The 115,343-nt window shown below is 57.3% G+C and carries 104 protein-coding genes and 2 tRNA genes (2 of these 106 only partly in view); 41 read left to right on the forward strand and 65 right to left on the reverse strand.

Annotation, left to right across the window (positions count from 1 at the left end; all coding sequences use genetic code 11):
- The 6 genes from Q0775_RS01980 to Q0775_RS02005 form a co-directional block, all read left to right on the forward strand.
- Positions 1 to 838 carry the 3' portion of an alpha/beta hydrolase gene (locus tag Q0775_RS01980; protein ID WP_298857646.1) on the forward strand. 110 nt of this gene lie to the left of the window's left edge, so only the last 838 of its 948 coding nucleotides appear in the window; its start codon lies off the left edge, out of view; its stop codon occupies positions 836 to 838.
- Between the two features lie 50 nt (positions 839 to 888).
- Positions 889 to 1,914, forward strand: a complete 1,026-nt coding sequence (locus Q0775_RS01985; RefSeq protein ID WP_298857648.1) for a ligase-associated DNA damage response exonuclease — start codon at positions 889 to 891, stop codon at positions 1,912 to 1,914.
- A complete protein-coding gene (locus Q0775_RS01990; protein ID WP_298857649.1) occupies positions 1,911 to 3,509 on the forward strand; it encodes an ATP-dependent DNA ligase in 1,599 nt (532 codons plus the stop codon). Before Q0775_RS01985 ends, Q0775_RS01990 begins: the two co-directional genes overlap by 4 nt.
- Positions 3,510 to 3,568: 59 nt before the next feature.
- Positions 3,569 to 5,389 (forward strand): M3 family oligoendopeptidase, encoded by a 1,821-nt coding sequence (locus Q0775_RS01995; RefSeq protein ID WP_298857650.1) that lies wholly within the window; start codon positions 3,569 to 3,571, stop codon positions 5,387 to 5,389.
- A 41-nt stretch (positions 5,390 to 5,430) separates the two neighbouring features.
- Complete coding sequence (locus Q0775_RS02000; RefSeq protein WP_298857651.1) at positions 5,431 to 5,862, forward strand: GNAT family N-acetyltransferase; 432 nt, start codon at positions 5,431 to 5,433, stop codon at positions 5,860 to 5,862.
- Between the two features lie 115 nt (positions 5,863 to 5,977).
- Complete coding sequence (locus tag Q0775_RS02005) at positions 5,978 to 6,439, forward strand: hypothetical protein (RefSeq protein ID WP_298857652.1); 462 nt, start codon at positions 5,978 to 5,980, stop codon at positions 6,437 to 6,439.
- A gap of 4 nt (positions 6,440 to 6,443) precedes the next feature.
- Here Q0775_RS02005 and Q0775_RS02010 read toward each other — a convergent pair whose 3' ends face one another.
- The 3 genes from Q0775_RS02010 to Q0775_RS02020 all read right to left on the reverse strand — a co-directional run bounded on the left by Q0775_RS02010 (position 6,444) and on the right by Q0775_RS02020 (position 8,959).
- Positions 6,444 to 6,713 carry a DksA/TraR family C4-type zinc finger protein gene (locus Q0775_RS02010; protein ID WP_298857653.1) on the reverse strand — a complete coding sequence of 90 codons (270 nt, stop codon included), beginning with the start codon at positions 6,711 to 6,713 and terminating at the stop codon, positions 6,444 to 6,446.
- A 128-nt stretch (positions 6,714 to 6,841) separates the two neighbouring features.
- Positions 6,842 to 7,738, reverse strand: a complete 897-nt coding sequence (gene rpoH / locus Q0775_RS02015; protein WP_298857654.1) for an RNA polymerase sigma factor RpoH — start codon at positions 7,736 to 7,738, stop codon at positions 6,842 to 6,844.
- Positions 7,739 to 7,924: 186 nt separating this feature from the next.
- Entirely contained in the window at positions 7,925 to 8,959 is a 1,035-nt protein-coding gene (locus tag Q0775_RS02020; protein WP_298857655.1) for an RluA family pseudouridine synthase, read from the reverse strand.
- Here Q0775_RS02020 and Q0775_RS02025 point away from each other — a divergent pair.
- Positions 8,958 to 9,242: a DUF6476 family protein gene (locus tag Q0775_RS02025; RefSeq protein WP_298857657.1), complete on the forward strand. Its 285-nt coding sequence runs from the start codon at positions 8,958 to 8,960 to the stop codon at positions 9,240 to 9,242. The two genes, Q0775_RS02020 and Q0775_RS02025, sit on opposite strands and share 2 nt — an antisense overlap.
- Before the next feature lie 133 nt (positions 9,243 to 9,375).
- On the opposite strand, the gene Q0775_RS02030 is transcribed toward Q0775_RS02025, so the two are convergent.
- Positions 9,376 to 9,452, reverse strand: a tRNA-His gene (locus Q0775_RS02030).
- A 174-nt stretch (positions 9,453 to 9,626) separates the two neighbouring features.
- On the opposite strand from Q0775_RS02030, the gene Q0775_RS02035 reads away from it, so the two are divergent.
- Positions 9,627 to 10,085, forward strand: coding sequence for a YHS domain-containing (seleno)protein (locus Q0775_RS02035; protein ID WP_298857658.1), 459 nt, complete (start codon positions 9,627 to 9,629; stop codon positions 10,083 to 10,085).
- A 6-nt stretch (positions 10,086 to 10,091) separates the two neighbouring features.
- Here the strand turns inward: Q0775_RS02035 and Q0775_RS02040 are convergent, their stop codons facing one another.
- On the reverse strand, positions 10,092 to 10,574 hold the full coding sequence (locus Q0775_RS02040) for a GNAT family N-acetyltransferase (RefSeq protein WP_298857659.1): 483 nt from the start codon (positions 10,572 to 10,574) through the stop codon (positions 10,092 to 10,094).
- 84 nt (positions 10,575 to 10,658) lie between these two features.
- Between Q0775_RS02040 and Q0775_RS02045 the strand changes: the two genes are divergently transcribed.
- Positions 10,659 to 10,859 (forward strand): DUF6324 family protein, encoded by a 201-nt coding sequence (locus Q0775_RS02045; protein WP_298857660.1) that lies wholly within the window; start codon positions 10,659 to 10,661, stop codon positions 10,857 to 10,859.
- A gap of 10 nt (positions 10,860 to 10,869) precedes the next feature.
- Here Q0775_RS02045 and Q0775_RS02050 read toward each other — a convergent pair whose 3' ends face one another.
- The gene (locus Q0775_RS02050) at positions 10,870 to 11,340 is read right to left on the reverse strand and encodes an MmcB family DNA repair protein (protein ID WP_298857661.1); all 471 of its coding nucleotides are present in this window, start codon (positions 11,338 to 11,340) and stop codon (positions 10,870 to 10,872) included.
- Between the two features lie 90 nt (positions 11,341 to 11,430).
- Here Q0775_RS02050 and Q0775_RS02055 point away from each other — a divergent pair, with 90 nt between their 5' ends.
- Positions 11,431 to 12,711 carry a hypothetical protein gene (locus Q0775_RS02055; protein ID WP_298857662.1) on the forward strand — a complete coding sequence of 427 codons (1,281 nt, stop codon included), beginning with the start codon at positions 11,431 to 11,433 and terminating at the stop codon, positions 12,709 to 12,711.
- The gene (locus tag Q0775_RS02060) at positions 12,708 to 13,451 is read left to right on the forward strand and encodes a hypothetical protein (RefSeq protein ID WP_298857663.1); all 744 of its coding nucleotides are present in this window, start codon (positions 12,708 to 12,710) and stop codon (positions 13,449 to 13,451) included. Before Q0775_RS02055 ends, Q0775_RS02060 begins: the two co-directional genes overlap by 4 nt.
- Before the next feature lie 239 nt (positions 13,452 to 13,690).
- Here the strand turns inward: Q0775_RS02060 and Q0775_RS02065 are convergent, their stop codons facing one another.
- The 5 genes from Q0775_RS02065 to Q0775_RS02085 form a co-directional block, all read right to left on the reverse strand.
- Complete coding sequence (locus tag Q0775_RS02065) at positions 13,691 to 13,915, reverse strand: hypothetical protein (protein WP_298857664.1); 225 nt, start codon at positions 13,913 to 13,915, stop codon at positions 13,691 to 13,693.
- 698 nt (positions 13,916 to 14,613) lie between these two features.
- Positions 14,614 to 15,099 carry a transcription antitermination factor NusB gene (gene nusB / locus Q0775_RS02070; RefSeq protein WP_298857665.1) on the reverse strand — a complete coding sequence of 162 codons (486 nt, stop codon included), beginning with the start codon at positions 15,097 to 15,099 and terminating at the stop codon, positions 14,614 to 14,616.
- Positions 15,096 to 15,647 carry a 6,7-dimethyl-8-ribityllumazine synthase gene (locus tag Q0775_RS02075; RefSeq protein WP_298857666.1) on the reverse strand — a complete coding sequence of 184 codons (552 nt, stop codon included), beginning with the start codon at positions 15,645 to 15,647 and terminating at the stop codon, positions 15,096 to 15,098. The genes nusB and Q0775_RS02075 overlap by 4 nt, the downstream gene beginning before the upstream one ends.
- Before the next feature lie 5 nt (positions 15,648 to 15,652).
- The gene (gene ribB, locus Q0775_RS02080; protein WP_298857667.1) at positions 15,653 to 16,774 is read right to left on the reverse strand and encodes a 3,4-dihydroxy-2-butanone-4-phosphate synthase; all 1,122 of its coding nucleotides are present in this window, start codon (positions 16,772 to 16,774) and stop codon (positions 15,653 to 15,655) included.
- Between the two features lie 79 nt (positions 16,775 to 16,853).
- Entirely contained in the window at positions 16,854 to 17,441 is a 588-nt protein-coding gene (locus tag Q0775_RS02085) for a riboflavin synthase (RefSeq protein WP_298857668.1), read from the reverse strand.
- Positions 17,442 to 17,543: 102 nt separating this feature from the next.
- Here Q0775_RS02085 and Q0775_RS02090 point away from each other — a divergent pair, with 102 nt between their 5' ends.
- From Q0775_RS02090 to Q0775_RS02100, 3 genes are all read left to right on the forward strand, one after another.
- Positions 17,544 to 18,836 carry a capsular biosynthesis protein gene (locus Q0775_RS02090; protein ID WP_298857669.1) on the forward strand — a complete coding sequence of 431 codons (1,293 nt, stop codon included), beginning with the start codon at positions 17,544 to 17,546 and terminating at the stop codon, positions 18,834 to 18,836.
- Between the two features lie 191 nt (positions 18,837 to 19,027).
- The gene (locus tag Q0775_RS02095) at positions 19,028 to 20,167 is read left to right on the forward strand and encodes a polysaccharide biosynthesis/export family protein (RefSeq protein ID WP_298857670.1); all 1,140 of its coding nucleotides are present in this window, start codon (positions 19,028 to 19,030) and stop codon (positions 20,165 to 20,167) included.
- Positions 20,168 to 20,219: 52 nt separating this feature from the next.
- The gene (locus Q0775_RS02100) at positions 20,220 to 22,196 is read left to right on the forward strand and encodes a capsular polysaccharide biosynthesis protein (protein ID WP_298857671.1); all 1,977 of its coding nucleotides are present in this window, start codon (positions 20,220 to 20,222) and stop codon (positions 22,194 to 22,196) included.
- Here Q0775_RS02100 and ribD read toward each other — a convergent pair whose 3' ends face one another.
- Both ribD and nrdR read right to left on the reverse strand, forming a co-directional pair.
- Positions 22,197 to 23,273: a bifunctional diaminohydroxyphosphoribosylaminopyrimidine deaminase/5-amino-6-(5-phosphoribosylamino)uracil reductase RibD gene (gene ribD, locus Q0775_RS02105; protein WP_298859904.1), complete on the reverse strand. Its 1,077-nt coding sequence runs from the start codon at positions 23,271 to 23,273 to the stop codon at positions 22,197 to 22,199.
- Positions 23,274 to 23,287: 14 nt separating this feature from the next.
- The gene (gene nrdR, locus Q0775_RS02110; protein ID WP_298857672.1) at positions 23,288 to 23,761 is read right to left on the reverse strand and encodes a transcriptional regulator NrdR; all 474 of its coding nucleotides are present in this window, start codon (positions 23,759 to 23,761) and stop codon (positions 23,288 to 23,290) included.
- 206 nt (positions 23,762 to 23,967) lie between these two features.
- Here nrdR and Q0775_RS02115 point away from each other — a divergent pair, with 206 nt between their 5' ends.
- Entirely contained in the window at positions 23,968 to 24,639 is a 672-nt protein-coding gene (locus Q0775_RS02115; RefSeq protein WP_298857673.1) for an SDR family oxidoreductase, read from the forward strand.
- A 106-nt stretch (positions 24,640 to 24,745) separates the two neighbouring features.
- On the opposite strand, the gene Q0775_RS02120 is transcribed toward Q0775_RS02115, so the two are convergent.
- The 15 genes from Q0775_RS02120 to Q0775_RS02190 all read right to left on the reverse strand — a co-directional run bounded on the left by Q0775_RS02120 (position 24,746) and on the right by Q0775_RS02190 (position 40,039).
- Positions 24,746 to 25,150: a hypothetical protein gene (locus tag Q0775_RS02120; protein ID WP_298857674.1), complete on the reverse strand. Its 405-nt coding sequence runs from the start codon at positions 25,148 to 25,150 to the stop codon at positions 24,746 to 24,748.
- Positions 25,147 to 25,545: a hypothetical protein gene (locus Q0775_RS02125; RefSeq protein ID WP_298857675.1), complete on the reverse strand. Its 399-nt coding sequence runs from the start codon at positions 25,543 to 25,545 to the stop codon at positions 25,147 to 25,149. The genes Q0775_RS02120 and Q0775_RS02125 overlap by 4 nt, the downstream gene beginning before the upstream one ends.
- Positions 25,546 to 25,547: 2 nt before the next feature.
- Positions 25,548 to 25,970, reverse strand: a complete 423-nt coding sequence (locus Q0775_RS02130) for a hypothetical protein (RefSeq protein WP_298857676.1) — start codon at positions 25,968 to 25,970, stop codon at positions 25,548 to 25,550.
- A gap of 228 nt (positions 25,971 to 26,198) precedes the next feature.
- Positions 26,199 to 28,181 carry an RNA polymerase sigma factor RpoD gene (gene rpoD, locus Q0775_RS02135; protein WP_298857677.1) on the reverse strand — a complete coding sequence of 661 codons (1,983 nt, stop codon included), beginning with the start codon at positions 28,179 to 28,181 and terminating at the stop codon, positions 26,199 to 26,201.
- A gap of 173 nt (positions 28,182 to 28,354) precedes the next feature.
- A complete protein-coding gene (gene dnaG, locus Q0775_RS02140) occupies positions 28,355 to 30,340 on the reverse strand; it encodes a DNA primase (RefSeq protein WP_298857678.1) in 1,986 nt (661 codons plus the stop codon).
- 74 nt (positions 30,341 to 30,414) lie between these two features.
- Positions 30,415 to 30,717, reverse strand: a complete 303-nt coding sequence (locus Q0775_RS02145) for a hypothetical protein (protein WP_298857679.1) — start codon at positions 30,715 to 30,717, stop codon at positions 30,415 to 30,417.
- 33 nt (positions 30,718 to 30,750) lie between these two features.
- Positions 30,751 to 31,287, reverse strand: coding sequence for a sarcosine oxidase subunit gamma (locus Q0775_RS02150; protein ID WP_298857680.1), 537 nt, complete (start codon positions 31,285 to 31,287; stop codon positions 30,751 to 30,753).
- On the reverse strand, positions 31,280 to 34,201 hold the full coding sequence (locus tag Q0775_RS02155) for a sarcosine oxidase subunit alpha family protein (RefSeq protein WP_298857681.1): 2,922 nt from the start codon (positions 34,199 to 34,201) through the stop codon (positions 31,280 to 31,282). The genes Q0775_RS02150 and Q0775_RS02155 overlap by 8 nt, the downstream gene beginning before the upstream one ends.
- Complete coding sequence (locus Q0775_RS02160) at positions 34,198 to 34,455, reverse strand: sarcosine oxidase subunit delta (protein ID WP_298857682.1); 258 nt, start codon at positions 34,453 to 34,455, stop codon at positions 34,198 to 34,200. Before Q0775_RS02160 ends, Q0775_RS02155 begins: the two co-directional genes overlap by 4 nt.
- A gap of 52 nt (positions 34,456 to 34,507) precedes the next feature.
- Positions 34,508 to 35,023 carry a hypothetical protein gene (locus tag Q0775_RS02165; protein WP_298857684.1) on the reverse strand — a complete coding sequence of 172 codons (516 nt, stop codon included), beginning with the start codon at positions 35,021 to 35,023 and terminating at the stop codon, positions 34,508 to 34,510.
- Positions 35,001 to 36,254 carry a sarcosine oxidase subunit beta family protein gene (locus Q0775_RS02170; protein ID WP_298857685.1) on the reverse strand — a complete coding sequence of 418 codons (1,254 nt, stop codon included), beginning with the start codon at positions 36,252 to 36,254 and terminating at the stop codon, positions 35,001 to 35,003. Before Q0775_RS02170 ends, Q0775_RS02165 begins: the two co-directional genes overlap by 23 nt.
- 66 nt (positions 36,255 to 36,320) lie before the next feature.
- Positions 36,321 to 37,070 (reverse strand): isocitrate lyase/phosphoenolpyruvate mutase family protein, encoded by a 750-nt coding sequence (locus Q0775_RS02175; RefSeq protein WP_298857686.1) that lies wholly within the window; start codon positions 37,068 to 37,070, stop codon positions 36,321 to 36,323.
- Positions 37,070 to 38,146, reverse strand: coding sequence for a bifunctional transcriptional activator/DNA repair enzyme AdaA (locus tag Q0775_RS02180; RefSeq protein WP_298857687.1), 1,077 nt, complete (start codon positions 38,144 to 38,146; stop codon positions 37,070 to 37,072). Before Q0775_RS02180 ends, Q0775_RS02175 begins: the two co-directional genes overlap by 1 nt.
- Positions 38,147 to 38,211: 65 nt before the next feature.
- Positions 38,212 to 38,604: an SH3 domain-containing protein gene (locus Q0775_RS02185; protein WP_298857688.1), complete on the reverse strand. Its 393-nt coding sequence runs from the start codon at positions 38,602 to 38,604 to the stop codon at positions 38,212 to 38,214.
- Position 38,605: 1 nt separating this feature from the next.
- Positions 38,606 to 40,039: a Glu/Leu/Phe/Val dehydrogenase gene (locus Q0775_RS02190; RefSeq protein WP_298857689.1), complete on the reverse strand. Its 1,434-nt coding sequence runs from the start codon at positions 40,037 to 40,039 to the stop codon at positions 38,606 to 38,608.
- A gap of 243 nt (positions 40,040 to 40,282) precedes the next feature.
- Here Q0775_RS02190 and Q0775_RS02195 point away from each other — a divergent pair, with 243 nt between their 5' ends.
- The 4 genes from Q0775_RS02195 to Q0775_RS02210 all read left to right on the forward strand — a co-directional run bounded on the left by Q0775_RS02195 (position 40,283) and on the right by Q0775_RS02210 (position 43,690).
- Positions 40,283 to 40,750, forward strand: a complete 468-nt coding sequence (locus Q0775_RS02195) for a YbaK/EbsC family protein (RefSeq protein WP_298857690.1) — start codon at positions 40,283 to 40,285, stop codon at positions 40,748 to 40,750.
- 266 nt (positions 40,751 to 41,016) lie between these two features.
- Complete coding sequence (locus Q0775_RS02200; RefSeq protein WP_298857691.1) at positions 41,017 to 42,573, forward strand: TadE/TadG family type IV pilus assembly protein; 1,557 nt, start codon at positions 41,017 to 41,019, stop codon at positions 42,571 to 42,573.
- Positions 42,570 to 43,109: a pilus assembly protein gene (locus Q0775_RS02205; RefSeq protein WP_298857692.1), complete on the forward strand. Its 540-nt coding sequence runs from the start codon at positions 42,570 to 42,572 to the stop codon at positions 43,107 to 43,109. Before Q0775_RS02200 ends, Q0775_RS02205 begins: the two co-directional genes overlap by 4 nt.
- A complete protein-coding gene (locus Q0775_RS02210) occupies positions 43,109 to 43,690 on the forward strand; it encodes a hypothetical protein (protein WP_298857694.1) in 582 nt (193 codons plus the stop codon). The genes Q0775_RS02205 and Q0775_RS02210 overlap by 1 nt, the downstream gene beginning before the upstream one ends.
- Before the next feature lie 51 nt (positions 43,691 to 43,741).
- Here Q0775_RS02210 and Q0775_RS02215 read toward each other — a convergent pair whose 3' ends face one another.
- Together Q0775_RS02215 and Q0775_RS02220 are read right to left on the reverse strand one after the other, a co-directional pair.
- Positions 43,742 to 44,287, reverse strand: a complete 546-nt coding sequence (locus Q0775_RS02215; RefSeq protein ID WP_298857695.1) for a hypothetical protein — start codon at positions 44,285 to 44,287, stop codon at positions 43,742 to 43,744.
- Positions 44,288 to 44,497: 210 nt separating this feature from the next.
- Complete coding sequence (locus Q0775_RS02220; protein ID WP_298857696.1) at positions 44,498 to 45,448, reverse strand: NAD(P)-dependent oxidoreductase; 951 nt, start codon at positions 45,446 to 45,448, stop codon at positions 44,498 to 44,500.
- 193 nt (positions 45,449 to 45,641) lie between these two features.
- Here Q0775_RS02220 and Q0775_RS02225 point away from each other — a divergent pair, with 193 nt between their 5' ends.
- Positions 45,642 to 46,553, forward strand: coding sequence for a pirin family protein (locus Q0775_RS02225; protein ID WP_298857697.1), 912 nt, complete (start codon positions 45,642 to 45,644; stop codon positions 46,551 to 46,553).
- A 2-nt stretch (positions 46,554 to 46,555) separates the two neighbouring features.
- Here the strand turns inward: Q0775_RS02225 and Q0775_RS02230 are convergent, their stop codons facing one another.
- Positions 46,556 to 47,137 (reverse strand): TetR/AcrR family transcriptional regulator, encoded by a 582-nt coding sequence (locus Q0775_RS02230; protein WP_298857698.1) that lies wholly within the window; start codon positions 47,135 to 47,137, stop codon positions 46,556 to 46,558.
- Between the two features lie 98 nt (positions 47,138 to 47,235).
- Between Q0775_RS02230 and Q0775_RS02235 the strand changes: the two genes are divergently transcribed.
- The 7 genes from Q0775_RS02235 to Q0775_RS02265 all read left to right on the forward strand — a co-directional run bounded on the left by Q0775_RS02235 (position 47,236) and on the right by Q0775_RS02265 (position 54,415).
- Positions 47,236 to 47,532: a hypothetical protein gene (locus Q0775_RS02235; RefSeq protein ID WP_298857699.1), complete on the forward strand. Its 297-nt coding sequence runs from the start codon at positions 47,236 to 47,238 to the stop codon at positions 47,530 to 47,532.
- An 87-nt stretch (positions 47,533 to 47,619) separates the two neighbouring features.
- Complete coding sequence (locus tag Q0775_RS02240; RefSeq protein ID WP_298857700.1) at positions 47,620 to 48,906, forward strand: homoserine dehydrogenase; 1,287 nt, start codon at positions 47,620 to 47,622, stop codon at positions 48,904 to 48,906.
- Positions 48,907 to 48,936: 30 nt separating this feature from the next.
- Entirely contained in the window at positions 48,937 to 50,688 is a 1,752-nt protein-coding gene (gene recJ / locus Q0775_RS02245; RefSeq protein ID WP_298857701.1) for a single-stranded-DNA-specific exonuclease RecJ, read from the forward strand.
- Between the two features lie 81 nt (positions 50,689 to 50,769).
- Positions 50,770 to 50,844, forward strand: a tRNA-Glu gene (locus Q0775_RS02250).
- Positions 50,845 to 51,215: 371 nt separating this feature from the next.
- Positions 51,216 to 51,977, forward strand: coding sequence for a sugar transferase (locus Q0775_RS02255; protein ID WP_298857702.1), 762 nt, complete (start codon positions 51,216 to 51,218; stop codon positions 51,975 to 51,977).
- A gap of 73 nt (positions 51,978 to 52,050) precedes the next feature.
- Positions 52,051 to 52,977 (forward strand): CpsD/CapB family tyrosine-protein kinase, encoded by a 927-nt coding sequence (locus Q0775_RS02260; protein WP_298857703.1) that lies wholly within the window; start codon positions 52,051 to 52,053, stop codon positions 52,975 to 52,977.
- A 178-nt stretch (positions 52,978 to 53,155) separates the two neighbouring features.
- Positions 53,156 to 54,415 carry a DUF874 domain-containing protein gene (locus Q0775_RS02265; RefSeq protein ID WP_298857704.1) on the forward strand — a complete coding sequence of 420 codons (1,260 nt, stop codon included), beginning with the start codon at positions 53,156 to 53,158 and terminating at the stop codon, positions 54,413 to 54,415.
- Here the strand turns inward: Q0775_RS02265 and Q0775_RS02270 are convergent, their stop codons facing one another.
- On the reverse strand, positions 54,416 to 55,762 hold the full coding sequence (locus Q0775_RS02270; RefSeq protein WP_298857705.1) for an oligosaccharide flippase family protein: 1,347 nt from the start codon (positions 55,760 to 55,762) through the stop codon (positions 54,416 to 54,418).
- Between the two features lie 112 nt (positions 55,763 to 55,874).
- On the opposite strand from Q0775_RS02270, the gene Q0775_RS02275 reads away from it, so the two are divergent.
- The gene (locus Q0775_RS02275) at positions 55,875 to 57,074 is read left to right on the forward strand and encodes a glycosyltransferase family 4 protein (RefSeq protein ID WP_298857706.1); all 1,200 of its coding nucleotides are present in this window, start codon (positions 55,875 to 55,877) and stop codon (positions 57,072 to 57,074) included.
- On the opposite strand, the gene Q0775_RS02280 is transcribed toward Q0775_RS02275, so the two are convergent.
- The 8 genes from Q0775_RS02280 to Q0775_RS02315 all read right to left on the reverse strand — a co-directional run bounded on the left by Q0775_RS02280 (position 57,071) and on the right by Q0775_RS02315 (position 75,774).
- Complete coding sequence (locus tag Q0775_RS02280) at positions 57,071 to 57,907, reverse strand: glycosyltransferase family 2 protein (protein ID WP_298857707.1); 837 nt, start codon at positions 57,905 to 57,907, stop codon at positions 57,071 to 57,073. The two genes, Q0775_RS02275 and Q0775_RS02280, sit on opposite strands and share 4 nt — an antisense overlap.
- A complete protein-coding gene (locus Q0775_RS02285; RefSeq protein ID WP_298857708.1) occupies positions 57,904 to 60,507 on the reverse strand; it encodes a hypothetical protein in 2,604 nt (867 codons plus the stop codon). The genes Q0775_RS02280 and Q0775_RS02285 overlap by 4 nt, the downstream gene beginning before the upstream one ends.
- Positions 60,504 to 61,454 carry a hypothetical protein gene (locus Q0775_RS02290; RefSeq protein ID WP_298857709.1) on the reverse strand — a complete coding sequence of 317 codons (951 nt, stop codon included), beginning with the start codon at positions 61,452 to 61,454 and terminating at the stop codon, positions 60,504 to 60,506. Before Q0775_RS02290 ends, Q0775_RS02285 begins: the two co-directional genes overlap by 4 nt.
- A gap of 13 nt (positions 61,455 to 61,467) precedes the next feature.
- Positions 61,468 to 62,172: a 4'-phosphopantetheinyl transferase superfamily protein gene (locus Q0775_RS02295; RefSeq protein ID WP_298857710.1), complete on the reverse strand. Its 705-nt coding sequence runs from the start codon at positions 62,170 to 62,172 to the stop codon at positions 61,468 to 61,470.
- Positions 62,169 to 66,659, reverse strand: a complete 4,491-nt coding sequence (locus Q0775_RS02300) for a MupA/Atu3671 family FMN-dependent luciferase-like monooxygenase (protein WP_298857711.1) — start codon at positions 66,657 to 66,659, stop codon at positions 62,169 to 62,171. Before Q0775_RS02300 ends, Q0775_RS02295 begins: the two co-directional genes overlap by 4 nt.
- Positions 66,656 to 67,579 carry a glycosyltransferase family 2 protein gene (locus Q0775_RS02305; RefSeq protein WP_298857712.1) on the reverse strand — a complete coding sequence of 308 codons (924 nt, stop codon included), beginning with the start codon at positions 67,577 to 67,579 and terminating at the stop codon, positions 66,656 to 66,658. Before Q0775_RS02305 ends, Q0775_RS02300 begins: the two co-directional genes overlap by 4 nt.
- Before the next feature lie 55 nt (positions 67,580 to 67,634).
- Complete coding sequence (locus Q0775_RS02310; protein WP_298857713.1) at positions 67,635 to 74,036, reverse strand: type I polyketide synthase; 6,402 nt, start codon at positions 74,034 to 74,036, stop codon at positions 67,635 to 67,637.
- A 280-nt stretch (positions 74,037 to 74,316) separates the two neighbouring features.
- Positions 74,317 to 75,774, reverse strand: coding sequence for a hypothetical protein (locus Q0775_RS02315; RefSeq protein WP_298857714.1), 1,458 nt, complete (start codon positions 75,772 to 75,774; stop codon positions 74,317 to 74,319).
- A gap of 197 nt (positions 75,775 to 75,971) precedes the next feature.
- On the opposite strand from Q0775_RS02315, the gene Q0775_RS02320 reads away from it, so the two are divergent.
- Positions 75,972 to 76,718, forward strand: a complete 747-nt coding sequence (locus Q0775_RS02320) for a WecB/TagA/CpsF family glycosyltransferase (protein WP_298857715.1) — start codon at positions 75,972 to 75,974, stop codon at positions 76,716 to 76,718.
- On the opposite strand, the gene Q0775_RS02325 is transcribed toward Q0775_RS02320, so the two are convergent.
- From Q0775_RS02325 to Q0775_RS02365, 9 genes are all read right to left on the reverse strand, one after another.
- Positions 76,719 to 77,660, reverse strand: coding sequence for a glycosyltransferase (locus tag Q0775_RS02325; RefSeq protein ID WP_298857716.1), 942 nt, complete (start codon positions 77,658 to 77,660; stop codon positions 76,719 to 76,721).
- The gene (locus Q0775_RS02330; RefSeq protein ID WP_298857717.1) at positions 77,657 to 78,697 is read right to left on the reverse strand and encodes a glycosyltransferase family 2 protein; all 1,041 of its coding nucleotides are present in this window, start codon (positions 78,695 to 78,697) and stop codon (positions 77,657 to 77,659) included. The genes Q0775_RS02325 and Q0775_RS02330 overlap by 4 nt, the downstream gene beginning before the upstream one ends.
- A 431-nt stretch (positions 78,698 to 79,128) precedes the next feature.
- Complete coding sequence (locus Q0775_RS02335; protein ID WP_298857718.1) at positions 79,129 to 79,881, reverse strand: NAD(P)-binding domain-containing protein; 753 nt, start codon at positions 79,879 to 79,881, stop codon at positions 79,129 to 79,131.
- Positions 79,882 to 80,421: 540 nt separating this feature from the next.
- Entirely contained in the window at positions 80,422 to 80,583 is a 162-nt protein-coding gene (locus Q0775_RS02340; protein ID WP_298857719.1) for a hypothetical protein, read from the reverse strand.
- An 820-nt stretch (positions 80,584 to 81,403) separates the two neighbouring features.
- Complete coding sequence (locus Q0775_RS02345) at positions 81,404 to 82,432, reverse strand: diguanylate cyclase (protein ID WP_298857720.1); 1,029 nt, start codon at positions 82,430 to 82,432, stop codon at positions 81,404 to 81,406.
- On the reverse strand, positions 82,429 to 83,016 hold the full coding sequence (locus Q0775_RS02350) for a heme NO-binding domain-containing protein (RefSeq protein WP_298857721.1): 588 nt from the start codon (positions 83,014 to 83,016) through the stop codon (positions 82,429 to 82,431). Before Q0775_RS02350 ends, Q0775_RS02345 begins: the two co-directional genes overlap by 4 nt.
- An 85-nt stretch (positions 83,017 to 83,101) precedes the next feature.
- Complete coding sequence (locus Q0775_RS02355) at positions 83,102 to 84,661, reverse strand: trimethylamine methyltransferase family protein (protein WP_298857722.1); 1,560 nt, start codon at positions 84,659 to 84,661, stop codon at positions 83,102 to 83,104.
- Positions 84,662 to 84,750: 89 nt separating this feature from the next.
- Positions 84,751 to 85,467: an HAD family hydrolase gene (locus Q0775_RS02360; protein WP_298857723.1), complete on the reverse strand. Its 717-nt coding sequence runs from the start codon at positions 85,465 to 85,467 to the stop codon at positions 84,751 to 84,753.
- Positions 85,464 to 85,748 carry a DUF3572 domain-containing protein gene (locus Q0775_RS02365; protein WP_298857724.1) on the reverse strand — a complete coding sequence of 95 codons (285 nt, stop codon included), beginning with the start codon at positions 85,746 to 85,748 and terminating at the stop codon, positions 85,464 to 85,466. Before Q0775_RS02365 ends, Q0775_RS02360 begins: the two co-directional genes overlap by 4 nt.
- Before the next feature lie 96 nt (positions 85,749 to 85,844).
- Here Q0775_RS02365 and Q0775_RS02370 point away from each other — a divergent pair, with 96 nt between their 5' ends.
- The gene (locus tag Q0775_RS02370; RefSeq protein ID WP_298857725.1) at positions 85,845 to 87,260 is read left to right on the forward strand and encodes a diguanylate cyclase; all 1,416 of its coding nucleotides are present in this window, start codon (positions 85,845 to 85,847) and stop codon (positions 87,258 to 87,260) included.
- Between the two features lie 26 nt (positions 87,261 to 87,286).
- Here Q0775_RS02370 and Q0775_RS02375 read toward each other — a convergent pair whose 3' ends face one another.
- From Q0775_RS02375 to Q0775_RS02390, 4 genes are all read right to left on the reverse strand, one after another.
- The gene (locus tag Q0775_RS02375) at positions 87,287 to 87,760 is read right to left on the reverse strand and encodes a periplasmic heavy metal sensor (protein ID WP_298857726.1); all 474 of its coding nucleotides are present in this window, start codon (positions 87,758 to 87,760) and stop codon (positions 87,287 to 87,289) included.
- Between the two features lie 4 nt (positions 87,761 to 87,764).
- A complete protein-coding gene (locus Q0775_RS02380; RefSeq protein ID WP_298857727.1) occupies positions 87,765 to 88,112 on the reverse strand; it encodes a hypothetical protein in 348 nt (115 codons plus the stop codon).
- Complete coding sequence (locus tag Q0775_RS02385) at positions 88,099 to 88,692, reverse strand: RNA polymerase sigma factor (protein WP_298857728.1); 594 nt, start codon at positions 88,690 to 88,692, stop codon at positions 88,099 to 88,101. Before Q0775_RS02385 ends, Q0775_RS02380 begins: the two co-directional genes overlap by 14 nt.
- A 71-nt stretch (positions 88,693 to 88,763) precedes the next feature.
- Entirely contained in the window at positions 88,764 to 89,312 is a 549-nt protein-coding gene (locus tag Q0775_RS02390) for a calcium sensor EFh (protein WP_298857729.1), read from the reverse strand.
- Positions 89,313 to 89,584: 272 nt separating this feature from the next.
- Here Q0775_RS02390 and Q0775_RS02395 point away from each other — a divergent pair, with 272 nt between their 5' ends.
- Entirely contained in the window at positions 89,585 to 89,935 is a 351-nt protein-coding gene (locus tag Q0775_RS02395) for a DUF983 domain-containing protein (protein WP_298859906.1), read from the forward strand.
- A 26-nt stretch (positions 89,936 to 89,961) separates the two neighbouring features.
- Positions 89,962 to 90,672, forward strand: a complete 711-nt coding sequence (locus Q0775_RS02400; protein WP_298857730.1) for an NUDIX hydrolase — start codon at positions 89,962 to 89,964, stop codon at positions 90,670 to 90,672.
- Here Q0775_RS02400 and Q0775_RS02405 read toward each other — a convergent pair whose 3' ends face one another.
- From Q0775_RS02405 to Q0775_RS02435, 7 genes are all read right to left on the reverse strand, one after another.
- Complete coding sequence (locus Q0775_RS02405; RefSeq protein WP_298857731.1) at positions 90,673 to 91,590, reverse strand: DMT family transporter; 918 nt, start codon at positions 91,588 to 91,590, stop codon at positions 90,673 to 90,675.
- Positions 91,591 to 91,604: 14 nt separating this feature from the next.
- On the reverse strand, positions 91,605 to 92,519 hold the full coding sequence (locus Q0775_RS02410; RefSeq protein WP_298857732.1) for a fatty acid desaturase: 915 nt from the start codon (positions 92,517 to 92,519) through the stop codon (positions 91,605 to 91,607).
- 96 nt (positions 92,520 to 92,615) lie between these two features.
- Complete coding sequence (locus Q0775_RS02415) at positions 92,616 to 93,362, reverse strand: SDR family oxidoreductase (RefSeq protein ID WP_298857733.1); 747 nt, start codon at positions 93,360 to 93,362, stop codon at positions 92,616 to 92,618.
- The gene (locus Q0775_RS02420) at positions 93,359 to 94,828 is read right to left on the reverse strand and encodes a carnitine 3-dehydrogenase (RefSeq protein ID WP_298857734.1); all 1,470 of its coding nucleotides are present in this window, start codon (positions 94,826 to 94,828) and stop codon (positions 93,359 to 93,361) included. Before Q0775_RS02420 ends, Q0775_RS02415 begins: the two co-directional genes overlap by 4 nt.
- Complete coding sequence (locus Q0775_RS02425) at positions 94,825 to 95,358, reverse strand: lipocalin family protein (RefSeq protein WP_298857735.1); 534 nt, start codon at positions 95,356 to 95,358, stop codon at positions 94,825 to 94,827. Before Q0775_RS02425 ends, Q0775_RS02420 begins: the two co-directional genes overlap by 4 nt.
- Complete coding sequence (locus tag Q0775_RS02430; protein WP_298857736.1) at positions 95,355 to 96,266, reverse strand: 3-keto-5-aminohexanoate cleavage protein; 912 nt, start codon at positions 96,264 to 96,266, stop codon at positions 95,355 to 95,357. The genes Q0775_RS02425 and Q0775_RS02430 overlap by 4 nt, the downstream gene beginning before the upstream one ends.
- A gap of 90 nt (positions 96,267 to 96,356) precedes the next feature.
- The gene (locus tag Q0775_RS02435; protein ID WP_298857737.1) at positions 96,357 to 97,400 is read right to left on the reverse strand and encodes an aldo/keto reductase; all 1,044 of its coding nucleotides are present in this window, start codon (positions 97,398 to 97,400) and stop codon (positions 96,357 to 96,359) included.
- A 154-nt stretch (positions 97,401 to 97,554) separates the two neighbouring features.
- On the opposite strand from Q0775_RS02435, the gene Q0775_RS02440 reads away from it, so the two are divergent.
- The 5 genes from Q0775_RS02440 (at position 97,555) to Q0775_RS02460 (ending at position 101,689) form a co-directional block, all read left to right on the forward strand.
- Entirely contained in the window at positions 97,555 to 98,787 is a 1,233-nt protein-coding gene (locus Q0775_RS02440; RefSeq protein ID WP_298857738.1) for an MFS transporter, read from the forward strand.
- A 64-nt stretch (positions 98,788 to 98,851) separates the two neighbouring features.
- Complete coding sequence (metG, locus tag Q0775_RS02445) at positions 98,852 to 100,570, forward strand: methionine--tRNA ligase (protein WP_298857739.1); 1,719 nt, start codon at positions 98,852 to 98,854, stop codon at positions 100,568 to 100,570.
- Positions 100,571 to 100,687: 117 nt separating this feature from the next.
- Positions 100,688 to 100,846 (forward strand): YqaE/Pmp3 family membrane protein, encoded by a 159-nt coding sequence (locus tag Q0775_RS02450; RefSeq protein WP_298857741.1) that lies wholly within the window; start codon positions 100,688 to 100,690, stop codon positions 100,844 to 100,846.
- A gap of 4 nt (positions 100,847 to 100,850) precedes the next feature.
- Positions 100,851 to 101,204, forward strand: a complete 354-nt coding sequence (locus Q0775_RS02455; protein WP_298857742.1) for a DUF4112 domain-containing protein — start codon at positions 100,851 to 100,853, stop codon at positions 101,202 to 101,204.
- Between the two features lie 263 nt (positions 101,205 to 101,467).
- Entirely contained in the window at positions 101,468 to 101,689 is a 222-nt protein-coding gene (locus Q0775_RS02460) for a hypothetical protein (RefSeq protein WP_298857743.1), read from the forward strand.
- Positions 101,690 to 103,152: 1,463 nt separating this feature from the next.
- On the opposite strand, the gene Q0775_RS02465 is transcribed toward Q0775_RS02460, so the two are convergent.
- The 3 genes from Q0775_RS02465 to Q0775_RS02475 form a co-directional block, all read right to left on the reverse strand.
- The gene (locus tag Q0775_RS02465; protein ID WP_298857744.1) at positions 103,153 to 105,465 is read right to left on the reverse strand and encodes a molybdopterin cofactor-binding domain-containing protein; all 2,313 of its coding nucleotides are present in this window, start codon (positions 105,463 to 105,465) and stop codon (positions 103,153 to 103,155) included.
- Entirely contained in the window at positions 105,458 to 105,928 is a 471-nt protein-coding gene (locus Q0775_RS02470) for a (2Fe-2S)-binding protein (RefSeq protein WP_298857745.1), read from the reverse strand. Before Q0775_RS02470 ends, Q0775_RS02465 begins: the two co-directional genes overlap by 8 nt.
- 814 nt (positions 105,929 to 106,742) lie before the next feature.
- Positions 106,743 to 107,660, reverse strand: coding sequence for a hydrogen peroxide-inducible genes activator (locus Q0775_RS02475; protein WP_298857746.1), 918 nt, complete (start codon positions 107,658 to 107,660; stop codon positions 106,743 to 106,745).
- A gap of 111 nt (positions 107,661 to 107,771) precedes the next feature.
- Here Q0775_RS02475 and katG point away from each other — a divergent pair, with 111 nt between their 5' ends.
- Complete coding sequence (gene katG, locus Q0775_RS02480; RefSeq protein WP_298857747.1) at positions 107,772 to 109,949, forward strand: catalase/peroxidase HPI; 2,178 nt, start codon at positions 107,772 to 107,774, stop codon at positions 109,947 to 109,949.
- A 403-nt stretch (positions 109,950 to 110,352) separates the two neighbouring features.
- Here the strand turns inward: katG and Q0775_RS02485 are convergent, their stop codons facing one another.
- Together Q0775_RS02485 and Q0775_RS02490 are read right to left on the reverse strand one after the other, a co-directional pair.
- A complete protein-coding gene (locus tag Q0775_RS02485) occupies positions 110,353 to 110,610 on the reverse strand; it encodes a hypothetical protein (protein ID WP_298857748.1) in 258 nt (85 codons plus the stop codon).
- A gap of 281 nt (positions 110,611 to 110,891) precedes the next feature.
- Positions 110,892 to 111,953 (reverse strand): hypothetical protein, encoded by a 1,062-nt coding sequence (locus Q0775_RS02490; protein WP_298857749.1) that lies wholly within the window; start codon positions 111,951 to 111,953, stop codon positions 110,892 to 110,894.
- Between the two features lie 483 nt (positions 111,954 to 112,436).
- Here Q0775_RS02490 and Q0775_RS02495 point away from each other — a divergent pair, with 483 nt between their 5' ends.
- The 3 genes from Q0775_RS02495 to choW all read left to right on the forward strand — a co-directional run.
- Complete coding sequence (locus Q0775_RS02495) at positions 112,437 to 113,075, forward strand: AraC family transcriptional regulator (protein ID WP_298857750.1); 639 nt, start codon at positions 112,437 to 112,439, stop codon at positions 113,073 to 113,075.
- A gap of 891 nt (positions 113,076 to 113,966) precedes the next feature.
- A complete protein-coding gene (gene choX, locus Q0775_RS02500; protein WP_298857751.1) occupies positions 113,967 to 114,893 on the forward strand; it encodes a choline ABC transporter substrate-binding protein in 927 nt (308 codons plus the stop codon).
- A gap of 55 nt (positions 114,894 to 114,948) precedes the next feature.
- Positions 114,949 to 115,343 carry the 5' end (the start) of a choline ABC transporter permease subunit gene (choW, locus tag Q0775_RS02505; protein ID WP_298857752.1) on the forward strand. It continues 439 nt past the right edge of the window, so the window shows 395 of its 834 coding nt (coding positions 1-395); it begins with the start codon at positions 114,949 to 114,951; its stop codon lies beyond the right edge, outside the window.

Below are 115,343 nucleotides of genomic sequence, written 5' to 3' on the forward strand. Positions count from 1 at the left end.
GTCCATTGACGGTTCAAAAGGGACGGTGCTCATATTTCCGGGCCGCACTGAATACATTGAAAAATATGGCCCCGCCGCTGCCGAGTTCGCCGCGCGAGGCCTGTCATCCATAGCAATCGACTGGCGCGGTCAGGGTCTTGCCGACAGGATGCTGGATGATCCGCTGATCGGGCATGTCGACCATTTCCCCGACTATCAAAAAGACGTGGCCGCCCTAATGCGGGCCGCACGAAGCCTCAATTTGCCCCGCCCCTATTTCCTTGTGGCCCACTCCATGGGCGGTAGCATCGGCCTGCGTGCTGTAATGGAGGGGCTGGCCGTGCAGGCGGCGGCATTCTCCGCGCCCATGTGGGGCATCCACATCGCACCACACATGCGCCTGCCTGCAAAACTGCTCAGCACATGGATGCCAAAGTTCAATCAGGGTCACCGCCTGCCTGTTGGCACCACCAGCACTCCCTACCCGCTCACAGCGCCGTTTGAAGATAATATGCTGACGACGGACCCGGAAATGTACGACATGATGCGAGATCAGTTCATCGCCCATCCCGAGCTACAGCTCGGCGGACCAAGCTATGTCTGGCTCCGCGAAGCGCTGGCAGAGACAAAGCATCTGGCCCAGCGTGCGGCCCCCAACCTTATTTGCACCACCTTTGTAGGCACAAACGAGCGTATCGTGGATGTGCCGCGCATCTATGCCCGAATGAACGGTTGGAAGGGTGGCCAGTTACGAGAAGTCGAAGGCGGTGAACACGAGGTTTTGATGGAGATACCCGAACTCAGAACACCCATTTTTGACGAGATCGCACACCTCTTTCTTAACACCACCACAGGATAGACCTGCGACTAGGGCTGGCCCTGCCCGCTTTGTCGCCTAAGTTAAGCGGCATGAGCAAAACACCCGTCCTCACATTTAGCCCCGAAGGCATCTATTGCCCCGCTGGCGATTTCTACATCGATCCATGGCGGAGGGTGGACCGCGCACTTATCACCCACGGCCATGCAGACCACTCCCGCTGGGGCATGGGGTCTTATCTCGCAACCCACGATGCCCTGCCCGTAATGCGTCACCGCTTAGGCGACATCGTTGCCGAGGGTATCGCTTACGGCGAACAGCGCACCATCGGCGATGCCACCGTTTCCTTCCATCCCGCAGGCCACGTGCCTGGTTCCGCCCAGATCCGTGTCGAAGTCGATGGCGAAGTCTGGGTCGCCTCAGGTGATTATAAAGTCATCGACGACGGCGTGAGCACCCCGTTCGAGCCTGTCCGCTGCCACCACTTCATTACGGAAAGCACCTTTGGCCTGCCGGTCTTTCATTGGGAGCCCCAAGAGGTCGTCGCGCAGCAGATCAACGATTGGTGGCGCAACTGTATCGCCAACGGTAAAACCGCCATCCTCGGCGCCTATTCACTGGGAAAGGCACAGCGCCTCATCTCCATGCTCGACCCCTCCCTCGGTCCGATCCTGTGCCACACGGCAATTGAAAATACGAACGCTGTCATGCGCACCCAAGGCATCATTTTGCCCGACACGGTGCTGGCAAACAAAGACGTGAGCGCCAAGACCCACGCAGGCGCTATGGTAATCGCGCCACCCTCCGCTCTCGGCTCCGCATGGTCCAAAAAATTTGGCCCCCAAGAGAGCGGCTTCGCCTCAGGCTGGATGGCTATGCGCGGTGTTCGACGCCGCCGCGCAGGTGATCGGGGCTTTATCATCTCCGATCATGCCGATTGGGCGGGACTGCTTTGGGCAATCAAACAAACGGAAGCTGAAAATATATATGTTACACACGGTTATACTGATATCTTCGCGCGATACTTGAACGAGAATGGGTATCACGCCCAAGTCGTCCCAACCCAGTTCGAAGGCGAAAGCCTCGATCCTAAAGATGATAGTGGAGAAGCCGCATGAAAGCCTTTGCGGCCCTATTCACCGCCATTGATCAGAGCACTAAAACTACAATTAAAGTCAATGCCTTATCCGACTACTTTCAAGAAGCAGATGACATTGACAAACTCTGGACCATTGCGCTGTTTTCCGGTCGCCGCCCCAAGCGTGCTGTTACTACAACCAAATTACGGGAATGGGGAGCCGAAGTTGCAGGTGTCCCGCTCTGGCTCTTCGAGGAATGCTACCCCATCGTTGGCGATCTGGCAGAAACAATCGCCCTTGTCCTGCCCCCCAACCAGACGACTGACAACCGTTCCCTCTCCCAATGGATCACCGATCTGCGCGAGGTCTATAAAGCCGATGACGAGGCAAAGAAGGCGTTTGTGCTGGACGCTTGGGCGCGGCTCGGGGGCACGGAACGCTTCATCTTTAACAAGCTTATAACAGGCGGCATGCGCGTTGGCGTGAGCCAGAAACTGATGACCCGAGCATTGGCACGCGCCACGATGCGCGACGAATCCGAGCTCGCCCACCGCCTCATGGGCAACTGGCATCCTGACGATACCACATGGCACGCGCTGATTGAGGCTGAGGATGCGTCCGCCGATGCCTCGCGTCCTTATCCCTTCTATCTCGCCTATGCTATCGAAGGCGGGCCTGACGCTCTGGAAACGCCAGAAGACTGGCGTGCAGAATGGAAATGGGACGGCATCCGCGGTCAGCTTATCCTGCGCGGCGGTGAACACTTTGTGTGGTCGCGAGGCGAGGAGTTGATGACAGACCGTTTCCCGGAACTTGCCCGCGCTGTTGACTACCTCCCCGATGGCACTGTCCTCGACGGTGAACTCCTTGTCTGGCATGCGGGGGAGGAATACCCCGCCAGCTTCAACACCCTCCAGCCCCGCATTGGCCGCAAAACCGTGCCGAAAAAGTTGCTGACCGATGCACCTGTCGTCCTTCACGCCTACGACCTCATCGAATGGCAAGGCGCGGACATCCGCCATCTGCCATTCGCCGAACGCCGTGCCATGCTGGAGCAAGCCTGCAAGGACCTCGCCCCAGAAGCACCCGTCAAACTCTCCCCCCAGCTCCCCTTTAAAACACCCGCAGACCTGCACGCTTACCGCGACCGCGCCCGCGGGGCCCACGCCGAAGGTCTCATGCTCAAACGCGCAGACAGCCCCTACCTCGCTGGCCGCAAGAAAGGCGACTGGTGGAAATGGAAACTCGCGCCGCTCACCATTGATGCCGTGATGATCTATGCCCAAGCAGGCTCAGGTCGCCGCGCGAACCTCTTTACCGATTACACATTTGCAGTCCGTGACGGCGATGCCCTCGTCCCCTTCACAAAGGCCTACTCAGGCCTCACCGACAAGGAGTTCCGCCAGATTACCACATGGGTCCGCAAAAACACGCTCCAACGTTTTGGCCCCGTGCGGCAGGTCACCCCGCATCACGTATTCGAGATCGCATTCGAGGGCATCCAAGCCTCGCCGCGTCACAAATCCGGCGTGGCCCTGCGCTTCCCCCGAATGCTGCGCTGGCGCCACGATAAACCGCTATCAGAGGCCAATACACTGGACGATCTGAACGAGATGCTGCGGATATTCGGCTGACGCCTTGCCCCTCGTGCGACGCGCCCTTACCTATGCTCCAAACGATCAAAGGATTACCGATGTTTACCCTCCCTTTCCCCGTCCGCGACGCCAATGCCTCTGGTGGCAAACCCGACTTCGGCGACCTGCCCGAATGGAATCTCAACGACCTCTACACCGCCGAGGACGCCCCGGAGCTCAAGCGCGATCTGGACTGGCTGGAGCAATCCTGCGCCAGTTTCGCCGCTGACTATGAGGGCAAGCTGGGAGCCCTAGACGCCGCAGGCCTCTTGGAGTGCGTGTTGCGCAACGAGAAGATCAACCAGATCGCAGGGCGCATTATGTCCTACGCAGGTCTGCGCTACTACCAACTGACCACCGACTCGGGCCGCGCCAAATTCATGTCCGACATGCAAGAAGCAATCACTAACTTCACCACCCCGCTGGTCTTTTTCACGCTGGAACTGAACACACTAGAGGATGCCCACCTCGACGCCCTGCTGGGCCAAAACGCCGACCTCGCCCGCTACACCCCGATATTCGAGCGTATACGCGCGATGAAGCCCTACCAGCTTAGCGACGAGATGGAGAAATTCCTGCACGATATGGGCGTTGTCGGTGACGCCTGGGAGCGTCTGTTCGACGAGACAATCGCAGGCCTGCAATTCGACGTGAACGGGGAGACGCTCGGCATCGAGGGCACGCTGAACCTCATGACCGACCCCAACCGCGATAACCGCGAAGCGGGCGCGCGCGAGCTGGCCGATGTGTTTGGCGAAAACGTCAAAACATTTGCGCGTGTGCACAACACACAGGCCAAGGAAAAAGAAATCATGGACCGTTGGCGTGGCATGGAGACCGCGCAAACCGCCCGTCACCTGAGCAATCAGGTAGAGCCCGAAGTGGTTGAGGCCCTGCGCGACGCGGTGGTCAAAGCATATCCCAAACTCTCGCACCGCTATTATGCGCTGAAAAAGAAATGGCTTGGCCTCGACACTATGCAGGTCTGGGACCGCAATGCCCCCTTGCCGATGGAAGACCCCAAGATCGTCGATTGGCCCACAGCCGAAAAGATGGTCATGGACGCCTACTCCGCCTTTGATCCGCGTATGGGCGAGTTGGCAGAGCCTTTTTTCCGCAAAGGCTGGATCGACGCGGCCGTAAAACCCGGCAAAGCGCCTGGTGCCTTCGCCCACCCCACCGTTACGGATGTACATCCCTACGTCATGCTCAACTACCTAGGCAAACCCCGTGACGTGATGACCCTCGCGCATGAATTGGGCCACGGCGTGCACCAAGTTCTCGCCGCTGGTCAAGGCGAAATGCTCTCCTCCACCCCGCTGACACTGGCCGAAACCGCGTCGGTGTTTGGCGAAATGCTCACCTTCCGCAAAATGCTCGAAGGGGCCAAGACCACCTCCGAGCGTCGCATCCTGCTCGCGGGCAAAGTCGAGGACATGATCAACACCGTCGTGCGCCAGATCGCGTTCTACGATTTCGAATGCAAGCTCCACGCCGCCCGCCGCAAGGGCGAGCTGACCCCAGACGACATCAACGCGCTGTGGATGAGCGTCCAAGCCGAGAGCCTTGGGCCAGAGTTTGAGTTTATGGACGGATACGAAACCTTCTGGGCCTATATCCCGCACTTCATCCACTCGCCCTTCTACGTCTACGCCTACGCCTTTGGCGACGGCCTCGTGAACGCGCTCTATGCCGTTTACGCCGAAGGTCACGAGGGATTTGAGGAAAAGTACTTTGACATGCTCAAAGCAGGCGGCTCCAAGCACCACAAAGAACTGCTCGCCCCCTTCGGTCTTGACGCCTCTGATCCTGCGTTCTGGGACAAAGGGCTGAGTATGATTTCAGGCTTCATTGATGAATTGGAAGCCATGGAAGAATAAGCCTAAGCCTTACCTCTCTGGGGCCGAATGATCTGGAACGGGTGGCTCACATTACTGTGGCCGCCCACCAGATTGCCTTTTCCGGCATAGTGGCCGAGGCATTTAAGACTGTGGAAGCAAGCATCGATTTCCACGCGATCTTCGACGCCGACCACGCAATCGGCTTTTTCAGAATTGACAGGGGGGGGTATTCAAAGGCCTATCCCTGCGCATCAAAAAGCAGCCTTGGATTGCGCGCCTTTATAATTGACCGCGCGCTTCAGGGATGTGGCTATGCCTCTGGGGCCATCGCTTTGCTGCGTGGCTATTTGCCACTGCACTATAATGCTGATGCAGTCTTCCTCACTGTCAACATGTCCAATCCCGCCGCGGTTAAATGCTACCTCAACGGAGGCTTCGCCGACACCGGAGAGGTCTGGCCTCACGGTATGGCAGGACCACAGTACATCATGCGCCTGTCGTTAGCTTCCTGATCATATGGTCAAAAGACGGCGTAAAAACAGACTGTTGCCGATAAATCCTTTGACACGTTAACCATAGCAGGGCCACAGTCAGTCGCATACATATAACAATTAAGGCATTTACCGCATGATACGCACCCTTCTGATCGTGGGCCTGCTGGCCACCACTGGCGCTTCTGAAGCTTCCGCAAGGTCCCTTGTCGGAAAATGGGACTGTAATGGCCGTGACGGCAAGAACCTCGCGATCCGCATGCTGCTTGACTACCGTCAAAGCGGGCAGTTCTACCACCTCGCCAACATCGCCGTGGGGGATCGGCGCGGGCGTATTGACGGCTCGGTCGCCCTCAATGGTAAATGGTTCCGCAATCATAGCAAACTGAGCGAAACAGTGAAACACGCACGAGTACGGTCTCTCACGGCAAACGGGCAGGATATTTCCAAAACGCCAGTTGGCCGCCACATGACCAGAAGCCTGCCCAAACGGATGGTGTCAGGCAATCGCCCTGACGTGACAAACGTCCGTTTCCTCTCCAACAGCAAAGTCAAACTGACCAGTGGCCGCATGACTGCCACCTGCACAAAGCGCTAATCAGCTATTTGAGCTGACTGTCTTTGGACCCGCGTCGATTTATTCCGCCGCGGGTCTGATAGGCAGCATCGCGCTCGCGCACACACTCAATACACAGCTTAACACCCGGCAGGGCTTCGCGCCGCGCCTGTGGAATTGGCTCCTCACACTCGGCACAAAGCGTTGCACTCTCTCCAACGGGCACCCGCCGCGCTTTTAGCCGCGCCAATTCGTCATTGATCGACGCTTCAATCTGTTCTGAAACCGCACCGTCCCGCGCCCACCCACCAGCCATATGGCAACCCTCCTGCCCGTCTTTGCATCAGCCTAAGCGCGATGCCCCATCATTCCAAGTGTCTTGCCCCAAACACAGAAAAGCCGCCCCAAGAGGAGCGGCTTTCTTTTTCTAAAAGATGGTTTGGCTTAATCCGCGACAGCCATACCCTTTTCGCCAGCAAGTTCCTGCATCCGCTCTTGCAGTTTCTCGAACGCACGTACTTCGATCTGCCGGATGCGCTCGCGGCTCACTTTGTATTGACCGCTCAAATCCTCCAGCGTCACAGTCTCGTCCGACAAACGCCGCTGCATCAGAATGTCCTTCTCGCGGTCGTTCAGTACAGTCATGGCTTCGGCAAGCATTTCGCGGCGCGTTTCAAGCTCGTCACGCGCCTCATAATCGCCTGCTTGGTCGGCACTCTCGTCCTCCAACCAGTCCTGCCACTGCATCGTGCCTTCGCCCTCGGACCCGACAGTCGCGTTGAGCGATGCATCGCCCCCCGACATCCGACGGTTCATCGAGATGACCTCTTTTTCGGTCACACCCAACTGCGTCGCGATTGTCTTGACGTTCTCGGGGCGCAGATCGCCTTCTTCCAGCGCACCAATCTTGTTCTTGGCCTTACGCAGGTTGAAAAACAGCTTTTTCTGACCTGACGTCGTGCCAAGTTTCACAAGGCTCCATGAACGCAGGATGTATTCCTGAATACTCGCCCTGATCCACCACATGGCATAAGTCGCAAGGCGAAAGCCCTTTTCGGGATCGAAACGTTTCACCGCCTGCATCAGGCCAACATTTGCCTCCGAAATCACTTCGGCCTGCGGCAAACCATATCCGCGATAGCCCATAGCGATCTTGGCAGCCAAGCGGAGGTGGGACGTCACCATACGGTGCGCCGCCTGCGTGTCCTCTTTCTCGACCCAAGCTTTGGCGAGCATGTATTCTTCTTCCGGCTCCAACAGCGGGAACTTCCGGATTTCCTGCATATAGCGATTTAGACCACCCTCGGGGGTCGGCGCTGGCAGATTTGCATAATTGGCCATGGTTCTTCGTCCTTTCCCTGGCACCCCTATTTTTACAGATATGTAACAGGGCTTAACATCAATATGGGGTCAGCGATCTTGCGTTACAAGATGATGTGGCACCCTTTCGTTCACACTTAACTCACACTGGTTAATGAAACATGGCCCAACAGTTCTGTTCACCACCTTGTGCAATATGTAACAGGCTTACGCCCGCGTAGGTTCCAACATTGCCAATAGGTCTGCCATATCGGCGGGCAATGGCGCTTCAAACCGCAACGCCTCGCCGCTGACTGGATGCACAAACCCCAAAACCGCCGCGTGTAATGCCTGACGCGGGAACGCTTTTACGGCCTCCGCCAAAGCTTCGGGCAACGCGGCACGTGCCAGCTTGCGCTTGCCGCCATAAGTTGGATCACCGACAAGTCCGTGGCCCGCATGGGACATGTGGACGCGGATCTGGTGCGTGCGCCCCGTCTCTAACCAACACTCCATCAACGCCAGCACGGGCGGTGTGCCGAACCGCGCCACTGTCCGCGCCCGCGTCACGGCATGACGGCCCGCGTTAAAGATTACGGCCTGCCGCTGGCGGTCCGTCTTATGCCGTGCGAGGCCCGTGGTCAGCTTGAGGATATTTCCGCTCTCGAAATTGGCCCCTTTCACACCGCGCAGGCGCGGATCGTTGGCATCAGGCACACCATAGACGAGACAGCGATAGTACCGCTCTACTGTATGCGCCTCGAACTGTTTGGCGAGCCCATGATGCGCGGCATCCGATTTGGCCACGACCAGCAATCCTGACGTCTCTTTATCAATGCGGTGCACAATGCCGGGCCGTTTCATGCCGCCCACACCCGACAGATCATCCCCGCAATGCGCCAGCAGCGCGTTCACCAATGTCCCCGAGGGCGATCCCGGTGCAGGGTGCACGACCATTCCCGCAGGCTTGTTGATAACAACAAGGTCGTCATCCTCATAAATAATCTCGAGCGGAATATCCTCGGGCAAGATATGGCTCTCTTGAGCTTCCTCCACGTCAATGTCGATTTTTGCTCCTTCCTCCACGACAGCACGCGGATCGCGCTGCACCTCGTTATTCACAAACACGACCCCCTGATCGATCAGTTTCATAATCCGCGTGCGCGACAGGTTCGCATCCTCTGGCACATCGCGGGCAAGCGCCTTATCAAGGCGCGGCGGGGGCGTCTCGCCCAGAATGAATGTAATACGGCGGTGCGACATGGATGAACTTCCCGAACCAACCAACCTGCGCTTTCTAAGGCGCATGGTTACGGTCCTGACAACAGTGATGGTTTTGGGGGTCGTAGTCGTTATCGGCCTGCTTGTCACGCGCCTCACACGCGATACCCCGATTTTGCCGACTGAAATTGTATTGCCTGACGGGGCCAAGGCCGTTGCCTTTACCCAAGCCGCGGATTGGTATGCCGTTGTGACGGACGCAAACGAAATTTTGGTGTTTGACCGGATGTCAGGGGCATTGCGGCAGACTGTGGTGGTGGAATAGTTTAACAGCGCTCACTCTGAGAGGGGGCCAGAACGCGCATCTGCGATACGTTGCCTTCGGCGCCTGACAAAAATCCTTCGGGTTTGGTGCAGGGGATTTCACCACTTTCAAGAAATCTCTGATTTATTGAAAGTGGTACCGGAGGATGGTTTCGAACCAACTACCTCGTGGACCACAACCACGCGCTCTAACCGATTGAGCTACTCCGGCACTGTGAGCGTGCATAATCTGGCCTACAAGCGAGGTCAACGCCCGTTCTCACAAAATCTGACCTAAGTTATGTTTCAATATCTGCGCCTAGGATAACCCACAAGTTTTTCCATACCCCCTAGCGATCCTGCACCACTCTAATATGTTGAAAGCAGAACAAAACGGGAGCATGACATGACACTCACCAAACGCCACTTTCTGTTTAGCGCCGCCGCCTTCGCAGGCTACAGCGCCCTACCCACGATGGCATTTGCCAAAACACCAGCCATCTATGTTGAGGACGGCATCGCAATCGACGGAACAGACCCTGTCGCCTACTTCATCCAAGGTGCCCCCGTTCAAGGCTCGCCCGAGTTCACCTACAGCTATAATGGTGCCACGTGGCAGTTCTCCTCCGCCGCCAACCGCGACACCTTCGCCGCTGATCCTGCCGCCTATGCACCGCAATACGGCGGCTATTGCGCCTATACGGTCAGCGAAGGCTACACGGCCTCCACAACACCAAAAGCGTGGAAGATCATGGATGGAAAACTCTATCTGAATTACTCGAAACGCATTCAGCGCCGCTGGGAAAAAGACATCCCCACACGAATCACAAATGCTAACACCAACTGGCCAAGGGTCTTAGAATAGCGCAACCTAAAGCGTCAGCATCATATCCAACTCAACGAGCGGCTGGCCGTAGTGATGCACCGGCCGCTCATCCACTTCCCGCCACCCGTTGCGCAAGTATAACGCACAAGCCGCCTCATGACTGCGATGGGTGGACAGCACCATATCGCGGTATCCCTGTACGCGGGCAAACTCCGTACAAACATCTAACAACCTCCGCCCCAACCCGCGCCCCCGCGCCTGTGCACTCAACTGGAACAACCGCAGCTTGGCCGTCTGCGCGTCAACCCGCACACAGAAGATTGAACCAAGCCGTACACCCCCATCCCACGCGATCCAGCCCCGCTCAACCGCAGGATCATGCTCGGCAATAAACGCATCGACAATTTCGCCAACCAACACGCCAAAACTGTCGTCAAACCCCGCCTCACGCGCATAAACATCTGCATGGGCCGCCACGACCCAATCGCGGTCATCAGGGGTAAAGGGGCGTATTTCAATCTCACTCATGTCGTCCACCCTAGCGTTGCACCCACTTGCCTTTCAAGCTGGGTGACGATAGCGATATTTCAGATTAATCAAAGGAAGAGCGCCATGGGCATCAACGACGAGAGCGATATTGAAGCCAACCTGCAAATCGGTCCTACCGACAAAGGCATGGTGCGTCTGTTCATTGAGGGCAACGGCATCGAAATTCCCATGGATTTCACCCCCGACGAAGCCCGTGAGATCGCCGAAGAAATTACGTCTGCCGCAAAAGCCGCCGCCCAGTTAGGTGGCAAGAAGCGCCGGTAAAGCTTCGGTATTACCCCCAGTCGGAGTGCATATCCGGATCACGTAAAACCTGTAGCCGCCGCGCTGCGGTGGTTGCAAACTTTTGCACCATAACCTTACGCCGCGCCGCCGCCAGCTTCACCTCTGGCGCCATGCGCACAATCTCCGCAGTATAGGCATCACCAATGATCAACCCCTGATCATCCGGCAACATCTCAGTCGGGAAATGCTCGTCCACCGCGAAAAAGAACCTGTCCGCCCACTCCAGATAGCCCTGCCATTTGGAATCAGACGTAAAATCAACACGGCTTGATTTGCATTCCACCACCCAGATCTCGCCCTTGGGCCCCAGCGCCATCACATCCACCCGCAATCCCCGCGCAGGCACCAACTCCTCCACACAGGCGAAACCATGGCTCGCCAGATGCCGCGAGACCCCGCGCTGCAACAGCTGACCAGGTTGAAGGATGGGACGCTCATTCATGACGTCAAATATGAACATACCATGAACAAACGCAACCCCCACTCACGCCACCTTGGCCTTTTGCCGATCCCTGCCTATCTTCATTCATAACCAGTTAAGGATTCCCGCATGAGCGACCTCGATGACCCTTCCGCCCGCGCCCGTGGTGTGCGCTATTCGCGTGAGCTTGAGGGCCACCTGACGTGGCTCGACACCTTCTCTGGCACTGCCCTCGGCGTGCTGGCCACGGCCTCGGGCATTTACACCTATCTCGGCGTCTCCTCCCTGCTGGATGACAATGGTGCGATGTCCGCCTTCGCCGCGATCGCCTATTCCGTTGCAGTCTCAGTCGGTATCTTTGTCTTCTGGTCCTACATGCTGCGCCTGTTTCCCGCTGTGCGCGGCGCACGCGCCCGTGTCGGTCTGATGGGGGCAATGGCCCTCGGCTCTCTTGCCATCATCGCCATGTCGAGTTGGCTCAACGCCGCCGCCCTCGCAGGCTCTGCCGCCGTAGAACAACACCTCGCCAAGACGGTCCAAGATTATCAAGTCTCCCTTGAGCGCGCCCACGAAGTCGCCCTGTCCGCCCAAGGCCTAGAGCGCGACGTCGCCCGCGTGCGCCAGTCCTTCGAGGACCTGAGCGAACAAGAAGCCACAGGCAATCTGTCTGGCCTCGCGGGCCGCGGTGCCGTCTTTCGCGTGCTGCGCCAAAAATCCTCCGAGCTCGCAGGCCTAGAAGCACAAATCGCCTCCCAAACCCCACTGGTTGAGGGCGCATTTACCGAGGGCAACGCAATCCTGAGCCGCATGCGCGCTCTTACAGTCGAAGCTGGCCCCGTTGAGGCCCGCTCGGTTGAATTCTCCGAACAGGCCGTGCGCCTCGCAGGCCTCATCACCCAAATGCGCCAACTCTCCGTCGCCTCACTGGTGGAACGCGCCGCCCAAGACCTCTCCGCTTCCGTGGTGCTGCCCGAACTCGACGGCAGCTCCGCCCAAATCCGCAACGACCAATCTGCCACCATCACTTCCGTGCTCGAAGTGCTGTCTCAACGCGCCCTGACATTGGCCCGCGCCGCCCAAGTGGTCCAAGCGATGCCCGCCGCGCCCGACACGACTTACACGCCGATTTCCTCAGCTGATGCTGTGATCCTTTATGCCCGCAATTTCATACCCTCGTGGGCTGGCGCCATCGCCATTGATCTGCTGCCTGCCGTGCTTGTTTTCATCCTCGCCATCACCCAATCCGCAATCCGTCTGGGCCGCGAGGGCACAGCCGTCGAGGACAGCATGACACTGGCCGAACTTCGCGCTGCCATCGCTGTGATGAAGGAAATGGACGAAGCGATGAAGGCCGACGTCACAGCACCGGCGCCACCCGCCGCACCACCGCTGAAAACTGCCGCCGAATGAGCACCGCAGCGAAACGCAATCCCGTCGCCCGTGTGCTGGTGGGCGTCCTCGGTTTCCAACTTTTGCTGGGGGGCCTTCTGTTTATTGGCGATCTGCAAAACGGATTTCGCCTCCCCAGCATGGGGCCAAAGGCACCATCGCTTTCTGAACCCGTCCGCCCCGGTGACCAGACCCGCCGCTTCTCCCCCAACCGCGTCGTGCCGGGCAGTCGGGAGCCACTCCCCGAACGCCTGACCCTCACGGTTGTCTCCGCAGGGACCGCAGTGTTGCTGGAGGGTGAGATCGCAGGCGGTGACGCCACCCGCATCCTCAAACAAATCGAGGAGTTGCGCGAAGCCCCGACCCGCGCCATCCTCAACTCACCCGGTGGCTCTGTGCAAGATGCACTCGAATTAGGCCGCGCCCTGCGCCTCAAGGGCATGGAAACGGAAATGCGCGAGGGTGACATCTGCTACTCCGCCTGCCCCTATCTGCTCGCCGCTGGTGTGACCCGCACCGTGCCCAATAAGGCCTTCGTCGGCGTGCACCAGCACTATTTCGGGGAAAGCACGCTGCTCCCCGCCTTTGCCGCCGTAGAGGACATTCAACGCGGCCAAGGCCAAGTCATGCGCTACCTCGACCAAATGGGCATCGACCCGCTGGTGATGCAACATGCGCTGGTAACACCTCCTGACGAAATCTATGTGCTGCTGCCCGAAGAACTGGCCAAGTACAAATTTATTGAGGCCCCGGCGGAGTGATACCCCTTGCCGTAGCGCCTATACGCGCCTACTTATGAGGGGTGACGGGCTCTGCCCTGCTCGACTGACGTTACATTCCAGTGGCCTTAAGCAAATCCTAGGGAGCTGGCTCTGTCTGAGCCCTGGTTCATTTATCTGGCGCCCACCTGTACATACAGGTCCCCGGGAATACAACCGACCCGGCAACGGCGGTCCCGTCACACACTACTTAAGCATCTGAAAATATTAGAATACCGCCCCTAGCGGACGCGTAAAGCGTTTCCGAATAGCTTTACGATCTCTTCACGGGTCACAAGATCTGCCTCGTCAAAATGCTCTGGCTCCCGCGGCATCTGCTCGGCGGACTGCACACTTGGCGCATATTCTGGCTGCTGGGGCATGGATGGGGCGCGGTGGCGACGTCCCACAGGACGCGACGTGTCAACCACAGTTGACGGGCCAACATCATCAGCCTGCCGTGACATTAAAAACAAGAATACTCTTACAAAAAACACAACCACCGCACCCCTATACTCTGCGAAACAAAACTTCGAAGAACAACTGTAAGTGGTACTGTCAGACTGGGACACTGCAATAAATTTTCACCCATTCCGAGTATTTTATTCTCGGGGCATTCGACGTTAGTTTTTGTAACTGGAGGCAGAATTTTCCAACCTCGGAGTGCAAAAACTGAAACGCCATCCGCTACACAGGTTAAATTTCAATAGGTTATCAACTCAAACACTACAAAAACGCACACTGCCCCAATGCTCTTGTCAAAAATTGACGTCGCGGAAACATCCAAGCTTACCGTTGCGAAATCACAACACCTCGTTACCTGGGTGTATTTTGGTCAGTTGCCAATAATTCAAATCGACCTGCCGGCACTGAAAACTACCAACTATAGACTATTTTCTGCCACTTTATAAATTTCAAAGCAGATCGCCCCTCGCTGTGCAAGCTTCATAAGTTGCTCCTCAACAAATACATCCTGCTCACTACTACTGTGTGACCTAAAACTTCTGTGCAAATTCGCACACATATAGTTAACGTAAGGTTAATGGAGACGCGGTCCAACCTTTTCAAATGCTTGCAACAAGCGCGTAAAAACAAGCAGTCCCATCGCAACAGGCTGCTTTAACACCATTTAAAATATGAATAATTGCAACGTAAGAAGAGAGCGCTAGAACGCCTCGGGCCGCGCCTCACGGGCTATATGATCCAGCACTGCATTCACAAAACGCGCTTCTTTCCCATCAGGGAAAAATGCTGCTGCAAGATCAAGGTATTCCGAAATTACCACCTTTGGCGGCGTTTCCTCATCCCGAAATTCGGCCCCTGCGGCACGAAATAATGCGCGCAAGGTCGGGTCAATCCGCCCAATTGGCCATTTCGCGACCAAAGCACGGTCAGTCATCTGGTCGATCACTGCTTGATGGGTCACAGCATCCTCAAGGACACGTGTAAAGTGGGCCTCATCGCCCTCCAACATCTCTTCCCCGTCCATATAATCGCCAAAACGGTGGTCGAGGAATTCAAGCCGCACTTTATCAATTGTCAGATTGGAATGCTCCATCTGGAACAACGCCTGCACCGCATAAAGCCGTGCCGCCGAGCGCATCTTGCGCTTCATATTGCCAGTCATGTTATCGGTGCGTGAAGCAGTCATGCGGTGGTGTTTCCGTCCGTATCTCCGGCCATCAACGTATCCTCGCCCTGTGGCTTGAACCCGATGCCCGATGGTGTGGAGGACCACTTACGAGCCAGTGCGATAAGATGCAAGGCCGCCAATGCCGCCCCGCCCCCTTTGTTCTGGCCCTCTGGGTCGGCGCGTACATCCGCCTGCGCCTTATTCTCGACTGTCAGGATGCCATTGCCGATGCACAAACCTTGCAGCCCCAGCAGTTGCAGCGCACGGCTGCTATCGTTGCACACCGTCTCATAATGCGTTGTCTCACCACGGATCACACAGCCAAGGGCGACAAACCCGTCAAAGTTGGTGCGACGATCAGATATCCCAATCGCAGTCGGTATTTCCAAGGCACCCGGCATCTCAACCACATCATAGGTCGCCCCAGCTGCTTCCAACGCGGCCTTCGCCCCCGTCAGCAATCCCGCCGCAATGTCGCTATAATAAGGGGACACCACAATCAGCACCTTAACAGGCTTATCGAACTCTGGCGCAGGCAATACAGTATGCTCAAGCGATGCGGCCATGGGACTTACTCCTTGGTGATCGGGCGGCTGCCCACGATCTTGAGGTTATAGGCTTCAAGACCTGTATATTTCGTTTGCGGGTTATCTGTCAGCAGCACAAGTTCATGCACGCCCAAGGACGCGAGGATTTGCGCGCCCAGCCCTGTGCGCTTGATCGTGCGCGGCGCATCGTCGTCTTTATCCAGTCGCAGACGCGGGTTCGGCTCACGGAACAGCAACACTGCCCCTCGGCCCTCTGTCGCTATCAGTTTCATCGCACGCGGCAGCTCGTCAGGGGCCTTGGTCCCCAGCCCCAGCACGTCTTCCAAAGCGTTCAACGCATGGGTCCGCGTCAAAACAGGTGCCCCGTCGCCAATCTCGCCTTTGCTCAGCACCACATGGTCCGTGCCAGAAATCTGGTCTTCAAACACACGCATCCGCCATTCGCCGCCGTATGCCGAGGCCACCATGCGATCGTCACGCTGCACCAGCATATTATCGTGCTTGTTGCGGTAGGCGATCAGGTCGCTGATCGTGCCAATCTTCATGCCATGCTCGGAGGCAATCGTCACCAGATCGGGCAGCCGCGCCATAGTCCCATCAGGCTTCATAATCTCGCAAATCACTGCCGAAGGATGCTTGCCCGCCAAACGGCTGATATCAACAGACGCTTCTGTATGCCCTGCCCGCACCAACACACCACCATCGCGCGCACGCAATGGGAACACGTGGCCTGGTGTCGCGATATCGGCCGCACCGTTATTCTCGTCAATCGCCACAGCCACCGTCAGCGCACGGTCGCCAGCAGAGATACCTGTGGTCACTCCCTCACGCGCTTCGATGCTCACGGTGAACGCTGTCTCGTGGCGCGAGGAGTTGTTCGTCGCCATCATCGGCAGCTCAAGCGTATCCACACGCGCCTGCGTCATCGGCAAACAGATCAATCCGCGCCCGTGCGTCGCCATAAAGTTGATGGCCGCCCCGTCCGCATGCTCGGCCGCGATGATGAAATCGCCCTCGTTCTCGCGGTCCTCATGATCCACCAGAATATACATCTCGCCCGCAGCGCAGGCCGCAATCACATCTTCAATGGGGGAAATGGCATTGGCAAGTTCAGCCTCAACCGGACCAGGTGTCTCAAAGCTCATGGCAGGCTCCTTTAAATATCACTTCACGCCTAGCCCACCAAAGCCTACAAGACCAGAGCAACCGCTGCGTCACAAATCCTCAGGACATCTCAGCAAGCCGCGCCACATAACGCGCAAGTGTGTCGATCTCGAGGTTCACACGATCACCGACGGCAGTATCGCCCCATGTGGTCGACACCTTGGTATGGGGAATAAAGTTAATCCCGAAATCACAGCCATCCACTTCATTCACCGTGAGCGATGTCCCGTTCAACGCAACAGATCCTTTGGGCGCAATAAACCGCGCCAAGGCTTCAGGCGCGCGCAATGTCACCCGCGTACTGTCACCTTCATCCCGCATGGCGACCACTTCGGCCACACCGTCCACATGACCCGACACAATATGCCCGCCCAACTCGTCACCCACCCGCAAGGCCCGCTCAAGGTTCACACGCCGTCCTTGCTTCCAGTCACCAAGGTTCGTCATATCCACTGTCTCGCGGCTCACCTGCACTTCGTACCAGTCAGGTCCAAGGTCCACGACCGTCAGACACACACCATCACTGGCAATCGAGGCACCCATATCAATGCCGCTGGTGTCATAGCCGCAGGCGATGCGGGCCCGCAGATCGCCCTCTTGCGTCAACTCGGTTATGGTGCCGATATCTGTGATAATCCCCGTGAACATCGCGGTCCCCTTTGATCTACATTAAATGCCACGGCGCAAAGCCATAGTTTCGCCCATGTTTTCTGTCTAAATAACCCGAAGAGCAACCAAAGAAAGCGCATCATGACGCCGCACGCCCCCGATCATCGGGTATTTTTGTTCCTGCAAGGGCCGCATGGTCCCTTCTTCAACCGTCTGGGCAAGATGCTGCGGACGGCAGGGGCAGATGTTTGGCGCGTCGGTTTCAACGCAGGCGACCGCGCCTTCTGGTTCCATCCACGCACCTACATCCCCTATCGCGGAACTGCCGATGCATGGCCGGACACTTTCAAATCCTTGCTCGACGAGAAATCCGTCACCGACATCGTTCTTTATGGCGACACCCGCCCAATCCACGCCCAAGCTGTTGAGGAAGCACGCAAACGTGGCCTCACCGTACATGTGTTCGAGGAAGGCTACATGCGCCCCTATTGGGTTACGTATGAGCGCGGCGGCACCAACGGCAACTCTCGCCTGATGGAGATGAGCATTGAGGACATGCAAAAAGCCCTCGCCAAATCCGATATGGAGGCCCCCCTGCCCCCCGGTCATTGGGGCGACATGCGCCAACACGTCTTCTACGGTGCACTCTATCATTGGTTTGTGATGTTCAGGAACGGCGACTATCGCAATTTCCGCCCCCATCGCGACCTGCCCGTCACTGCTGAATTCGCGCTCTATGTAAAACGTCTGCTGCTGATGCCCATCCAAGGGATCGAGCGGCGCCTTGCCACCCTGCGCATTCGGCTAAGCGGCTTTCCTTATCATCTGGCCCTGTTGCAGCTAGAGCATGACAGCTCGTTTCAGATGCACTCGCCATTCGACACCATGACCGACTTCCTCGACGAAGTGATCACTGGTTTCGCCAAAGGGGCGCCGCAACACCACCACCTTGTGGTCAAAGCGCATCCGCTGGAAGATGGCCGCGTGCCTGTGCGCCGCGATATCAAACGTCTCGCGAAACTGCATGGCGTGAGCAAACGCGTACATTTCGTGCGTGGCGGCAAACTGGCCCAACTTCTAAATGACGCCCGCACTGCCGTAACGGTAAACTCCACCGCTGGCCAACAGGTCCTGTGGCGTGGCATACCGCTCAAGGTGTTTGGCCGCGCGGTCTATGCCAAGCCCGAATTTGTCTCGGAGCAGCCCCTGCCAGAGTTTTTCCAGACTGCCACGCGCCCCGACAACAAAGCCTACAAAGATTTCCGCCGCTACCTTCTGGAGACAAGCCAGCTGCCGGGCGGTTTTTACTCGGCACGTGGCCGCCGACAACTCATGCGGCAGGTCGTTGATATGATGCTCGGCCCCGATGACCCCTATGAAGCGCTCGATTCAGGCACCGCTCCGCCACGCCAGCAGTTGCGGCTTGTGAACTAGTCACCACAACCCCTTGTGGTACATCGCAAACTTAGCCCCCTATCGCGGCAGCAATGCCACACATTTTTCGTATCCCCCCCTCTTCCACCCACGCCCGAGTAGATTTTGCGGAATAACTCCGCTACGCTCAGCGCTAATACGTCGAAACAATCGGCGATTTGAGGCAGAACATAGGTCGAGGAGACCGGGCAGTGAAAACCCTTAGAATCCGGTGGGCGCACCCCATCGCAGCAGTTGCGGCTTGTGCCGTACTGGCCTCTTGCGGATTGCCGCAGGTAGGTCCTAACAAACGTCAGATTTTTGCAGGCTCGGTGCAGCGCGAAGGCGATGCATTTGTGGTCTCAGTGAATGACCGGGTGACCCGCGCTACCGCAGTGGTGCCGGCCTTGGGCTTCTCCAATGCGTTCAAGAACGCGTCCACGCTTGGCTCTGACACAATCCGGGCAGGCGATGTCCTCGGCATCACTGTTTACGAGAATGTCGACGACAGCTTGCTCGGCACCGAAGGCGCCCCTGCTACTCTTGAAGAAGTGCAAGTGGACGGCGACGGGTTCATCTTTATCCCCTACGCGGGCCGCATCCGTGCTGCAGGCAACTCACCCGAAGCGATCCGCCGCATCATCACCAACAAATTGGCCGACCAAACGCCCGACCCACAGGTCGAAGTGCGCCGCGCGGCAGGTGACGGCTCCACCGTATCGCTTGTGGGTGCTATTGGCGCCCAAGGCGTCTACCCGATCGAGCGCCCCACCCGTTCACTCGCCACCATGCTGGCACGATCAGGCGGCATTACCATCGCCCCCGAAATTGCACAGATCACCGTAATCCGTGGCAAAGCGCGTGGTAAAATATGGTTCGAAGACCTCTACAAGCATCCAGAACTCGACATCGCCCTACGCGGCGGAGACAAAATTCTTGTGGAACAAGACACGCGCTCCTTTACAGCCCTTGGTGCAACAGGCTCTCAGGCCCGTGTCGCGTTCGAGACACAAAATCTCTCCGCCATTGAAGCAATTGCCCAAGTGGGAGGTCTGCTTGCTGCCTCCGCAGACCCGACTGGCGTCTTCGTGCTCCGTAACGAACCTGAAGAAGTGGCAGAGCAAGTCCTGGGCCGCAACGATCTGGAAGGCACCCAGCGCATGGTTTACGTGCTCAACCTTACGGAACCGAACGGCATGTTCATGGCGCGTGACTTTGTGATCCGTGATGGCGACACGCTCTATGTTACTGAAGCACCGTTCACCCAGTGGAGCAAAGTCATCACTGCCATCACAGGCACGGCAAGCTCGGCGGGCAGCATCGCAGCCCTCGCACCCGGGTCTAGTGGCTAAGCCATTGGGCCTTGGTCCTGAAACATACAATTCAAACGCCGCCGGTTCCGAAATGAACCGGCGGCTTTTTGTGTATAATGGCGGCTTCCTGACCCAAGGACGCATCCGCCGCATCCTGCAACTGTCGGGCTACTCCATCCATGTGGGCCTACCAACGCAGAAGGGCGATTCCGTAGCAGTCTGGGGCAACTCCCCCACCGCGCATCGTGGCGAAGGGGTGGCCGAGGCACGCGATGCTCCCATTGTCCGGGTTGAGGATGCCCTCTTGCGTTCCCTTTTCCCCGGCCGCGATGGAGAGCCACCCCTTGGGCTCTTTATTGACCACCGCGCCGTACATTTCGACCCGTCCATACCTTCAGACCTCGAAATCTTGCTGGCCACACACCCCTTAGACGATACTGCCCTCCTGAATCGCGCCCGCACCTGCATCGCAAGGCTCCAAGAGGCTCACCTGAGCAAATACGCCGCCATTCCGCTGGACACGCCCCCCCCGGAAGCAGGCTATGTCGTGGTCATCGATCAAACCGAAGGCGATGCTTCTGTCACCGCCTCAGGCGCAGACCGTGCACGCTTTCTCGAAATGCTCTACTACGCCCAAGAGGAACACCCCGGCGCACGCATCCTCGTCAAAACCCATCCCGAAACTGCCGCAGGTCACCGCAAAGGCTACTTCCGCGACAGCGACATGAACGAGCGCATTTCATTCCTCACAGACCCGATCAGCCCGTACACCCTCTTCGAGGGCGCACTCGGCGTTTACACTGTCTCCTCTGGCCTAGGGTTCGAGGCGATCTTTGCAGGCCACAAACCCCGCGTTTTCGGCCAGCCTTTCTACGCTGGCTGGGGCCTGACCGATGACGCCTTCGAGGTCCAGCGCCGCCAGCGTAAACTCACCCGCGCCCAACTCTTCGCCGCCGCGATGATCCTCTATCCCCGCTGGTACGACCCCTACCGCGACACCCTCACCACGCTCGAAGTCGTAATCGACACGCTGGAGGCCCAAGCGCGCAGCTGGCGCGAAGACCGCCACGGCTGGGCCGCTGTCGGCATGAGCGTCTGGAAACGCCCGCACCTGCAGAAAATTTATGGTGCCTACACGCCGCTGACTTTCGCCGACCACCTCGCCGACATATCAGACCGCCCCCAAATGGCATGGGCAGGTAAAATCGACAGCGGTGGCAGGGGCATCACCCGTGTTGAGGACGGCTTCATCCGTTCGCGCGGCCTTGGCGCATCCCTTGTCCCCCCCCTCTCGCTAGTCACCGACGATCTTGGCATCTACTACGATCCCGCGCGCCCTTCACGGCTCGAAAAACTAATCGAACAACGCGCCACACCGCGCCTCGACCAGGAATTCCGCGCCGCGCGTCTCGTCCGCTCCCTAATCGACGCAGGCCTCAGCAAATACAACACGGGCAACCCGCCCGAAGCGCTCCCCGATGGCCACCGCATCCTTGTCTGCGGCCAAGTCGCCGATGACGCCTCCATCAAGTTCGGCACCAGCGACATCACCACAAACCAAGCACTCCTCGACGCCGTCCGCGAAGCGCATCCCGACGCCATCATCCTATATAAACCCCATCCCGATGTGGAAGCAGGCCTACGGAGCGGTGCGCTCACCGACCCGTCGAAAGCCACCCAAATCATCACGAATACCGACCCTGCCGCCCTTTTGGCACAGGTGAACGAAGTGCATACCATGACGTCGCTCATCGGATTCGAGGCCCTCATACGTGGCATCCCCGTCACCACCTATGGCGCACCGTTCTATGCAGGCTGGGGCCTCACCACTGACCGCTCCGACGTGCCGCCGCGCCGCCGCGCCACACCCACAATCGAAGGCTTGGCCCACGCCACCCTCATCGACTACCCGCGCTACTATGATCCAAAAACCAACCAGCCTTGCCCCGCAGAGATCGCCGTCCTGCGGCTTAGCGAAAACGACGTCCCCGCCCCCAGCCGCCGCAACCGCATCGTCTCAAAGTTGCAAAGCATATTTGCCCGCTACGCGCATATCTGGCGCAAGTAGCTAGCCGCGAGTACGCACCCAACGGTGCAGCACATCAGGCCCCACACTTCGCGTCTCCACAAGATCAAATCGCGGAGCGGCACCCAAGCGCTGCAGACCCATCGGACCAATCCCCGCCAAACCCTCGGCTCCAATCACAACACCTGCCGTAAACCCGACCAAATGATCCACCAGATCCGCCCGCAGCAGGCTCGCCGCCATAGCAGACCCTCCTTCGGAGAACACCCGCGTCAGCCCATGCGCACCCAACTGCTGCAACACATCGCCCATATCCAACTGTGCCGCAGACGCGCGACAAGGCAGCATAACCGCCCCCATTCCGCGCCACGCATCAATCAACGCATCAGGCGCATCCGCCCCATGACACAGGATCAGCGGCACATCGCCCACCGTCTGCGCCAGCTTTCCCGTTAACGGAATATCCAACCGCCGCGACACAACAACCCGCGCAGGCTGCCGCGCAACACCCAAATCACGCACATTCAGCGTAGGATCATCGGCACGCACAGTACCGCCGCCGACCATCACAGCATCATGATTGGCCCGCATCCCGTGCACCGCACGTCGCGCAGGACCTTGTGTGATCCACTGGCTCTCACCCGTCGCCGTGGCGATCCGCCCGTCAAAGGATGACGCCAGCTTGAGCGTGATCATGGGTCGACCCTGCTCCACACGACTGAAAAACCCGATGTTGTCGTGACGGGCCTGCGCTTCGAGAACCCCCGTCACAACTTCGATACCCGCATCACGCAACATAGCAATACCACGCCCTGCAACGCGATCGTCACTGTCACCAGCGGCAACAACAACCCGCGCAACGCCCGCATCAATTAATGCACTAGCACAGGGCGGTGTCTGGCCCTGATGCGCACAAGGCTCCAATGTCACAAATACGTCCGCCCCACGCCCAGCAGCCCCTGCTTGGGCCAAGGCCTGTGTCTCCGCATGGGGCCGACCAGAGGGCGCAGTCCAACCGCGCCCCACAATCAGTCCATCCGACACAACTACACAGCCCACCGCTGGGTTGGGCCACGTGTTGCCTAACCCGCGCCGCCCCAAGGACAGCGCGAGGGCCATGTAGCGTGTATCGCTCAACTCTCGGTTTCGGGAGGTGTGTCAGGGCGCAATTCAGCGACGAACTTGTCAAAGTCGTCCGCCTGCTGGAAGTTCTTGTATACGCTCGCAAAACGCACATAAGCTACGGTATCAATCCGCGCCAACGCTTCCATCACGATCTCGCCAATCTGCTTGGAGCCGACATCCGTCTCGCCCATGCTCTCCAACCGGCGAACAATGCCACTGATCATCTGGTCAATGCGCTCGGGCTCGATCGGGCGCTTTTGCATTGAAATACGAATGGAGCGTTCCAGTTTGTCGCGGTCAAAGTCCTCGCGCTTGCCCGATGTCTTGATCACCACCAGGTCGCGCAACTGCACACGCTCATATGTGGTAAAACGCCCGCCGCAGGCAGGGCAAAACCGTCTGCGGCGAATGGATACATGATCCTCCGCCGGTCGGCTGTCTTTAACTTGTGTATCTACATTTCCGCAAAATGGGCAGCGCATTGGCTGTGTCCCCTTGTTCCTGATCCGCCTCTATTGTGGGATCACCGCCCCACTTATCCACAGGTATAGGCGAACCCATAGGTTTTGGGTAGTACCGATTTTAACCCCAACATTTAGAAATCCCGCTTCCCTTTCCCAGCTTTATAGGATGGACCTTTTTACCTAGGTGGGGCGTTGGACCGTGAACACAGTAAAAGGATAGCATTATGGGTAAGACACTCTTTATCACCGGCGCCTCCAGCGGGATCGGCGAAGCCACCGCAAAAGCAGCTGCAAAAGCAGGTTGGAACGTCGGCCTCTTCGCCCGCAGCACCGATGATCTGGAAAAAATCGCCGCCGACATTGGCGATCAGGCACTGGTCCTGACAGGCGACGCAACAAAACTCGACGATCAAAAGGACGCACTGGCCAAGCTCAAAGACAAGTTTGGCAGCATTGATGCTGCATTCGCCAACGCAGGTCGCGGATCAGCTGGTGCAGGCATTCAAGAAGGCGACCCCGAAGATTGGGACGGCATGGTTGATCTCAACATAAAAGGGGCGCTCTACACCGCCCACGCGGCCCTGCCGCACCTCAAGCCCGTCAAAGGACAGTTCCTCGTCACAGGCTCCATGGCAGGTCGAAACCACCTCAAAGGGTCGGTCTACGGTGCCACGAAATGGTTCATTCACGGTTTCGCGGGAAACTTGGCCCAAGAGATGGCAGAATGGGGTGGCCGATGTATGGTCATCTCCCCTGGTATGGTTGACACAGGTTTCTTTGACAGCCCAAAACCTGACAAACTTAAGCCCGAGGATATCGCTAACGCTATGGTCTTTGCGCTGAACGCAGATCAGCGTGCAAACGTCCGCGAAATCTACATCGCACCAACCAACTAATCCGAGTTAAGAACGCGCCGCCGCCAAACAGGTGTGCGGCGCAACGATATTCTGGAAAACTGAAGCGACCACCACGCGCCCCGAGTTGGGTCAAGGCGCGGAAAAGTTATTTGGTCGAGCGCGTAAAAGCATCGCGGCAAAAACGCCGAGCGGTGGCCGATTTCACCATAGCCCCCACAACATCAACAGTCAGCGTGTTTCGCTTCTGCGCGGCAGGAAGACCCGCATTGCTCAGGCTGAACACGACACCCTGCCGCCCTGATGCTGTGCGCGCAGGCCCGAGGGGGTTGCGGACATAAATCGGTGTATTCTCGGACAACCCGCGCCGCACTTCGACATAACTTGCAGCGGCGCACCACAATTCTGACGTGCCCATCTGCTGGAGACGGATCACTTCAAAATTGCCACCGCCCAAGGGATTGATCACAAACCGCCCCTCCTCCCCCAAAGTGGCGGCCTGAGCACCGATCCCCGCGAAAGCTACAATGGCGGCAATGATTACGGCTCTCATGGTCGGTTACCTGAGCGCAGCAACTTGTGATCAGCGCAAAATCCGATCGCATGACCCACTCCCATATTTGCACCTGCATCCCTGACAGTCAGACCTACGATGGTAACGGGCGTGCGGGTTTGCCCATTGGCATCCAGCGTGAAAGTCACTCCGCCCCGCCCCTTGCGCCCTTCGGCAACATAGAGACGCTGAGGCGCACGTGCACCCTCAACGCGGCGCGCATAATCGGCGGCAGCACACCACATGCCCCGCGCACCCACACCCGCATCGCCCTGAACCAAGAAGCCCCCAGCCACTGGCACAACAGTCACACCGTTTTGCGCTTTAAAACTCTGCGCAGCCAAAGGACCAGCCCCGAGCAAGGCAATCGCCCCGCAAATCAACAAACGTCTCATATTCACTTCCTTCTTAATAAACGGTCGGTAATGTCGAAATCATCGGGGCGACAAAACTGGATCGCATGCGCAATCGGCAACCCCACACCAACCTGTGAAGTGTTCAACGATGTGGACTGAAACGGCCCTTGCGAGAGATTTGCCGCATTTGTCGTAAAGACAACGGATTTGCGCCCCACAACGCTGCGCGACGGGCCACGGGCATCACGGATGTAAATACGCCCCTTTGCTCCCAACCGCCGCTCGGCATAATCAGCCGCAGCACACCAGATGCCGCGTGGACCTTTCCCCCGTGCCTCGATCACTTCGAAGGTCGAGCGGCTCAGCGGCACAACATCAAGATCATTCACAGCGCGGTAGGTTTGGGCCTGAGCCGCAATCGGCGTGGCCACAGCAAGCACAACGGCATATAGTAGAGGACGCATGGCAGGTTTCTCCTTTGAATGTATCCATTAGATAGGTGCAGCAGCCCAGAGGTCAAAATCAAAGCAGCGTGACCAGCATGTTACCGCCACCGGCGACGGCATCAGAATTTTAGTAGTTCTGGCCCAATTTTTCGCGAAAAATTGTTTCCCGCCGCCAAACACATCTTCAAAACGAAAAAGCCCCACCAGAGGCATGCTCGGGCGGGGCTTTAATCCTATAACGACCGCTTACTGGTCGAGGAAACTGCGCAGTTTGCGCGAACGGCTCGGATGCTTAAGCTTGCGCAGCGCCTTGGCCTCAATCTGACGGATACGCTCACGCGTGACGCTAAACTGCTGGCCCACTTCTTCAAGCGTGTGATCCGTGTTCATACCGATGCCAAAACGCATCCGCAGAACCCGTTCTTCGCGTGGTGTAAGCGAAGCGAGAACCCGCGTCGTAGTCTCTTTAAGGTTCTCCTGAATGGCACTATCCAAAGGCAGCACAGCATTCTTGTCCTCGATGAAGTCACCCAGCTGGCTATCTTCTTCGTCACCAATCGGCGTCTCAAGGGAAATCGGCTCCTTGGCGATTTTCATCACCTTGCGGACCTTCTCCAGCGGCATTTGCAGCTTTTCGGCCAATTCTTCCGGCGTCGGCTCGCGGCCAATCTCGTGCAGCATCTGACGACCCGTACGCACCAGTTTGTTGATCGTCTCGATCATGTGCACCGGAATACGGATGGTTCGCGCCTGATCCGCGATCGAGCGTGTTATCGCCTGACGGATCCACCATGTCGCATAGGTCGAGAATTTATAGCCACGGCGATATTCGAACTTATCGACCGCTTTCATCAAGCCAATGTTACCTTCCTGAATAAGATCAAGGAATTGCAGACCACGGTTCGTGTATTTCTTCGCAATCGAGATAACCAGACGCAGGTTCGCTTCGACCATTTCTTTCTTGGCCTGACGGGCTTCTTTTTCGCCCTTCTGAACCTGCTGCACGATGCGGCGGAATTCAGAGATATCCAGACCTACATACTGGCCCACTTGCGCCATATCGGTGCGCAGCTCGGTCACTTTGTCGGCGGAGCGTTCGATGAACATCTGCCAGCCACGACCAGCCTTTTCGCCCATCCGCTCCATCCAGTTGGGGTCAAGCTCGTGACCACGGTAGGCATCCACAAACTCTTTGCGGTTGATGCGCGCCTGATCCGCCAACTTCACCATTGCACTATCGATCTGCATGATGCGGCGGTTGATGCCATAGAGCTGGTCAATCAACGCTTCGATACGGTTGTTGTGGAGGTGCAGGTCATTAACCAGCAGCACAATTTCCGACCGCAGCTTCTGGTAGGCCGCCTCGTTCTTGCCCGAGAAGGATCCGTCCTCATTCAGCGTGGCCGAGATACGGTTGTCCTGCATTTGGCTCAGCTTCACATAATCATCAGCGATCAGGTCCAGTGCTTCAAGAACCTGAGGCTTAAGTGCCGCTTCCATCGCTGCAAGCGACATGTTGGCCTGTTCGTCCTCATCATCGTCGTCGTCATCTTCTGCCACAATCGCATTGCCATCCGCGTCCAACTCTGGCTCGCCGTCGGTTTTGGCCGCAACAGGCGCACCCGCAACGGGGACAACAGGTGTCACGGTCTCTTCTTCACCCATCGTTGTGCCGAATGTCGCCTCAAGATCGATCACATCACGCAGCAAAATATCCTCGGACAAAAGTTCGTCACGCCAGATGGTAATCGCCTGAAAGGTCAGAGGGCTCTCGCACAGGCCCGCGATCATTGTATTGCGACCAGCCTCAATGCGCTTGGCAATCGCAATCTCGCCTTCACGGCTCAGGAGTTCCACGGACCCCATCTCGCGCAAGTACATGCGCACAGGGTCGTCGGTACGGTCCAATTTCTCTGAGGTGCCGGACCCCAAAACAATCTCTTTGGGGCCATCTGTGGTGGCAACATCCGTGCCACCTTTCTCCTCGTCTTCGTCTTCATCTTCAATGATGTTAATGCCCATCTCGGACAGCATCGACATCACGTCTTCGATCTGTTCGGAGGACACCTGATCAGGTGGCAGAACCGTGTTGAGCTGATCGTAGGTGATATATCCCTTCTCTCGGGCATCACCGATCATCTTCTTCACAGCCGCTTGCGACATATCCAGCGAGTGACCAGAATCCTGATCGTCGCGCTTTGCATCTTCGTTGGTGTCTTTCGCAGCCATAAAAAGCTCCTATCTGTCCCTAAGCGAATCACTCGGCAGTGATTCGGTATTCCGAATCATGCGGGGTTTGAGGTGATTCTTAAACCCGACATTCTTATTTTTCCGCTAATTGCGGAGATTTGGTGACGTCCACGCCACAAATCTTTACCTTAATTCACCCAAAATCGCCCTAGTCAGCGCTTCTTGCCGCCTTTGGAAAAGTCGATTTTATCAAACATACTCCGGCTATTTGCCACCTGCTCGCGATCAAGGCGTGCGCCGTTGTCCGCGATAACATATTCCGCTTTGTCTTCCTGACCAGCCCGTAGCGCCATATCAGCAGCTTTCGCTGCCTCCGCAAGCCGCCATGTCAGTCCCTCGTCCGCCTCACCGCTTAAATCATCTGCTGCATCTTGCACTTCGTCTTTCAGGCCCCGCGCCGCTTCAAGCTGGGCAAGCCCTGTCGATACCGCAATGCGGGCCACCTCGGCATTGCCGGGATTTCGCACACTAGGGGTCAGCCTTACGTGGCTCTGCGACAGCAGATCTTCAAGGGCATCAGGCCCCAAAGCCATGCGAATTTTATCATTGAGCACATCGCTGCCTTGCCCCACGTGTCGCAGCATCAGATCACGGAAAATCCGGTGCGTCTGGTCTAGACAAACCATCCCCTCCAGACCGCTCTCAAAATCCTCGATGATCTCGGGGCAGGTCACAAAGGCCGCCAGAATAACCGCCTCGCACAGATGCTCTGTTGTGCCGTCATTGCCGGATGCCGCCAGCAGCGATGACTTCGCCCCCGCCGAGGGGCCTTGAGGGGCTTTGGTGCCCCACGACTGGCCCCATTGCTTACCGCCGCCGCGCGGCGCGACACGCATCCCACCGCCACTGGGTTTCGAGCGGAACAACTGCCAGCGCATATCCTTGATCGCTTGCCCGTAGTGGCTGCGGATGCTCGGATCTTTAATAAGCATAATCTTCTCGCGCAGGCTTTTGTCCAGCGCTGCCTTACGTTCTGGACTGTCGAAATTCTTGCCCTCGACTTCACGGTTCCACAGCAGTTGCACCATCGGTACCGCCGCATCAATCAGGGTCTGCACTGCCCCCGCACCGCTTGCTTTCAGCAGATCATCAGGGTCCTGCCCCTCGGGCATCATTGCAAAACGCAAGGATCGCCCCGCCTCCAACAATGGCAGCGCCAGATCAATCAGCCGTAATGCTGCCCGCTGCCCCGCCGTATCGCCATCCAGCGTGATAATCGGCTCGTCTGAAATCCGCCACAGCATCGCCAGCTGGTTCTCGGTAATCGCCGTACCCAGCGGCGCCACAGATGCACCGAACCCCGCTTCTGACAGCGCGATCACGTCCATATAGCCTTCAGCCACCAGCAAAGGCAGCCCCTTGCCCGCAGCAACCCGCGCGTCTTTCACATTGTAAAGGCTGCGCCCTTTATCAAATAATTCCGTCTCGGGAGAGTTGAGGTATTTCGCCTTATCCTCAGGGTCCATTGCACGGCCACCAAAGGCAATCGCACGCCCCCGCGCATCACGGATCGGATACATAATCCGTCCGCGAAACGTGTCATAGGGCTTGCCGCCCTTGGTCGACGGCTTTGCCAGCCCTGCGCCAATAATTAGATCGTCAGGGATATCTTTGCCCTTGAGCGCATCCCACAACCCCTGCCAGCTGTCAGGCGCAAATCCGATCTCCCAGCGGTCACACACCTCGCCAGACAATCCACGCCGATCCAGATACTCCCGCGCACTCGACGCTGCCCCCGTGCGCAACTGCAAGCGGAACCACTTGACCGCCAGCTCCATCACATCAGCCAGATCCTTGCGTGCATCCGCCTTCTCGGCGGCACGCGGATCACGCTCTGGCATCGGCATACCCGCTTCACCAGCCAATATCTCGACCGCCTCCATGAAGCTCACATTCTCCGTCTCGCGTACGAAACTGATCGCATCGCCTTTTGCGTGACAGCCAAAGCAGTAGTAAAACCCCTTGCGGTCATCGACATGAAAACTGGCAGATTTTTCCTGATGAAACGGACACGGCGCCCACATATCGCCCTTGCCCTGATTGGATTTTCGCGCATCCCACATGACTTTGCGCCCGACAACCTGCGAGAGGCTCGACCGTGTGCGTAATTCGTCAAGGAAACCGGGAGGAAGACTCATACCTACCAATATGGGGAGCGGCGCGTCAGAGTCCAGAAGCCGCCGTAGCGATCATAGCGCTTATTGCATCAAATCTACTGGGAAAGACACATCTCGTTCCACGCCGCCTTGAGGTCGACAGACTTCACTTCGGCCATTTTCATCCCGTAGACCCAAGGCGTCACAAGCGGGATCACAGCATTGTATTTCTCTGGCCAAGCGGGCGCAGTCTCGGCCACATGCGCAGGCACTTTCCGCTCTCCCACACGCGCCATGCGCGCCGCCTGAACAGCCGCGACAATATCACTTTGATAGCCACAGTCTTTTTCCTTGGCCGTTGCAGCAAAGGATGGGGATGCAAGCGCAAGGCAAATGGAAAAACTCAACAGACGGATCATAACAAACTCCAGAAAAACATATTCCGGTACGTTCTATCCCCGTGCGGCTACCGCTTCCAGTGCTCTCGCCAAATCGTGAACAAGCGTTCCAGCCATTGAGCGGAATACCGCAATCATAAATGTATCGCCGTCCAGCCGCGTGATGCTCGCATTCATATGCCCCAACTGACTGCGTACGGATGCGCCCACACCAAACGCGCTCAGCCGCATGTCCACTGGCACCAACCGCGCCAATGCATCCGCTCCGCCCGTCCCCGTCAGCGTCACCACAGCCCATGCGTCCGACTGGTCCACCACCGCCGCATAAGCCCCAAGGTTCGCGTCAGGCACCGCGCCCATGAGCAGCGCCTCGCCACGTCCAGCCCAAACCAGCCGCGCATCACCATCGGTCGTGCTTTGCAACGGTGCAGGAAACGGCATGCCCAGCGCACGGCCCAGAACAGACCCAGACGCCCCTGAAAACGGCGTCACCGAGGTAATCGGCCACATATCCACTTCTTCAACCGTCAACGCGCCAATGGTAATCGGCAATAGACCCGCACAAGGGCTCACAGCTTGCAATTTATCCACGCACACGCACTCCCTCTGGATCAACAAAGACAGGGCTGCAAATCTCAACCTCCACGGTCAGATCGCGCACATGGTCGCGCACCACCATCCGCTCGCCCATCCGCGCAGGCCCGTTCTTCACAAACCCCAGCCCGATCATCGTCCCGACAGCAGGCGAGAAACAGACCGAAGTCACATAGCCCTGATCGTTTGCGTGCACATGCGCGGCCCTCGCCTCGAACACATGCGCCCCCGCGCTCAGGGATTTCACAGCCCCCACAGGACGCAACCCAACCATACGCTCCCGCATGGGGTCAACCAATCCTTCGCGCGCAGCCAGAACCTTGCCCACACAGTCCTTCTTGGGCGATATCATCCGCTCCATCCCCACGTCGAACGCCGTCACCCGCCCGTGGATTTCCGAATGGGTGATATGCCCCTTCTCGATCCGCAAGACATTGAGCGCCTCCATCCCGTAGGCACCGCCCTCCATCGCCTCGGCACGGCGCACCAATTCGGCAAACAGCGCCGCCCCGTACCGCGCAGGCACCGCCACTTCATAGGCATGCTCACCGCTAAACGAGATCCGAAACAACCGCCCCGCCACACCCAGAACACTCACTTCACCACAGGCCATAAACGGCCAATCATCATTGTTCAGAGCCGTCTCTAAAACACCGTTCAACAGCTCCCGCGACTTCGGCCCCGCCACTGCAAACTGCGCCCATTGCTCCGTCACAGAGGTAAAGGCCACATCCCACTCAGGGTGCAGCATCTGGCACACGAACTCCAAATGCCGCATCACATCCCCCGCCGCCGCTGTGGTCGTCGTCATCACATAATGCTCCGCCCCCATCCGCGCACAGGTCCCGTCATCCATGACCGTGCCATCCTCGCGCAGCATCAGGCCATAACGCACGCGCCCCTCCTTCAGCGTCGAAAACATCCCAGTATAGACAAAATCCAACAGCTTGCCCGCGTCAGGCCCCTGAATATCAATCTTGCCCAGCGTGCTCACGTCGCACACACCAACCGATCTGCGCACATAGCCGACCTCACGATCACACGACTGCCGCCACGTGCTCTCACCACTACGCGGAAAATAACTAGGCCGATACCAAAGCCCCGCCTCAATCATCGGCGCACCCACCTCCACGGATTGCTTGTGCGACGTTGTCAGGCGTTCAGGCGCAAAGCCCTTCCCCTGCGCCCCTGCGCCCAAAGCTGCAATCGCAACAGGGCTATAGGGTGGCCGAAACGTCGTCACCCCGGTCTCGGGAATCCCGCGCCCCGTCGCATCCGCCAACACAGCCAGCGCACCGACGTTAGAGTTCTTCCCCTGATCCGTCGCCATGCCTTGCGTGGTATACCGCTTCATATGCTCGACCGAGCGGAAGTTCTCCACCGCTGCCTGCTTCACATCCTTCACCGACACATCGTTCTGGAAATCAAGCCAAGCACGCCCCTTCCCCGCAACCGCCCAAAGCGGCAAAATGTTATACGGTGCATCCTCAGCCTCGGGCAAAGCAACCTCAGGAACCTTAGCCCCCAAAGCCTCCACAACACGCTCCGCAGCCGCCATGCCTTCGGCCAGACAAGCAGCCGTCGAGAACGCGCCATTACACGCCCCCACCGCCTCTAACGTCGGCACTGCATTCGGTGTCGGCACAAACGCAGCAATATCCTCCCGCCACTGTGGCCGCCCATTCATATGGCATGTCAAATGCACCGTAGGGTTCCAGCCGCCAGACATCGCCAGACAGTCAGCGCGTACCGAAAACTCCGCCGCCCCCTTGCGCACCATAACCTCGCGCAACGCCATGCGCCCCTTGGTGCCCACCACATGCGCCCCACGGTGCACAGGATAAGGCACATCCCCCACTTCCGCATCCGCGCGGCTGTCAATCAACGCCGCGACTGTCACGCCTGCGCCGTGCAAATCCCGCGCCGTGCGGTGCGCATCATCATTATTGCCGAACACAACAACGCTCTGCCCCGCCGCCACACCCCAGCGGTTCACATATGCCCGCACCGCGCCTGCCATCATCACACCCGGTCGGTCATTATTCTCAAACGCAATAGGCCGCTCCAACGCCCCTGCACACAGCACCGCGCGCCGCGCCGTAATCCGCCAGAAACACTCAATCGGCGCAGCCGAGCGCGGCACATGATGCGTCACCCGCTCCAACGCGCCAAACACACCGCCGTCATACGCCCCTGTTACAGTCGTTCGCGTCATCAACCGCACATTGGGCATCGCCGCCAACTTCTCAATTTGCGCCGCCGCCCATTCAGCCGCGGGCAAGCCGTCCACATCCTCAACCTCGGCCAGCAACCGCCCACCCATGCGCGCATCCTCATCGCAAAGGATCACATCCAGCCCCGCCTCAGCCGCCACAGTCGCCGCCATCAACCCCGCAGGCCCAGACCCCACAACCAACAAGTCACAAAACGCAAACGCCTTGTCATAGGTATCAGGATTATGCTTCCCGCTCAGCGCCCCAAGCCCCGCAGCCCGCCGAATAACGGGCTCGTACACCTTCTCCCAAAACGCCTTGGGCCACATGAACGTCTTGTAATAAAACCCCGCCACCAAGAACGGTGCAGCCAGATCATTCACCGCCATCGCATCGAACTTCAGCGACGGCCACGCCGACTGCGAAAACACCTCCAGCCCGTCGTAAACCTCCTGCACGGTGGCACGCACATTCGGCTCCGCATGTGCCCCACGCCCCACGGTGATAAGCGCATTCGGCTCCTCACTACCCGCCGTCAAAACCCCGCGCGGACGGTGATACTTGAATGATCGCCCCATCAGATGCACGCCATTGGCTAGCAACGCAGAGGCGACCGTATCACCGACACGCCCGTTGTAGCCGACCCCGTCAAAGCGAAACCGCACCACATCGCCCACGTTCTTATCCGACAGCCTCATAACACAGCCTCCCGTGCCAAAACGGCACCCAGCACTTCATGGCTGACCGTATTGCGCGTCACCACAATCCACGCGCCACAGCCCGCCTCATGCTGCCACAAATCCCGCGTCACACCCGCAGGATTTTCGCGCAGATGCACATAGTCATCCCACGCCTGCGCGCCCGCCTCAGGGTCAGGACAATCTAATGCCGCACCTTTATAGTAAAACTCGCGCCGATCTCGAGGGCCGCACAATGGACATGGTATTCTCAAAACTTCATCTCCAGTACATCAAAGCACGCAAATCTTGTGGTTATCGAGCGTATCATTCGCCCGAACCTTCACAGCTTTCCAAGCTAAAAACTGCGAAATCACGAACGGCGATTTGGTTCAAACCCACCCCAAACGAGGCTTCAAAGCGATACTCTGACACGCCACCCGCTTTCAGAAAGGATCGGGTTCCCTCTCCCCTGCAGACCTCATTCTTAAGGCTTGTACTCAGCTGAGCCACAGACGCGTCAAACATTCTCGCATTGGCAACGTATTCCTTTGCCAATTCATCACTATTACTTCTGATAATTAGATAGAGTTGGCTCGTTGGCGCATCTGATAAAGCCACTAATAGGTGCCTGCCGATCCAGACACTGAATGAGTACTTACGGAAAATGGATTCCTCGTCACTCAACGCCTCAAGGACCATGCACGAAATTGCACCTTGGTCGGAACCTCCTGAATCGAGGTAACCTGTATGAGAGTGATTTTCTCGGAAGCAAACATCAGCATTTGCCGGACTAAGCCAAACTGCAGCGCTCAGAACACTAGTGAAGATTATGCTGCGCACCGGTCCCCTCCTCATCCATCAATCCGCGCCCCGTGCGAAACCGGTCCAGCCTGAATTTTTCGGCTGGGGTGTGATGGTTGCCCGTCGCCATCAGATGCGCAAATGAATTGCCCGATCCCGGCACCGCCTTGAACCCGCCGTAGCACCACCCGCAATTCACAAACAAACCCTCCGTCTCGGTCTTGTCGATAATGGGCGAGCCGTCAGGCGTCATATCCATAATCCCGCCCCATGATCGCAGCACCTTTGCCTTCCCGATCATCGGCATCAGGGTCATCCCCGCTTCCATCACATGCTCCACCATCGGCAGGTTCCCGCGGCTGGCATAAGAGGCGTAGAAATCCAGATCACCGCCAAAGACCAACCCGCCCTTGTCCGACTGACTGATATAGAAATGCCCCATCCCGAAACTGATCACATTATCAATCACAGGCTTTAGCCCTTCTGTCACAAACGCCTGCAAGACATGGGACTCAACCGGCAACCGCATCCCCGCCATCGCCGCAACTTGCCCCGAGCGCCCCGCAACCACAATCCCGACCTTCTTGGCACGGATCGCCCCCCGCGTGGTCTGCACACCGCGCACGACACCATTCTCGATATCAATGCCGGTCACTTCACACTGCTGGATCAGATCAACACCGCGCTCACTCGCCCCGCGCGCATAGCCCCACGCCACCGCATCATGCCGCGCCGTGCCAGCACGTTTTTGCAACAAACCGCCATAGATCGGAAAACGCGTATTCTCGAAATCCAGATAAGGCGCGATCTTTCGCACGCCGTCGACATCCAACAGCTCCGCATCATCTCCCTGCCCGACAATGCTATTGCCGCGCCGCGCATAAGCATCGCGCTGCCCGTCGGAATGACACAGCATCAATTGCCCCCGCTGGGACAACATCACATTGTAATTCAAATCCTGCTCAAGGTTCTCCCACAGCTTCAAACTGTGCGAGTAAAACTGCGAATTCCCGTCCAAAAAGTAATTGGCCCGCACAATCGTAGTATTGCGCCCAACGTTGCCACCACCCAGATACCCCTTCTCGATCACGGCGATATTCGTCATCCCGTGCTCTTTGGCAAGGTAGTAGGCGGTGGACAATCCATGCCCGCCCCCGCCAATGATGATCGCGTCATATTCCGCCTTAGGCTCGGCATCACGCCAATGGGGCTGCCAGCCCTTATTGCCGCTCAGCCCCTCGCGCAGAATACGCCATCCCGAAAACCGCATACCATCACCCCAAGTGTCCCTATCCGCACACTCTGGCAAACCTGCTGCACCCTCGCAACGCCCAAATCAGCGCGGGTCGTAGATCAGTTTGGCCGCCTCCGTCACCTTTTGCATCGCAGCGACATATGACGAAGGACCATAGCTGATCCGCGCCACACCCGCCGCCTCCAACACATCGCGCGCCGCCAACCCGTCATGCATCATCACATTCACAGGCAACGGCACATCACGACAAACCTGCGCAATCAAATCCCCATCCCCCAGCTTGGGCACAAAAAACCCCGACGCCCCCGCATCTGCATACGCCTGCCCGCGCGACACAGCCTCCTCAACCAGCCCCGCATGATCCTCCGCATCAGACTGCAAAAACAAATCCGTCCGCGCATTGATATAGAAATCAGGCCCCACAGCCGCGCGTATCGCCGCAATCCGCGCCGCCTGCGCGTCCACAGGCCAAATCCCCGCGCCGCCCACATAGCGGTCTTCGAAATTCATGCCCACAGCCCCCGTCGCCGCCAGCGCCTTCGCATGGCTGGCCACAATCTCGGGCGCATCGCCATAAGCCCCCTCAAAATCCACCGTCACAGGCACATCGCTCGCCGCTACAATACGCGTGACCAGTGCAAGCACATCCGCCAAGGGCATATCCTGCCCATCCACAAACCCCTGTGCCGCTGCCACACCCCAACTGCCCGTGGCAATCGCAGGTGCACCCGCAGCCGTAATCGCCGCCGCCGATCCCGCGTCCCAACAGTTATACAACTCAACTGGCGTGCCCTTGACGTGCAGCGCCGCAAAATCCTGTGCTTTACCCATTATTTCTCTCCCATCTCATTAATTTGCGCGGCGAAACCGCGTTCCAGTTCAATCAGTTTCTGCTTGCGCCACAGCCCACCACCATAGCCCGTCAGGCTTCCATCCTCCCCCAGCACACGGTGACACGGGATCACAATCGCAATCGGGTTGGCCCCATTGGCCCGCGCGACAGCCCGCGTGGCGTCCACCCGCCCCATATCACGGGCAAGCTGGCCATAACTCCGCGTCTCCCCCGCAGGGATCATCCGCAACGCGCGCCAAACCTCGCGGCTAAACGGCGTCCCCAGCGGCCTGAGCGGCGTCACAAACTCCGCAGACACCCCGCTCATGAAATCCGAAATCTCCCGCTCGATCCGGTCCGTAGGGCCAAACCGACCAAACCCCAGCGACCCCTTCGCATCGCGGCGCAACACCGCCAATTCCGCAGGCAGCGCCTTGCGCTCCGTAAACTCCAACAGATGCAGCGCACCCTCCGAGGCCACAGCAACCATCGCCCCCATCGGCGTCTCAATCCAATCTGCCCGCAAAACTGCGTCCTTTACAAACGCGCCCGGCGCCAACCCCGTCCACCCTGCGAACGCTGCCCGAAACGCAGAGCCAGACGCGTACCCCGCCTCCATCTGCGCCTCGATGACCGAGGCACCACCCACCAGTTCCGCCCCGCCAGCCCTCAACCGCGCCAGCCGCGCCATCTCAAGGAAAGTCATGCCAAAATGCCGCTTGAATGCGCGCCGCACAGTGGAGAGTTCAAACCCCATCGCCGCCACATCCCCTTCCGCCCAGCGCCGCGCAGGATCAGCCTCCAATGCCGCCAACAACGCCTTCACCGCAGGCTCCCCTTCGGCGGCAGGGGCCATCGGATGACACCGCTTGCACGCACGGTACCCCGCCTCAATCGCGCCACCCATAGTGTCAAAGAAAGTGCAATTCTCGCGTTTGGGTTTGCGCGCAGGGCATGTCAGGCGGCAGAATACACCCGTCGAGGACACCCCAACCCACGCCCGCCCGTCCCACGCAGGATCACGCCCCAACAGGGCAGCATAAAGCGTCTCGTCATCTGGTAAATCAAACATCATAGGTAACAAGCTATACTGACGTCCGTCCCCTGTCCGCCGCCCATCAGGCGTTTATTCAAAAAACCTCAGGAGACGAACGCACAGAGATATCCATCATGCACCCAGCCCTGCACAGGCAGATTGCGCCGCTGCACGCGAATGCCCTCGGGCGACATCTGGCGGTGTGCGCCCGTGACCCGCACCCAGCGGCCCCGCCGCTCCGTCAGGTCCAGATCAATCACAGCTAGCCTTTCGAAGCTGCGGGCAACTTTGAAACCAGTCCCTGGTCCCGACCGCACGCTCAGAAAGCCATCCGGCCCGTTCACATTGCACACCATCGCGCGCCACGCTTTTGCGGCAGGCTGCTGCACCCAGAAATCCCGCGCCAAGCCCCGCAGCAAAACATCGCCGTAACTCCGCCGCTCCGCCGCCACTGGCGCGGCGCAGAGCGCCGCAACCACAAGTAACGCAATCCGCACGCTACAGGCCTTTGGCGTGATAGCTGGCTGCAACCTTTCCTATCGCCACCAAATAGGCCGCTGTTCGCAAGTCCGTCACATCGTCACGCTCGTGCCAAACCTTCGCCATCGAGTCGTAGGCCGAGCGCATGGTGTCGTCCAAGCCCGAGCGCACAAGCTCCAACTCCCCTGCCCCCTTCAAATACTGCTCTTTAAAATTGGGCGAGAGCGTCCAGTTGATCGACGTATCACGGCTGATGCGCTCCAACTCGTCCACAATAAGCTGGTGGCGGTTTTCTTCCTGACGGCGCTGCATACGTCCAAATCGGATGTGGGACAGGTTTTTAACCCACTCGAAATAACTCACCGTTACACCCCCTGCATTCGCATACATGTCAGGTATGATAACGATACCCTTCTCGCGCAGGATATCATCTGCGCCAGCAGTGACAGGACCATTCGCTGCCTCAATGATCAGCGGTGCTTTGATCCGTTCGGCGTTGCTGAGGTTAATCACCGCTTCCAGCGCGGCAGGGATCAGAATATCGCATTCGCGCTCCAACAGGCTCTCGCCATGCTCGATAAACTCGCCCCCCTCGAACCCCTCGGGAGAGCCATGCTCGGTGATGTAGCTCTTGAGCGCTTCGATATCGATGCCCTCTTCGTTCCAGATCGCGCCGTTATACTCGATCACACCAATAACAGGTGCGCCGTCTTCCTCACTCAGGAACTTGGCCGCGTGATAGCCTACGTTGCCCAATCCCTGCACAATCACACGCTTGCCGTCCAGCGTTCCCGTCAGGCCCGCCTTTTCGACACCTTTCTTATCGCGGAAAAACGCACGTAGACCGTATTGCACGCCGCGCCCTGTGGCCTCCGTCCGGCCCTGAATGCCCCCGGCATTGATCGGTTTGCCCGTCACACAGGCCGCGGAGTTAATGTCGGTGGTGTTCATCCGCTTGTACTGGTCGGCGATCCACGACATCTCCCGCTCGCCAGTGCCCATGTCAGGCGCTGGCACGTTTTGCGCAGGGTTGATCATGTCGCGCTTGATCAGCTCGTAGGCAAAGCGCCGCGTGATTAGCTCCATCTCCTGCTCGGTGTATTCCTTGGGATCAATGCAAAGCCCACCCTTGGACCCGCCAAAAGGTGCCTCCACCAATGCGCATTTGAATGTCATCAAAGCCGCCAGCGCCTCAACCTCGTTCTGATTAACACCCAGCGAGAAGCGGATGCCGCCCTTCACAGGCTCCATATGCTCGGAATGTACCGACCGGTAGCCGGTAAACGTATGAATATCACCGCGCAAACGCACACCAAACCGCACGGTATAGGTCGCGTTACACACACGGATTTTCTCAACAAGGCCAGGCTTGAGATCCATCAGATCGACCGCACGTGTAAACATCATCTCGACACTGTCGCGAAAGCTTGGCTCGTTTTGGGGTTGGCTCATGGGAATAGACTACCTTTTGATAGAGTCATAATTATGGATCCACATACTGCGCACAGAATCCCGCAGCACCTTTTCGCACCCTAGGCGTGCTGTTTTCAAAGTGCCACTTTTTTAATCGGGTTAAGGATAACTCTAAACATTTCCGCCCTCTTTAAACGTGGCCGCCCCTCTTGACCTCCCCCGTCCCTTTAGGCCCATTAGCCAAAAGGCATTGTGCCCGAACCAGCTAAACAGGAGAATGATATGGGCAAAAGTGTTGATCGCGTGAAACAGGCTGCAGCAGATGCGGGTCTTGTGATCGACGTTATTACATTGCCCAACAGTGCGCGGACCGCCGCCGATGCCGCAACCAGTTTGGACTGTGATGTAGGCCAGATCGCCAAATCGCTCCTGTTTGAAGGTGCGCAAACAGGTACTCTCAAACTGATCCTCGTCAGCGGCGCCCACGATCTCAACCTCACCTATGCGGAGGCGCTATTTGGCGAGACGCTGGGCCGCGCCGATCCCAAGCGCGTGCGCACAGAGACCGGCTTTGCCATCGGTGGCGTAGCGCCCATTGGGCACCTTTGTATGATGGAGACCTATATGGATGATGCGCTCTTGCGCTTTGAAACCGTTTGGGGGGCCGCTGGTGCGCCCGAAACGGTCTTCGCCCTCACACCCCGGGACTTGCAAAGAGTTACAGGCGCAAAACTCTTCACAAATCGTTAACGCAGCACGCTCAAAGTTACCGCTTGCACATTAACTACGACTCACCTTGACCTATGCACCCCCAGCGTCATGCCAAATCGGGCGCATTGTTCACGCCGTGGAAACACTCGCCGCAATATCGGCTGATTATACGCCAACCCCCTTTAAAATATGGTGATTTGCGAACATTTCGCCCCAATTTGGCCACGTTCTTAGGGCATACAGAACGTCGAATTAAGCCAAAGACCGTGTCGTTCAGACAGGGCCGGGCCTGAAAGGTGACGATGATGAAAAAACTATTCTCGACTACCTGCATCCCAGCTGATGCAGAACACACAAAGGGGTCTTTGATACACCGTTTTGTGCGCGATGAAGAAGGAAACGTGACGATCCTCTCCATCACACTGATCGCCATCGGCGTTCTGCTTGCTGGTGTATCATGGGATTTGAACAACTATGAATATCATCGCGTAAAGCTCCAGCAGATTGCCGACCGTGCCGTTCTGGCCGCGGCAGATCTGGATCAGACGCTTCCACGCGAAGAAGTTGTCCGCGATTACTTCACAAAGATGAATTACCCCGACATCGTAACAAGCGTGAGCGTTGAGGAAGGCCTCAACTACCGCACCGTCGGTGTGAATGTTGGCGGTGTGATCCAGACCAACACCGTGCGCGGCGACTATACCGGGGGCGTTAAGTGGCAAGGCACCCAATTAATTGCACCTCTCACCGAAGAGCAAAAAGAGGTAATGACCGACGAGCAGATTTCTGCTTACGAGCAGATGCGCACAAACGCTGTGACCGACGGCCTTCGTCTGCACGCTTTTGCCGAGGCCGAGGAGCGCGTGAACAACGTCGAAATCTCTCTCGTGCTCGACATCTCCGGCTCTATGGGCTGGGGTGGTAAAATGGGCAATCTGCGCGATGCAGCAAATACATTTGTCGACGCCGTAATCAACGACTCTACCGAGGATCTCGTGTCGATCTCAATCATCCCCTACGCCGAGCATGTGAGTGCTGGCCCAAACATCATGAGCGAGTTGAACGTCAATCAGGTGCACAACTACAGCCACTGTGTGGATTTTGACGACGACGATTTCAACACGACGTCGATTGGCATGAACGCATACGGCACGCCCAAGAGTTATGAGCAGATGCAGCATTTCTACTGGGGAAGCACAAACGACTGGAACAACCGGTCCAACCCGGCCTGCCGCAATGGTACATATGACGACATTGAAGCCTTCAGTCAGGATACAGTCGCGCTGAAAAACAAGATCGGCCGCCTCTCGCCAAACGGTAATACCTCGATCTTTTTGGGTATGAAGTGGGCCGCGGCGCTGCTCGATCCGAGCTTCCAGCCAGTTAATGCGCGTCTTGCAAGCAACGGCCATACCGACATCACGTTCGAAGACCGCCCCGTGGCTTTTGACGATAACGAAACGCTGAAAACTGTCATTCTCATGACCGACGGGGAGAACACCTCGTCGAAGCGGATCAACCCGAGCGTTTATGCGAATACCAGCCACTATGCGCACTGGAATAATAACAACTTTGACTGGTGGGTGAACCGCAACGTCTATTCAAGCCAGCGCCAATACTGGAGCTCATCGAAATACTGGACTTCGTTCGGTGACTCGCTGCTCAACAACATTTGCACCGTGGCCAAGCAAAACAACATCGTGATCTGGTCTATCGGCTTCGAAGTTTCCGACCGTAGTGCCGATGTCATGCGCAACTGCGCTTCCTCTCCCAGCCATTACTTCGGGGTTGAGGGTGTCGAAATCAAAGAGGCGTTCACCGCTATTGCACGCCAAATCAACCAGCTGAGGCTCACACAATGATTACTCGCTTGAAAACCGCCCTGTCGAGGTTCCGCAAAGAAGAAAGCGGCGCCGCCTATACCGTCGAATTTGTGATCATGCTTCCCTTGCTGTTCATCTCTTTCGCCTTCGGTGTGGAACTTACAACCCACTCCAACCGCCAGTTCCAACTGGATCACGGACTTGAGGTCACAACACGCGCCATCCGGCTCAACACTGCGTCCCAATTCACCCACGACAACATCAAGGAGACAATCTGCGAGTTTTCCGGTGGCCTAGATGAATGTGACAGCCGCATCCGCCTTGAGATGATACCGGTCAACCCACGTGATTTCGTTGGCCTGCCCGCGATGCCCGACTGCACAAACGAGCCACATCCCGTCAATCCGCTGCGTGGCTGGTCACTTGGTCAGCAGCATGAACTGATGTTGCTGCGTGCATGCTATAAATTCAGCCCCGTCTTCGGATCACTCGGCTTGGGCAAACTGCTCGGAACCGATGATGCAGGTCTGGGAACAATGGTCTCGATGAGTGCCTTCGTACAGGAGCCAAGATAATGTTTGTATCTAAATTCAAATCCCTTTTGCAGGCACGTTTTGCCCGCGAAGAAAAAGGGGCCGCCCATATAGAAGCCATGATCATGATCCCGCTGATGTTCGGCATTATGGTGACCTCGATGACAATGCTTGATCTGGTCCGCCAACACGGCGCCCACCAAAAGGCAGCCTTCACCATCGGCGACATGGTCTCTCGCGAGACACTGCCACTGGACGGTGACTATCTTGAGGGCACGCACCACTTGCTCAATGCGCTGACCCGCACCCCTCAGGACAGCTCCTTGCGTTTGTCCGTTGTCCGCTACGACAGCGGAAACGACATCATGAAGCTGGACTGGTCCAAAACATCCGGCGGCTACACCGCGCTGACAAACCATCAAGTGCGCAGCTGGACATCAAAGCTGCCACATATGGTTCACAACGAGCGGATGATTATCGTCGAGACATTTGCCCGCTGGGAATCACCGTTCAACATCGGTCTGGGCGTGCAGGAGATCGACAACTTCGTCTTCACCCGCCCCCGCTACGCACCTCAGGTGCTCTGGGTCGATCTGCCGGATCCCGAGTTCTCAGGCTCCTGAACAATACCAAACAAAAACCCCCGAGCGGTCATCCGGTCGGGGGTTTTCTATTTAACCCTGCTTGTTTTTCTCGATCTCTCGCTTGGCCATCATAATCGCCAATATCTCTGCGATCTGCTTGCTCTGATGCGCGGGCATCATACCCCCCACACCAATCCGCCGCCCGACGCGCCACCACATGCCGGGGCGCCATTCCGTCTCGCCGCCTTTGACCGTGCGCATCAAAAAACCGTTGGACGGTTTGAACGCGAAAAATCCGCGGTCCAACACATCAATATCTTCCACTAAAGCAATGCGTGTGCCATCACTGTCGCGCAACTCCGTCTCGGTAAGCTCAAGTCGCGATGCCGTCGCGCTGCGCATACGGTTCACCATCCAAAGCGATCCAACACCCAGCACGAGTAAAAATATCCGCCACTGAATTTCCGGCGACTGCACAATCGCGATATAGATCAGCATCACCCCCAAAAGGCCCAGCGACCCCAGCCCCAAAAACCGCCGCCCCGCAGAGGCACCTGCCGTCACGAGAACTTCGTGCGGGTCAAATGTTGGCATCTCGCCCGTGGGTGTCTCGTTAGGTGTCTCGGTCGGTGTCATAACAGCACTCCTTTGCAAAACCCCCTAGCGACAGATGCGCAGACGGGCAAGCCTGCACCAACTTGCATGGCGAATGCGGCGCATTGCCAGTGCACGGGAGCTAGATAGGGAATGCAAGGAGGCACCCGCTTCCCTTCCGCGCCCTTTCTATCTCAGTTTACGCGATTTTATTTATTATAAAACAATATCTTGAGGGATCACTCAAACCCGTCACATCAATCGCTTGGGCCGCACCTCGTATCCGCGCTCCTCTGGCTCGTCATCGACCAGCTCCATCGGGAAACCTTCCGCCAGTATCTCCAACCCCGTTGCCTCTTCCAAGCGCTCAATCATGCGGTCCGACTGCGCCCGCGTGCCATACCGCGCCTGCCCGTCACTCATCATTTCGATCATCAACGGCGAGATTTCCAGCGGAACCCCAGCATCATCCGCCAGCTTTTGAAATAAACCGATATCCTTTTGAATAAGGTCCATGGTGAAATTCACATCCCGCGATCCCGATAGGATCAACTGGCTCTCGGTTTCATGGACAAAGCTGGTGCCAGACGACATCGCAATCGCCTCGTAGGTCATGCCAAGGTCCATTCCCTGCGCCTTCATTACCGTCAGCGCCTCACAGACAGTCAACAAGTTCGCCGTGGCAAGGTAATTTGTCATAACCTTAAGAACACTGGCATTTCCCAAATCCCCCACATGCAAAATCCGCCGCCCCATATGGGTCAGGATCGGCAAAACGCGGTCAAAGGTCTCTCGGTCACAGCCCGCATAAATGCTGATATTGCCCGTATCCGCACGGTGGCATCCACCCGAGACGGGGCAATCCACGGCTTGCCCGCCTGCCGCCTGAACCAATGCCGCTAGCCGCTTGATCTCACCCGCATCAGTGGTCGACATCTCCAACCATATCTTGCCCGCTGTCACTTCTGACAACATCTCATCCACCACCGCGGCACTGGCCGCAGGACTGGGCAAACAGGTGATCACCGCATCGCAGTTCCGCATCATTTCCGCAGGACTGCCCCCCGTCTTTGCCCCCGCCGCGACCTTGGCGTTTACCAATCCTTCATCGAGGTCATAGACACTCAGATCCACTCCGTTGCGCAGCAAACTCCCTGAGAGTTTTCCACCCACGTTCCCAAGCCCGATAAAACCGATTTTCATTTTGCAGCCCCTATTTACCAATCATTAGCATTTAACCTTTTGATAACCCTTGCCGCCCCCAAGCCGCCCGTCCATCCCAAAAGCGACCCCTTGGCGTTCTGATCATCCGCGCACAGACACCCTGCAAAAGCTCACCTTGCTGGAAGGCACTTCCCCTCCTACATCTGGTCTAACCCAGACGAGGAGCCGCAAAATGTCCATCCGCCCCACCCTAGAAACCCGCGCCGCCCAACCCACGATGGAAGGCGCTGGCGTCAAACTGCACCGCGCTTTTGGCTTCCAGGACCCAAGCGAACTTGATCCCTTTTTGCTGTTCGACGACTTCCGCAACGAGCGCCCGATTGACTTCGAAAAGGGCTTCCCATGGCACCCCCACCGCGGGATCGAGACGATCACCTATGTCCTTGAAGGCACCGTTGAGCATTCCGACAGCCTTGGAAACAACGGCGCATTGGGCGCAGGTGACGTGCAATGGATGACAGCAGGCAGCGGCATCCTGCATCAGGAAATGCCCCACGGAAACACCCGCGGCCAAATGCACGGCTTCCAACTCTGGGGCAATCTGCCTGCCGCGCAAAAGATGACAGCGCCCCGCTATCAGGACGTCACATCCGACGCGATTCCCGAAATCATCGACGACGACGGCACAAAGGTCCGCGTCATCACAGGTGAGTTCTGGGGCAAGCGCGGCCCTGTCGACGGCATCGCTGCCGACCCGCAGTACCTCGACTTGACTGTCCCCGCTGGCGTGCGCAAAACCTTTAAGATCGACACCTACCGCCGCGCCTTCGCCTATATTTTCCAAGGGTCTGGTGCGTTCGTAGACGCCTCGAACCCCTCTGGTATCCTGCTCGAAAAAGAGGTCTTGGGCGAGGAGCTGAACATCCGCGACATGTCAGGTGACCGAACATTGGTCCGCTTTGGCACAGGCGACGAAGTCACCGTTCAGGCGGGTCCCGATGGCTTGCGTTTCCTGCTCATTTCAGGCGCCCCGATTGATGAGCCTGTCGCATGGCACGGCCCTATCGTGATGAACACCCGCGAGGAGCTGATCCAAGCTGTGACCGAGTTGAACAACGGCACCTTCATCAAGCCAGCACACTAAACTCATGTCACCGCGCGGCGCACCATATCCCAGTACTGCGCGGTGATTTCTTCCAGTGACAAACGCCCACCCGCGCGGAACCACGTGTTCACCCCCGTTAGCATCGCAATGATCGCCAGCGTCGCAATCTTGGTATCCGCCACGCTGAACACCCCCGCCGCAACCCCGTCGCACAGGATACGTTCCAGCCCGTCCTCATAGGTTTTCCGCAGGGCTTCGATCCGTGCAAAATTCTCAGGGCTAAGGTTCCGCAACTCCATATAGGCGATGAAAACCGCATCGGGCCGCGCATGGTGAAACTCGATGTGAAAGATCACAAATGCCTTTAACCGCGCATCGGGCGCCAGCCCAACATCATTCACCGCCGCCGCCAACAGCTCGGTCATATGGCTTTCCATCAGGTCAAACAGCAGCGTCTGCTTATCCGGCGTGTAGTTATAAAGCGCGCCAACCTGTACGCCCACTTCCGCCGCAATCGCGCGCATCGATACCGCCGCATAGCCGCCCCGCGCAAACAGCTTGAGCGCCGCCTCGCGAACCCTTGGGCCGGTGTTTTCTGAGTGTGATCCTGCGGTGCGTGCCATAGCCCCAATATCTGAACGCCTGTTCAAAAAGTAAACCCTCGCTGACCCAACCCCATAACACTTGCAAGAGAGGGGCAAGCTGGTGCAAACCGTAAGCCATGAAACACGTACGCATCCTCGCGGCCCTCGGGGCCAGCCTGGCCCTGACGGCCGCATGCACGCAATTTCCCGCCCTTGACCGCACGATCACACCAACCCTTGAGGCGTCTGACTATCCGACGCTGGTGCCAATCGACCCCATCCTTGCCGCAGCACAAACATCCAAAGTTGAACCAACTCAGGCGAAGGCCGCCATTGATGCCCGCGTCGCAGCGCTCAAAGCACGCGCCGCACGGCTCAGCGGATCGGTTCTGAGCGGTGCAGAGCGCCAGCGCCTCGCCCAAGGCCTGAGATAACCCTACCCCCCGCTTATGCTCCGTTGCGCGGCCCGTCCGAACGGGCTACATCGGCGCACAGATCAACCAAGTAAAGGAACCGTCACCATGTCACAGCCACTTCGCCTCGGGATTGCGGGTTTGGGAACGGTCGGCGCAGGCGTGGTGCAAATCCTGCGCAAACAGGCGGCATTGCTGGAAGCACGCACGGGCCGCCCCCTCGTGATCACTGCAGTTTCCGCACGCAGCAAGACCAAGGACCGTGGCGTAAACCTGTCCTCCTACGCGTGGGAAGATGATCCTGTCGCACTTGCTAAACGCGACGACGTGGATGTGTTTGTCGAATTGATGGGCGGTGAAGACGGCCCCGCAAAAGCAGCAACCGAAGCCGCCATTGCCCTCGGCAAAGACGTGGTCACCGCGAACAAAGCCATGCTTGCCATGCACGGACAGGCAATGGCCGAAGCGGCCGAGGCCCAAGGCAGCGTCATCAAATATGAGGCCGCAGTCGCTGGCGGCATTCCAGTGATCAAAACACTGGGTGAAGGCCTTGCCGGCAACGAGATCACCCGCGTGATGGGCGTGATGAACGGCTCGTGCAATTATATCCTCACACGGATGGAAGATGCAGGCCTCCCCTATGCAGATGTCTTTGCCGAGGCGGACGGGCTGGGCTATCTTGAGGCCGATCCGCAACTCGACGTAGGCGGCATCGATGCCGCCCATAAGCTGGCGCTGTTGTCGTCTCTGGCCTTTGGCACCCAAGTCAACTTCGCTGGCATCGAACTTGAGGGGATCGAGCGCGTCTCCATCGAGGACATTCGTGCCGCAGCCGACATGGGTTACAAGATCAAACTGCTTGGCGTCGCGCAGATGACGGGACGCGGCCTTGAGCAGCGGATGCAGCCTTGCCTTGTGCCAGACACCTCGCCGCTGGGTCAGCTTCAGGGCGGGACCAATATGATCGTCCTTGAGGGCGACGCTGTAGGTCAGATCGTGCTGCGCGGTGCCGGTGCCGGTGCTGGCCCCACGGCAAGTGCAGTCCTGTCGGACATCTGCGATATCGCACGCGGCCATCGTGGTCCGACATTCGGCCAGCCCGCCAAGACACTCCAAGCGGCCACGCCAGCGCTCAGCCAACGCGCCGCTGCCTACTATGTGCGCATGACACTCATGGACAAACCCGGCGCCCTTGCCAAAGTGGCCTCAGTCTTGGGTGAGGCAGGCGTATCGATCGACCGGATGCGTCAATACGGCCACGTCGAGGACACAGCCCAAGTGCTGATCGTAACCCACAAAACCACCCGCGCCGATATTGATCACGCACTCACGGCATTTGCCACCACATCCGTTGTCGCAGGCGATCCTGTAGCGCTGCGGATCGAGGAAGTTTAACGTCGCTAGATACCAAAGGTGGATAACCCCATGGATACACCCACCACCTTCCTAGGCGTAGAGGCCTCTCTGACGGGCCGCCGCTGGATTGGTCCCGATGTGGGGGCCGTCCGCGCCTCCGAGGCGCTGCACCAGCAAACACAGCTTCCCATGGCCGTGTGCCAAGTGCTCGCTCGGCGCGGCGTTGAAGCGATGGAGGCAGAGACTTTTCTCGCCCCCTCCTTGCGCGATCTGCTCCCCGATCCCCGCTCCCTACGCGATATGGAGAAAGCCGCCGCGCGTTTCCTCGCCGCCGTGAAGAACCGCCAGCGCATTGCTGTCTTTGCCGACTATGACGTAGATGGCGGTAGCTCTGCGGCTTTGTTGCTCGTTTGGCTCCGCCAGATGGGCCGCGAGGCAACGCTTTATGTCCCTGACCGCATTGATGAGGGATACGGCCCCAACGATGAAGCTATGGCCGAGCTTGCCGCCAAGCATGATCTGATCATCTGCGTCGATTGCGGCACGCTGTCCCACGGTCCAATTGCGGCGGCCAAAGGTGCGGATGTGATCGTGCTGGATCACCACTTGGGCGGTGAAACCCTGCCCGACTGCCACGCCGTGGTGAACCCCAACCGTCAGGACGAAGACGGCGCACTGGCCCATTTGTGCGCTGCCGCCGTTGTGTTCCTGATGCTGGTGGAGGCGGGGCGGCAACTGCGCGAGGTGGAGGTCAAAGGCCCTGATCTGATGGCGATGCTTGATCTCGTAGCCCTTGCAACTGTGGCCGATGTGGCCCCGCTCATCGGCGTGAACCGCGCTTTTGTGCGCCAAGGCCTCAAAGTCATGGCGCGGCGCGAACGCGTTGGCCTCTCAGCCCTGTCGGATGTGGCGCGGATGGATACCGCCCCTGCCGCATATCATCTCGGGTTTATGCTGGGGCCGCGCATCAATGCGGGCGGTCGCGTGGGCAAGGCTGATCTGGGCGCACGCCTGCTTGCCACCGAGGACCCGGATGAGGCTGCCGCCCTCTCCGAGAAACTAGACCTGCTGAACACCGAGCGCCGCGAAGTCGAGAACGCCGTACGTGCCCAAGCACTGGCCCAAGCGGAGGAGCGTGGTACAGATGGTGCGCTGGTTTGGGCAGCAGGCAAAGGCTGGCACCCCGGCGTTGTCGGCATCGTTGCTGCACGGCTCAAAGAGGCTACAGGCCGCCCTGCCGTGGTCATCGGGCTGGATGAGGGTATCGGCAAGGGCTCTGGCCGCTCTATTACGGGAATCGATCTGGGGGCCTGCATTCAGAAACTGGCCACACGGGGCGTCTTGCTCAAAGGGGGTGGTCACAAAATGGCGGCAGGCCTCACCGTTGAGGAAGATAAACTCGAAGAGGCGATGGCACAGCTTACCGCGCTTCTGGAGAAACAAGGCGCTCACTTGCGCGGACCTGCTGATTTGCGGCTCGACGGCATGCTGATGCAGGGCGCGGCGAGTGTCGAGTTGACCCAAACAGTCGAATCGGCAGGGCCATTTGGTGCGGGTGCATCCGCTCCGCGCTATGTTTTCGCCGATATGCGCATCTTTTCAGCCCGCCGCGTGGGCGAGACACACCTCAAGGTCAGTTTTGGTGACGGGCATAGTAGCCGCCTCGACGCGATTTGCTTTGGTGCCTTCGATTCGCCCCTTGGACCAGCATTAGAAGCCCATGGGGGCGCGCATTTCCACCTCGCAGGACGTCTAGACATCAATACATGGCAAGGCCGTCAAAGCGTCCAGCTGCGACTGGAAGACGCAGCTCGGGTCTAAACCTGTAAAAAACCGCGCTGAGTCGAATATTTTGACTTGCGCCATTCCCACCGATTGCCTAAAGACTGCCTCACCAAGTGTGGCCCGTTCGTCTATCGGTTAGGACGTCAGGTTTTCAACCTGAAAAGAGGGGTTCGACTCCCCTACGGGCTGCCACATATCCCTTTGTAAACCATAAAGATTATAAATATTTGGGAACCCCAGACGATACCCACCCGTTTCGCAGCATCAAACCACGCGAAACAGATTGTTTCTAAAATTCCCCCTCAATTATGTCAAAAATCTGTTATCTAAGCGTCAAGGATCTGGCGGCGTTTAGGCAAAGCAAGATTATAGAAATGACCTATGTCATTTTGGAAAAGAGACAGGGGGTCTAAAATTCCCCTGATACAAGAGATGCGAAGCGTGTAGGCCTGAGCTGCCACAGGGTCGAAGCGTAGAAACTTCTCTTGGACGACAATGGGATGCTTCGAATGTATCGAGGCATTGGCACAGACGACCAACATGACCCTGGGGGGTTTTGGACTATGAAGAAATTTGACGCGGATCAGCCCGGTTATGGTCTTGCCCGACTTGCAGCAGCAAGTGGCGATACAAACGGACTTATGTTGATGGTGCACTCTACCGATGGCTACTTTGGCCTGCCGGAGACAACCCCGCAGAACAATGCCGGTAATAACTCTGTTTATCGCAATGGCGGCAAACGGGTACTCGAGACGTTGCTTGTCATTTTGAGCCTCCCCTTCTTTCTGCCCATCATTCTCCTCTGCGCGATTGCTCTGTGGCTCGAAGGGGGTAATCCGTTTTACCGTCAGGATCGTCTTGGACAAAACGGCACACGCTTTTCGATCCTCAAGCTGCGCACAATGGTGCGTGATGCGGACGCCGTACTCGAAGAGTATCTGGCAAGTGATCCGGAAATGCGCCGCGAATGGGATGAAAAGCAAAAGCTGATCAAGGACCCGCGCGTTACCCGCGTTGGTGCCCTTTTGCGTTCCACGTCAGTGGACGAACTGCCGCAATTGTGGAACGTATTGACTGGAGAGATGAGCCTGATCGGTCCGCGTCCAATGATGCCCGAGCAGTTGACGATGTACGGCGACCCCACGCACTACTACGCATTGCGCCCGGGCATTACAGGCCTGTGGCAGATTTCTGCACGCAACGAAAACCGCTTTTCCTTCCGGAATGAAGTCGACGCGACCTATAACAAATCAATGTCTGTGACCGGCGATATCGCCATTATCTTCAAGACAGTTGGTGTGATGTTGCGCAGAACCGGTTGCTGAGCAGCGCCACCTTTGAAACCAGATGCACATAGGCTATATTATACCTATGTTTAAACCCCGAAAGCCTGATCCAATGAAGGACACATTTACAGCCTCAACCGAGGACAGGTTGGCCGCGATCAATGATGTAGGTAGCGATCTAATGGTTCCTGCGCAGGGCAGCTTTACACGGCCCCGGCGGTTTGCTGCGGCGCATCCCGAAAAGATCACCGAGGCCGAAGTCATAATGGACACGCCTACACCACCGGCACGGTATACCGAAAATGCAGGTTTGCCGGCAGCTGCTCCCCGCGACCTATGGGGCCTGCTGCATGAGCAAGAACCCGGCACCGACCAGCATATCCTCGCTGGCAGTCAGGCCGCAGAAGATTTCCGCGCTACGGATGTGTCCCGCGCGTTTGACCTGCTGCGCACCCGTCTCCGCCAGACGGTCAAGCAGAACGGCTGGATCAACATAGGCGTTGCTGCACCGACAGCAGGCTGCGGTACCACGTTCACGGCTGCCAATCTCGCGGCAAGCCTGTCGCGTGTCCCATCCTCGCGGACAGTACTGATGGACTTGAATCTGCGCACGCCGGGTTTGGCCAAGGTGTTGGACATGGACGCAAGCCAGACGGGTAGTTTGCGTGATTTCCTCGCAGGCGACGTCGCGATCAGCGATTATGTCCTGCGCACCAGCGACACACTTGCCGTTGGTCTGGGCAATGGACCGCAAGAGGACGCCGCCGAGATCATGCAAGATCCTGCAACAGCTGCCAGCCTTGCGGAGATGCGAGCTGCGCTGAACCCAGATATCGTTCTCTATGACCTGCCGCCGCTCCTGTCATATGATGATACCTCCGCCTTTTTGCCACAGCTGGACGGTATATTGCTTGTCTCGGACGGCACCCAGACCATGGCCAAACATCTGGCCGAGTGTGAGCGGGTTTTGAACGGCCAAGTGCCGCTGTTGGGTGTGATCTTGAACCGTGCGCGTGCGTCGAGCATCGAGCGGTTTTAAGCGAGACATTTCTTCCCCCTTTGCGCGGCGTAAAAGGCGTCATATAATCGCCCGAATTTAACTCTATTATGATCGAAACATTGCCCTTCACGGGTGGTGAGACGGTGTTTTCGGCATCACAGCGGGTTTGAGCGAGGCAAATATGGGTCCGATCTATACATGGCAGGACTTTGTAGACATGACCCGCCGGCGGCTGGGCGTGATCGTTTTTGTGATCCTGCTCGGCTGTGTTGCATCGCTCTACTGGGCGATGAGTCAGGTCCACTTGTATCAGTCCTCTGAAGTCATTCAGGTGGAGCAACCCAAGATTAAAAATGATCTCGCCCGTTCCACGGTTGAGGGCTCCTCTGCCCGTCGTCTGCAATTGATACAGCAGCAACTTATGGCACGCACCAGCCTGCAACAGATCATCGAAAAGTATAGCATCTACAGCAATCTCGAAGCCCTCAAACCCAGCGAAAAGGTCCAACTGCTCCGTCAGTCCGTCACCATCAATGGCGTGGCCGCCGCGCGTGAAGGTTTTGCCGATGATGGTACAATTTCTGTACTCACCATCACGGCCCAAATGGAAGAGGCCCAACTCGCCCGCGATGTGGCCCATGAGTTTGCCGAGCAAACCCGCAACCTTATGGCCGCCCAGCGCCGCGAGCAGACAGAGGAAACACTTGCATTTTTCCAAAATCAGGAACAGGTCGTCCTCGATAACATTGCTCAACTTGAGGGTGAGTTGGAAACCTACCGGCGCGAAAATGAACTCAGTGGCGAAGGCGGCGTCGAGTTTCGCATGTCCGAGGTTGCCCAGCTGAACGAAGCAATCCTCAACCTTGACCGCGAGATCATTAGCACTCAGATGGCCCGCACCCAGATTGACCGCTCCGCCCGCGCCTCCACTGTAGCGCGTGAGGAGCAGGCCCTCGACAGCCAGTTACGTACACTCACCGACCAACGCGCCCTGCTCGATCAGCGTCGTACCGAATTGCGCGAAACGATCCAAAGCTCACCTGAAATCCAGCGCGCACTTGCCGATTTTGACCGCCGCATGGAACAGCTCCGCGACCAGTTGGAGACGATCGCCACCCGCCGCAACGAAGCGCAGGTCGGCTTTAACCTCGAAATAGGCGCCCAAGGTGAGCGGCTGACCACCATTGAAGAAGCTCAAGTTCCAGATTATCCCATCACGATGAGCAAGAAAAGGCGCGCAATCATGGGGGCAGTGGCTGCCACGGGCCTTGCATTTGTGATCGCCTTCTTGCTTGAACTGCGCCGTCCTGTCATTCGCTCAGCCCGTCAGATGCAGCGCGAAACAGGTGTAATGCCAGTCGTCTCGATCCCTGAGCTTGCGCCGAAATACCAAAGCTCGAAATGGCGCCAAGCTCGTGAGAAACGTCGCATTGCAGGTAAAGCAGGTCGTGCGGCCCGCCTCGCTCGGCACTCCTGATCAGCTTAGCGCAGATAGTGCCACAATCGCGTCCCAGTGCCACCGGATGATCGCAGCGCCCAGCGTTCCCGCGACCAATGCGCAGACGAGATCATGGCGCACGTCCCACGCATCATGGGTCCGCGCCAACCAGACAATCACCGGATGGGTCAGCAGGTGTGCCAGCGCGATGCCCACAATCGCCCCGATCATCCCGAACAGGCTCACTCCGACGATGAGGAAGGTGATCTGGAACACCGCGCGGCTCGCCGAGACGACGAAAAAGCGACGCGAGTCGCCTGCCGCCAGCGCCGCTTGATCATAGCTCATCCCGATAACTTGCGGGATCAACGCAACAGCCAGCAATGTCACAATCGCCCCGCCAGCCGCATAGCGCGGATCATAGAGCACACCTACAAGCCACGGCCCCGCCGCCGCCATCACAAGCAGCAGCGTCAGCACGACGCCTGAAATACTAAACCGCAGTTTAGCAATCTTGGCCGTCTCATGCTTTGCATCGCGGTAGACGGGGATCATCACGCGGCCTGTGACAGCCGTTCCCAACTGCATGGCAAAAGCCGCGAGGAAGAAGGCGATGTTATAGATGCCGAGGCTCTCGAGGCTGAGGAATTTCCCCAAAACCGCACGGTCGCCTTGGGAGGCGAAGAACCAAAACGCCGTGCTCAGGAATATCCATTTTCCGAAGGTGACAAGCTCACGCACTGCGGCTGGCTCCCAGCGAAATCTATTCGCAGCACCAGGCAGGAATGCCCATGTCAGCACTAGCTTGGCCAGTGCCGTCACTACGCCGCCCAACACCAGCGCCAGCACCGATTGAAGCCACCACGCCAGCACAATCATTACCACAATCCCGACAAGCTGGGCCGTGAGGTCCAACACTGTCAGCCGCCCCATGAGCAGATGCCGATGTGCTGTCTCGATCCGCGTGGGATTGAATCCCGTGATCAACAACCCAGTCGCCGCAATGGGCAGATAAGTCGCCAATTCATCCGCGTCGTAGAAGGCCGCAAAAGGCAACGCCAAACCGCAGGCAACCGTGAACAAAATCACCCCGCGCAGCACTTGGATCGACCATGCCGTGTTCAGGAAATCAGGATCATCGCCCCGCTTGCTCTGCGCAATGGACGGCGCGATGCCCACGTCGGAGAACAGCATAAGCCCCACCGTCACCAAACCCACCAGCGCCATGAGGCCAAAGGCTTCGGGGAACAGCATCCGCGTGAGGATCAGGTTGGAGGCAAGGCGCAATCCCTGAGAGCCACCATAGCCCAGCAAAATCCACGACGTGCTGCGCATCACCCGCGCCATCAGACGCCCACCGCGCAACTGCTGCAAAAGACCACCCATTTGCCGTATTTATCTCCGGTTTTAATGCTACAACCTTGCTAACGCCCCCCTTGCCGCTGCGCCATAGCCCTGCGCGCGAGGGCGGATAAGTGAGACACGAAGGACGCACCCGTTGAACATCGCCTATATCCTCAACAGCTACCCCCAGCCCTCCCACAGTTTCATCCGCCGTGAAATCCGCGCCTTGGAGGCACAGGGGCATGCCATTACCCGCCTTGCCATGCGCAGCGGTGATATGCCGTTGGTAGATGCGCAGGATCTGGAGGAAGCAGCCGCCACACATTACGTGCTGCGCATCGGCGCACTGGCCCTATTGAACGCAGTGCTCCAATCCCTCAGGTCAGGACCAAAGCGTTTCGGCGCGGCCCTCCTGCTGGCCCTCAAATGTGGACGCCGCTCCGAAGCGGGTGTGCTCAAACATCTGATCTATCTCGCTGAAGCAGCCTATGTTGCGCAGGTCTGCGATGCCGCGGATGTCACACATGCCCACGCTCATTTCGGCACCAATGCCGCCACTGTTGCAATGCTAAGCGCAGCACTTGGCGGCCCTTCCTACAGCTTCACCGTACACGGCCCAGAGGAATACGACGCCCCCCGCGCCCTGTCGCTCGGGACCAAAATTGCACGCTCCAAATTCACTGTCGCCATCACCAGCTATGGCCGCAGCCAGTTGAGCCGCTGGGCAGGTCCAGACCATTGGGACAAGATCAAAGTCGTGCAGTGCGGCATTGATCCCACCCGCTTTCCCGATCCCTTACCCCTGCCAGACGGCCCCCCCCGCTTTGTCGCAATTGGAAGGTTTGTGGAGCAGAAGGGCCAACTCATTGTGCTGGAGGCATTGGCCGATCTGATCACCACCCACGCGGATGCGCATCTGACCCTGATTGGGGATGGCGAGATGCGCGGCCAGATTGAGGCGCGCATCAACACATTAGGCCTCCAGAACAACATTACTCTCACCGGATGGGTCGATGAAAAGCGGATTCTGAGTGAGCTGCAAAACGCCCACGCCCTTCTCATGCCCAGCTTTGCCGAAGGCCTGCCGATGGTGATCATGGAGGCCATGGCCGCAGGGCGTCTGGTTATCGCCACTTATATCGCGGGAATTCCCGAATTGGTGCAACAGGGCAAAACGGGCTGGCTTGTCCCCGCAGGCGATCCAAATGCTTTGACCAAAGCAATGTCAGAAATGGCGAAAACCGCGCCCAAACAGAAGCTTAAAATGGCCAAAGCCGCCCGCAAACGCGTGCTGGACCGTCATGACGTGGGTGCCGAGGCGGCTAAGCTGGCAGCCTACATGGCCTCCCCTTAACGTCCCCGCGCCCAGCGTTCCTGCTTGGCATGAGGCATTCGCACCCCTAAGGCCACAATCGCAAAAGCAGCAAAGCCCAAGGGATCGCGTAGCGCTCGGCGCCAAATCGGCGGCGCGTCAGCAGGCAATGCGTCATGATTGCCCCAAAGTGTGGGGTAGAGTTCCTTCACTTCCGTTACGCCGATATCCTGACGGCGGCGCACTTTGATCAGTGGTCCAACTCCTTCGATCATCGGCCAGCGGTAGGTCGCAGACACGCGATAACGCTCATCGGGTGCGAAGCTAAGGCGCACAAACGTATCATCGGAGATAATGTCAGGAAACGGCCCCCAGCGCTTGCGCCCCTCGGCATTCACCGCAAAAACACCAAAACCGGGCACACCATGGGTACAAAACGGCAGGCTCTCCCAAAACCGCGCATAGGCTCGCGTGAATGCGCTGTCCTGCGCCACCACAATCGGCCCCCCACTGGCGTAGCGCGGCGCTTCCGCGTCCAGAACCTCGGCCAGTTGCGCCATCAGCGGGGACGAGACGACAACATCTGCATCCACATAAATCCGTGCGCCATGCTGCGCGGCATCATCCCCTGCGTTAAGCGCACGCATCTTGCCGCCCTCCACAATGTCCAGAACCGTCAGGGGCCAATTTTTGACGGCAAACTGTTCCACATACCCTTTCACGACCGCCACAGTTGCATCGGTACAGCCATTGGCCATAACGATAACTTCAACAGCCGCGCCCGTTTCATCACTTGCTAGCAGCGCCTCCAGACAAGGCTCGATATACCCCACCTCATTGTGGGCGGGGATCAGAATGGAACAGTTCACGCTCATTGAGCCGCCACCAGCGCGTCCCAGCGCGGATTGCTGTCATCTAGGTGGCGCAGTGCACCCCAGCTGCCCCATTTGGTCGGCACATACACATCAGCATAGGCGTTGAACAAACGCCCCCCAGATGCAGTCCAGCCTGCCATCAACCCTTTATAAAGCTGTCCCATTTCGGCCGTGTAATTCAAATGTTGGAAGAAAGCCGCAAGCCGGTCGTCGTCGACTTGCGCACCGATACCAACGATATGGGTACCGCCCTCGTACATGATCAATTCAAGTCCTGCCTTCTTGGCGACTTCCGCGTGATATGGCCAAATGCGACTGGTCAGATCGCTGACCGTGTCAACGTTCTGCCCCGTGACCGAACCATCTGTCAGTTCCTGCGCCGCCAGCGCAGTCGCATAGTCATATTGTGCCGCATCAATCGCCTCCTGCCGCGCCGCTCCAGTTAGCCCCTGCGCCTTCGCCGCATCCGTCGCCCGCGCAAGGCTCTCGTCGAGCCAACCTGTAACTTGCTCGCCCCGCGCCTCAAGGCCCAGAATGCCACCGAAATAGCCCGTCACCGCGTAGGCGTCAAAGGCCTCGGACGGCTTTGCCTTCCCCTCAGCCACGACCAGCGGTGCGTTCAGAATGTTCTCCTCCAGCCCCAGCCAGCCTGTTTGGGTCGAGATCACGTTGACCAGCTTGGCCGCGCCTTCGCTGAACTCCTGCGACCAAATTCGTGCCACTTCGGCTGCACGCATGGCATAGAATTGCGTGCCGACATCGGCCTTGTTCCAGCGTGCCTGCGCCTGCCCATCGGCCCAGCGGGTTTGGGCAAACTGGAAATTCCATACCTCATTCGAATACTCCACATAGGCTGTCAGTTTCGGATCCAGCCCCCCCTGCACCACCCGCGCGAAATTGCGCACATAGACGTCATCGGCCAGATGCGGCATGTTAAACCACGCATTCTTGCCGAGACTGTTGACCAGTGCCAGCATCACCTCCAGTGGCACTCCTTTGTGCGCCCAACTGGCGTCCGTGACCAAGGGGCGGTCTTCCCAGCGTTCTTGGGTGGAATTGTTCGTCTCCATCCAGTCCATAAACCGCAGCGTATCAAACGCAGCCATCCGCGCCGTCCAATCGGGATTAAACACCGCACCCCTCTCAAACAGCTCCAGTCGGTCCTCGCGCACAACCGTGATATTGCGCAGCGGATTGGCCGTGTTTGTTCGCTGGATGCGCAGTTCGACACTCCCCGGACCGGGGGTATAGTCAAAGCGCACTTCACCGCGCCCGTACCGGATATTTGTCGCACGGCCCGTAGGCTCAATCACCCCTGCCCCCTCATAGCGCAGCACATAGCGCCCCTGAAGCGATGGGGCCGCCCCCTGAGGAAGATCGCTCAGGATCAACGTTCCAACCGAGGCCGCACGGCGCGGCAGGCTACGTACCCAGCCATCGGCATCGATATGCCCCCCGTCGACCAATTCGGCATATTCAATCCCGCCAAACTGGTTCTTGAGGTGACCCAGCCACGGACGCGCGGTTTTCATCACATCAAGAAATGGTTGCTGCGCCGCCCAATCCGTCACCGGCGCAAGACCCACAGCAATGGCTCCAACAGGCGCTTTACGTGGAGTTGAGCTGGCCTGAGGGGCCACAGATTGTGGCGCTGGTGCCGAAGCTTCTGGTTGTGGCACAAGTACAGGTGATTGTTCGGCCGGCGCAGGCTCTGGCGCAACTTGCGGCGCAGGAGGGGAACGCGGCTGTGCAGGGGTCACTGCGGCTGCCGCCCTGACAGGCGCTTGTGTAATTTCGCCCACCTCATATGCCTCAACCGCTTCGAGGGCGACCCGCTGCATCGCTTCGGCCATCGCAAATTCAAGCCCGTCAAATGTTTGACCGAAACGGTCCTTTACCACATGCGACAATCCCTCGGGACTGACCCCCGTCAGGACCGCATATTGCACCAGCGAGACAAAGTAGTGGCCGCGAGTATTAAGGTGAATATCATCGGCAAACACATCAGCGATACTGCTAAGACCTGGAACCTCCCCCGCAGCAATCGCGTCATCAAGCCGCGCGAGGGCCTGACCCGCCGGGATCAGCTGTATCCGCACTTCTGCATCTGCCTGCCCAGTGCGCAATAGGGCAACAATCCCCTCCCAATCGGCCAAATCTTCCTGAAGGCGCACGCGCCAAGGCGTGGCCGCTCCATTGTCAAACTCAACCGCTTCGCCCGTGCCGCTTTTTAAGCTGTGCCAAGTCTCTTGCACAAATACGCGTGCATCCGCCTTACCGCTCAACGCAAGACCGGCAAAAGCCTGGGCATAAATCTCTGTCTCGCTCCATTGCAGGTGGTTAGCCAGCGGGATCGCCTCCGTGAGGATAAGATCGGTCGTCTTGCCCTGCGGAAGCACGCGGCGTGCATCTATGCCCTGCGCCTCGTTCGACTTTTCCCAGTTATATTTTAGTGGCGCACCGTTGATGATCTGCTCGCGCACCTCGACCTGTGAACTTGTCTCGCTCAGCGCCGCGTTCAGCATGTCAGGGCCTGTGGTCCCGAATAGGCTGTGGCCGACCATCACAACCGAGAATATCGTACTCGCCAGATCGCTCATGCTGAAAATCCGTTATAGGGGTTGGCGCGCACGACATCCCAGACGACCTGCTGCATAAGAGCTGCTGCCGCTGCATCTGGTGCATCCGCATGTGTTTCGTCCGCACGCAAAAGCGCAAAGGGAAGACCGACTGGGCTGCGCTGATAAAGGCTTGCGTAATGGGTGAGCGCGATAAGATAAGCGCCCAGATCGCTCAGATGGATCGTATCCACCTCACCCTCAGGCGTCCGCGCCAACAGGGCATCACGGTTATCGATATTGCCCACACCGCCCTTAGCATCCACCGCGCGCACAAATGCGGCCAGTACCTGACCGCCCGGAATGACATAAATCGGCGCACCGATATGACCTGCTGCCGGTAACGTTATTCGCTCCATCCACAATTCGTCAAAATCACTGTCGATCCGCTTAAGCCACCCCGCCGGATCGTCGGTATTGTGCCACGTCTCATACACATAGAGCCGCACATCGGAGCGCGCGTCCCGCGCCAGCCCTGCCCAGCTTGCCAGATATTCGGGGCTATTGTGATATTTAATTGCATCGGTCAGTTCTACCATCTCGGTCAGGACAACAGCGTCATATCCCGCTCCTTCAAGCGCCTCACGGGCGGGCAGGAATTTGGGGTGGTCGTTCTCGGTGTCAAAGCCGTTTACTGGTACATCAGGATACCAATGTGACCGTAGTGGCGTGCCCCATCCCAGCTGGCTGGCATAATCGTGTCCCGCTGGTGCAAGCTGCGCAAGCATCGCGGGCATATCACGCCCCACCAACGAATGACCCAGATGATACACATTGAGCGGTCCGTCGGGTGCGTCTACCGTCCGTTTATAACTTTTTCGGCCTTGAGAAATACGCCACAAACGCGAGCCGCCCACACCGACCATACCGGCACCCGCCACAACAAGCACAGCTGCGCCCAACCGCAGTATCGTCCGCCGTGTCACCATGCCAATCGCTCCTTCACCCGTTCAATATTCTCGTATTGCCAGAGTGCCTAATGGCGACGCCCGTGACAAGCAGCCCCGCCGCATGGGCAAATCTGCCGTGTAGAATTTCGCCAGTGTTAAAGGGCCCTTGCGCGGTGCAAAAGCTTGCCTCGAAATGACTTCCTTTACGGTCGATCGCCAATTCTAGAACATCAAACCCGAAAAGCAGACCCGTCACAGGATATTGCGCCTTATAACATGCCTCCTTGGCCGAAAAGATCAGCTTTGCCATCAGTCCCCGCTCATGCTCGGGTTGCGTGCCTAGCCAAAGCCGCTCTGCCTTTGTGCAAACCTCTGCAATTAGCAGCGCATCAAGGGCAGTAGCTTCTTCCAGATCAACGCCTATACCCGCCCATTCACAAGATTTACCCACCACGGCAACACAGGCCGTTTTTGAGTGAGAGATACTTCCCGTCATCCCGTCAGGCCAGATTGGCGCACGGGTTTGCGCCATTAAAACAGGCTGCTCGGGCAATGAAATCGCACGCATCGCGGCACGCGCAGCAGTACGGCCTGTGTGAAACTCCACAATACGCGCGGGAATGGCATCCCGTACCGCTCCAGCCTCGGCTGGATAAGGTTGCGGGGGCACTGATGTCAGATCACCCGCCGCCACTCCAAGCCCTGGTGGCAAAACCGCTGTTGTAAGCGCCGCTACAAGGGCCGGATCGGGGTTCACGATCCCGCCTTGGCCCGACCTGCCCGCATGGCACGGCGCTTCGACATTGTTTCCGTCTTGGCTGGCGCATTCTCGGGCGCTGCCTCGACGGGTGCCGTCGCTTTGCCTTTGTCCAGATGTCCTGCCAACCCTTCGAGCGTGGGGAAACGGAAGATATCTGTGATCCCCAACTTGTCGACACCCAGCGCCGCCTTGATGTCGCGGTGCGCCTGAACAGCGAGCAACGAATGACCGCCCAGCGCAAAGAAATTATCTGTCGGACGGATGTTTGAGACCCCCAGAATGGCACTCCAAACCGCAGCAATTGCCGCTTGTGTGCCCCCTTCAGGGGCGATCTCGGCCCCCGCATCATCCACCACGGCACCCGTCTTTGGCGCAGGCGCAGGCAACGCTTTGCGGTCTATCTTTTTGTTGGGTGTCAACGGCATATTTGCCACTTCGACGATCCGCGCAGGAACCATGATATCCGGCAAACGCGCAGCTAAGGCGTGACGCAAAGCATCCTCGTTGACGTCATTGCCCACCACATAGCCAACCAGTTGCGCCCCCCCGGGGGCATCGCGTGCGACAACGATAGCTTGGGCAATCCCGTTTTGCGAAGAGAGCGCCGTTTCGATCTCGCCCAGTTCAATCCGGTGGCCACGAATTTTCACCTGATCATCCGCACGCCCCATGAACCCGAGCGTACCATCGCTGCGCCACGCGGCCAAATCGCCTGTGCGGTACATGCGACCCTCACCAAACGGGTTGTCCACAAACCGCTCCGCCGTCATTTCAGGGCGTGCATGATAGCCTTGGGTCACCCCGTCGCCTGCGATGTACAACTCTCCCGCCACACCCGTAGGGCGCGGTGCAAGCGTGTCATCCAGAACATATACCTGCGTATTGGCGATGGGTGTACCAATGGCAGCCGTACTTTCGGCATGTGTGACCATCTGTGTCGTGGACCAGATCGTCGTCTCTGTCGGGCCGTACATGTTCTGCACGTAGCCCCCACAGGCCTCAATCAGCTCCGCAGCCAAGGCACCGGGCAGAGCTTCGCCCCCTACCATCAACTGCGTAACACCAGCTAGGGCATGCCGCGCCTCGTCGTTCATCACCAGCATCTGCGCCATGGAGGGCGTACACTGCATGTGGCTCACCTTGTGGCGTATCAGTTGCGCGGCGAGGGAAAAGTCATCCTCCTCCAGCGCCGAGCCTGCATTACTTCGTGCCAGAACTTCGGCCAATGGCTTTAGCCCCTCCAACACCATATCTACGTCGATGCCGTAGTCGATGAGGCAGGCGATTTCATCCACACCGATCCGCTTAAGTTCCTCGGTGCGTGCCACGGCATCCTCAATCGTGCCGAACATGCCACTGTCGTTGAAATAGCGCTGGAAGGCGAATTCGAGGATCGCTTCCATCTCTTCTTCGTCCAGCCCGCTCATATCCATCTCGAAGGCGTTGTTCACACCTTTGGGCCGCTTGAACGCGGGGAAGGCCCACGCGTATTGCTTGATCAGGCCAGCAGCAGCACGCAAGTAATCTTTCATCGGCTCACGTGCGATTTCTTCTGCATGCTCGCGCGTTTCGGACAGGTAGGTGTGAAGCATCAGCGTCACCTTGAAATCCGCAGGATCATGACCCGCGCCGCGCAGGGCAGCGTGGTATATCTTGATCTTGTCGGCGACCTCGGCAACGGATTGCCCCAACAAGTGGGTGAGGACATTGGCCCCGATCTCGCCCGCCTCGCGCCATGTGTCGGGATTGCCCGCCGTGGTCACCCAAACGGGCAGCTCTTTCGAGACAGGGCGCGGCTGTGTCAGCACGTCGAACCCTTTGCCATCTTTCGTCGGGAAGTTGACCTTTTCTCCGCGCCACAGACTGCGTAGCTGGTCGATGCTTTCGTACATCGCCAGTTTGTTGTTGGGCGGTGTGTTCTCGGGGCGAAGCACAAAATCATCAGGCTGCCATCCACTGGCAATGGCCAGTCCCACACGCCCGTTGGTCAGGTTATCAATGACTGCCCATTCCTCTGCGATCCGCGCAGGATGGTGCAAGGGTGCGACGCACGAACCCGCCCGCACGGCAAGGTTTTGGGTGACTGCCGCCACTGCCGCACCTGTTACCGAAGGGTTCGGGTAAGGCCCACCAAAGGCGTGGAAGTGCCGCTCTGGCGTCCAGACGGCGTTGAACCCATGAGCATCCGCAAACTTGGCGCCTTCCAACAGCAAGCGATATTTCTCAGGGCCGATGCCATCGTCATTGCCCCAGTAAAACAGGTTAAAGTCGATCTTGCGGTCAGATACTGCAATAGGGCCGCGAGACAGTTCCGTGCGGCTATCGTCACCTGCCAGCACCAGTTTGAAGCCGCGTGACAGCGTCCAGAACAGCTCCAGCACCGAAATATCAAACGACAGGCTGGTCACCGCCAGCCATGCGTTGCCTGCACGATACTCAATGCGCTGATCCATCCCGGCAAAGAAGTTTGCAACATTACCGTGGCCGACCATGACCCCCTTGGGCGTACCCGTGGAGCCTGACGTATAAATGAGATAAGCAAGCGTTTCCGCATCCGCGCCCACATCGGGGTTTGTGTCGGCTGCATCATTCAATGCCGTGTCGGTATCCAGCACCAACAGCTTGGCGTCGCCCTTGGGCAGCGTATCCGCCAGAGCCGATTGCGTGACAATCACAGGTGCGCCGCTGTCGGCGATGTAATGCGCAATGCGGTCCGCAGGGTATGCAGGATCGAGAGGCACATACGCGCCCCCCGCTTTCAAGATACCCAACGCGCCAATCAGCAAATCCGTGTTGCGCGAAGTCGCAAGGCCCACAGGCGTGCCCGTGGTGACACCTTCGGCAATCAACCGGTGCGCCAGTTTGTTCGCAGCTTTGTTGAGCGTATCATAGCTGAGGGTTTCTTCTTCGAACACCAGTGCTGTCGCCTCTGGTGTTCGGGCAACCTGCGCCTCGAATGCCATGTGGATTGGAGTGGCATCATACTCTGTCTGCGTCGCGTTCCATTTCTCCAACAAGACCAATCGCTCCGCCTCTGGCAAACCCGCCCCACCGCCCAGCACATGCGAAACACGTGCCTCGAAAAGATCCATCGCAGCATCGCTCAGCAGACCGCTATCGCCATGAAGTGTGATCGCATCGTCATCAACCTGCGCTGTCAGCGTGCTTCCCGTCATTGGCGTATCGGCAATTATGATGGCTGGCATCTCAACGTTTATCGCGCCATCGCGGAGCGGTAAATCGGTTGCGAAACCACCCGTCTTTCTAATTCGTTCAAGCTGGCTTTCCAGTGGCGCAGAACTGAGCAGCGGCACCCATGAAGACGCAAACCCGTCAGCGGCAGGGGTCACGGCATAGCCAATGTCACCACCCTCCTGCCCCGCACCTAATTGCATTGCGGACAAAACCGCAGCTAAGGCGTCAAAGCGATCAGCACCCTTTGGCAAGGCAATGTCCCGTTGTGTCCAGGCCCCCGAAGCCACTCCTTGCGCCAAAGGCACGGGCAGCGCCTCCATCAAGGTCAATCTCGCCCGCCAATATGTCTCGTCACGCAGCAACGCTTCATGCGCGTCGGTATGAATCGAAGACACAAGATCAAGCTGCGTTCCAACCTCGGGCAAAGTCTCCTCCGCCAGTGCTGTCAAACCTGTCAACGCTACAGCGCCGTCAGCAGTGCCAACAACGAGACGGTCCGTCCCCACTTCCAAAACCACGCCAGCATCACCGGAAACATCAACAGCCTCAGCGGCGGAAACAGCAAACACCGCATCGCCCAGCGCAATCTTTGCCATGCCAAGCGGGTTCCAATAGCCGCCAAAATCAAGCCCACGGAGCAGCGCACAAATCTGCACTGAGCTCTGGCTGAAATTAATCAAGCCCAATACCGCTGGCCGTTGGTTCCGCGCAAAGTAGCTGCGCAGGCTCAGGTCTTGGGGACTGCGCTCCAACGCGTCCGCCTCCAACTGTGCCATCACGCGGCCAAAGCTCTCCATACCCGCAGCATAGCATTTCGAATTGAGGCTAAAGGCCGTATCATCTCCTGCGATATCAATCAGCTCCTGCGCCAGCAGATCTCCCTCGTCGACACCGCCCTCGATCATATGCCAGCTTACACCATGCTGCGCTTCGCCGTTGATAATTGCCCATGCAGGCGTATTCAAACCCGCGTAGCGCGGCAGCGGGCCGTCATGGAAGTTCACCGCCCCTTTGGTCGCGAGCGCAAGCGCTGCCTCTGGTATAATCCGCAAATTCGCAATGCTGAGAAGCCAGTCAAACGGCGCCAGCTCCGCCTCAATCAGATCGGCAGGCTTGGCCAGTACCCGCACGCCCTGCCCCTCGGCCCAGTTGCGCACATCTTCATCCGTGGTGACCACCGCGACAACGTTGTGGCCCCCCGCAATGATCGTATCCGCACAAGCAATGGTCAGCGATTGATCCCCGAGGATCACGCAGGAATAGGCAGCAGCATTGAAGGGAGCAGTCATGAGCGGTCCTCCGGGAACAGGCGGTAAGGTGTAGCAGAATGGGTAATCAGATCACGCAGGAACCAGCGGGGATCTTGTGGCGGCCTGCCGGAAATGGCCATCCGCAGGCGGTGCAAAATACCGCCCAGTACGTGGGCAGTCAGCGCTAAAGCAGCGTATATCCGACCGTGGTTCTTGATAAAATAATGGCGGCGCGAGTCGTACCAATAGGACGGCATGCGCCGCGTAGTCTTCATGCCCGTCGAGACGGAGCCGATGTGCACAACGCGGCTGTCAGTCACGTACCAGCAAGTCCAACCTGCACGCGCAGCCCGTAAACACAGGTCCGTTTCCTCGAAGTACAAAAAGAACGTCTCGTCGAAGGTTCCGATCTCGTCCAGCATTGATGCCCGCATCATCATGCTAGCACCCGCGCTCCAATCCACCTGACTGGTCGCTTGTGGTTGGGGCATCGGCACAGGTGCATCAGGCAAGAAGCGCTCGATCAGGCCAAGGCGTGCAGCGCCGACAAACTCTCCTGCGATGCTGGGAAAGCGGAAAGCCGTGGTGTGGACAACATTGTCTTCACCGCGCACGTGACTGCATGCGATGCCAGCTTGAGGGTTCGCCTCAAGATGATCCATCAGCGCCTTCGTACATCCCGTATCGGGAAAGGCATCGGAATTCAGAATATAGTAATAGTCAGGCCTGCTTCCGTCACTCAGCGTCATGCGCAAACCGATATTATTGCCCGCCCCAAAGCCGCCATTCACGGATGAAGCCACAACACGAACCAATCCCCCTTCGCCCCAACCGCGCCCCGCAACCTCATTGAAGATTTTCTCGAACGATCCATCGCCCGAAGCATTATCCACGATAACCAACTCCCCGCCCACACTGTGCAGATCAGCCAACGCAGCCTCCGCTGCCTGAAGGGTCATGGCAGCAGTCCGAAAGTTAAGTAGAATGCAAAGAACCGATGGTTGGGCCATAAGACTACTCCGCCGCCGTGGCACGGCGCGGCGCATCATCAGTCAGCGCTTCGGCAATCACTTCACGCAGCTCGGACGCCATGACCACCACATTGGGCGAAAGTACCATACTGTCATGATCCCCCGGCACTTCAATCACGCGGACATGAGGCGCGTATTGCGTCCACTCGTTGTCATCGAACACATATTCACGCGCCTCACTCACCCAATTCCCCCCGGTCACAGCAAATCGGCGATCCAGCACAGGGCGCAACAAAGTCATCGGCCCGTCCCACTCAGGTGTCTGATATCGGGCAACAGAGCGCAGGAATGCGGCTTCAATCTTCGTGTTATTGAATTGTGTCGCGGTGGCCTTTTCGGCCTTGTCCTGTCGTTTGGTCTTTTCCCAAGCAATGCGGTTTTGTGCCCATTCAACAAGGTATTTCGGCCCCTTTTCGCGCAACTCCGCCAGTTTGATCAGCACTTTATCAGGCTTGCTCAGACTTGGCCGCACGGGAAGTGGCGTGTCGAGCAGGGCAAGTACGGCAACTTCTTCGCCAGCCGCCTTAAGCTGACGCGCCATCTCATATGCCGTGATCCCGCCCCCCGAAAAACCCGACAACAGATATGGCCCCTTTGCCTGCACCTGACACAGCTCCGCGATGTAATCCTTCGCCGCCTCTTCCATCGTCTCGTGCGGGGCATCGTCTCCGATCAACCCGCGCGCTTGCAGACCGTAAACCGCCCGTTCGTCGCCGAATTGCAGAGCCAGATGACGCAGATTCAGAACGTTTCCAAACATCCCCGCAACCACAAACAAGGGCGCGGCTTTGGCAGGCTTTACCCCGTTGAGCGGCACAAGATGGATAAACTGTGGCTTAACCGCCGCTGTATCGGGAGCATCAGTGCTGGCAATTTCACCAGTCTGCGCTGTGATGCGCGCGGCAATTTCCGCAATCGTTGGCGCCTCAAACAGAACCGAGATCGGGAATTCCACACCAAACTCACGCTTCACAGTTGCAAACAGGCGCACAGCAATCAGCGAGTGACCGCCAAGGTCAAAAAAGTTGTCATCCGCGCCCACGGGCGAGACTCCAAGCAGCCCCTCCCACATCTGCGCCAAAGAAGTTTGTACCGCACCTTCGGGGGCGACAAAGCCCTCTAAATCGGTACGCTCGAAACTCTGGCCTTTCGGCATTTCGCGCGGCGGCGTATCCGCTGCGGCGATAAGTGCATTCAGCGGCAGCGACGATACATAGACCTGCGGCACATCCAGCGCCAGCGCACGCGCCAAGGCCTGCGGACCTTCGGCGGCAGTAATCCCTTGCGAGACCAAATAGGCCAGCCGCTCCTCCGCTTCCGTTTGGACGCGTGCCTCAGTGGCCCCCTCATTGTCAAAGATCACTTCGGAAGCACGCAGTGACGCTGCTTGCGCCGCAAATCCACCTTTGAGACGCGTCATGGCAAAGTCGCGCACTTCAACCAGAACGGCACCATCCGCATCACAAATCGTCACATCAAACCGCGCATCATCGGCACCAGACGCACGCAATTGCATGTGGCTGTAAATCTCGGACGGCAGCGGCGAAAACACAGTGATTTCACCATAGGACATCGGCACCCAAAGGTCAGCGCCATCATAACCCTCAGCCAATTCAATCGCCCAACCGGTGGCCAAATCCATCAAACCAGGGTGTAATATTTGCCCCGTTTCAACAGGCTCGTCCAACATCAAGCGAGCAAGACCTTCCCGCTCCCCCATCTGCCGCGCGCGAATTACCTGCCACTGTGGGCCAAACCGCAGGTGCGCCTCCTGTGGACTTGGCATATGCGCACCGTCCCGTTCTTCGACCTCACCGAGGCGGGAAGAAATTTCTGCAAGATAAACAGTCTGTGCCTTACCTCTGGAACCTGAAATCTGTCCCTCGACATGCGCCTGCCAACCGCTGCGACCGTCCAGTGTACAATCACTGAGCAAGCTGGCCGCAAAGCCGTCCGCCTGCCTCGCGAGAGATACCCGCATCTGGCGCAACTGTGCATCGGGCACAGTGAAAGCACGCAAGAAATACAGATCGCGCAGAGTAATGGGCAAGGACAGTCCTGCACCAACCGCCGACTGCGCCAGCGCTTCAACCATGCCTGTACCGGGCATGACTGCGGTACCATCGCTCATGCGGTGCTGCTCAAGTACCCAATCCTTTTGCGCAGAAAGCTCGGCAGCAAAACGGGTCTCATCCTGAAAAACTTCAATCGTGTCCAGCAAAGGCGCATCAATTGCGCGGGGCGGCAATGTCTCGGCAGGCTCAGAGCCCACCGCCTCCGCTGCCATACCCACATCAGCCCAAACGCCCCAGTTCACCGCAATCACACGGGTCTTCATCCCGACTCGCGATTTTGCAAAGGCGTTAAGGTAATCATTCGCGGCGACATAATCCACTTGCCCCGCTGCGCGGGTAGCAGTCGAGGTGGAAGCGAAAAGTATCATGAGATCAACACTGCCGTCAGGCAGTAACTGGTTCAGCACCCGCAGGCCCTGAACCTTGGGTGCCAGCACGGCGTCGACCTGCGCTTGGGTCTTCCCCAGCAGTGGCGCATCATCAAGCACACCTGCGGCATGGATCACACCGTCAATTCTGCCACGTTCGCGCAGGCCGTCAATCACCTTGCGCATCTGCGCCACGTTCATCACATCGGCGATGGCCACTTCGACCTTGCCACCAAGTGCTTCAAGGCGTTGGACCGCATGGATGCGCCGCGCCACACTGTCGCTGGCATGGGTGGTCTGCAACACTCGCGGCCAAGCTTCACGGGCAGGCAAAGCACTTCGGCTCAGCAGGACCACGTGAGCGTCGTGCGAGGACAGCAAGTCAGCAGCGATGGTCTGGCCGATGCCACCAAAACCGCCTGTAATCAAGTAGGTGCCACCGCGTCTTACCGCAGGCTTTTCAATTACCGGCAGACGCTGCGGACGGTAAACCTGTACGAAACGGCGACCTTCACGCAACGCTACGACTGCATTTGCAGGTGTTGCCAGCAATTCTTCCAACAGCGTATCGGTGATGTCGTCCACTGGCGCTTCGGCTTTAACAAAGAGGCCTTTGGGCGCAGGCGGTTGCGGTAGGACAACATCAACCGTGGCAACCGTAACATCCGCAATTTCATGTGGGATCACCCCTGCAGGGCCGCTAATCATCGCCTTCTCGGGATAGGGCAACGCCTCGGAGGTGACACGCGCGGCACCATTGGTAAACACGCTCAGATGCGTTTTTGGTGCATCCTCACGCTCAGCCAACGTCTGGCCCAGCCACAACAGGCTATAAAACCCCTGCTCCAACATACGGTCATAAAAGCTACTGCCCGGACGGTGATCCTCGCCCTGTGTCACGCCCCAAAAATGGGCGATGCGCGTCGGCGTCTTACCCGCTTCGCCCAGCGCGGCCAAAAGTGCGTCATAGCCGTCACGCCCCTGCTCTGCCGCGAGGGTATATTGACCCTCGCCAAGATCAGCGAAACTGTCACCACTGCGCACAACCGACACGGAGGCATTTGCCCCCGCAAGCCGCGCAATCACAGCATCCGCAACGCCGTCATCATCCGCGAAGATCAACCACTCATCATCAGAAGCCCCTGCAAGAGCCGCCTCTATATCCGCATCTACATCGGCATATTGCGCACGCCAACTGGAGACAGCGCCCCAATCAGCCATATCATCTATCCGTGCCACCACTGGAGCAGTTACAGCCGCAACCTGTGTCGCAGCCTCAATGAAATAAGGACTGCGCTGAAACTGATAAGTGGGCAGTACTACACGGTTGCGCCGCGCCTCGCCCCAAATCTGGTCCCAATCGGCTTCCACACCGCAGGCCCAAAGCCGCCCGATGACGCCCATAAAAAACTGATCATCCGCGATCTCCTGATCAGGATGGCGCAGGGAACTGAGCACCTGTGAGGGCTTCACGCTCGGGCACATCTGCGCCAGCGACGACAGCGCCTTACCAGGGCCCACTTCGAGGAACACACGGCCCTCCCGGGCGCTTAATGTCTCAATACAGTCGGCAAAATGGACTGTGTTGCGCAGCTGCTCGACCCAGTAGTCGGGATCAGTTGCCTGAGCCGCCGTGATCTCTACGCCAGTGCGGTTCGACATAAAGGGCATTTTGGGAACTTGCAGGTTTAACCCTGCCAGAAAAGCACGATACTCCGCCAAAATCGGCTCGAGCATGCGGCTGTGTGCTGCGATATCAATGGCGATCCGTTGGCTCTCGATCTCGTCCTTGGCCAACCGCTCGGCCAACGCAACCAGCGACGCATCGGGGCCAGAGATCGCTGTTAATTCGGGGCCATTCACCGATGCGATATCCAGATCATCACCGAGATATGCCCCAATCGCATTCAGTGACAAGGGCACGCTAAGCATACCGCCCGAAGGGACAGTATCAAACAAGCGCCCGCGCAGCAGCACCAGATCAATGAGATTCTCGAATGTCATCACACCGGCGAGGCAGGCTGCAACATTCTCCCCCATGGAGTGCCCAACCATGGCGGCAGGCTTGACGCCCCAACTCATCCAGAGCTGTGCAAGCGCGTATTCCACAATCGCAATCAGCGGCAACTGGACTGACGGTTTCTTGAGCGTCTCGGCAACAGTGTCCTTGTCCCCGTCGGGCAACCAAAGCGCACGAATATCATAGTCGAGTTGCGGTGCTAGATGATCCAAGCCACGGTCCATGGCTTCGGCAAATGCAGGCTCCGTCTCGTAGAGATCCCGCGCCATGGCAGGATATTGCGCCCCACCACCGGGGAACATAAAGACAACTTCGGGTGCGACACCCAACCGCTCGTGGGTGAACACGCGGCGGGTATCCCTTGCCTCTAACAATGTGGCGGCTTCGTCGTGACTGTCTGCCACAACAACACGGCGCCGCTCAAAACCGCGCCGCCCGTTTTTCAAGGTATGCGCAATATCCGCCAAATCTTGTTCGGGGTGCGCGCGCAAATGCGCAGCCAATGCGTCAGTGTTAGCTTCCAGCGCAGATTTGGAGCGACCAGAGATGCATAGAATATGGAACGGAAAATCGCTCTCTTCCGACGGCGCACGCTCTGGCGCTTCCGCTAAAATCGCATGGGCATTGGTCCCCCCAACTCCCAACGCATTGATTGCCGCATAGCGGGGTGCGGCACGGCGCGGCCACGGAGTGAGTTCGGAATTGACTGAAAACGGGCTGCCTTCGAAATCAATCGCCGGGTTCGGCGCTTCGTAGCCAAGTGAGGGCGGCATCGCCTCATGGTGCAGCGACAGCGATGCCTTCACCAGACCCGCAACACCAGCTGCCGTATCCAGATGGCCGATATTGGTTTTAACCGACCCGATCCGCGAATAGTCAACTTTATCAGTCTGTTCGCGGTAGGCTTCGGTCAACGCGGCCACTTCGATAGGGTCACCCAGATACGTACCGGTACCATGACATTCGATCAGCTCGATCTGGTCCGCGGGCACCCCCGACGCCGTCAGCGCCTTGCCAATGGCGTCTGCCTGCCCATCCACAGAAGGTGCAAGGTATCCCGCCTTTGCTGCACCATCATTATTAATCGCCGAGCCTTTGATCACGGCCCAAATGTGGTCCCCGTCCGCCTGTGCATCGCCGAGACGTTTCAGCGCCACGCACCCCGCGCCAGAGCCAAAAACCGTTCCCTGAGCGCGGTGGTCAAACGCATGACATTCGCCATCGGGGGACAGAATTTCATTTTCCTTAAAGACGTATCCCCGCCCCTGCGGCAACTCGATCGTGACACCACCTGCCAGCGCCATATCCACCTCACCCGCACGCAACGCAGCAGCGGCGTAGTGGATCGCCACCAGCGAGGTCGAGCACGCCGTTTGCAAGTTGATCGAGGGGCCTTTGAGATCGAACACATGGCTCACGCGGGTCGAGAGAAAATCTTTGTCATTGCCTGTGTGGCGCAACAGGAACATGCCCACATCATCAACCAGATCGGCGTTCGAGCAGATGTTGAAATAGAAATAGCTACCCATACCGCAGCCTGCGTAAACGCCAATGGGGCCACTCACATTTTCCGGCACATGTCCTGCCTGCTCCATCGCTTCCCATGCAACTTCCAAAAACTTCCGGTGTTGGGGATCAAGGATAGCGGCATCTTTGGGCGAGAAGCCGAAGAAATCAGCGTCAAATGTCTCAAACCCTTTCAGATCAGCGGCGGCGCGCACATAATTCTTGCGTGCTATATTCTCGGGCGTCTCGCCAGCGGCGAGCAACTCTTCCTCGGTAAGTTTGCGAATAGATGACACACCAGCGCGCAGATTGTCCCAGAATGCGGCCGCAGTATCGGCACCCGGCACGTTGACGGCCATACCAACAATAGCGATATCCTCGCCAGATGGTGTCATCTTGCGGCTATGCTCAGTCATATTTTCTCACCCTTTAGTCCGGATTCCGCCGAGGAGGCACCCCCAACAAATTAAATAAAATTCGGACCATTTACGTAGACGAAAAAAGTCGCCCAATCGCCGTACTACAGTTAGAAAATGTCGATTTCATGGCGTTTTGACCTGGTTCGACGCATTACCCCTGTAGGAATAGCACATTAGAGCACCGCGAAAAGCGCGCATTATTTCCAATTTGGAAACAATCCGCTCAAAGAGCAAATTTGTAGGATTGAAACGTCCAAAATCAGCAAATCGACGCGATTTACAGGATGTTGCGCTGCAAGCTACCAGATTTTTGCCCCATCACTGGCGCATTTTGGAAAGCATGGCGCGGCGCATGGACACGGCGCGGATTTAATCGCTCGACATAGCCAAGCACTGCCCCTGCCGTGAGCCACGTAAACGGTGTCAACGTCGCGTTGAGCAACATGTCGATCAGCGTAATCCCCAAGATGAGCCCAACAGCCCCGATATAGGGGGAAAGCTCTGCCCTACGGTTTCGGAGGATGTAACCGCCGAGCAGCAACAGCGGCAGGGCCAGCAGGCCAAATTCGGCAATATATCCCAACCAGCCAAAGCTCCCGAAAACGATGATCCACCGCCCGTCAGGGATCGTCAAAATTTCACCATCCTCCGCATCGCGCACAAGGCTTCGGCCCCAACCGCTCCAGCCAAATGCAGGTTTTTCTGCCGCGCGTTCAAGCAGTTGCTCTTCATTGTTGAAGCGATATCCGAGCGACTGTGCACGGTCGGGATTAAACTCTGCCACTTTAGCCACAATCGCATCGGTCGGGATCGCGCCTACATTGCGTAGCATCGGATAGGTGACGGCGATCAAAGCAAAGAGTGTCGCCAATAGCACGAGCCATCGGCGGGGTGCAAAGTAGATCAGCGGCACAAGGATCATACCATATGCAATGGATGCTGCACTTTTACAGGCCAACAAAAACAGAACCAAATACAACGTCAAAAGCACCGCTTTCCAACGGTCCACTTTTGGCGACACCCGCGCTAATGCGGCGGCCGACATCGCAGCTGTGCAGGCAAAAAGCGCCAGCCACAGGCCGTGTGGCAAGAATACAATCGGACGGTATCCCCCCGCCCGCATCGTCTGTTCGAAACTGTGCTGGAAGAACCCGTAGACCCAAACGTTCATCTGTGGCGAAAAGCGGATTTCGATCAGCGAGGGGATGGAGTAGAGCAGTGCCCCGATCATCAACGCCCGCAGGATTTCCAACAAGCCGTCCTCGGAGCTGAGAAACTGGCGCGCCACTAAAAACGGAACAATTGTGAGCGTTTGGGCAATCAGAACAGAGCCAATATCGCGCACCGACTGTCCGGGCAATGCGTCCACAAGAAACAGGATAGGATCGGCATCGCGCAGTACTTCAAACAGGATCGGCTCGCGGTTTGTCATCACGGTGGGGATCGCACTGCACACTAAAATTACCACCAGAACCCGAGCGATCCGCCCTTCGGGCAGCAGCCGCACCTTGTGCGCAGTTGCGAAGATCAGGATCGCCAGCACGCTCAGGTTCGGAATTGAGACTTTATCCATCGCAGGCACCAGTGGCAGATTGAACTCAGCCAGCGGTGGCAATAGCAGATAACCGCCAAGGATCGACCAGACAATCGCCCGCTCCACCGATTGCGTGCGAAACAACACCACGCAGACCGCAGGCCATGCGAGCAGCATCAGATATGCAATTCCGTTTGGCATCAGGCTCCTAGGGTGCAGCACAAGGTGTAGGCTTTCCTAAATACACTCTAGGCAGACGCCTGTCATCACGGTAGTTTGCCACACCGAGATTTGCCAACACAAGATTTGGCACACAGTACATTGAAATGGCTTGATAATTTGACCTTATCCACATCATCTATATGCGCACGTCTGTGGCCTTCACGCACAGGTGCCTCATGAAATATGGCAAGGGGCGTTCCGCAGTCGAGGTCAATATTCCCACGCGCAACGCATTGTTTCAGGCGATCCGCGCAAAATTCACGCAAGGACACGGATTCGCACTTGCCACGCTTAACCTCGACCATCTCACCAAACTTCCCGTCGATGACACCTTTGCTGAAGCCTACCACGCGCAGGATCTGGTTGTCGCCGATGGGCGCCCGATCATCTGGCTGGCCCAGCTGGCGGGAAGAGAGCTTGAGCTGATGCCTGGCTCTGATCTGGTACTCCCGCTCACGGAATTGGCCGCTGAAATGGATATGCCCGTGGCTCTAGTGGGCAGCTCCGACGCTGCTCTTGCAGGTGCGAAAGCAACGCTGGAAGCGCGTGCACCCAACGTCAATATCGTGCTGACCCACGCCCCTGCTTATGGCTTCGACCCCTCGGGCAGTGCAGCGTCAGAGATTTGCGAAATGCTCAATGCCAGCGGTGCGCGTTTGTGTTTCATCGCTTTAGGTGCGCCCAAGCAGGAACTGTTCGCCGCATTCGCCCGCTCCCGCAGCCCTGCGGTGGGCTTTGCCTCCATCGGCGCTGGTCTGGATTTTCTGTCAGGCCATCAGGTCCGCGCCCCGAAAATTATGCGGGCCTTTGCGCTGGAATGGCTCTGGCGAGCGCTCCAAAGTCCGAAACGTATGGTCCCGCGCTACGCCAAATGTTTTGCCATTCTGCCGGGCCTTGCCTTTGATGCATGGCGGCAGCGCTAGTTATTTATATTCGATCAGCTGCTTCTCCGCACCGCGCAGCCTGCGCCAGTAAAAACTTAACGCTCCCTGCGCTTCGGCGAACTTGCCCAGCACACTGAAGAAGGCCCAAGGCAATCCGCCGCGCCGCGCCAGACGCAGGACTTGCAGCGGGTAAACCAGCGCAGCCAGCAAGCCTATGGGTCCAACTAACGCAACAAGCAGCACGATAAACAGCGGCCCTGCCAGCCCCCACAGCAGCGCCCGCCGCGTCTCTGCGACCCAATGAAGCTCAGGGGGTGCACCGTGCAGCGCCGCCCCTTCGGCAAAGGCATGGCCCGCCCGTTTGGTCCGCTTCCACCATTGGCCGAATTGCGTGATCTGAGCATCATGTGCCGTCATCTCGGCATCAAGCCGCCAAATGCGCCAGCCCACCTGCCGCAACCGCACGCAAAGGTCAGGCTCCTCCCCTGCGATCAATTCAGGGTTATACCCGCCAACCTCGTTCAAAGCGTTCACCCGCATTAGCGCGTCACCACCACAGGCGCGTGCCTCGCCGACAGGCGTATCCCATTCATCATCAATTAAGGCATTGTAAACACTTGCCTGCGGATTGATTTCTCGTCGCCGTCCACATACAATGGCGACTTGCGGATCGCCGCTCAAAAATTCCTGTGCATGTGCGATCCAACCGTTTTGTACAATGCAATCCCCATCGAGAAATTGTACCAGTTCAATACCCTGTGGCAATGCGGCAAGTCCCGCATTCCGCGCACGCGCCGCTGTAAACGGCTCGCTCATATCCAGTTCAACCACCTGCGCCCCTCGCGCCTGAGCCGCAGCTACCGACCCGTCAGTGGAGCCACTATCAACATAAATCACAGGGGAAACGCCAGTGAGTGCTTCAAGGCAGGCAATCAGCCGCGCACCCTCGTTCCGGCCAATGACAATCGCGGCGACATTCATTTTGCCTGCTCCGCCAAAAATGCCGAATAGTTATCGGAGCGCACCAGAAATCCAGCCCCATAAAGCGGCGCAATACCTGACCAAACCTGTGCAGCCTCGGAATGCAGCGTTAGGTTTTTATGCGCTTGCAAGACCTCAAATCGCGCCTGATCCTCGCCATGGGCCAAATCACCGCTGACCGCACTGGCCGCATCGCGTGCAGCGATATTGCCTGCAAATTTATAATGGCGAATGACTGCGCTGAAGTCCGAAACCTTCACATTCTGCGAAAGATGCGGATGTGGTGCGGGCCTCACACCATCGCCATTAAAGATGAGCGGGTGCTTAGTCAGACAACAGACCTCGCCAAACACCTTGCCCCGCACGCCGCCAAACATGAACTTCAGCGCGTCCGTGCCCACCACATTATCTTGCAACAACGCACTGAATTCGATCTGGTCAGAGTGGTAGTCAAAGCTCTGCACTGTGCTGATATCATATTGTACAAAAGCAGTGAGCGCTTGAGCAAAGGTCAGATCCTTCACCGCCGCCAAAGGCGCACGCGGAAACATTTCCAACATCTGCGCCATCAGCGCCGTATCGCCGCGCTGCTCGAGATAGCGGATCAGCGCGGACAAGCCGTGGCTCTTGCGGCCTTCGAAATCAAACTGTTCGTCCATATCGACATAAAGACACCAGCGATCCACGCCGTATTTGGACGCTGGATAGCCACGCATCAAGTCTTCATATTGTGCCAACGGCAACACCGCGCGGTCAATGACACAGCCCTGATGCTGCTTGATCAACGCAATTGTTTCATCAGTTGAACCATTGTCGATAAAGGCGAAATACCGGATGCCCATCGCGCGGTAATAGTCAAAAAACGCGTCGAGATAGTAAGCGCCGTTGCGTACGAGCACAATGGCCAGCACCTCGCCCTGCGGCACGGTCAATCCCGCTCCATGCACATGCTCAAGAGCGGCTGCAAAACGTCGGCGGCGGGCTGCCTGCGCTAAACGGTTGCGAATTCGGGCGAATAGAGAAGGGCGTTGTGTCATAGCTCTTTCCTTACGCGAGCACTGCACGGCGGTCCACTCCTCGGCATGGGCGAGGTGCTCTTTCCAGAGCAGGTATGCATTTGCGCCCGATATGACAAAGGATTGAGGCGGCAACCTATATTGGGATGCCCTAGGTTCAAAATGGGTAATCACTGCACGGCGTTGGGCCACTGCCGCCGCGATCCCCGCGCTGCTCCCAGCTCTTTCGTGCCACGGCTGCGAATACTGTCTGCTCGAACTCTTCCGTCATCCGCAATGTCTGGTCAAACTAGACATGTCTTCAGGCCTCAGAACGCCCCGCAAATCCCGTCAAATTTTGGCAACATCTGTCCTGGGCCCCCGTTCCAATGCGGCATAAGCAGCGCCCTGTTCCCAAACCACAGTCTACGCGTTGGAGGTGCCAAACTGCGGGGTGCGCACGCCAATATACCCTATAGCTTAAGCCGCACCTTGAGCCCCTCGAGACCGCTTTGCAGCGCATCAGGTGCCCCCGCCTCTGCCATTCGCTGCTTAAGTGTCGCGTTCAATCCACCCTCGGTCGCCAGAGCATTCAAAAGCTGCTCAAAGTCTGCCCCCTGCGTCGACATTTGCCTCAAAAAACCTGCAAATACGCCCGCCACATAAGTCTCTGCCCCCTTAGGGTCGCCCGTTTGCTCGCCCAACCACTGCGCGCCCGTTTGCATCAGGGTCAGCAGTGGCGCAGATAGCGCAGAGGCCGCAAAATGTGCGTTCAACCCAGCTTCGGTCGGGACCGTGATGATTGTGTCACTCTCACCGAATAAAGCGCGCAACGCGTCGCTGTCAGGGTGACACGGCAGCACAGACCGCCCCGTCGCAACCGAACTCAACGGAATGGTCAGCGCAATATCACTGACAGGTGCACAGAGTGTCGCAAGCTCTCCCAACGGCACATCGACCATGACAGAGATTACAGCCTGATTACCGCGCCACGGCAGCGCACCCAAAACACCCCGCGCAACGCCAGCCATAAGGCACAGAAAAACGACATCCGACCCCGCCACCACATCCGCGTTGGACTTAACCTGCACATCTTTGAATTTGCCCGCCAGTTCTGCCGCCACTTCAGCGTTCCGCTCAGACACAATAAGATCATGTCCACGCCCAGACAGCCCTTCTACCATCGCGGCTGCAATCTCTCCCGTACCGATAAATCCAACCCGCATCCGTACTCCCTCTTAGCTGCGTCATCGCCTGGGCCCAGCCAGATGTTTTTGACCTGCGTATATTGATCATGAACAAGCAAACCGTTCTCGCGCCCTGAAAAGTTTGACTGCTTCCAGCCACCTAGGGCATCGAAACATCACCCCCAACATCGCTGTTTACCGTCACCGTCTTCGCCCGCAGCATTCCCCCCGCACAAGGCACGCTTGGCATTGGTCGTGAGCAGACGGGCGTTCGGCGCATAAACATTAAGAGTGTTGCCCCTTTATCTGTACCGCCGTCAACCCGCACGTCAGACGTATCTGCAAAACAGCTGGAAATTTCGGCATAGTGTTTTCGTCTCGCGGCAAAATCTATACCTTCCGCTTTGCAAGCCGCAATATTCTCTACTGCCTACCCCGCCGCAGGGTTCATGCTGGCAAACGTTTTGGCAGATGCAGCGGGGCGGTAGCCACTTTTGACAAACACCTGCGTCGAAAATCCCACCGCTACTGCCAATGCATTGTATTATCGCCGTTTCAGCAGTCCATTCAGTTGGCCTATTAAACGATTACTGGCACAGCGGTAATGAGCAGACGCTCGGTCGCCGATAAGGCATAATTCTTGCCTGCAGAGCCACCAAAGATCACGCCATACTTCGCCGCTGCGATCATATCCTCGATCAGCGCATCAAGGGCATTCAGATTAGAGTGACCGTCGGACAACAACGTCGCTCCCGAGCACAAATACCCTCGAATTCGCAAAAATCGATATCATTGGCGTTTCACAAAATGGGCGATTTCGCCAAGGTGGACGCGAAAACGGGAAGGCATGATAAATCACGCATTTTGGTCGCAAGACAACGTCAAAGGTTTCTGCGCCTGCATCGGAGTCCCGCGCCTCAATTACAGCAAGCATTGCGTCGTTTTGATCAACGGCGATTTCGGCCTCGGCATGGGCATCCAGAGCATAAAGGGTGTTAAAAATTCGGATATGCTCAAACAATGGCCGCGTAAAACTGGGGCGCACACAGACATTGTCGACCCATGTCGCCGGTGAACGCATGAAACCGATTATTGATATGGAACTTGGTGGCGACATCGCTACTCTGCAACGCATCACGAAAAATGGCCTGTGCCAACCTGCGTTCAGCAACTGATCGGGTCGTGTTTGGTTCGCGGCGAGATTGAAAACCGCGCCATAGACTATTGGCGCAGCACGAAAGCGCCGCACAATAGGTGTGTTTCAGCTCTTCCACTCGCACACTGCGGTTGCGGGTGAGGTCTACAGTTTTCTCGCCACCAAGCCATTTCAGCGCCTCTTACAAAGGTTGTCATGGCATGCCGAACTCCTTGGACAGCCCGCTTCTTCAACGTCGGCATCAGGGACGTACACTTGCATCAAAATATGGATACGCAAGCTCTTCAACAGGGAGGTTTTACCATCGCCGCTTAAAAAGCACCGCCAGTCCCTTAAATCCCTATTTTTAAGCATTTGTAACAGAGCATAAAATTTAAAAATAACTAAATTGGTGGCTAACAAGTCTCAGGAAGACCGATCACTACGACCCTTGGGCGGTGTGGTCGCATTCGCACTCTCGCGCAGTTCAGGCGTGTACATTGTCTGCCGCGCACGCCCCTCATTCTTGGAGGCATAAAGCGCGATATCGGCGTCCTCCATAACAGTCTCGCGGGTCGCACTCTTGCTACTTTGTATCCAGACGGTACCGATACTTGCAGAAATTTCGCATAAGGCGTCGTTGAACGGGATCGGTACTTCAATCCGCTCGATGATCCGCCGCCCAACCCGTTCCAACACATCAATATCGTTGACCTGCGGCAAGATCACCGTAAATTCATCTCCACCGACACGTGCAACTGTATCGGTTCCGCGGGTTTCTTCGATCATCGCTGTTGCCACCACTTGCAGCACATGATCGCCAGCGGCATGGCCAAGCGTGTCGTTGACCGCTTTGAAGTAATCCAGATCAATGTGCATTACCGCAAATGCCGCATCCGCCGCTAAAAGCTGCTCTAGCAGATGATCGAGTGCGCGACGGTTCTTCAATCCAGTAAGCGTGTCAGTATAGGCCTGTTCTTCAGCTGCATTTTTTGCCCCCTGCAAACGGAGGTTCAATTTACGCGATGCCTCCATCGCAGCTGACTTTGCTTCCACCAGATAGAGCATTTCGATCGCTAGGTCCGTCGCCGCAAAATCCGCGTTGGTCAGGGCATAGTCCCGCACCCCGTCCAATATCGATATTCCAAACGACAGATTCACAATCGCGTCCCCCTGCCCATCAGGGGCCAGCACCCCTTTCAGACGCGCAGGCGGTGTGCCTGACATTTCCAAATGCAGCTTGAGATGCCGCGCCGCCCAAAGCTGGGCCAGCGTGGTAATTCCGCGCGGGCGCATCACGGTAAAAGCTTCCATAAATGGAAGGCCAACCAAGTCCATCTCTGGCCGCAGCTTTTGCGCGGTCGGACCTGCGTGGGTTATTATCCCCTCGGAATCCAAAACCAGATGCATCGGGCACAATACATCGAGCACTTCCGGGCTTGTTGCCGCGCTCATGATGCACGCGCCCCAAGGTCAAACACGCGACCATCCGCGTAATCAGCGGCAACCATCTGGATGCGGACGATCTCGGTGCCGTCCGCTACCTCTTCCAGTTCCAACAGCGCAAGTACGCCATAGTCATCCGCCATGACCCGCAAAACCCCCATCATCAAATGGCCGAACCCAGCAAGCGGACTGTCGCAAATCAGGCTAAAATTGCCATCCGCATGGCCGTGCAACTCGATCGATGGTAAATGCAGGTCCGACACCGCCATCTGAGCACGGTCAGGCAAGTCATCCAACGAATGCAGGAAATCCTCGAAGTTCACTCCACCGAAGCGCAACAAACGCCGCACCGCCTCAGTATTGGGGTGCGACACGAGGTAAGCGCCGATATCTTCCATAATTTCACCGCGCGGACGGCCAAGCACGCCCCCCATAGCATCAAGCACTGCAGGGGTGACACTATCATCGTAGGTTAACATCGCTTCAAATTCGGGAGGAGATACATTCGCCTTTGCCGCAACTCTCAACCACGCATCCTTGCCGTAGTTGTCGGTCATGTAATTTTGAAAACTGCGGTTAATAAGCCCGTGCATGGCCGCCTCTTGTTGCTGCTACCACACATTTATCGCGGGCAGATATTAACAAGCGGCTAAGAAAGGCCTCCACAGGGTAACGTGGTTAAAAATCTGTTGGCGCACCACCCTCGGATTTACGACGCTCAACAAAGGCGGCCAGCTCTTCTCGGATCGCCACATCCATTGGTGGCTCCTCAAAACTGTTAACGATGTCTTTATACATGTGATGTGCGCGTTCCTGCGTCCAGATGCCACCTGCGACCTCCCAGCCTTCAAAGTTCGTCCAATCGCTCAAAAATGGCTGATAAAAGGCTGTTGTATAGCGGTCTTGAGTATGTTGAATTCCAAAGAAATGACTGCCGTGACCTACCTCTTTTATCGCATCAAAAGCGATCTCATCTGGACCAGTCGCGCAAATTTCGGGTGCCATATAGCGCTGGATTTGCTGCAAAATTTCGCAATCCATGATGAATTTCTCAGGGCTGGCGATTAGTCCCCCCTCCAGCCATCCCGCCGCATGATAGACCATGTTCGTGCCCGATTGCACCGCCGCCCAAAGCGAATTTGACGTCTCCCACATCGCCTGTCCGTCAGGCACGTTCGCCGCACAAACGCCCGAACTGCGCATAGGCAACCCGTAAAAGCGGCACATTTGCCCCGTCATCTGGGTCGCACGCATATATTCAGGTGTGCCAAAGGCAGGTGCGCCCGTTTTCATATCTACATTGGAGGTAAAAGTACCAACGGCCACACTCGCCCCCGGCCGTACAATCTGGGCCAACACAATAGCAATCAGCGCTTCGGCGATAGACTGCGCCACGGCTCCCGCCATGGTCACAGGCGCCATCGCCCCCGCGAGGGTAAAGGGTGTCACCACCAAACCCTGATTGCGCTTCGCAACCCTGATCCAGCCGTCCAGCATCGGAATGTCATGCTTGAGCGGCGAGGTGGAGTTGATGTTTGTGTACATCTTGGGGCTGGCCTCAAATTCCTCATTCGTCCAACCGCCAGAGATGCGTACCATCTCCATCACATCCTCGACCCGTTCCTTGCCCAATGAATAGGCGTGCATGGCTTTGTCGGTCAGTGTCAGCTTGTCATAAAGCACATCAAGGTGGCGCACAGAAGCGTGGATATCCACAGGTTCAACAGGATAGCCGCCTGCGAAGTGGATACAGTTGAAATACTGCGTCAGCTTCAGCAGATCACGGCACTTCTCCCGCGTGCCGGCCACTTTGCCCCCCGTAGACATATCCCAATAACTGGGCGGCGATGAGACGTTGCCAAATACCAGATTCTTGCCGCCAATCGTGATCTTGCGGTCAGGGTTGCGTGGGGTGATCGTAAACTCGGACGGGGCCATGGCGACATAATCCATCACCATATCGCGCCCCATCCGCACATTATCGCCGTCTACAGTGCAACCCGCTTTGCGGAAGATCTCACGCGCCTCAATATTGTAAATCTCGATCCCGATCTCTTCAAGGATACGCATCGCGCCATTGTGGATCGCCTCGACGCCTTCAGGGCCAAGCGGCTCTGTGGGACGGTCAATATTCACCGGCGGGTTCCACGGCATCTGCTCGATGATAGAAGTGCCGCGACGTGTTTTGGCACCGGCACGGCCACCTCCACGGGTTCTGCGTTTCGGCTCTTCTGTCATGGCTGTCTCCTCTGGCTTTGACGACCAGAAGGCCTTAGTCCCACATGCGCGGCCTATCCATCTGCGACGGATTTTGTCGTATTTGGATTTCAGGCGACGCCTTGCGCCGTAAGCCAAGCAGGAATTTCACCGATGTCACGCAGCACCACATCAGCCAGCGGCGCAAGAACCTCCTCGGGAGCCGTTCCTGTCAACACCCCAATCGTGCGCATCCCCGCCGCTTGTCCTGCACGCAGGTCATGGGTGCTGTCGCCGACCATTATGATTTGTTCGGGCGGCAGATCTACGGTTTTTGCAAAAGCCAACAGCTGTCCCGGCGCGGGCTTGCCGCCGTGGCCGCTGTCATAGCCAGCAATAAAGTCAAAGAGCGCGGTAACGCCTTCGGCCTCCAGATGAACCCGCGCGGGCGCTTCACTATCGTTTGTGGCCACGCCAAGAGCCAGCCCCCGCGCACGCAGCCCCTTCAGCAGCGGCACCAGCGGCACAGCAGGTTGCTGCGGCGCAAGAGCCGCTTCCTCATTGATCATATTCAGAACCTGATCGCGCCCGAGGTCGGGCAGATACCGCGCCAATGCCTGCGCGATCTCACCTGCCGTGCCTGCAATCACAAGGCTGTTACTGGCGAATTTACCTGCGCCCAAATCAAACCCTATTGTCTCCCCCATCTGCACAGCACGGCTTTCATCGCCCCCTGCCGCACGGCGCAAAAACCGCTGCGCCCAAGCTTCCCACGTGGCTGAAAAATCAAAAAGCGTGCCGTCCTTGTCAAAGCACAACCCTTTAACCGGTAAGGTGCCACGGGTCATGTCCAGTGCCTCTGCTCACCCCCCGGAAGAGCCATACGGGCCTCGGCCAAACGCTCATAGGGCATGGTCTGCGCATCGCAGCAGGCAATCACCCAAGCATCATCCATCAAGATAAAATCGAGCACCGACCCCAGAAATACAGGATCATTCACCGCGCCGCGCATGTCGTCCTGCGAGGCTCCTGTGGTTCCCAGAAAGACAGGCAACAAATCCTCGTTACCCACCAACCATGTGAATACCCCAAGGGCGATGGTTTCGGCGGTATTTTGCGTAAGGCTCACAGGCGGGCTCCATTTGGCTCAAAATCTCAACGCTTTGTTAATCATTTAATCAGAAAACTAAACCCAACAATAACGCGGATAGGGAAAGGATCGAAAGTGCAGGGTAAAATCCTAATCGTTGACGGAATTTCCACGAACCGTATCGTGCTGAAGGTAAAACTTTCAGCCGCGTTTTATCATGTTGTGCAGGCAGGCTCGCTCGCGCAAGCCCTTGAACTTGTCGAGGATCAAAAGCCCGATATGATCCTGACCGCAATGAACCTGCCAGATGGCACCGCCGCAGAACTTTGTGCTCATTTGCGTGAGAACAGTAAAACAGCGGCATTGCCCGTGCTGGCCATCGCTTCTTCTGCCAATTTGCAAGGGCGCCTTGATACACTACACGCTGGGGCCTTTGACGTGATGAACAAACCCGTGAACGAAACTCTGCTCTTGGGCCGTGTGCGCAATATGATCCGCGCCCAGCGCACTTTTGCACAATGGCAGATGCGCGATGACACCCGCTGCGCTCTTGGGCTATCCGAGGCACCGTCCGAGTTTCAGCGCCCCGCAACAGTGTCACTGATCGGCACCGAGCTCGGAATGCTGCGCGGCTGGGTCCGTGAGTTGCTGCCCCGGATGCGGGCGAAATATTCGGTCACTTTGCTGGGCGACGCTATGGCCGCCCTGAATGCCGACACGCCCCCCGATGCCATCGTGTTGGCCCTGCCCGACAACGCCGTGCAAAGCGATACCTGCCTGCGTTTGATTTCTGCACTCCGCGCCAGTGCCCAAACGCAGGATGTGGCCCTTTTGGTGCTGCAAAAAACAGAAGAGTCCATTGTGGCAACCGCCGCACTTGATATGGGCGCAGATGATGTGATGACGGGCGGGTTCTACGGTCCCGAACTGGCCCTGCGCCTAGACGTTTTGCTCAAGCGGAAGCGTCAGGCTGCACAGTTGCTTCAAAGTGTGCGCATGGGTCTGCGCGAAGCGGTCAATGATCCGCTAACGGGCCTCTATAACCGACGCTATGCAATGCCGTTTATCGCCAACTTGATTGAACGCAGTGCCACAAACCAGACTTCTTTTGCCGTTATTGTCGCTGACATGGATCACTTCAAGCGCATAAATGACCTCTACGGCCACGCCTCTGGCGATGCAGTACTCGTAGAGACGGCACGCCGGTTGCGCGACGCTGTGCGCAATTCGGATGTGATTTCACGCATAGGGGGGGAAGAGTTTCTGATTGCCCTGCCTGCCGCCGATGTAACCACCGCCCGAACGGTAGCTCACCGCATTTGTCAGGCCATCGGCAGTACGCCTTTTGTGATTCCAGGCGCCGCGGAGCCTGTGCAAATCACGATCAGCCTCGGCCTCGCAATGAGTGCGGCATCCAAACATATCAACACGGGGCGCGCCGAAACCGTTGACAGCCTGCTCGATCATGCTGACAAAGCGCTTTATGCGGCAAAGCTACAAGGGCGCAACCGCGTAAATTTTAGCCTGACACAGGCCAGCCCTGCCGCCTGATCCCAGCAACAAACGAAGATTTCCACTCAGTCATCGTTACGGTTTCTATCTTTTCCACGCTCTTTGCCACGTTTGGCCATTTCCTCGATACGGTCCGCATAAGCAGCACGCTCTTGTGCATTCATCGCCGTGACTTCGGCCAGCCAACCAGCCGTGGCCGCATGCTGGCGTTGCAATCCCGCGTCGCGTTGCAACTCAAGCACACGTACTGCCGCTTCGGGATCGAATGGCTCACTGCGCAAGGCTGCGAGCATCTGATCCGTGCTGCGATCGGGACGCGGTCCGCTGCGCATCTGCTCACGGATGGCACGCCGGCTCTCCCGCGGCAGCGCTTTCATATAAAGTGCACCGCTTTTGGAGGCTCGCGGCAGCCCGCTCCGCGCGTCTCCACTGTGGCGCCACGCCGCACCTCCAACCGCAGCCACTACCGCGAGGTTTATCGCAAGCGACAGCCCCAGAATAATTGGCATCCACCGTCTATTTTTCACTGTATCTGCCATCACATTATCCCTCTTCACTGTCCAAATCGAACGTCGCCCAGTCAAACCCCGTGAGGTCAGTCAATTCATAGGCCGCGGTACTCTCCACTGCACCAAACAAAACTAGCGGATCAACGGTATCCACAGGCGGCGACACGCCAATCCAGAACCCCGCCACCGTCGCCGTGACCAAGCCCCCAAGACCTGCAGGTCCGCCCACTGCGCCCATTACCCGCCGCCACAACGGCACACGCGGCATCTGGGTTTCAGCGTCAGCCAAAATTCGCGCCGACAAATCACTCCTCATCTGCGGCGGATTTGCCCGCGCATCCTCGAAAAGCGCCTCCAGATCGAATGTGTCACGTTGTGTCATCATCATACCCCAGTGCATCGCGCTGTGCCGCCAAATCGGCTGTCAGCGCTCGTTTCCCGCGTGCAGTAAGGCTTTCAACTGCCTCGATGCCCACGTCTAAAATCTCGGCGATATCTGGGTTCGCCAACCCTTCGATGTGGCGCAAAACCACCGCCTGTCTCTGCCGCTCCGGCAACCTGAGCAGGGCTGCCTGCAGCGCATCATGGCGTGCGCTATCTTGCAGCCGTGTCTCGATCCCGGGCGCGGGATCAGCAGGTGCATCAACCTCATCCAATGTCTCCGCACGTTGGCCGCGCAAACGGTCAAAACACAAATTCGCAACCACACGGTAAATCCATGTTGCCGCCTGTGCACGCCCCGCGTCCCATTTAGGGGCCTGCTTCCAAAGGCGCAGCATCGCCTCTTGGGTCACATCCTCTGCCTCGGCACGGTCGCCGAGTACACGAAACGCATGGGCAAACGCGCGGGGAGAAAGACGCGCAGACAACAACCGTGCCGCCGCATTATCCCCTGCCGCGTAACGTGCCAACAAATCCGCATCCGCGTCGCGGGCCTCACTATGATCGCTGGTATCTTTCAAGGGCCTCTTTCCGCAGAAGTCTTTCGGGGGCATCCGGCCCTGCAAAAACAAGGCCGGATGCAGCTAAGCATTTAGTCTTTGTCGTGTCCGCGGCCCTTCTTTTTGCCATGGCCACGCGCCTTTGCAAACTCTTCCATGCTCAGCGCACCATCGTTATCAGCATCCAGCTTTTCCACCATCTTAGCAGGATCGCGGCGGGCTTGCATCTCGTCGAGAGTGATACCGCCGCTCTTGTCCGCGTCCATCTTCTCGAACCGCTTGGCGCTGCGCTTGCCCATTTTGCTGTCATCAACTTTGGCAAGCTCTTCAGCACTCAGCGCACCATCATTGTTCGCGTCAAAGCGTTTGAGCAGACGCTCGCTATGCATCGTTTTTGCGCCTGCCTGCATCTCCTCAAGGCTCAGTGAGCCATCGCTGTTTGTGTCCGCCGCCGCAAAACGCGCGGCTGCCTGTGCCGTCATTTCCTCAGCAGTAACTTTACCGTCTTTATTCATATCCATCTGGGTAAACCGCGCCTCAAACCGTGCGCCCTTGCGGTCTGTGTCGCCATCACGGGCCTGTGCAGTTGTCGCAACAAGGCCGGCGACGATGGCCAAAACGGTGATTGATTCCTTAAACATGGTGCTCTCCATTCATTATGTTGCTGCGCGGCCGGGGTCTTCCCTCATATCCCGTGCAGTTGTGAATGGTACGCACCCCCACCGCCATTCCGTCGCAAAAAGTTCAACTTATTTTCAATCGCCCTGCCTTGGGACAAATCGCCACCTTTTATTTTTCCTGCAATTGAAGCATTCATCATCCCATCGCAGCTTTAGGACCCGACATGCTTGATTCCGCCGGACAGACAAAAAACGCCCCCCTTACCGATCCCGAAACGGGTGAGCGTTTGCGCATGCCCGCAATGGTACGCGGATGGCGCGGCAAATGCCCCAACTGCGGCGCTGGTCCCCTGCTGCACAGCTATCTCAAGGTAAATGACAAATGCACAGTCTGCGAAGAAGAGTTCCACCACCACCGCGCAGATGATGGCCCCGCCTATCTCACGATCCTGATCGTCGGTCATCTCATGGGCGTGATGCTGCATTTTGTCTTTGTACAGTTCCGTCCCGAGCCGATTGTCCTGTTCACCATATTTTCGGTTGGCAGCATCGGTTTGTCCCTCTACCTTCTCCCAAGATTTAAGGGAGCCTTGATCGGCTTCCAATGGGCGAAGGAAATGGGCGGCTTTGCACGGTCCTCCTGACCGCGCCCTGAACCATTGAGGGACTTATGAGCATCGATAAAACCGCGATCCGTCATGCATCCACGGTCATCGTTATTCGTGACCGTATGACTAATCCCTCTATTCTTATGGGCCAGCGCGGCGCAAAAGCGGCGTTTATGCCCAACAAATTCGTCTTTCCGGGCGGGGCTGTTGACGCCGCCGATGCGCATGTTCCGTTGGCGACGCCGCTAAATGCGCAATGTGCATCGCGGATACAGGATGACGCCGATGCCGCGCTGTCCCATGCGATCCCTGTTGCCGCCATTCGCGAGCTTTGGGAAGAAACCGGCCTGATCCTTGGCACAAAGGGTATCTGGGAACGTGAAGTCCCCAAAGATTGGCGCAGCTTTGCTGATACGGGCCACCTGCCCCACGCCAATCCGCTGCAGTTTGTATTTCGTGCGCTGACGCCACCGGGTCGCCCGCGCCGTTTCGATGCGCGATTTTTCTTGGTGGATGTGGATGATATCGCATCTGACCCTGACAATTTCGATGCCGCGTGTGACGAGCTTTCGCATCTGCAGTGGGTCCCGCTGACCGATGCGCGCAAATTCGACATGCCCTTCATTACCGAAGTGGTTCTGGCCGAGGTCGAAGCCCGCGCACGCGATTTGAGCGCACCAGTGTCGGTCCCTTATTTCAAGAACAACGATGAAGAGAGCCTGTTCTTACGTCTTAAAGGCAATGCACGCCCCTACAACGGGCAAGACGATTAGTTAGATCACGAGAACCAGCAGCAGGATCGACGCCACAAGGATCGTCATGCCAATGGCTTCCCGCTTTGTGATTTTTTCTTTGAAAAACAGCGTCGAGGCGACAACGCTCAGGATAAGCTCAACCTGCCCCAATGCCTTCACATAGGCCGCGTTTTGCAAGGTGAAGGCAATGAACCAGCACAGAGAGCCGCCCATTGAGGTCAGCCCAATCCACACAGCCACGCGCCGCGCACGCCACACGGCAGTCATCTCGCCCCGCTCGCGCAGGTATAGCCAGACTGTCATGATCAGCGTTTGCATCACCACCACCGCCATTAGCGTCACACCCGCCCGCAGCAACGGATCATCCGTCGCCAGCGTGAGCGATGCTCCCCGATAGCTCACCGCCGAGAAGGCAAAGAGAATACCGCTTGCGATGCCCAGACCCGCCGCGCGGTTGCGCAGGTCAGAAAGGTGAAACCCTTTAGCCTCTTTACCGCCCGACAGCAGCATCAGCCCCACAAGGCCCAACATAATGGCGGCAAACCCGCCCCAACTTACGCGGTCGCCCAGCAGCAGCACCCCCACCAGCACGGTCTGGATCACTTCGGTCTTCTTGAACGTAATACCGACGGCAAAATTGCGTTCCTTGAACAGCAACACCACACAAACCGTCGCCAGAATTTGCGTGGTTCCGCCCAATAGGCCAAATCCCCAAAACCGCGCATCCATCGCAGGCAGGCTTGCCCCCGTCGAGTTCATGTAAACACCCAGCAACAGCGCGATGAAAGGCGCGGAATACACGAAGCGCGAGAAGGTCGCCCCCGCCGCACTAAGTGTCGAAGTCGCCAGCACCTTTTGCAGCATGAAACGTATGGTTTGGAAGACCGCCGCGAGCAGCGAGACGATGATCCAAAGGTCGGGCATATAATCAGTCATGCGGGCCTAATGCCTCACTCCACCCTGCCCCGCCAGAGCGGATGTGCCACAGGATCCTTTCCGCGCCAGAAATAGCGGCGAAAGACAGCGGCATAGCTGGGGTAGACATAGCCATGATTGCGGGTCATGAACCGCTCCCGCTGGCTCAGATACAGCGGCCATAAGCGGTACCAAGCGACGGTTGGATGCATATGATGCACGACATGCAAATTATTGTTGAGAAATAGAAATCCCAGCGGTCCACGGTCCTCAACGATCACCGTTCGTCCCGACACGCGATCATGAGCGCAGTGCTCCAGAAACGTACGAATGCGCAACACCGACATCGCGCCGTAGCACGCCAGCAGATAGGCCCAGATGCTCAAAGGGGAGGCAGACACAATCCAAAGCGTCAGCACCACACCGGGGATATGCCCAAGCCAATCGCGGATAATCGTCCGATCACCTGCCCGTGCCGCCCTGATATCGCTGCGCACAAAGGCAAACATGCCAATGGCCGTACCCAGCATAATCCGACCACCAAGCGTATTGTTTACCCGCAGCACCTTTTGCGCCCACGGCCTCAACCCGTTCCAAATGGCAGGATCAAGGTAATTGCTTTCTGGATCATCATAGGGGTCGGTCAGGTTCGCATCGCGGTGATGCGCGAGGTGCGTCCGCTTGAACCGCAAGTAGGGCACAAACAATCCCGGTTGCCACAGGCCAATTGCCGTCTCAACGCCCTCATTCCCGAGCGGATGCCCGTGCAGCAATTCATGGCTGAGCGAGCTGTGCAGCGTGAGTGCCAGCACCAACAGCACGAAAGCCAAAGCCCCGAACCCCGCCGGCAACAAAAGCGCGGTCCCCCACACCAGCCCAACCCCAAGCATCAATGCCAACGTTGGCCAGTCCCACTCAGCAAACCGTCGTCGTGTAGGGGCCGTAGCCATGTTAAATCCTTTGCAGCACGCTGATGCGCGGTTTGGCAAAGAATACTGATCGCGCCAGAATATGACCCGCTGGAAACGACACAAAACGTTGCCTATTCAGACCTTGGGATCGGGATTTTCCGTATGCCCGTCCACGGCAATCACCTGCCCCGAGACAAGCCGCGCTGCGTCAGAGCCTAGGAAAACCGCCATATTCGCAACATCTTGCGCCTCTACAAACCGCCGCATGGAGGTGCCCACTGCATAGCCGTCATAGACCTGATCGCGGGTCATGCCCTTAGCCGCGGCCTCACGCCCCAGCACCCCTTCCATCCGCTCACCCTCCACCGCACCGGGGCAGATCGCATTGGCACGAATGCCATGCGGTCCCAACTCCATCGCCAGCGTTTTCATCAAGCCGATAATCGCCCATTTCGCCGCCGCATAGGGCGCACGATTGGGGTATCCATAGATGCCCGCCGTTGAAGACGTGAGGATTATCACACCCCGCCTCGCCGCTTTCATCAACGGTGTCGCGTGTTTGGCAGCGATAAACGCGCCCTCCAGATTGACGCTGACACAAGCACGCCACTCGCCAACCTCAATGTCCTCGATTCGCGCCGTAGGTCCCGCAATCCCCGCATTTGCGCAGAGCACATCAATCTGCCCCATCTGTTCGATGACCGCAGCCATCGCGGCCTCGTCAACTGCGTTCGCGATGTGCGCCTGCCACGTCTCGGGCAACGCATCCAACGCAGCAGCGTTCACATCCGTTACCCAAATTTCGAAACCCGCGGCCTCAAATGCCTCGCCCATCGCGCGCCCGACCCCCGACGCGCCTGCCGTGATCAGGACTTTCTTCAACGTGGAGCGCCGATAGCGCGACCTAAACCATCAGGCGGTGGAAGCGACGCATGCGCCTGCGCAAACCGCACCAATGCAGCCTCGATATGCTGTGCAGGCGGCGTCGGCTTGCGCGTCTCAAGGCTTACGTGGAGTAAGAAATGCTCGCCCGTGGCCAGCATGCGGTCCCCTTCCAGCATCTCGTGGAAGAGGTGCATCTTCTTGCCTTCTCCCATCACCACACGCGTCCGTATGGTAATCAAAGCCCCCGCATGCACCTCATCGATATGACGAATATGTGTCTCGGCGGTGAAATAGCTGCCGCCCGATTTGATGTATTTCGCATCACAGCCAATGATCGCCATAAACCGATCCGTTGCATCGGCAAAAGCCTGCAAATACCGCGATTCTGTCATGTGGCCGTTGTAGTCCGTCCAATCGAGCGGCACTGTGCGGTGCGCCGTCTCGACCAACTCCCCAGCGGGCAGATCAGCTGCCACAGCGCCGTGCACCGTGCCTTTACGCATCGCCGTTTCCTGCGCATTGATGAGCGCCCCTGCGCCCCAGTTCTGCGCCTTCAGCCCACGCATCATGGTCACAAGGTTGTTGTCACGAATACGCTCCAATTCGCGGATTGAATGATGCCCCGACTGCGCGTCTGACTGGCCCGCAATCAGGTCTACCAGCTCCTCGGTGAATTCCGGCACATCCATCAGCTTGGTCCATGGTGCCGTCAGACACGGCCCGAACTGCGCCATAAAATGCTTCATACCCGCTTCACCGCCCGCCACGCGGTAGGTCTCGAACAGGCCCATCTGCGCCCAGCGGATACCAAAGCCATAGCGGATTGCGTCGTCAATCTCCTCAGTCGTGGCTATCCCGTCCTTGACCAGCCACAGCGCCTCACGCCAGACCGCCTCCAAGAAACGGTCCGCCACATGGGCGTCAATTTCTTTCTTCAAATGCAGCGGATGCATGCCCAATGACGTGAGCGTAGCCTTCGCTGTCTCGACCAGCTCCGCATCCGCATTCGTCGTCACCAGCTCAATCAACGGCAGCAGATACACAGGGTTGAACGGATGCGCGACCATGATCTGCTTAGGACGAAGGGCGCCTTGCTGCAATTCCGACGGCTTGAACCCAGACGTTGACGATCCGATCACCGCATTCTTGGCGCAAGCACTCTGTATCTCCGCAAAAGTCGCATGCTTGATCTCCAAACGCTCCGGCACGCTCTCCTGTATCCAGTCCGCCCCCGTCACCGCCTCGGCGATACTTGAATGATAAGTAATCCGCCCCTCGGGCGGTAGCGCCACATCCGTCAGACCGGGCAAGGATCGCCGCGCATTGGCCAAAACTTCGCCAATCTTGCGCTCCGCTTGTGGATCAGGATCGAACACCTGCACATCCCACCCGTTGAGCATGAACCGCGCAGCCCAACCGCCACCAATTACGCCACCGCCAACAATCGCTGCAACTCTCGTCATTTTACAGTCCTCAACTGGCGTACATCGTAGCCATTAAAATCTAAAATCTCGCGTGCTGCTTTCATGCGATCCGCGCCGCCTTTTGTGCTGCGGTCCACAATCCAGCCGAACTCGCCCGTCTTGTTGCCAAGCACCGCCGTGCGGAAACCTTCGTCCACCCACAGCACCCAGAACTCGCGTGTCATCCCGTCAGGCATCCGCACGCTATAGCGGCCCCTGCTTATCCACGTGAGGGGCAAATCCTCCGCAAAATCACCGCAGACCCCCGCAGGATCACAGACAAAAGCACCCAACCGCATGGCAGGCCCCTTTGGCGTGTCGACCATCCGAAACGCCATACGCCCCAGCGACGGATCAAACCCCGCCCGCACATACCAAACGCCTTCAAACTTTTCCGCATCGAACCGTGACGTGATCCCAATGGGCGATGTCTGGTCGCGATAACTTGGCCCCAATGGCACAGGTGCTGGCACATCCGCCGCACAGGCGCCCAGCGCGACAGCGACCAGCGCCCCCGCAAACCCTCTCATCGCGGCATGCGCTTTTGCAAACCAAGCTTCTCACGTACTTGATCAGGACCGATCAGCGTCGCGCCCATTGCCTCGATGATCCCGCGTGCACGCGTCACAAGCTCGTGGTTCTCGGCCAGCACCCCTTTGTCGAGCCACAGGTTATCCTCCAACCCCACACGCACATGGCCTCCTGCCAGTACCGAAGCGGCGACATAAGCCATCTGGTTGCGCCCAAGCCCGAAGGCCGAAAACGTCCAATCGTCTGGCACGTTGTTTGCCATCGCCATGAAGGTGTTGAGGTCGTCAGGCGCGCCCCATTTGACGCCCATACAAAGCTGCACAAGCGCGGGGCTGTCCAGAATACCCTGATTGACCAGCTCCTTGGCGTACCAAAGATGGCCTGTGTCAAACGCCTCAATCTCGGGCTTCACACCCAGATCGGTCATCATCTGCCCCATCGCCACCAGCATACCGGGTGTGTTGGTCATCACATAATCGGCCTCGGCAAAGTTCATCGTGCCGCAATCAAGCGTACAAATCTCGGGCAGGCATTCGGTGATATGAGCCATACGCTCTGTCGCACCTGCCATGTCGGTACCAGCTTTGTTGAGGTCCATCGGATTCTCCACATCGCCAAACACGATGTCCCCGCCCATCCCTGCCGTGAGATTCAGCACCACATCCGTATCACTGTCACGAATACGCTCGGTCACTTCGCGGTAGAGGGCAACATCACGGCTGGGCGCTCCCGTTTCTGGATCGCGCACATGGCAGTGCACCACTGCCGCCCCCGCTTTGGCTGCCAAAATCGCACTGTCCGCGATCTCCTCTGGCGAGCGTGGCACATGATGGCTGCGGTCTTGCGTCGCGCCCGATCCAGTGACGGCACAGGTGATAAACACCTCACGGTTCATGGCAAGTGGCATGGCTTTCTCCCTTATAGTTGCACGCGATTGTGCGCGAGGGGCTGGCACATTTCCATCCCCAAAAGCGTCGTGTTCATGTCGTCTTTGGCTTTAGTAAGGCATCGGGTGCGCACGGTGCGCCATGTCAATATCCGCCATAACCTCTTCGCTGAGCACCAGATCAGCGCCCGCAATGATGCGGTCCAACTGTTCCATCGTGGTCGCTCCAAAAATAGCCGATGCCATAAACGGACGGTCGCGCACAAACGCCATCGCCATGTGCACAGGGTCAAGTCCGTGCTTCTTAGCGACAGCCAGATAGGCACCCACCGTCTCAAACGCGCGCGGCGTCTTGCGCCCGCCCAACTCTGGCGACAGCGAGAGACGCGAGCCGTCAGGCACCGCACCGTTCTGATATTTTCCCGTCAAAAGCCCTGTGGCTAAAGGCGAGAACGACAGCATCCCGATATCCTCGTTGTGCAACGTCTCCGCCAGATCAGTATCGGCCAGACGGCACATCAGCGAATATTCGTTCTGCACGGTAGCTACACGGGGCCCGCCTACACGCTCGGCGGCATTGGCCCACTGCGTCAAACCCCATGCACTCTCGTTGCTCATCCCGAATGCACGGATGCGGCCTCGATCGACTTCGATCTGCAATGCGCCCAAGCAATCCTCCATGTTCTGGAGTGTTTCTGCACGGTTCTGCGAAGTCGGATCATAGGTCCAATTCTTGCGGAACATATAGCTGCCGCGATTGGGCCAGTGAAACTGGTAAAGGTCCACATAATCCGTCTTGAGCCGTTTGAGCGAGCCATCCAGCGCCTTGGGGATCGACTCTGCCGTGATGTCGCCGCCCTCGCGCACATATTTGATACCGTTGCCCGAATGTTTCGTCGCCAGCACCATGCGTGCGCGGTCGCCCCCTTTGGCGAACCACTCACCGATCACTTCTTCCGTGCGCCCCTGCGTCTCTTCGCTCAGCGGATTTACAGGATACATCTCGGCAGTGTCGACAAAATCGATCCCTGCCTCTAACGCGCGATCAATCTGCCCATGCCCCTCGGCAAAAGTGTTTTGCGTCCCCCACGTCATGGAACCCAAACAAAATTTCGACACCTCAATACCCGTGCGTCCCAATGTCGTCCTTTGCATAGCGCTCTCCTTATCTCGCGGTTGCAGGCAAACTACGCGAGCGCACTGCCGCTGCAACCGACATTTACCGCAGGGCGAAAAGTTTTCACCAGATACGACCCTTACTGTCGGTTTTCGCTATCCTTCACGGCCCAAAAGAGGACAATGATCCCAAATGCGGATGATGATCTCCTTTGCGGCGCTGTTTTTCTCGGTCGTCTTGCTACAACTCTCCTCGGGCGGCGTTGGCCCTTTGGACGTGCTCTCTGGCACCGCCCTCGGCTTCACCCGCCAAGAGATCGGTATGCTTGGTTCTGCGCATTTCTTCGGCTTCTTCATCGGCTGCTGGTTTGCGCCGCGCCTGCTCGGCTCGGTCGGGCATTCTCGCGCCTTTGCGGCATTCACAGCGGCGGGCAGTATCGGCCTCATCGCTCATATGATGATCATTAACCCCTACGCTTGGGCGCTAATGCGTGTGGCATCAGGGTTATGCGTAGCGGGGTGTTATACCGTGGTCGAGGCATGGCTACAGGCAAAAGTCACCAACGAGACACGCGGCCGCGCCATGGGCACCTACCGCATGGTCGACATGACAGGCAGCCTTGCCGCCCAAGGCATCATTGGCATTCTCGCACCGGCTGACTACATCTCCTACAACATCCTCGCGATCCTGTGCTGCGCAGCGCTGCTCCCCATCACACTCACCACCTCCTCGCAGCCCGAAACACCAAAATCACCGCGCCTGCGCCCGATGCTGGCCTATGTCCGCTCGCCACTCGCCGTGGCAGGTGTGATTGTCGCCGCCCTCAGCAGCGCATCCTTCCGCATGGTCGGACCGATCTATGGTCAGGAAGTGGGCCTCAGCGCAGGCCAGATCGCGTGGTTCCTCGCCGCCTTCGTTATCGGCGGCGCCATTGCCCAAATCCCCGTAGGCTGGATCGCTGATAAATTCGACCGCCGCAAAGTGCTGATCTGGCTCTCGGTTGCCGCCATCGGCAGCTGCTTTGTCACCATGCAAACCAGCCAACTAGGACTTTACGGCATCCTGCTCTCTTCTGCCCTTTTTGGCCTGACCACTTTTCCCATTTACTCGGTCGCCGCCGCCCATGCCCATGATTTTGCCAGCTCGCACGAACGCGTCGAACTCTCCGCCGCCCTGATGTTCTGGTTCGCCATGGGCGCGATCGCCGCCCCCTACGGCGCGTCCGTCCTGATTGAAAACTACGGCCCTGACGCCATGTTCGTCATGCTGGCAGGAGGCCATGCCTCGCTCATTGTGTTCGGCATTATCCGCATGCGCATGGGCCGCACCGTGCGCCGCCGCACCAGATATATCAACGCGCTGCGCACCAGCTTTGTCATTGGCCGCCTGACAGGTCGCAGCCGCGACAAACCCCCAAAGGACTGATCGCGCTGGAAACAGGGCCGCGCCCCTGCTAAAGCACGCTCAACACTAGCCAAAGGCGCATATCATGACCCGTCACCTCATCACTTCCGCCATTCCCTATATCAACGGGATCAAGCACCTCGGTAATCTGGTTGGCAGCCAACTGCCCGCCGATCTCTATGCCCGCTACCTGCGTGCCCGCGGCAACGAAGTGTTGTTCCTCTGCGCAACTGACGAACATGGCACACCTGCCGAACTTGCCGCAGCAAAAGCAGGCAAACCCGTCGAGGAATACTGCGCCGAAATGTACGCCGTGCAAAAGGAAATTGCTGAGGGCTTCGGCCTCAGCTTTGACCACTTTGGCCGCTCGTCCTCCGAGCAGAACAAGCGCCTGACCCAACACTTCGCAGGCGCCCTCGCCAATGAAGGCCTTATCGAAGAGGTCGATCAGTCTCAGATCTATTCCGAGACCGATGGCCGCTTCCTCCCCGACCGTTATGTCGAAGGCACCTGCCCCAACTGTGGGTTCGAGGATGCACGCGGCGATCAATGCGACAACTGCACCAAGCAGCTCGATCCAGAAGACCTGATTAATCCTCGCTCTACCGTGTCGGGTGCCACTGATCTGGAAATGCGCGAGACCAAGCACCTCTTCCTCAAGCAATCCAAGATGAAAGATCGCCTCAACGACTGGATCGAGAGCAAGACAGACTGGCCCGTGCTCACCACCTCCATCGCCAAAAAATGGCTGCATGACGGTGACGGCCTGCAAGATCGCGGCATCACCCGTGACCTCAAATGGGGCGTCCCCGTCAAACGTGGTGACGATCCTTGGCCCGGCATGGAGGGCAAGGTTTTCTATGTCTGGTTCGACGCCCCCATTGAATATATCGCCTGCGCCCAAGAGTGGGTCGACGCAGGCAAGGGTGACAATTGGGAGCGTTGGTGGCGCACCGACAAGGGCGCGGATGATGTCCGCTACACCCAGTTCATGGGTAAGGATAATGTCCCCTTCCATACGCTGAGCTTTCCAGCCACGATTATGGGTTCAAACGAGCCATGGAAGCTCGTCGATTACATCAAAAGCTTCAACTACCTCAACTATGATGGTGGTCAGTTCTCCACCTCGCGCGGGCGCGGCGTGTTCATGGATCAAGCCCTCGAAATTCTCCCCGCCGACTATTGGCGCTGGTGGCTGCTGTCCCACGCCCCCGAGACGTCGGATGCCGAATTCACTTGGGAGACATTCCAGACTGATGTGAACAAAGACCTCGCTGATGTCCTCGGCAACTTCGTCAGCCGCATCACCAAATTCTGCCGCTCCAAATTCGGCGAAGCGGTGCCAAACGCAGGCGAATACGGCCCTGACGAGCACGCCCTTATCGCCGATCTGACGGAGCGTGTCGCCCGCTACAACGCCCAGATGGATGCCATGGAAGTGCGCAAATCCGCCGCTGAGCTGCGCGCGATCTGGGCCGCTGGTAATGAATACCTCCAAGCCCAAGCGCCTTGGACAACCTTCAAAACCGACCCCGACCGCGCAGCGGCGCAAACGCGCCTCGCACTAAACCTCATCCCGCTTTATGCTACACTTGCCGCGCCCTTTATTCCGGACGCCGCAGAAAAAATGCTCGCTGGCATGAAAATCGCGGACGCAGGCTGGCCTGACGATGTGCCCGCCGCTGTCGCCCAACTGCCTGCTGGTCATGTGTTCGAAGTCCCCGAAGTCCTCTTCGCCAAGATCACGGATGAGCAGCGCGAGGAATGGGCTGAGCGGTTTGCGGGCAAACGCGACGCAGCCTGAGACCTCCGGCCTGCAAGAATATGCGGGCTAAGCGCAACCAATCGAAGCTTTGGGTGTTGTCAGAACAGCCGCACATCTCTGCGCGGCCTAGCGTAATTTATGAAAGAGCCCGACAGCATGGACCTTCTCCGTATCATCTTATCCGTAATCATCCCGCCCCTTGGCGTATTTTTGCAAGAAGGCCTCGGCAAGCACTTTTGGCTGAATATCATTCTGACGCTACTCGGATACATTCCCGGTCTCGTCCACGCCATCTTCATAATCGCGCGGAAGTAGCGCTTTGGTACACGCAGAGATTGAGCGACTGGACCGGCTTTCGAGCCTCCTTGACAGCAAATACCGCATACCCGGCACGCCAATCAGATTTGGCTGGGATACCATAGCGGGTCTTGTTCCCGTCATCGGCGATGTCGCGACACTTGGTCCGTCTGTCTACCTCATCTACCGTGCGCATGCGCTTGGCGCGCGTAAGAGAACGATAGGCCGTATGCTCGTCAACAGCGGACTGGACTTTACGATTGGCGCGGTCCCTCTGTTGGGAGATGTGTTTGACTTGGTGTTCAAAGCGAACAATCGTAACTTTGCCCTTTTGCGCGCAGAATTGGGTCGCGAAACCAAAATGGCTCAGTCCTAGCAGGGTACCTGCCACAAGTCGGCATAAGATGTTTTTGGGAGTGGTGACGTTTAACATCCGGCGCCCCGTCGTTGGACCAGAACATTTCCCGTTTGCCCAGCGCAGCTTCATCCGCGTGCAAATGTTCGTGCGGGGCGGACAGCTCTAGTTTTGGCTTGGTATCTTTAACCGACGGCAGGCTTGCGCGGTCTCTTTTATCAAACGCACCAAAATTTACCCAAAAACATCATCTAGATTCTTTGCATGGAACATACATTCTTCAAATGGATCAAAAGCGTGGCGAGATTGCAGGACATTACAAGGTCGCGCTAAGGGGGGCCGACGTCCTCACTGCTGATCTGGGCGCCATAGACCGTCTGCCCATCCTGTGCTGCTATGAGGACAACTCAAGGCATCGCCCCGCGTGGAAAGTACGTGCCGCTATTTGGGCGCAATGGGATGAAGCTGACAATTATCAAAGCGCTGCGAGTGGCACCTTTGGATGACGAAACGATAGCGTAGCAGATCATCGCGGCGAAGGGCTGGGATGCTGACACCCATGACGATACAAAAAAGCGGGTACGTCACGCGCTTCAGAAGGCGTAGAAAGACAGGCACGTGATGCAGGACTTTGAGCCAGATGGGCGTTTGTGGCGACTGGCCTTGAAGTAGGCCCAAGTGTTAAGTGTAGTGATACTGTTACAATATCGCAAAACCCATAGCTTCTAGATGCTAAGGAATGGACGTGCGCTATTCATCCATTCCTGCGCCAATCGCCTCGAGGCTACCGCTGCGAAGCGGTATCAGTAGCATGAGATAAAACAAGATTTACTTCGAAGCGAATAGTCTCCTTACCTTCTGCTTGAAGTGTCGCGGTTACAGGTCCGAGCCAGCATGAACGCTTCGGCAGAAATTTTGCCCCGTTGGAAATTAATTGAGTAAGCTTCATGAGAAACACCTCTTGTTTCCATGAGTTTGACGAGCAAGCCACCCTCTGTCAGTAGCCTTCTCAGTTGCGCGACACAGGCGCGTCCATCGCGTTAGACACAACGATATGCACCAAAGTGCCGTTGTCCTTCTGGTGACGAATGAAACTGACCGAAACGAGGCAAGGTATGCGCTCCATGCCGCTAATAGGCTTTTCTACTTCAATGGGGAGATGAAACTTCCCGCAAACAGGTCGAGGTTCTGGGAAGCGGTGAGTATCGTCGGGAAAAACAACCATTCAAGCCCACAATCTATAGGTGATCCTAGTTCCGCTTGAGTTCGCGGAGAACAACCGTGATCTTGCGATGATCAGCAGCACGTTTCGAAGATTGGATCTCTTCCGAATGCAAGTCGTTAAGGTCAGGACCTCAGGCCAAACCAGACAACGCGCTTCGGTTCCGCAGAGCAAGACGCAAAAGCCGGTTCGGTTCGAGATGTCGTAAGTAATGCGTGCACCAGTTGCGAAATGAATCGAAAATCCCGTGATGGTCGGATCAGCACATCTCTAGTTGAGCCGATTTCATTAACGGCTTCATTTCTCTAAAAGGCAGCAAACACGGATCGTTCGCGATTGGGTACATGCATCGGACTTGAGACTATAGCTTACGGCACTCACTTGATGTGCCGGGCCAAACTCACGCGGGAATACAGGAAATCAGGCAAGCTGCGCGCAGTACAGTTCTTACTTGGGCACACCAAAATGGAAAGAACTGTCCGGTATACGGGCGTCGGATTGGAGAATGCACTGTCGATCTCTGAAGCCATCGAAACTGAGTATTTTTCGGCCGCATCCGCAGGCGGCTGTGAAGCCTGGAACGCAGAAATTGCATAGATTCAGTTGAAAGGCTTAATTTCTACTCTATCGGCTCCGGAAAAAAGGCTCACTTTCCAACGGCCATATTTCCCGAAGACACGCAAAAGCCAATCTTCGAGCGGACGAAAAGTTCGGGCAGGCGCAAACTGCTGCGCCTGCCCGATTTTATCAGCTCTTCAGTGCGGAGAGCACATCATCGCCAGTGATTGGCAAGTGACGGACCCGACCTCCTGTTGCATTATAGATCGCGTTACCGATGGCGGGCGCAATTACAGTTGTGCCCGGCTCTCCCAGACCAACCGGAACTTCGGAACTATCGATAAACTCGATTTCCATTTCTGGCACATCCCCAAGACGTAGTGGTGTGTAGGCGCCGAGATTAAGATCAACGACATTGCCGTTCTCGATCATTGTACCTTCGTAAAGAGCCATGGAGAGGCCCCAAAGAGCGGCACCCTCACATTGCGCACGCGCGCCATCGGGGTCAACGACAGTACCGCAATCAAAGGCGAGCCACATCTTTTGGACATCGACCTCGCCAGTCTCGGAATCCACTGCCAGCTGAACAACAGCGGCGGTCCAGGTCGGCATGCTGCGCGATTGTCCGAAGGTCGTTGCAAGTCCCATCGCCGTGCCTTCCGGCAGATCTATCTTACCATAGCCAGACATTTCAGCAACGCGCTTCAACACAGCGGCCTGCCGCGAGGCGCCACCCACCGCATTTGGTGCAGAGCCTGCATTGATACCTTCTGCCTTGAGGTGGTCGAGCCGGAATTGCAGCGGGTCAGCGCCCACATTATGTGCGGCTTCGTCCATAAAGCTTTCAACTGCAAAATTGGTCCAGCCTGGTCCAACCGACCGCAACCAACCGGGACGGAAGGTCTGGTTCGCTAGATCATTAGAGATTGCCCGCACGCGGTGCGCACCGACGGTATACCAGTGGTCCGCCCCATCAATTGCAAAAGGATCGTAAGGCTCGCCGTTGACGCCCTTGGGCATAAAACCCGGTGCCATAACTTGCGTTGGCCAACCCGCAGACGCGTGATGCTCCATGCCCGTCACTGCCTGCGCGTCGTCAAATGCCATGCGCAGCTTTTGCACCGAGGGCGAACGGATGCTGTCGAACAATGTGTCTTCCTCACGGGAAAAAACCAGCTTGACCGGCTTGCTCACAGCCTTTGACGCTAGTGCTGCGGGCACGATGTAGTCCCCGTTCAGACGACGGCCGAAACCTCCGCCCAACATATAGCTGCGCATCACGATCTTATCGGCAGGCACTTCGAGCGCTGTGGCCAGCGTCGGCAGGATAAGCGATTGCCATTGGTTGCCAGAGTGGGTTTCCCAAATACCGTCTGCATTCTGGAAGACCGTCGCATTCACTGGCTCCAACTGGAAGTGCAGAACCGACTGCGTGGTATACTCGGCTTCCATGACCGTTGTCGCGGCGTCGAAAACGCCGGAGGTTTCAGGCTGCTCGGTATGCAGTATAGAACCTGATTCGCCCTGAATAAGCGCACGCGACCGCGCCTGAATATCCGCTTCTGAAACATTTGCGGTCTCTCCAGCCGTCCAGTCCACGCTGATCTCGTTGGAGGCAGAGCGCGCCGCATACAGCGTCTCACCCAAAACGACGACCCAGCCCGGAACTGTACCTGACGGATCATCAAGCACGACCGTCTCCAAGTAGCCTTTGATGCCCTGCGCTGCGCTGTCATCAACCGAATTGACCTTCGAGCCATAGCGCGTTGGAGGCAGCATCGGAACGCCGTAGACCATACCATCAACTTTGGCATCAAGGCCGTAGATCGCCTGCCCCGTTGTTTTAGTATCAAGATCAAGCGGATGCACATCCTGCCCTACAAGACGCAGATCGGCGTGAGGTTTGAGTGGCAAGGCGGCCAATTCGTCCTCGGTAAAGCTACGATCAATACCGCCAGCCACAAGATCGCCGTAGCTGATGCTTTGCGTGCCATCTGTCACGCGACCGTCGCGCGCAGTCAGATCAGAGGCATCAACGCCCCACTTGGTGGCGGCAGCGTCAATTAAGGCAGTACGCCCAGCAGCGCCTGCTTTACGATAAACAGGCCAGCTTTGCCAGATGGACCAGCTGCCACCGGTGACCATCAAACCCCATTTTTCATCCGTATCAACGTGAGTGATGTGAACATTTTCCCACGCCACTTCCAATTCATCGGCAAGAATACGAGCAATGGCTGTGCCAACGTGCTGGCCCATTTCGGCGCGTATGATGTTGACGTTGACGCGGCCATCGGCGTCGATCCAGTACCACATCGAAGGCTCGAAGGCCTGCCCATTCGGGGTGATCGGAGTGCCATCCGGAACTTCAGGATTAATCGCGGCACTTGACGCCTGCGGAAAACCGAAAGCTACACCAGTGGCCGTCATTGAGACAAGAAAACCGCGGCGGGTCATCTGCGATTGGGTGTCGGAGCCGTTGAGGCGGGACATCAGATTAGTCATTTGCAGAACCTTTCATTGCAGTCGCCGCATCTCGAACGGCCTGCCGTATGCGCGTGTAAGTCATGCAACGGCACAAATTGCCGCTCATCACTGCGTCGATGTCATCGTCGCTCGGGCTCGGTGTATCTTTCAGCAAAGAGGCAGCCTGCATGATTTGCCCTGACTGACAATACCCGCACTGTGGAACACGAAGGTTGCGCCAAGCTTCTTGAACGGGGTGTGCCCCCTTCTCATCAAGACCTTCAATGGTCGTGACCTGCAGCCCCGCAACATCCGATAGGTAAGTTATGCAAGACCGCTGTGCAGTGCCATCGATATGGACCGTGCAGGCACCGCAAGCACCGATGCCGCAGCCAAATTTAGTCCCCGTAAGGCCAATCTCATCGCGGATCGCCCACAGGAGCGGCGTGTTCGGATCAGCATCGACAGAAACCTTCTGTCCGTTTAATTCAAATTCAATCATAAAGTTATTCCCCTTGAGGTATGTCTGAACACAAACCGCCCGAAGAAAGGAACTTTGCTTTAATCGCTAGACATTTATCTTGTGTGTTGGAAAGTAGCTGAAAACCCACTTATTTGTAAATTAAAGACGTAGACTGCAGTAGGCGCGGTTCAAGCCTGACGTAGGGCAAATTAGCGTCAGTCGCAGTCATCCGCTCTATTTCACTCAATGCTTCAGAAAATTTGCGCGGCCATGGACATTCTTTAACATCCGACATTTCGACGTTATCAAGACGCGGCATTTCCGCCTATTAGGGGTTTGGGCGCAGAATCGAGTTGCGCCGCGATATCCCTCGTTATCAGCGTCGCGGAATAAGCAGCCGTACGTTGTTGCAGTGACGGACCCCGAAGAAAACCTTTGCTATTGCAGCGTCCGATGCTCGGTAGCGCAGCAAACTTTCTCAGGCCGGGCATTCGACCACATCAAAATCTGCAGAATTTAAACGCATCTTCACTGCGATCAGTCTTTACGATCAAGATGCTGACTCGGTGGCCATTGATCTGGTCCAATTCAATGGCCAGATCCTGCCCATAGCAACCGCTTATACGCCAAAAAACTGCGTGCTTCACTGATGACCGATTTGAGAAAGCTGCACCCTAACAGCGTTGTTTGCCGCCCCCAGCCACTCTAATCAGAAGTTAGACTCGCAAGCATTCGCATTTATCAGTCGGGTCATCACCGGTTCCGAATTCGTATTTTGAAAAAGTTCTGCGGTCGGGGCGTATCTCTTTGGGCTAACGCACTACGGAGAGGCCGATCACCTGAAAATGATCGGCTAGAATTCAGGGTAAGGCTGCCTATGCTTTTTCCCGGCGACTTGACGCACAATGGCACCGACATCCATCAACTTCTCGGCCAGAGGATTTGTATTGCGCCAAACCATGCCGATGCTTCTGGCGGGGCTTGGGGGCGGAAACCGCGCGACCGAAACCTCCGCCATTCGGGTTTCCAGAGGCAGTGCCATCTCGGGAATGAGGGTCAGACCCATTCCGGCCCCTACCATCTGGACCAAAGTCGAGAGCGAGCTGCCTTCCATTAAATAACGCGTCTTAGCGGTCGAAATCTCGCAAAAACTGAGAGCCTGATCGCGGAAGCAATGCCCTTCTTCCAATAGTAACAGCCGCATCTGATGTAGGGTCTGCGCGCTCGGTACGGGGTTGTTCGCTTCGTTGATCGGGCGGATCAGCACGAAATCCTCTTCGAACAGCGCAAATTCTTGAAGGGCCGGTTCCGAGATCGGGAGGGCGACGATTGCTGCGTCCAGTTGCGAATTGAGCAAATCTGAAATCAGCGTTTTGGTGACTGACTCGTGCGGATAAAGTTCGAGGGCAGGCATCTGGACGGCGAGCGCGGCCATGATCTCGGGTAAGAGATAGGGTGCAATCGTCGGGATGATGCCAAGACGTAACTGCCCCGCTAACGGCCCTGTAGCCGCGCGGGCCAAGCCGTCCAACTCTTCGACTTGAACTAGGATGTGACGCGCACGGTCCAAAAAAGCCTTGCCGAGGCTGGTCAGGCCGACCTGACGCGCGCCGCGTTCTACAAGAGGCGCCCCCAACATGCGCTCCAATTCCTTGATCTGCACCGAAAGTGCCGGTTGCGATATGCCGCAGGATTCGGCGGCGCGTCCGAAGTGGGTGTGGCGCGCGAGTGCCTCGAAATAGCGAAGGTGCTTAAGTGTGATGCCAACCATTAGCGCAAGTTATCGATTTGGTTAGAAAATTCAATTGGAATTTATTGCCTCGGCACGTTAAAATAGCTACATCTTGCAGAAATACGCAAACCATATGAATCGGAGCAAATCATGGACGGAAACAACGTAATGAAGGGCGGGTGCCCTGTGATGCACGGCGGCAATACCGAGATCGGCAACAGCCCGACCCGCTGGTGGCCAAAAACGCTGAACGTTCAAATCCTTCACCAACACGACGCCCGCACAAATCCGATGGATGCCGACTATGATCATCGGGAAGCCGTAAAGGCGCTCGATTTTCAGGGCGTATGGGATGAGGTTGACCGGCTGTTGACCGATAGCCAGACGTGGTGGCCTGCGGATTGGGGGCACTACGGGGGTCTGTTCATCCGTTTGTCTTGGCACGCTGCCGGATCCTACCGACTGGGCGACGGTCGTGGGGGCGCAGGAACAGGAAATATCCGCTTTGAACCGCTGAATTCGTGGCCCGACAACGCCAGTCTAGACAAGGCGCGGCGTATCCTATGGCCCGCAAAGAAGAAATTTGGCAACGCCCTATCCTGGGCCGATCTGCTCGTGCTTGCTGGAACGGTTGCCTATTCGAATATGGGCCTCAAAGTCTACGGTTTTGCTTTTGGTCGCGAAGATATCTGGGGCCCAGAGCTAGACATTAACTGGGGCAACGACAGCGAGATTCTTGCTCCCACCAACGAGCGTGTAGAAGACATCTCGGACGCTACCTCCATGGATAATCCGTTTGCCGCATCGCACATGGGCCTCATTTATGTGAATCCCGAAGGCGTGAACGGTAACCCCGATCCAGCAGAGACAGCGAAATACGTCCGCATGACCTTTGGGCGCATGGCAATGGACGATGTGGAGACCGCAGCCCTGACGGTAGGCGGCCACACTGTCGGAAAATGTCACGGCGGTCTGGCAGCAGAGGAAGTCGGGCCAGGCCCGGCGGGCGCGGACATCGTAAACGCGGGCTTTGGTTGGAGCGATCCAGGTTTCAACGGTAAAGCCAACACTGCCCATACCTCGGGCCTCGAAGGCGCGTGGACGTCGAACCCGACGCAGTGGGACAGTGGCTATCTTGACCTGCTGTTTAAATACGAGTGGAAAGCGGTGAAATCCCGCGCCGGTGCATGGCAGTGGGAGCCGATCGACATTGCAGAAGAGGACAAAGTGCCGGATGCCTCTGACCCCTCGATCAAGCACAATCCTATTATGACCGATGCCGACATGGCGATGAAAATCGATCCGATCTACCGCGAAATCTGCGAGAAGTTCCGCGCGGACCACAACTACCTTTCAGAGACTTTTGCCAAGGCATGGTTCAAGTTGACCCATCGCGATATGGGCCCGAAAGCCAACTACTATGGCCCCTTTGTTCCGCAAGAAGACCTGATTTGGCAGGACCCGGTTCCGGCGGGTTCCACTGACTATGACGTCGATGCGGTAAAGGCGAAAATTGCCGACAGCGGTCTGACTGTTGCCGAGATGATCGCGACAGCGTGGGACAGTGCCCGAACCTATCGCGGCTCGGACATGCGCGGCGGTGCAAACGGTGCACGTATCCGCCTTGCGCCGCAAAAGGACTGGGAAGGCAACGAGCCTACACGTCTTGCCAAGGTCCTTGGAATTCTGGAGCCAATCGCCGCGGATGCGGGTGCGTCAATCGCTGACGTGATCGTTCTGGCAGGCAATGTCGGTCTTGAACAGGCTATCAAAGCGGCTGGTCAGGACGTCCCTGTCCCCTTCGAAGCGGGCCGTGGCGACGCCACGGACGAGATGACCGATGCAGACAGCTTCTCGGTGCTTGAACCAGTGGCGGACGGCTTCCGCAATTGGGAAAAGCAAGACTACGTGGTTGCTGCCGAAGAGATGCTGCTGGACCGTGCGCAACTTCTGGGCCTGACTGGCGCGGAAATGACGGTGCTAGTTGGAGGGCTCCGGATGCTCGGTGTCAACCACAACGGCTCAAAGCATGGTGTCTTCACTCAGCGTGAAGGGCAGCTGACCACAGACTTCTTCCAGACGATTACCGACATGGATTACAAGTGGGTTCCGGTTGAGGAAGACGGCACGTATCAAATTCAGGACCGTGCCACGGGGGAGGTCAAGTACACGGCAACGCGCGCCGATCTCGTCTTTGGTTCAAACTCGATCCTGCGGGCCTTCGCCGAAGTCTATGCTCAGGATGACAATGAGACGAAATTCGTGCGCGACTTCGTCGCTGCATGGACAAAGGTGATGAACGCCGACCGCTTTGACCTGATGGCTTGAAGAAATCGAAGTTCGGGCAGGCTGTTGCCTGCCCGAACCACCTTACAACGGCTATGCCCGACGCTAGACGACCCATAGCGCCCAGCACCTGCTGGATTTTCAACAAACAACTTATGCTGTAGATTTACACCGTGCGGTAAATTTCGAAGCGATCGGCAAGAACAAACCGATCATCTCAGACCCAGCAAAAGCTGCCAATCATCCTATCTTGTCTTGGCCTGAAAATCTTGGCCTAAAAACGATGCCCAGCATCCGTCAACATGAGCTCTTTGCCCCCCTTCGCTAAGTTTTGGTGCATGACCGTTCGCGGGAGACGAGCAGCAAGATATCGTTCGTCCTGCGGTCAAATACCAGTCTAACGGTAGATCGACGTCGCCTTAGAGCGTCGCTTTGAAGGCTTGCCCTATCCGGTCGGATCGAGACCAATCGCAGACATCAAATCCCAATTCATACGCCCGTATTGTCGTGTCGAAACATGTGCACCGTCATCGAACTCGCTTGCGAACAGGTAGCTGCGATTGCAGGTCATAAAGTTATGCGGACCTGCGCCGCGCTCTGTACGCCGCTGAACGGGCAACTGGTTCTGAAATGTCCCGAAGGCGGGGCTGTCTGGCAACCGCTTGCGAAAAACCACGAATTGAGGCGGGCGCCATGCTGTCATGGGAATCATGAATTGGCATTTGAGCGCAGCAATGGAGCAATATGAGGCTTACCGGCTGCATGAGGCAACCCTGACAATACAGGTCGCCATACTGCGTGCCATCTAGCGGGAGTACTGCTGGATTCCAAGGATGCGGTGCGGTGTCCGCATAGTAGGCATCATTTTGGTGCGGCAATCTTGCAGCCCAGCAGTCTGTTTTAGGGACTTATCCGGTTTTTCTGTTGATGCATCATCAGCTGCAATCGGTTTGTTTCGATAACAACCACTGCACAAAAGCTCTGTCACTTTTTGAGAGAACTATCCTCATTGGCTTTTGCACAAGATTCTAGGGCTTCAACCAAAAAGCGTGCATTTTCTTGAGCAAATTTTTCTTGAAAGATTGCACGGTCAAACTCGGGTGAATCCTGCGTCATTTCAGACGGCAAAACCCATTTGAGCCTCCAAGGGAACGGGGCAAGGAACGAGTAGTGCTGGGCTCCCTTCACGATGATTTCCGGCGTAACCTCGGAAACCGATCGAAGGTTTAGCTGTTGAACCACCCGACTTGCATGCGCATCCGCCGATAAGACATTCTGAAATTCAGGTCGCCAAACTTCAATATGAAGCGCCTGAATATCTGCGAGGGCGGCATCAGAAAATGTAACGGCGACTGGATCCACAATAGACGCAGCGCAAAGGCGACCGTCGCCTAGACCATCAAACGGCGATTGAAACTCTTGCTCCAAAAGTGCGTGCAATGAGCCATCCTGAGATTCAACTATGGTGCAGAATGGATCCGAATTTGGAACTCCGCAGTGCTCGGCAATCAGCATCATTTCTGGTTCAGCACCAAGTGCGGCAAGAACAGTGTATCCACCAAGTGAAAAACCAAATGCGCCGATACGTTTTGGATCAATGCGTGTACCCCAAACATCGTGTGAAACAAGCGCATCAATCACAGAAGTGATTTGACGGGGGCGTCCTTCCATCACGACCCTGCGGCCTACACCACTATTGTCTTTGAAATTATCCCTTGGATGCAGCGGAGCAGCGGCAATAATGCCTTGTCGGGCCAGTGCCATAGCGATGTTCCGGTGGCCGAGGTCGGACCCTTCGGTGCCGTGCGAAATTACAACCAAACCGCGTTGACCTTCCAAGGGCAAAGCGTTGCGCACAGCTTCGATTTTGTACGGCCCCAGTTTGACGGTTCCGCCACGCTCTAAGGTTGGATACCAGAGCGAGACCTGCATTTCTCCACCCATCGGGTCGGCAATGGTTAAGCGGGCAAAGCCGACCCCCTCGGCATGTGTTGGCGCGGTCCACAGTATAGTGGTGAATAATGCGGCAAGGATTGTTATTTTCATGGCAAACTCCCAAAGCATGATGTTCTTCGAGAAAGCTACATTTGCAAAAACAGCGCGACCTTGATCATGATATAGTCAGTCTGAATCGTGATTTAGTCCAAGAGACTAGATACACTTGAGGCGACTAGGACTTAAATAACCACCATGCTGATGATCCCGATAATCTTTTTGCCAGCGATTGCTTTGATTGTAATAGCGCTTTGGTTTGCAACAAAACTACGCCAGCAACTGCGCGCGCCTTGGCTGATCGCATTCCTGTGCAGTCTTGCAATGCAGTTATTGCTGCTGGGTTTTCGGTATGGATACGGGATTGAGGGCGTCTTGAAGGTTCAGCATCTCTCAGGCGTTCTCATACCCCCTTTGGCCTATTTGGCGTTCACCAACCCTTCTTTCTCGCTCAGTGTGATGGTGCATGGGGGTGTTGTTGTGGTGATGGGAGTGGTTGTTTTTTTGGCCCCATATACTGCGGATGCGGTGCTTGGGTTGATCACATTGGCCTATGCCATTGGACTGACTTTGGTTTTATTGCGCAATGGTGACAATGTTTTTGCATGGGCCCCTTTGCGGTACACCGCTGCGCTTCGGCTCGGCCTCTACGGAGCGGTCGCTGCTCTTATACTGTCTGGCACTACTGACGCAATTATTACAGCAGACTTTTGGATCGCAGATGGAAGTCGGACCAGCGCGATCGCCGCGATGGCGTCGCTTGGAGGCGTGGTGTTGCTGGCAACTTGCATCGCTGTGTTCGCGTGCTTTGACTTTGCCAAGCCTTCGAATTCCAGCTTAGATGTGGACAAAGCATTCGTGCAAAGACTCGATGCCGAAATTGCCCAAAAAGGGCTCTTTCGCGATCCTGACCTGACGATAAGCCGTCTTTCAAAACGCCTTGCGCTTCCTGCACGCGATATTTCACAGGCTGTCAACAGAAGCACGGGTCTGAACATGTCTCAATACATCAATAACATGCGTATAAAAGCAGTCTGTGAAATACTCGAATCCACAGAGGTCTCAGTCACAGCAGCCATGCTGGAAGCGGGCTTTTACACGAAGTCAAATTTCAATAGAGAGTTTCGTCGTGTTATGGGCCAAACGCCGACAGATTGGCGCAATGCCTTGAAATAAAGATGAAAGTCTGAAAACGGCCCAGCGGGAAGGCTTCTGCCCTCGGCCCTAAGCAGACATTCATCAAGCCTCGGCCATGCTGCGATTGCAGCACGCATTGCCTACATTCACCGCGACCGCATAAATAGATGGTAGGTGAATTCACACAGTGCGGGCATTGCCGACATAGGATTTCGACTAAGCGGTTAACGCCGCCCCATGCCAGGACCTCGAGAGGCGTGCGGCTTCGCCATTATGTCTCGCATCGATTTATCAAACGTAGTGTGGAGACGAAGGTGATATTGGGGATCAGACCGCAGACCTTGATGAAAGTGCATTTCTAGATAATTGCGAAAGCGAATGCCACAACATCGCGCCTTATTCAGCAAATCATTGATCTGGCACTAATTTCGCTTGTGTAAATACATGGCTGGAATGGCACAAAATCTGTCCAACATTTAAACCTAACACCTTCTGCGGTTGTTCACCGGAACCGGGGCAAACGCTGGAGCGGTTACTGGATCCTAAGCAGGAGCTTTCACGAACCCCAGCGCCTACTCACGCGCTACGCTAGTGCTCAGCAAGAAGTAGCGGTAGATCCCCACTACCGCTATCGATCCAGCGGATGGCTACTTTAGGCGCCACCGGGACGCCGAGGGCACTCCTGCGATGGTTGAGGCGACTTGCAGATGTTCACAAACGGCGCAGCGAATTGCAGCTCTGAGCCCGTTTTGCCATACCTCTACTATGCCGCGCAGTACCGACAAAAGGAAATCGGTAGATCACAGGCAAAGATGCCCCGATCCGTATGTCTCCCTCCCCGCCTTCAAAAGCGCGTGGCATCTACTTGTTTAACCGCCTAAGCTAATGCGAGACTGTTAATGAGCAATTATAAAAGCCAAGGAGATTTCAATGAAATTCGCCACCACAATTTCCACACTCGCACTGATCACAGCTGCAAACACAGCATTCGCTAATTGTGAAGAAGTCCGCTTTTCCGACGTCGGGTGGACCGACATCACAGCGACCACTGCCGCCACATCCGTTGTCCTTGAGGCACTTGGCTATGACGCATCGACCGATATCCTCTCTGTGCCTGTGACCTATGCGTCCATGGCGGAAGGCAATATTGACGTCTTTCTCGGCAACTGGATGCCCACAATGGAAGGTGATATCGCCACCTACCGCGAAGCGGGTACCGTCGACACCGTGCGCACAAATTTGACTGGCGCAAAATACACACTCGCGACCAATGCCGCTGGTGTTGCTGCGGGGATCACAGATTTCGCCTCTATCGCGACAGCCGCTGAGGCTCTTGACGGTAAGATTTACGGGATCGAAGCAGGCAATGACGGCAACCGCCTGATTCAAGACATGATCGACGGCGGCGTTTTTGGGCTGTCCGATTTCGAGGTTGTTGAATCCTCCGAGCAGGGCATGCTGGCCCAAGTTGAACGCGCCGTTGACCGGTCCGAGCCTGTTGTCTTTCTGGGCTGGGAGCCGCACCCAATGAACGCAAACTTTGATCTGACCTACCTGCCCGGTGGTGATGACTTCTTTGGCCCCGATCTGGGCGGTGCCACAGTTGCGACAAACACGCGTGCGGGTTACGTCGCAGAGTGCCCCAATGTGGGTAAGCTGCTGACGAACCTCGAATTCACACTCGCCATGGAGAACGAGATTATGGGCGCGATCCTGAACGACGGTGTTGATCCAGAGGATGCCGCCAAGGCATGGCTTGCAGCCAATACAGACACATGGATGGCGTGGGTTGACGGTGTGACAACGCTGGAAGGTGGCGACGCTGTTGGTGCTGTCACAGCCGCAATGGCCAACTAAAATAAGAAAAAGAGGGGGGCACAGATGTGCCCCCCTTTCACCATAAGGGGCAGGCATGGACTGGTTAGAAACGTATAAAATCCCGATGGATGATGGGTCAGAGGCTATCGTGGATTGGCTCAAAACCCATGCGCGCCCGTTCTTTGATACACTTTCGGACGCTCTGGAATGGATGATCGACGGGATCGTCTGGGCGTTGCAGACCCCGCCCACCTTGCTCATTGTCGTGCTGTTTGTTGCTCTTACATGGGCGTTGCAGCGCTCTTGGAAAGTTTGCCTTCTGGTCGCGCTCTGCCTGCTTTTCATCATCAATCAAGGGTATTGGGAGGAAACAACCGATAGCCTTGCGCTTGTGTTGTCCTCTTGTGTGGTGTGCATGGGGCTCGGTGTGCCGATTGGCATTTTCCTTGCCCACCGCCCCCGCGCTTATCAATTCATCAGCCCCGTTCT

Origin of the sequence: uncultured Sulfitobacter sp., from assembly GCF_947499945.1 — a bacterium.
GTDB lineage: Bacteria > Pseudomonadota > Alphaproteobacteria > Rhodobacterales > Rhodobacteraceae > Sulfitobacter.

What these genes read in the sequence shown, in the direction of transcription:
- Q0775_RS01985 (WP_298857648.1), top strand. Translation starts at nt 889, where the DNA reads ATGAGCAAAACACCCGTCCTCACATTTAGCCCCGAAGGCATCTATTGC.
- Q0775_RS01990 (WP_298857649.1), top strand. Translation starts at nt 1,911, where the DNA reads ATGAAAGCCTTTGCGGCCCTATTCACCGCCATTGATCAGAGCACTAAA.
- Q0775_RS01995 (WP_298857650.1), top strand. Translation starts at nt 3,569, where the DNA reads ATGTTTACCCTCCCTTTCCCCGTCCGCGACGCCAATGCCTCTGGTGGC.
- Q0775_RS02005 (WP_298857652.1), top strand. Translation starts at nt 5,978, where the DNA reads ATGATACGCACCCTTCTGATCGTGGGCCTGCTGGCCACCACTGGCGCT.
- Q0775_RS02010 (WP_298857653.1), bottom strand. Translation starts at nt 6,713, where the DNA reads ATGGCTGGTGGGTGGGCGCGGGACGGTGCGGTTTCAGAACAGATTGAA.
- rpoH (WP_298857654.1), bottom strand. Translation starts at nt 7,738, where the DNA reads ATGGCCAATTATGCAAATCTGCCAGCGCCGACCCCCGAGGGTGGTCTA.
- Q0775_RS02025 (WP_298857657.1), top strand. Translation starts at nt 8,958, where the DNA reads ATGGATGAACTTCCCGAACCAACCAACCTGCGCTTTCTAAGGCGCATG.
- Q0775_RS02020 (WP_298857655.1), bottom strand. Translation starts at nt 8,959, where the DNA reads ATGTCGCACCGCCGTATTACATTCATTCTGGGCGAGACGCCCCCGCCG.
- Q0775_RS02035 (WP_298857658.1), top strand. Translation starts at nt 9,627, where the DNA reads ATGACACTCACCAAACGCCACTTTCTGTTTAGCGCCGCCGCCTTCGCA.
- Q0775_RS02040 (WP_298857659.1), bottom strand. Translation starts at nt 10,574, where the DNA reads ATGAGTGAGATTGAAATACGCCCCTTTACCCCTGATGACCGCGATTGG.
- Q0775_RS02045 (WP_298857660.1), top strand. Translation starts at nt 10,659, where the DNA reads ATGGGCATCAACGACGAGAGCGATATTGAAGCCAACCTGCAAATCGGT.
- Q0775_RS02050 (WP_298857661.1), bottom strand. Translation starts at nt 11,340, where the DNA reads ATGTTCATATTTGACGTCATGAATGAGCGTCCCATCCTTCAACCTGGT.
- Q0775_RS02055 (WP_298857662.1), top strand. Translation starts at nt 11,431, where the DNA reads ATGAGCGACCTCGATGACCCTTCCGCCCGCGCCCGTGGTGTGCGCTAT.
- Q0775_RS02060 (WP_298857663.1), top strand. Translation starts at nt 12,708, where the DNA reads ATGAGCACCGCAGCGAAACGCAATCCCGTCGCCCGTGTGCTGGTGGGC.
- Q0775_RS02065 (WP_298857664.1), bottom strand. Translation starts at nt 13,915, where the DNA reads ATGTCACGGCAGGCTGATGATGTTGGCCCGTCAACTGTGGTTGACACG.
- nusB (WP_298857665.1), bottom strand. Translation starts at nt 15,099, where the DNA reads ATGACTGCTTCACGCACCGATAACATGACTGGCAATATGAAGCGCAAG.
- Q0775_RS02075 (WP_298857666.1), bottom strand. Translation starts at nt 15,647, where the DNA reads ATGGCCGCATCGCTTGAGCATACTGTATTGCCTGCGCCAGAGTTCGAT.
- ribB (WP_298857667.1), bottom strand. Translation starts at nt 16,774, where the DNA reads ATGAGCTTTGAGACACCTGGTCCGGTTGAGGCTGAACTTGCCAATGCC.
- Q0775_RS02085 (WP_298857668.1), bottom strand. Translation starts at nt 17,441, where the DNA reads ATGTTCACGGGGATTATCACAGATATCGGCACCATAACCGAGTTGACG.
- Q0775_RS02090 (WP_298857669.1), top strand. Translation starts at nt 17,544, where the DNA reads ATGACGCCGCACGCCCCCGATCATCGGGTATTTTTGTTCCTGCAAGGG.
- Q0775_RS02100 (WP_298857671.1), top strand. Translation starts at nt 20,220, where the DNA reads ATGAACCGGCGGCTTTTTGTGTATAATGGCGGCTTCCTGACCCAAGGA.
- ribD (WP_298859904.1), bottom strand. Translation starts at nt 23,273, where the DNA reads ATGGCCCTCGCGCTGTCCTTGGGGCGGCGCGGGTTAGGCAACACGTGG.
- nrdR (WP_298857672.1), bottom strand. Translation starts at nt 23,761, where the DNA reads ATGCGCTGCCCATTTTGCGGAAATGTAGATACACAAGTTAAAGACAGC.
- Q0775_RS02115 (WP_298857673.1), top strand. Translation starts at nt 23,968, where the DNA reads ATGGGTAAGACACTCTTTATCACCGGCGCCTCCAGCGGGATCGGCGAA.
- Q0775_RS02120 (WP_298857674.1), bottom strand. Translation starts at nt 25,150, where the DNA reads ATGAGAGCCGTAATCATTGCCGCCATTGTAGCTTTCGCGGGGATCGGT.
- Q0775_RS02125 (WP_298857675.1), bottom strand. Translation starts at nt 25,545, where the DNA reads ATGAGACGTTTGTTGATTTGCGGGGCGATTGCCTTGCTCGGGGCTGGT.
- Q0775_RS02130 (WP_298857676.1), bottom strand. Translation starts at nt 25,970, where the DNA reads ATGCGTCCTCTACTATATGCCGTTGTGCTTGCTGTGGCCACGCCGATT.
- rpoD (WP_298857677.1), bottom strand. Translation starts at nt 28,181, where the DNA reads ATGGCTGCGAAAGACACCAACGAAGATGCAAAGCGCGACGATCAGGAT.
- dnaG (WP_298857678.1), bottom strand. Translation starts at nt 30,340, where the DNA reads ATGAGTCTTCCTCCCGGTTTCCTTGACGAATTACGCACACGGTCGAGC.
- Q0775_RS02145 (WP_298857679.1), bottom strand. Translation starts at nt 30,717, where the DNA reads ATGATCCGTCTGTTGAGTTTTTCCATTTGCCTTGCGCTTGCATCCCCA.
- Q0775_RS02155 (WP_298857681.1), bottom strand. Translation starts at nt 34,201, where the DNA reads ATGAGGCTGTCGGATAAGAACGTGGGCGATGTGGTGCGGTTTCGCTTT.
- Q0775_RS02170 (WP_298857685.1), bottom strand. Translation starts at nt 36,254, where the DNA reads ATGCGGTTTTCGGGATGGCGTATTCTGCGCGAGGGGCTGAGCGGCAAT.
- Q0775_RS02175 (WP_298857686.1), bottom strand. Translation starts at nt 37,070, where the DNA reads ATGGGTAAAGCACAGGATTTTGCGGCGCTGCACGTCAAGGGCACGCCA.
- Q0775_RS02180 (WP_298857687.1), bottom strand. Translation starts at nt 38,146, where the DNA reads ATGATGTTTGATTTACCAGATGACGAGACGCTTTATGCTGCCCTGTTG.
- Q0775_RS02190 (WP_298857689.1), bottom strand. Translation starts at nt 40,039, where the DNA reads ATGAGCCAACCCCAAAACGAGCCAAGCTTTCGCGACAGTGTCGAGATG.
- Q0775_RS02195 (WP_298857690.1), top strand. Translation starts at nt 40,283, where the DNA reads ATGGGCAAAAGTGTTGATCGCGTGAAACAGGCTGCAGCAGATGCGGGT.
- Q0775_RS02200 (WP_298857691.1), top strand. Translation starts at nt 41,017, where the DNA reads ATGAAAAAACTATTCTCGACTACCTGCATCCCAGCTGATGCAGAACAC.
- Q0775_RS02205 (WP_298857692.1), top strand. Translation starts at nt 42,570, where the DNA reads ATGATTACTCGCTTGAAAACCGCCCTGTCGAGGTTCCGCAAAGAAGAA.
- Q0775_RS02210 (WP_298857694.1), top strand. Translation starts at nt 43,109, where the DNA reads ATGTTTGTATCTAAATTCAAATCCCTTTTGCAGGCACGTTTTGCCCGC.
- Q0775_RS02215 (WP_298857695.1), bottom strand. Translation starts at nt 44,287, where the DNA reads ATGACACCGACCGAGACACCTAACGAGACACCCACGGGCGAGATGCCA.
- Q0775_RS02220 (WP_298857696.1), bottom strand. Translation starts at nt 45,448, where the DNA reads ATGAAAATCGGTTTTATCGGGCTTGGGAACGTGGGTGGAAAACTCTCA.
- Q0775_RS02225 (WP_298857697.1), top strand. Translation starts at nt 45,642, where the DNA reads ATGTCCATCCGCCCCACCCTAGAAACCCGCGCCGCCCAACCCACGATG.
- Q0775_RS02230 (WP_298857698.1), bottom strand. Translation starts at nt 47,137, where the DNA reads ATGGCACGCACCGCAGGATCACACTCAGAAAACACCGGCCCAAGGGTT.
- Q0775_RS02235 (WP_298857699.1), top strand. Translation starts at nt 47,236, where the DNA reads ATGAAACACGTACGCATCCTCGCGGCCCTCGGGGCCAGCCTGGCCCTG.
- Q0775_RS02240 (WP_298857700.1), top strand. Translation starts at nt 47,620, where the DNA reads ATGTCACAGCCACTTCGCCTCGGGATTGCGGGTTTGGGAACGGTCGGC.
- recJ (WP_298857701.1), top strand. Translation starts at nt 48,937, where the DNA reads ATGGATACACCCACCACCTTCCTAGGCGTAGAGGCCTCTCTGACGGGC.
- Q0775_RS02255 (WP_298857702.1), top strand. Translation starts at nt 51,216, where the DNA reads ATGAAGAAATTTGACGCGGATCAGCCCGGTTATGGTCTTGCCCGACTT.
- Q0775_RS02260 (WP_298857703.1), top strand. Translation starts at nt 52,051, where the DNA reads ATGAAGGACACATTTACAGCCTCAACCGAGGACAGGTTGGCCGCGATC.
- Q0775_RS02265 (WP_298857704.1), top strand. Translation starts at nt 53,156, where the DNA reads ATGACCCGCCGGCGGCTGGGCGTGATCGTTTTTGTGATCCTGCTCGGC.
- Q0775_RS02270 (WP_298857705.1), bottom strand. Translation starts at nt 55,762, where the DNA reads ATGGGTGGTCTTTTGCAGCAGTTGCGCGGTGGGCGTCTGATGGCGCGG.
- Q0775_RS02280 (WP_298857707.1), bottom strand. Translation starts at nt 57,907, where the DNA reads ATGAGCGTGAACTGTTCCATTCTGATCCCCGCCCACAATGAGGTGGGG.
- Q0775_RS02285 (WP_298857708.1), bottom strand. Translation starts at nt 60,507, where the DNA reads ATGAGCGATCTGGCGAGTACGATATTCTCGGTTGTGATGGTCGGCCAC.
- Q0775_RS02290 (WP_298857709.1), bottom strand. Translation starts at nt 61,454, where the DNA reads ATGGTGACACGGCGGACGATACTGCGGTTGGGCGCAGCTGTGCTTGTT.
- Q0775_RS02300 (WP_298857711.1), bottom strand. Translation starts at nt 66,659, where the DNA reads ATGACTGCTCCCTTCAATGCTGCTGCCTATTCCTGCGTGATCCTCGGG.
- Q0775_RS02305 (WP_298857712.1), bottom strand. Translation starts at nt 67,579, where the DNA reads ATGACCCTTCAGGCAGCGGAGGCTGCGTTGGCTGATCTGCACAGTGTG.
- Q0775_RS02310 (WP_298857713.1), bottom strand. Translation starts at nt 74,036, where the DNA reads ATGACTGAGCATAGCCGCAAGATGACACCATCTGGCGAGGATATCGCT.
- Q0775_RS02315 (WP_298857714.1), bottom strand. Translation starts at nt 75,774, where the DNA reads ATGCCAAACGGAATTGCATATCTGATGCTGCTCGCATGGCCTGCGGTC.
- Q0775_RS02320 (WP_298857715.1), top strand. Translation starts at nt 75,972, where the DNA reads ATGAAATATGGCAAGGGGCGTTCCGCAGTCGAGGTCAATATTCCCACG.
- Q0775_RS02325 (WP_298857716.1), bottom strand. Translation starts at nt 77,660, where the DNA reads ATGAATGTCGCCGCGATTGTCATTGGCCGGAACGAGGGTGCGCGGCTG.
- Q0775_RS02330 (WP_298857717.1), bottom strand. Translation starts at nt 78,697, where the DNA reads ATGACACAACGCCCTTCTCTATTCGCCCGAATTCGCAACCGTTTAGCG.
- Q0775_RS02335 (WP_298857718.1), bottom strand. Translation starts at nt 79,881, where the DNA reads ATGCGGGTTGGATTTATCGGTACGGGAGAGATTGCAGCCGCGATGGTA.
- Q0775_RS02345 (WP_298857720.1), bottom strand. Translation starts at nt 82,432, where the DNA reads ATGAGCGCGGCAACAAGCCCGGAAGTGCTCGATGTATTGTGCCCGATG.
- Q0775_RS02350 (WP_298857721.1), bottom strand. Translation starts at nt 83,016, where the DNA reads ATGCACGGGCTTATTAACCGCAGTTTTCAAAATTACATGACCGACAAC.
- Q0775_RS02355 (WP_298857722.1), bottom strand. Translation starts at nt 84,661, where the DNA reads ATGACAGAAGAGCCGAAACGCAGAACCCGTGGAGGTGGCCGTGCCGGT.
- Q0775_RS02360 (WP_298857723.1), bottom strand. Translation starts at nt 85,467, where the DNA reads ATGACCCGTGGCACCTTACCGGTTAAAGGGTTGTGCTTTGACAAGGAC.
- Q0775_RS02375 (WP_298857726.1), bottom strand. Translation starts at nt 87,760, where the DNA reads ATGGCAGATACAGTGAAAAATAGACGGTGGATGCCAATTATTCTGGGG.
- Q0775_RS02380 (WP_298857727.1), bottom strand. Translation starts at nt 88,112, where the DNA reads ATGACACAACGTGACACATTCGATCTGGAGGCGCTTTTCGAGGATGCG.
- Q0775_RS02390 (WP_298857729.1), bottom strand. Translation starts at nt 89,312, where the DNA reads ATGTTTAAGGAATCAATCACCGTTTTGGCCATCGTCGCCGGCCTTGTT.
- Q0775_RS02395 (WP_298859906.1), top strand. Translation starts at nt 89,585, where the DNA reads ATGCCCGCAATGGTACGCGGATGGCGCGGCAAATGCCCCAACTGCGGC.
- Q0775_RS02400 (WP_298857730.1), top strand. Translation starts at nt 89,962, where the DNA reads ATGAGCATCGATAAAACCGCGATCCGTCATGCATCCACGGTCATCGTT.
- Q0775_RS02405 (WP_298857731.1), bottom strand. Translation starts at nt 91,590, where the DNA reads ATGACTGATTATATGCCCGACCTTTGGATCATCGTCTCGCTGCTCGCG.
- Q0775_RS02410 (WP_298857732.1), bottom strand. Translation starts at nt 92,519, where the DNA reads ATGGCTACGGCCCCTACACGACGACGGTTTGCTGAGTGGGACTGGCCA.
- Q0775_RS02420 (WP_298857734.1), bottom strand. Translation starts at nt 94,828, where the DNA reads ATGACGAGAGTTGCAGCGATTGTTGGCGGTGGCGTAATTGGTGGCGGT.
- Q0775_RS02425 (WP_298857735.1), bottom strand. Translation starts at nt 95,358, where the DNA reads ATGAGAGGGTTTGCGGGGGCGCTGGTCGCTGTCGCGCTGGGCGCCTGT.
- Q0775_RS02430 (WP_298857736.1), bottom strand. Translation starts at nt 96,266, where the DNA reads ATGCCACTTGCCATGAACCGTGAGGTGTTTATCACCTGTGCCGTCACT.
- Q0775_RS02435 (WP_298857737.1), bottom strand. Translation starts at nt 97,400, where the DNA reads ATGCAAAGGACGACATTGGGACGCACGGGTATTGAGGTGTCGAAATTT.
- Q0775_RS02440 (WP_298857738.1), top strand. Translation starts at nt 97,555, where the DNA reads ATGCGGATGATGATCTCCTTTGCGGCGCTGTTTTTCTCGGTCGTCTTG.
- metG (WP_298857739.1), top strand. Translation starts at nt 98,852, where the DNA reads ATGACCCGTCACCTCATCACTTCCGCCATTCCCTATATCAACGGGATC.
- Q0775_RS02450 (WP_298857741.1), top strand. Translation starts at nt 100,688, where the DNA reads ATGGACCTTCTCCGTATCATCTTATCCGTAATCATCCCGCCCCTTGGC.
- Q0775_RS02460 (WP_298857743.1), top strand. Translation starts at nt 101,468, where the DNA reads ATGGATCAAAAGCGTGGCGAGATTGCAGGACATTACAAGGTCGCGCTA.
- Q0775_RS02465 (WP_298857744.1), bottom strand. Translation starts at nt 105,465, where the DNA reads ATGACTAATCTGATGTCCCGCCTCAACGGCTCCGACACCCAATCGCAG.
- Q0775_RS02470 (WP_298857745.1), bottom strand. Translation starts at nt 105,928, where the DNA reads ATGATTGAATTTGAATTAAACGGACAGAAGGTTTCTGTCGATGCTGAT.
- Q0775_RS02475 (WP_298857746.1), bottom strand. Translation starts at nt 107,660, where the DNA reads ATGGTTGGCATCACACTTAAGCACCTTCGCTATTTCGAGGCACTCGCG.
- katG (WP_298857747.1), top strand. Translation starts at nt 107,772, where the DNA reads ATGGACGGAAACAACGTAATGAAGGGCGGGTGCCCTGTGATGCACGGC.
- Q0775_RS02485 (WP_298857748.1), bottom strand. Translation starts at nt 110,610, where the DNA reads ATGACAGCATGGCGCCCGCCTCAATTCGTGGTTTTTCGCAAGCGGTTG.
- Q0775_RS02490 (WP_298857749.1), bottom strand. Translation starts at nt 111,953, where the DNA reads ATGAAAATAACAATCCTTGCCGCATTATTCACCACTATACTGTGGACC.
- choX (WP_298857751.1), top strand. Translation starts at nt 113,967, where the DNA reads ATGAAATTCGCCACCACAATTTCCACACTCGCACTGATCACAGCTGCA.